The organism is Microbulbifer regidiadema (SeqCode) (assembly GCF_052466995.1).
This window is the reverse complement of the sequence record NZ_CP174297.1, coordinates 3,774,745-3,890,087: the sequence shown is the minus strand read 5'-3', so window position 1 is coordinate 3,890,087 and position 115,343 is coordinate 3,774,745. Positions and strand designations below refer to the sequence as shown.

Sequence of the window (115,343 nt, the reverse complement as noted above, 5' to 3'; positions counted from 1 at the left end):
GAGCGCCGGCTCGGTTATCGCCTTTAACTTACACAGCGATGACTTGCAGGTGGGCGACCGGGGCATTATCTGCTCCTTTGGCGCCGGCTACTCTATCGGCAGCCTGGTGGTGGAAAAAGTCGCGACCTGAGCGGTTGCACCCCCTTAAAAAAAAACCGGGCCATGCCCGGTTTTTTTTTAAGGGGTATCGAGCTCTTTGAGCAGATTCTCGGCCCAGTTGATCCAGGTCTTTTCCGCCTCAATCCCCAGCAGCAGGGTCTGGTGTGCCAGCCAGTAGCGCTCCTGCAACGCCACCTCACTTTTTAGCACCCGCTCATTTTGCTCCTGGTAGTTTTCCAGGGAGCTGCGATGCTCGCGCAACTGTGCCTCCAGGGCAGCGCGCATTTCACACCGGCTCAGGTTGTGACCGGCAAACATCCGCACCAGAAAGGGCTCGCGGATTTTCTGCGGTGCGCTGGGCTGTATAACCCAGTCTCGCAGCTCGGCGCGCCCCAGGTCGGTGAGGCTGTAGACTTTTTTGTCCGGCTTACCCGCCTGCGGCTGCTCCTCGCAGTCCAGCAGCCCCTCCTCGTGCAGCTTGTGCAGCTCGCGATACATCTGCTGGTGACTGGCACTCCAGAAATGCGACACACTGCGCTCAAAGCGCCGCTTAAGGTCGTAACCGCTGCCGGGCTCAATATCCAGCAAAGTGAGAACGGCAAAGCGCAGGGACATGAAAACTCCAACTCATCTTATGCAAAGAGTTGCATACTAACCGCAGCCAAGTGCTGGTGGCCAGCGCCCCCATCTTTGTATCGAGATAATTAAATTAACAAATAATCAAATAGTAGGACAAACGTATCGACGGAAACTGCCAGTCGAGATATGAGGCTAGCTTTTATGCAAATTGGAGATATAATCGCCGGCCTGTCGCCAAAGTCGTTATGGCGGCCACTGTCTACGAGGTTGTTTGCTCCATGTCTGCGCCCGCACTATCTCCATCCAGTCCAGATGCCCCCGAGGAAAAGGCTTCTGGTGCGCGCCGCTGGGACTTTGTACTGGACGTCTTCGCCATGAACAGCTTCTCTTGGGCTGTGGCGATCCCCATCGAACTGGTCCTGGCCGGTATGAGCTGGAATGAACACCTGAAAGTTCGCCTGATGGCCCTGGTATTCAATACCTTTATCGCCCGCCCGTTCAGCCTGTATCGCAACTGGGTAGTCAATCGCTTCGGCGGCGGCGGCTTTATCAATAACTACCTGGTAGACACCTTCGTATTCCTCAGCTTCCAGTTCCCTCTATACATGCTCAACATGCGCCTCAGCGGTGCCAGCTGGGACGAAATTGCCACCGCCAGCATCACTTTTATACTGATCGCCGGCTCACTGGGGCGGCCCTATGGAATTTATCTCGACTGGGTGCGCCGAGTGTGGATTAATACGCTGGTCCCCCTGTGGAGCAAACGGGCTGCCTGAGGGGCTACCGATACTCGATTGAGCAATACGAGAAAGGAACATGACTGTGTTGACCGATAACGCCATTGAAAACAGTTCCATGACCGTTGGCGTGGTCGCTGGCACCCCGACAGATACCCGCTTCGGCCTGGACTTCCTCGCCGCGCGCCAGCTTCGCGGAGTGGGCCTGTCCCTATCCTCCTCCCCCCAGGCCCAGACCCAATTACAGGCACTGGAGCGCGACGCCCTCACCCAGCAACTGATCGCAGCCATTGAGCAGCTCTACCAGGCCGGTGCCGAAGCCGCCATGATCTATTGCAACTCACTTTCCGGTGCTGTGGATATGGCTGCGGTAAAGGCGGCCTCCCCTATCGAGGTCGTATCCCCGCTCGAGGTGTACGCAGAACTGACCCAGCGCTATCGCAACTTTGGCCTGCTCGCCGCCAACTGCCAGAGCTGCGCCAATATCGAGCGGGAGATACTCGAGCGCAATACGACAGCCAAGGTTATCGGTATTGGCAATCTGCAAATTGTGGAAGATATCGAAGACGGCCTTGGCGCAGAAATGATCGTTCGCCAACACGCCCTCGACGACTTGGTCGCAGCCCTGGTAAAAAGTGGCGTGCAAATCCTGATTTTGGGTTGCACCCATTTCGATTATTTTTATCGGGAATTACTCGCGCACTGCGACGGTATCCGTCTGTTCCTACCCTCTGAACGCATGCTGCAACTGCTACAGGAACGCATTCCGCAGGCCGCCTAAAATTATTTTTTAGCGACAGCCCGGCACAATTTATTTCGAGCTGTCGCCAAATTACACATCTAGTCCAATAAATTGCCACTAGATCCATTACTGTAATCCGCTGCAATCACTAAATCCCGCCCCAATCCATTAACCCCAAAATAAAGCCGAGCGCAGGACAAATGGGGCCGGCAGGCAAATTTCACACTGGCACAATCATTTAGACGCCACGCTAACCCCCCAGGCAGGAAAAAAATTTCTCTTGTACCAAAAGCAGCCTTATTGCAGTATCAAAATCTGTGATGTGTTTAGGTATTTATTAAAACAAATCGTATAAAGCCCTTGTGGATTTCAGGATTTAGTCCACTTTAAACAACATTGGTTATAAGGATGATAAAAACCACTGTGTCTGCGGGAATCCCCTCCCGTCACGTATTATTACGTGCCATATGCCTCGGCTTTTTGATATTGGCTTCAGTATTTTTATCGAGTACTGTACAAGCCGATGTTATCGGCTCACTAAAAAGTCAGGTTTCACTATTTTGGCTGTTAATACTCAGCGTACTTCTATTACTTATTTGTGCGTTTGCAATAAATAGCCATGTTAAGTTGCGACAATTAGATCGCGAAAGCAGCAATCGGCTCAGAAACTTAAGCAAGGAAAACAGCAAACTTTTCCAGCAATTTCACAGCCGCAACAGCGAATTTACCGCTCTGGAGAAACAGCTGTTCGAGACGCGCTCTGAGCTGGAGAAATTGCACCAGGAGAAATCCGATCTCCTCACCATTACCCGCCATCATTTACAGTCTCCCCTGGATACACTCCTCGGCACTTTAAATTTATTGACCCGCAGTAAAGACAAAAATACCCGCGCCCTGGTTGAGATGGGAAAAAGACAACTCAACAGTGCGCTTAAATCCCTCAATGATTTACACCGGGGCGGCAATACCGAAAGCGTAGAAAGCCCCCCCCTCAAGGACAACTCCAGCCCCAGCAAGCAACTGTCCGTATTGCTGATTGAAAACAACAAACACGACTCCCTTCAGTCCACCCTGGAAACCATGGGCCATAAAGTACAGAGAGAGTGCAACGGAATCGACGGCAGCAGTGCTGCGCTGCAACGGCAATTCGACCTCATTTTGACCGATACCTATCTTCCATTAATGGACGGTGTCGAAGCCGTGCGGGAAATCCGCCGGGAGCGCGGTACCGAATTACCCATTTTTGCCCTGCTGCAAAACGCCAGAGCCGGGGATAAAGAGCGCTACCAGGCCCGGGGATTTACCGGTGTACTCACCCACCCGGTCGGCGACCGCCCGCTGATGCAACTACTCAGCTGGGCGATGCGCCGCAACCAGGGAGGCGGTGCGCCCCGGGGGGCGAAACCCACTCGCCTGCTGAATACCGGCACCCTATTTCGCCTGCGCGATACGCTAGATCACCAGACATTTGCCGAGTTACTCAACGAGCGTACTACCAACCTGCCCAAACATATCACCTCTCTCACCAGCGCGATTACCGGGCGCCACTGGCTGGATGCGGAGCAGCAGGCGCAACAGCTGGCCCGCTCGGCCCTGGAGGTCGGCCTCGAAACCATAGCGGGCCGCCTGCGCACCCTCGCCGCCAACCTCCCTATCGATAGTGAGAGAGAGCACTGTCGCCAGCAGCGCACCGAGCTGCTGCAACTTATGCGCGAATCCGTGCGCCAGCTGAAGGCCTGGCGCGAGCGCAATGTTCACACGGAGTGGGCGCTGAAATAGTTTCCCACGCTGTGCCGCCATATCGAGACAGCACCCTGCGGGGTGCTTATTCAATGTCAATCGCCCAACAACCCACCGCACAAATAAGCCATCCCGGCGCAGCCAAGTTGAAAAGCACTATTTGCACCACACTATATTGGGGTGAATAGCAGAGAGAAAAACGTTATGTCAGAGTATTATCCCAAACGCAGCCGGGAAACGCGTGAACAAAGTGGGCGCGATTTGGCCATCATGGTTTATTTGATTCAGGCGATCAGCTTATTTACCGCCGTACCATTTTTTGTTGGGGTATTAATCAATTACTTTAAGCTCAGCGATGTGCGCGGCACCCTGGCCGAGTCACATTTCCGCTGGCAAATTCGCACCTTTTGGTTCTGGCTGCTGTGGACTGTTATTGGCTCTCTGACTTGGTGGATCTTTGGTTTGGGCTACCTCATTCTCGCCGTTAACTGGGTGTGGGTGATTTATCGGGTAATTCGCGGCTGGTTAACCCTGGCAGACCGGCGCCCCGCCTACGACTACTACTGATAAAAAATAAGTTATTCGGGCCCGGTTTTTTACGGGCCCTGAACAACCCCTGTGCGGTTCGATTTATCCTTTATTCCCCGCGAATTTTTAACCCACCCCAGATACTCCCGCCAAAAATTAACACAGCGATATTAGCCGTTCGGTTTTAGCAACCGTTGCAACTGCAACATTGTATGCTTCGCAACAAAGTGTGCGACTATGTCCCTCCGATTGACTTTCACCGCGTTGCAAACAGGGAGAAATAATTCGTGAGCCAGGACCAGAACGCCCCGCTGCGGGAAGACGTACGCCTGCTGGGAGAAGAACTCGGCACAGTACTGCGCAACCAAGTTGGCGAGCCACTATTTAATACCGTTGAAAATATTCGCCAGGCTGCGGTGGAAAGCCGCAGCAAAGGGGCGATGCAGGCGGACCACTTGCGGGAGCTTCTCGATCCCCTGGACGATGCGACCCTATTGGAAGTCGCCCGAGCTTTCAGCCAGTTTCTCAACCTGGCCAATATTGCCGAGCAGCGCCACCGCGAGCGGCTACACCGCCAGCACCAGCGCTTTCCCGGGGACCCCGATACCGATCGCGGCCTGCGCCAGGTACTGACCGAGCTGAGCAATGCGGGCAAGTCCGCCGAGGAAATCCACAGCACCCTGCAAGCGCTCTCTGTCGAGCTGGTCCTCACCGCCCACCCCACCGAAGTGACGCGCCGCACCCTCATCCGCAAATACGACCGGGTCGCAGATCTACTCAACACACTGGACAGCCCCGATCTGACCAGCGAGGAGTCCCAGGACTTGCGCCGCCACCTACAGGAGCAGATTCTATCCGCCTGGAGCACCGATGAGATCCGCCGCTCCAGGCCCACCCCGGTTGACGAGGCCAAGTGGGGCTTTGCCACCATCGAGCAATCCCTGTGGCAGGCCGTCCCCAAAAGTATGCGGGCGATTGATAGCGAGCTCGCCCTGGCCAAGCTGCCGCCCCTGCCGGTGGACTGGGTTCCCATCCACTTCGCCTCCTGGATGGGGGGAGACCGGGACGGCAACCCCAATGTCACCGCCAGTGTCACCGGGGAGGTCCTGCACCTGGCCCGCTGGATGGCCGCCGACCTCTACCTGCGCGATGTGGAAAGTCTGCTCGCGGATCTGTCCATGCACCGCGCCAGTGAAGAGTTGTTGCAGCGCACCGGCCCCAGCCACGAACCCTACCGCTTGGTGCTGCGCCAGGTTCGCGACCGCCTCAAAGTCACCCGGGAAAAAATGGAGGCCCGTATCGACGGGCGCACAGAGCCTTGTGGACGCGATTTTACCCGCACTGAGCAGCTCGCCGACGAGCTGCACCTGATCGACCGCTCCCTGCGCGCTGTGGGCCTCTCTGCTATCGCCGAGGGCCAGCTCAAAGACACCTTGAGGCGGCTCAACTGCTTTGGCATCACCCTGCTGCGTTTAGATATACGCCAGGAATCCACCCGCCACGCCGACGCCCTGGATGCCATTAGCCGCTATCTGGGCATGGGCAATTACAGCAGCTGGAGCGAAGAAGAGAAGCTGGAGTTCCTGGTATCCGAACTGGACAGCCGCCGCCCACTGGTAGGCGAGAATTTCTACCGAAGTGACTTTTGTGACGCAGAAGTGAGTGAGGTGCTACAGACCTGCCAGGTGATTGCCGAACAGGGCCCCGAGGGGTTGGGGGCCTACGTGATCTCTATGGCGACCACCCCCTCCGATGTTCTCGCCGTAATGCTGCTGCAAAAAATTGCCGGGGTACAGGAGCCGATGCGGGTGGTCCCGCTGTTTGAGACCCTCGACGATCTGGACGGCGCCGCCGCCACTATGAGCACTCTGCTGAATATTCCCCAGTACAAGCAGCGGGTGCTCGATGGCCAGGAGGTGATGATCGGCTACTCCGACTCCGCCAAGGACGCCGGCTTTCTGGGGGCCGCCTGGGCCCAGTACCGCACCCAGGAGGCCCTCACCGGGATATTCCGCAACCACGGCATCCCCCTGACCCTTTTTCACGGCCGGGGCGGCTCCATATCCCGGGGCGGCTCACCGACCCGTATGGCCCTGCTGTCACAGCCGCCGGGATCGGTAGCTGGGCGCATTCGCGTCACCGAGCAGGGCGAGATGATTCGCTTCAAGTACGGCCGACCCTCCGTGGCCGCCTACAACCTGGAGCAATATGTCGCCGCAACTCTGGAGGCGACCCTAATGCCTCCGGCGGAGCCGCGCCCCGAGTGGCGCGCGGAAATGGAGCGGCTCACCGAGGTCTCGGTCAGGCACTACCGCGAAGTCGTGCAGGATGACCCCGCCCTGGTGGCTTACCTGCGCACAGTCACCCCAGAAACCGAGTTGAGCCGCCTGGCCCTGGGCAGCCGCCCGGCGAGGCGCAAACCCGGCGGCGGGGTCGAATCGCTGCGGGCTATTCCCTGGGTTTTTGCCTGGACCCAGATACGACTGATGCTGCCGGCCTGGCTGGGTACCGGTGCCGCGCTGGAAAATGCCCTTAAACAGGCGGATGAAACCGATATCCTGCGGGATATGAGCCATCAGTGGCCCTTTTTCCAGGGGGTTGTGGATATGCTCGAAATGGTATTGGCCAAAGCCGATCCCCGCGTCGCCTCCTGGTATGAAGAGCGGCTCACCAAGGATGCAGAGCTTATCCACCTGGGTGCCAATTTGCGCGAGCGACTCGCCCATACGGTCGAGGCTTTACAGCAGCTGAGCGGGCGGGAGAGCCTATTGGATAACAACCCCGTGATGCACTGGTCCATCCGCGTACGCGACCCCTACACCGACCCACTGCACCTGTTGCAGGCCGAGCTGATGGCGCGCTTGCGAGAGCGGGAGAGTGATGCGCTGTTGGAGAGTGCGCTGATGGTCACTATTGCGGGAATTGCGGCGGGTATGCGCAATACCGGCTAGCAGGTCGAGCGGCTGCAATGCAGCCGCTCGCCACTCATCGATTAGAACCTACCGGTCAGGGCCATCACAAACAGGTCCGCCGGCAGCTGCTCGCCATTCACCTCCAGTTGGCCGCGATTGACCTTGAGATACATCTGCAACTCACCGCTGTCTTCAATCAGCAGACCATAATCCCGCAAAAGCATTGCCTGGCCCATCAGCGGCGACTGCAAAAGCGCTTGCTCAGCCGCGCTTAGTGTCATGCTGCCCACCAACGGTTTGAGCCACTGGTCGATCTCACTGCGGCCTCGGCGCGAGGGCTTGCGCATGCCGCGCCAGTCGATATCCGCATCCACCAGCACCGGGCCATTGCGGGATTGAATCGCCAGCTGTTGCTCCAGGCGCAGCGGTCGACTCATTTCACGAACCCAATCCCGCTCGGGCGCCGGCAGCAGTAGGCGCAGGTAGTGCCCCAGGTCTGCGGTGTTAATTCTCGGCAGGGTCATCTGCTGGCGCACAGAGGTAATCGGTGTCGCCGACTCGACCGTGGGCAGGTTCAGGTCACTGATTACTTTTAAGGTCTGAGCGGCCAACTCTTCCAGGGTCAGGTCCAGACTGATATCGCGCAATTGAACCGGTCCGGAATCCGACTCCGCCCGCAGCAGCGATAAACGCAGCTCCGCACTACCGCCCTCGCCGGGCGTATATTCAAATTCGCCCTCTAAGGGCTCGGTAAACAGTACCTCGATACCCTCACGGATTTGGCGCAGGCTTCCCAATTCCACCATACCGTTCAGCACCGCACCGCTGTAATCGGTAGATACGGCGATCTCCCCGCCGTCAAAGGTCAGCTCGCCAAAGGGGCCGATATTCTGAAAAGGGTCCAGGCGCAGGGTATTCAGCACGCGGTTATCGGCGGTCACCAGGGTTTCCAGGACCACCGGGCTCGCCTGCAAGGCGCCGTAAATGGATTCCAGTTGAGTGCGCAGCTCGGGCTGTAGCTGATCCAGCGCCAGGCGGGTCTCGGTGTAAACCACACCCAGGCGCGGCCCCTTGGAGGTCAGCAGCAGCGGCCCGTGGTGAATCTCTGTGCTGAGCTGGGTAGTGCCATCCGGCAGGGCGACCTCGGTATTGGTCTCAGCGCCAAACCAACCGCGCTCATAGGCGGTGGAGCTGCCCCCCTGCAAGCGGCCCAACTGCTGCTTCCAGATCTCCTCTACCTTGGGACCGATAAAACCCGGCGCGGCCAGCGCAGATATCACCATTAGGGCAAGCACAACAAAGAGAAGTGAACGCAGCAGTTTCATAAAAAATCATCTAGCGAAGGGATTTGCAGCGATATTATCAGATTATCAAGCGAGTGGCTGCGATAGACGGCAGGTTACTTGGCGGAGCCTACAGGTCCCTATTGAACACAAGTTTTGGCCCGGTTTCTCCCACCCGACCCAGGGCAAACTCCGCCGCCAGGGCCAGCAAAACCACTTGCTGTACGGCGGCCCCAATCAGGAAAAATAGCTATTTAAGCAGCCATATATCCACGCTGACTAGCCAGTGAAATGGCTACAGACAGTAAACCCACTATAGGTAGTTCCTAGATTGCCAACATAAGTGACCGCCGCCTGAAACTTATCGATAACCTGGGGGCCGACCTCTTGAGCCGAAGGCGCGATAAACAGATAGTGCAGAATAAAAATTTAGTCGGGCCGAATTTTTATTCGAGTAAATTTCCGAAAATAAAAACTGAATAGGCCGAAAACCAATAAGCCTATTCCCTATCCCGACAAACAGCACCGGGTGCCACAAAAAAAACACTGAATAGAATATTTATTGCCATTCAGACCATCCATTAAAATAACCCTATCGAATAAGCAGGCATTATCTCGATCGAGTCTTAAAATATCCCTTTATCACAACCGAAACTTCCATTAGCGCACATTGGGACCCCTCCCCGGATTGAGTAGACTTATGGCCAAACTAGGAGAAGGAGTAGGCATTATGCGTTATCTTGTTTCAATGGTGCTCTTGTGCTCGCTTGCAGGTTTTAGTTTTGCAGACGACCGCATGACGAGCCTCCCAGCCAATGCTGAGCCCGTACAGATTCTCGGCAAGACTTATTATCAAAGCGGCAATAATTTCTATGCTTTCAATGAGCAGGGCCGTTTTTTCTACCAGGTTCAACCCCCCACCTCAATCCGCAACTACGAGCGTCCCAAGGATATGTCTGTCCGGGGCTCACAGTCCCACTCTAAAACCTGGGGACTGACTAGAGACCAGGTAGAGGGGTGCATGAACTCCGCCGCAGATATGGCCAATGCTAACCCCGCAGTCGGTGGTAAAGTTTATATCCGCGAATACAACCTGTGTATTAATAACTTGCGCTAGCCATTGTGGCTATATTTACTGCTACAAGGGGCCTTCGGGCCCCTTTTTTCAATCGTTATTTTTTTACAGTTACTAAACTAGCAAGTCTTTCAACACGCTAAAGCTATCAATCCTCTAATTTTAGAGCTATGAAATATGCAAGCCGCTATTATCAGGTCTTATGGCAGCCCCATCGAAATTGCAGAGATGCCTAAACCTTCACCGGATAAAAATAGTATTTTAGTAAAGGTTCAATCGGCCAGTATCAACCCCCTCGATAACTGGGCAATATCGGGGGCTTTACAAAATGTAATGCCTGTAAAAATGCCGCATATTGTCGGGTACGATGTTACTGGGACAGTAGTAGAAATTGGCAGCGCTGTCAGAAATTTTAAAATTGGCGATCTGATATTTGCACGCCCCGATACAAATCAAGCGGGTACGATTGCCGAATACACTTCAATCAAAGCAATGGACGCAGCTATCCGCCCCAGCAATCTTTCTAACAATGAGTGTGCCGCTTTCCCTCTCGTGGGTTTAACAGCCTGGCAATCTCTCGTTGAAGTGGGAAAGTTACAGAAAGGACAAAAAGTCCTTATTCATGCCGGCTCTGGCGGAGTCGGTACTATCGCTATTCAAATTGCCAAATATATAGGCGCCTTCGTAGCCACAACCACCAGTGATGCCAACTTTACATTAGTCAAACGGCTCGGTGCCGATACTGTTATCAATTATAAAACCGAAAAATTTGAGGAATTACTCGAGGAGTATGACCTTGTACTCGACTCTTTAGGCGGAGAAATATTAGAAAGTTCTGCCAAAGTTCTTAACAAACATGGTCTATTAGTATCAATCTCCGTCAAAGCTAAAGATTCAGATACTCTAATTGAAAGAATGAGGCAGCGCCTTCAACTCGTCTATTCATGGCCAAGTGGCACTACTCTCGCAGAACTTGCTTCATTACTTGAGAAAGGAGTTATAAAACCGGTTATTGATCGGGTCTACCCCATACATGAAACTCAAGCCGCACTCGACTACCTAAATAAGGGAAGAGCCAAAGGTAAAATAGTCATTGATGTGTTGCAGGGTAAATAAACGATAGTATAGGATTTCAACCTAGAGTCAAAAAAACTGGAGCCCTAGTGAAACGGACATTTCTATTTTTGGGTACCCTGATTTCTGCCGCCAGTTACGCACAAAATCTCAGCTTGGCCGAAGCGGCCCTGGAACGAACGTACCACAAAGTGCGCTACGATCCAGCTTATGTCTCTATTCCCTATCCAAATGGGGATGTACCGGCAGATACCGGTGTTTGCACCGATGTAGTAATCCGCTCATTCAGAAAGCTGGGTATCGATCTACAGAGAGAGGTTCACGAAGATATATCGAGTCATTTCCAAGCCTATCCATCAAAGCGGATATGGGGGCTTTCCCAGCCGGATAAAAATATTGATCACCGCCGCGTACCCAACCTACAAACCTTTTTTACCCGCAAAGGGCTATCGCTCCCCATCACTGCCAAAGCAGAGGATTACCTGCCTGGAGATATTGTTACCTGGATACTGCCCGGCAATCTGCCGCATATCGGTATTGTGACTGCAAAACCCTCATCACACCCCAATCGTTACTTAATTGCTCACAATATTGGCGCTGGGCCAGTGCTGGAAGATATGCTGTTTTCCTTTCAAATTACCGGGCATTATCGCTACAGCGCTGATCAAGTACTCAAGAGGGCTGAACAGTGAGAAAATTGCGTTTTTACTCAGCGATCAGCGCCTCTCTTTGACCGGAATATGCAGATACATTTCCGCTGTCGGGCTGCTAACCTGGTATTTAGGTGGATAAAGCTCGAAGTCCGGTCTCTCGATATAGTCATAATTAGACTTTGGCAACCAGCTTCCCCAGATATACTTTAAGGTCTGTTCCAGGGTGTCGATTGACCCGCGATGGATAAACCTCGCATAGAGTTGCTCCGGTAGTTCCCGGGCCACCATTCCCTCGGGCACTTGAGTCAGGTCGGCAACTGGCGCACAGCAGATATAATTAAACCGAATTTCATCGCCGGCTTCCTCGTAACACTCATAGATACCAAAAGATTCATCGCCAATGCGGTTGGGGATCTGATCTCTGTAGGGGCGAAAAGCAGACCAGAGCTTTGGCAAGCTGAGGTTTTCGTGATCGTACTCCTGCGCTACCCCCACCAGTTGCATCGCCGGGCGCGCAATAATTTGTGGCTCCATAGAGAGTTCGTTTTGCAAAAAGTGCAGCATATGCGGGCTAAATTGATCTTTATACAACAAGCGGAAAGGGTCTTGCTGCTTACGATACTGCGCCGGAGTTACATTAAATAAAGCTTTAAATGCACGCGTAAAGGCTTCCTGGGAATCAAATTGACACTCCATCGCAAGTTCAAGAATGCCTATATCCTCACTCAGCAACCTCTTTGCCGCGACCGTCAAGCGGCGCTTGCGCAAATACTCTTTCGGCGAATCCCCCACTAATGCTTTAAAAATTCGGCTGAAATGGTAGGTTGAATAATGAGAGGCAGCGGCAATTTCATGAACGGTAATTTTGTCATATAGATGCTGCTCTACGAAATTGATACTTTTAAAAAACCGTTGCATAAGAGGCTCCTTTTTTGCCAGTTTACGCCGGGGAAGCGAGATTTTCGAGTCCCGCCCTGCCTATTCGACCTGTGCTTGAAGTTCAATCCGCTCACTGGTGATATAGAAACGTAAATGAGCAAACGCCCTGTCTCTCAGCGGAATCAGTGCCCGATAGGCGGTATCATTGAAGAGCGCATGGATCGCCGCTCGATCGGGAAAAGACAACACGGCAAACCCCTGTGCCGACTCGCCCCCATCCAGCGCCTCCTCAACCTCATAAGAGGCAATAGGAACCCCACCATAGCGCTGAATTAGCGCCGGGATCTTGCTTAGATAAGCCTGTAAAGCCTGCGTTTCCTGCGGGTTTGGCGAGGATTCTATATGTAGAAATACTGGTAACATAATCACAATCTCCAGTGTATCGCTAGTTTTGCAAGGCAACTCGTCTGTACCAGACAACCAGCAGAGGAACAATTGCAAGCTCGATAATCGTCGGCGGCAGTACCTGTTCGTCTACCAGTCCAAACTCCAGGATATTGGTTAATCGGCCCAGACCGCCAATAAACAGGGACAAAGCCGCGAAATAAAATAGCGCCTTATTTTTTTCAATATTTCGAAGAAAATAGAGTAAAACCAGACCCTGCGTAAAGAAAACCCCAAAGGCAAACCGGTATTGATTATCCCCAAGTCCCCGCAAGGGGCTATCCGCTGAAAAAATCATCGCGCCACCACTTAGAGCAGCACTGCCATTGAGACCGCCAAAAGCACTGATACCCCCCGGGACAAAACAGATTAGCGCCAGTGCCACCACTAGCAACTGGAAAATTTTTCTTTCTGTAGCACTCACCTGATTCATGATGTCAGCCCTGTTTAGCGTGTTTGAAGAGATGGTTTAAGCATATTGCCCGGTGAGAGCTTATTTTTGATATTTCTTGCGCTCTTGCGATATCACAAAGACAGCAAGAAATGTCAAAACCCAAGACGCTTAACCCCTTATCTTTCTCCCCAACAGCCGGGCACATCCATATCTGGACACCGGTCCCCAACATCTACAGAGACAGAAAGATGATTCAGAGCGTATTGATTACCGGAGCAAATGCGGGCTTAGGCAAGGAGTGCGCCAGGCAACTGGCAGAGTACCCGCAGATTAACAAGATCTACCTCGGCTGCCGCAATCTACAGAAAGCCAAAGAAGCCCAAGCAGATCTGGTAGCGGAGACCGGCAGAAATATCTTCGAAGTATTACTTATTGATGTCGCGGATCAACAATCCGTGAAAGAAGCGGTGAAAACCCTCAACTCACCGATTGATGCCCTGGCTATGAATGCTGGCGGTACCGGAGGTAAAGCGTTTTATCAGAAAACCCGCGAGGGAGTCACACAAATTTTTGCCGTCAACCTACTCGGGCACGTGCTCCTGACTAACGAATTGCTAAGAGCCAACAAGTTAACCCAGGCCGCCATCTACGCCGGCTCCGAAGCCGCTCGCGGTGTAAAGGAGATGGGTATGAAGAGACCGGATCTGAAAAGCGCCTCTGTGCAGGAGTTTATGCAGATCTGTGAAGGGCAGCTCTATGCCAGTAGCAAAGATGCCACAGTACCCTACGGCCCGATAAAGTATATGGGCGCCCTGTGGATGTCTTCCATGGCGCGGGAATTCCCCCATATCCGCTTCGTAACCATGAGTCCCGGGGCGACTGTAGGCACCGAGGGCTTTAATACCCTGTCATTATTCAAACAATATATGATGAAGGGCATGATGCGGATTATGCTGCTACTGGGCAAGGTCCACAAAGTAGAAGTGGGCGCCAAACGCTATATCGACGCTCTGCTGGATACATCTTTCCGCACGGGTATCTTTTACGGCAGTGAACGCGGATTAACTGGCCCTATTGGTGAACAGCGGAAGCTTTTCCCAGACCTGGACAATCCAACCTATCAGGACAATGCCAAAACGGCGATCAATCACTTTATTTAATCCCCTGTGCCATCAGGTAGGGAACCCCTGCGCCTTACCTGAACTCAACCTGAGAGTGCCCGCCTAACCCTAAATAATCCCCCCCTTCCTTACCTCCATCCAAACCCGATAACTGTGGATAAGTTCGTTAGGTTTTTGCAAGCCTACTCAAACCAGGGAACCCCTGAAAGGTTTTACCGCATCCACTACGTATTTCGATCTGAATACAGCATAAGATAGTAGAAACTGGCTCGCAAATGAGGAGGACATAAGTAACTTCAGAAGACTATCATATAAAGATATTTCATTTATACACTGAGCTCTGGAAGGGTATATTGACCTTATTAAGTTTGATATCGACTCAGACGAGCTTGAAGTTGATAAATACCTGGACCTTCAAGAGGATTTAATCTGCTACGAAAAACCACTTTATGGCTTTCAAAAACCTGAAAAAATCTATTGAATTAAAGCTAATTTCATCAACTCAACTTCCAGCAAAAAACGACAGGGGAAAATTATGAAGAATATTCACCAACCGATTAAAGATATCATGTCGTACTATGCCAGCAAACTATCGAATCAAGAGGTTTTAGACATACTACAAAAAAACTCCATTGAATCTAAACGTGAGGCAAAGGATATTCTTTTATTTCTTGACTCTATGTGCATTGAAATTAGCAAAGACGCACAAAATAACACCCTAGTACTTCGGCAGCCGATTAAGACCGTTGATGCAGAAAAGGTCTGCGATATTATTGAAGATTATATAGAGGCAATCGGCTATGGAAACGACGCAAATTAACCCTGGGAAACTTACAAAGTTATCCTCCGCCCACATAACCATCTTTCAGCTTGAGGGCCTTAGAACCATCGGCAGCTTGTTAACAGCTTCACACTGACAACCGCTAAATTACTCTTTACATCAGGCATAACGATTGATTATTATCACTCCAAGGTAGCTTCAGCCCTTTCTTCCCACAAGAGCAGATCAATCGATCGTGAAGAGTGAACTCCCAGTCAAAGTTAGTTCATCAATAGCTTATTCTCAAGTAATCAACCGCGATATGCCATAGAGTGGGACAAGGGCTCATCGCAAGATTGAGAAATAAGATGTTGTACTCTATATCAAGCCAGGCCCTTAAACAGCAAGTCAAGGTTGCCACCAAGTTTTGGCCCTTCGCAGGCGCCAAAGCCTCTCACACAAGAGAAATTTTGTGTCGCCTATACGGTTATAAAAGCTACCATCACTTCCAAAAAATAGCATCACACAGTCACTGTGATAAGAAGCCTCTAGATGCTAAAGCTGTCACAATGAAGCTACCCGAGTGGTCAGCCAAGCTTGCTGCTCTCGGGAGAATGAACCAAGCCCAGTCAAAGCAATTGATTATCAGGCTTTGGTATGGATATTTAAAAGAGTACAAGGATACCCTTCTATATCAAAGTGAAGTTCGTTTCTACGGTGAGTGCCAGGACTTTACCAGCAACAACAATTCACTAACTTATCACTTCGACGCTAGTCCCAGCGTCAAAGACTGCATTGAGTCCCTAGGTGTTCCCCATACCGAGATAGGCAGTATTCGTATCAATGGAGACCTCTCTGAGTTTACCACCCCTGTCAGAGACCAGGACTACATCGAAGTTTTCCCCAGCAAGCCAGGTAGCTATTTTGCTTGTAAACCAGCAAAGCTTACTTTTTTATTAGACGTCCACCTGGGGGCACTTGCCCGCTACCTTCGAATGGCTGGATTTGACACCCTTTATCACCCACAAGATCAGGGAGATAAGCTGTTAGCAGAAGTAGCAGCGCTGCAAGATTACGTACTACTGACCAGGGATATAGGCCTACTTAAACACGCGAAAGTCAGCTATGGACGCTGGCTGCGCAATCAAGATCCTGAGGCTCAGTTTTTGGAAGTAGTAAAACACTATCAACTTTCACAAGCTTTTAAGCCATTTAGCCGTTGCATAAAATGTAATGGTAAAATTGGAAAGGTCGTGACCGAAAGCATTATTGACAAAGTCCCTACAAGCGTTCTTGAGGTGCAGAAAGAGTTCAGCCAGTGCCAAGTATGCAAACAAGTTTACTGGACAGGCTCTCATTTTAAGAGGATGGAGGCATTGCTCTCTAAGGCAATGGAGGTATAAGCATGTTATCAAGGAAGCTAAAACAAAAAGCCCATGACTCACTTCTTCTGGCCAGCACACAAATAGTTCAGCGAAGTCAGATCTTTCTCTCTACAGGACAAAACCTGGAAAAGCTCCCGCTAAAAATAAAAAATACTAGTACTCTTTTCAAGCCAAAGAAGTGTTATATATGTAAAGAGCCATATCAAAAGATTGGAAAAATCTATCACTCTCTTTGCCCTTCTTGTGCTGATTTCAATAGCAGTAAAAGAGGTTATAGTGCCCCTATGCAAGGCTATCGCGCTCTAATAACCGGAGGCCGTATAAAAATTGGCTTTGCGACTGCACTTAAGTTGCTTAGAGCTGGCGCCGAAGTATTGATCACAACAAGGTTTACTAGTGATGCCGCCAGGCGATTCCAGCAGGCTACATGGAAAATAACTGAGCATACTTAATCCACAAGGTGTATTTTGAAAGTTAAATTGAAAAAACTGATAGCTCGAGGAGCTATTACCCTGTCAATTTTATTATTTGGCTCTATTACAGCATACTTTATAGCTTTTGATCCTCCAAAAATGGCTATGGATAGGGCTAAAGATTTGGTATTTTCATTCCAAAAATTGGATCGAAAAAGCTTCGAGACCCACTGGTCTAAGTCTCACGGTCCTGTGCCTACAAATCAGGAAATAAGAGAAGAAATTATATCTTGGGGAGAGAAACAAGGTGAATTTATAAACATTGAGGAGATCAAGGAGCTAGATATAAGAAAGCATATTTCATTTACTGGCAAGGGCATCACTCATATATATAAATATCAAATCCTCTGTAAATTTACTAAGGGGGATGTAATATTTATTGTATCAGTGAAAGGCAACAGAGGTGGATTTGAGGTACTAAATCTTACTATGGGCAACCCTATTTAAATTTAGCACCGACAAGAATTTTTCTGAAACGCTCTAAATGGTTCTCTCCAGGAAAAATCCATACCCTGGAGAGAGCCCACTACTCACTCAACAAGGCACCAAAGCCTTAGCCACACGGGAGTTGGTCTCCCGCCCCAGCTGTTCAGAAATAAAGTTCCCTGCCTCTGCCAGCAACTGTAAATCCACGCCGGTTTCAATACCCATGCCATTGAGCATATAGAGTACATCCTCACTGGCAACATTACCGGAAGCGCCACGGGCATAGGGACAGCCGCCCAGGCCGGCTACGGCGGAATCTACTACTGCGACCCCCATTTGTAAGGCCGCGTAGATATTGGCCAACGCCTGGCCGTAGGTATCGTGGAAATGCACCGCAAGTTTTTCCACGGGTACGCGGGCCATCACCAGCTCCAGCATACGCTTGGCGGATTCCGGGGTGCCGACACCGATGGTGTCGCCGAGGGAGATTTCGTAGCAACCCATTTCCAGTAGAGCGGCACTAACTTCTGCCACTTTGGCCGGATCAATATCACCCTCATAGGGGCAACCAAGTACGCAGGATACGTAACCGCGCACGGGTATGCCGTCTTGCTTCGCTTTTTCCACCAGTGGGCGGAAGCGCTCCAGACTCTCAGCGATACTGCAATTAATATTTTTCTGGGTGAAGGCTTCTGAAGCCGCGCCGAATACGGCGACCTCATCGGCATTGGCTTCCACTGCGCGCTCATAACCTTTTAAGTTTGGCGTGAGCGCGCTGTAGATAACACCGTCTTTGCGCTGGATACCCGCCAGCACTTCCTCGCTGGCGGCCATTTGCGGTACCCACTTGGGGCTGACAAAACTGCCGGCTTCAATAACCGACAGCCCACTGGCACTGAGCTTGTCCACCAGAGCGATACGGGTCTCCACAGAGATAGGCTGCTTTTCATTTTGCAGCCCATCGCGGGGCCCCACTTCGACGATTTTGACCTGCTTGGGCAAAGTCATTATTGCTCCTCCCCAGCAAAATCCACCAGCAGACTGCCACCATCCACCAGCTCGCCTTCGGCGCAGAAGAACTGCTGCACGGTGCCGGCGGCTGGAGCCCGCAGGGTGTGTTCCATTTTCATGGCTTCCATTACCAGTAGCGGCTGGTCTTTTTCCACCGTAGAGCCGGGCTCAACCAGCAGCGAAATTATGGTGCCGTTCATGGGGGCGTCGAGGCCGTGGGCGTGGTCATTGCTCTCACCAATATCCGGTGGCAGCAGCTTAAATTCCACTTGGGTACCATCGATAAATACAGCACCACCATCGCGGGTGTCCACGGCAGAGAAACTCATGCGACGACCATCCACCAGCATCAAGTCGCGTCCCAGAAGCCGAATCTCACCGCTGTTTTGTTCCTCAGGCAAAGCATCGCAAGTCCAGCGCAGGTTATCGCCCTCCGCAACAAAGCGAATTTGAGCGTGCTGGCCACGGTAGTCCACGGTCTGGGTGCGACTGGCAGCCAGAGCATTACGCCAGTTATCGCCATTGTGCCAAGGGGAGAAAGGGTCCCGCTGCGGTGCGCAGTTGCGCAGATCGCGCTCTTCACGCTGCTGCAAATAACCGGCAATAGCAGCGCATTTCAGCGGCGTTAGTGTCTGCTCCTGGTGCAGCACTTCCGCTTCGTAATCCTCGATAAAGTGGGTCGAAATACAACCGCTGGCAAAGGCTTGGTGATTGATCACTCGGCGCAGGAATTCGATATTGTGGCGCACACCAGCAATCTGGTAATCGCGCAGTGCGCGATCCAGTTTGGCCAGGGCTTCTTTGCGGGTGCGGCCGTGGCAGATCAATTTGGCGATCATCGGGTCGTAATGCACGCTGATTTCATCGCCGGTTTGCACACCAGTATCCACCCGCACGCCCTCGCCTTCCGCCGGGGGTTGGTGACGTACCAACACACCTGTTGCCGGCAGGAAATCATTGTCTGGGTCTTCGGCGTAAATACGCACTTCCATGGCGTGACCGTTGATCTGCAGCTCATCCTGGCTCATGGGCAAGGTATCACCAGCGGCAACTGACAGCTGCCAGGCCACCAGATCCTGGTCGGTGATCATTTCCGTCACCGGGTGCTCCACCTGCAGGCGGGTATTCATTTCCATAAAGTAGAAGGCACCGCTGGCATCCAGCAGGAATTCCACCGTGCCGGCACCCACGTAACCAATCGCGTGGGCCGCGCGCAGGGCCGCTTCCCCCATGCGGGCGCGCAGCTCCGGAGTCATGCCCGGTGCGGGAGCTTCTTCCACTACTTTTTGGTGGCGGCGCTGCACCGAGCAGTCCCGCTCAAACAGGTAGACACCGTTGCCCTGTTGATCGCAGAACACCTGGATTTCCACATGGCGGGGACTCACCACATAGCGCTCCAGCAACATGATATCGTCGCCAAAGGCATTCATGGCTTCACGCTTGGCGGCAGCCAGTGCTTCGTGAAACTCATCAGCTCTATCAACACGGCGCATGCCCTTACCGCCGCCACCGGCAGCGGCTTTCAACAACACCGGATAACCGATGCGATTGGCGTGGCCTTCTAACAGATCTTCATTTTGGTTGGTGCCGTGGTAACCGGGCACCAGGGGCACATTAGCCTCTTCCATAATGCGTTTAGCGGCGGACTTGGAGCCCATCGCCTCGATCGCGCCAGTGGGCGGACCGACAAAAATAATACCGGCGCTATCGCAGGCGCGGCAAAACTCGGCGTTTTCCGACAGGAAACCGTAACCCGGATGGATGGCATCAGAGCCAGTCTGTTTGGCAGCACCCAATACCTTGTCGATATCCAGATACGAATCCCTGGCCGGGGCCGGACCCAGGTGCACCGCTTCATCCGCCATCTGCACATGCAGGGCGTCAGCATCCGCATCGGAATAAACGGCGACAGTGGCCACCCCCAGGCGGCGTGCGGTCTTGATAATACGGCAGGCAATTTCGCCGCGATTAGCTATCAACAGTTTGCGAATCATAAAAATTACCCTTCGCTACCATTCATCCAACTGGGCGCGCGCTTTTCCAAAAACGCACTCAACCCTTCCTGCCCTTCCGGCGATACACGCACGGCAGCGATCAGTGCGCTGGTCTGCCCTTGCAATTCATTATTAATAACCCGGTTGGACATGGACATAGCCAGTTGCTTAGCCATGGCGACTGCCTTGGGGCCATTGTCGGCAATGGCATTCACTAATTTCTGCACATGCAGGTCCAGATCAGCCTCGGCACAGACTTCGGATACCAAACCGATCTGTTCCGCGCGCTCGGCGGGGAAACGTTCCGCTGTGACAAAGTAACGACGCGCATGGCGAGTGCCGATAGCATTGATGACATAGGGACTGATGGTGGCGGGCAGCAACCCGATTTTGACTTCGGACAAACAGAAGCTGGCGCGCTCAGAGGCCACGGCCATATCGCAGCAGCTCACCAGGCCCACGGCCCCGCCAAAAGCGGCGCCCTGTACTCGCGCAATGGTGGGCGCAGGAAAAGTGTCGAGCTTGTACAGCATGGCGGCGAGCGCAGCTGCGTCGCGGCGGTTTTCCTCTTCTGAATAAGTCGCCATGCGCTTCATCCAGTTGAGGTCGGCTCCGGCAGAAAAGCTCTTGCCATTGGAGGCCAGTACCAACACACGTACAGCGGGGTTTTGCGCCAGGGTGTCAAAGGTGGTGGCCAGCTCGTGGATCAGTTCATCATCAAAAGCGTTATGGATTTCCGGCCGGTTCAGGGTGACCGTGGCCACGCCCTCGCTATCCACTTCGCACAGCAATTTATCGCTCATTGTAATTCCTCGATTGGGGCGTCTATCAAAAGCGGCACCGGAACATTTCGCTGGCGCCGCAACCACGGTTCCTTACATGCGGAACACGCCGAACTTGGTCTCTTCCGGTTCCTTGTGGCTGGCCGCCGCCAGGCACAGACCGAGCACGCGGCGGGTATCCGCCGGATCGATAACGCCGTCATCCCACAAGCGCGCGGAGGCGTAGTATGGGTGCCCCTGGTGTTCGTAGTTATCCACAATCGGCTGCTTAAACTGGCGCTCTTCCTCTTCGCTCCAGGATTCACCCCGGGCGGCCATCTGATCGCGCTTCACCTGGGCCAATACGCCAGCAGCCTGTTCCCCTCCCATAACCGAAATGCGCGCATTGGGCCACATAAACAGGAAGTTGGGATCGTAGGCGCGGCCACACATACCGTAGTTACCGGCGCCGAAAGAGCCGCCGATAAGGATGGTAATTTTGGGCACCTTGGCGGTAGCGACAGCGGTCACCATCTTGGCGCCGTGTTTAGCGATACCGCCCGCCTCGTACTGCTTGCCCACCATAAAGCCGGTGATATTTTGCAGGAAAACCAATGGAATCTTGCGCTGCGCACACAACTCAATAAAGTGCGCGCCCTTCTGCGCACTCTCCGCAAACAGGATGCCGTTATTGGCAACAATTCCCACCGGATAGCCCTGGATACGGGCAAAACCGGTTACCAGGGTGGTGCCGTACAACGCTTTAAATTCATCGAACTCAGACCCGTCCACAACCCGCGCGATAATCTCGCGCACGTCAAACGGCTGGCGCGAATCTTTGGGCACCACGCCGTAAATGTCTTCCGGTGGATAAATCGGCTCCACAGGCTTTTGGATATCCAGACCAGGATTTTTGATACGGTTCAGGCGAGCTACAGAGCGGCGCGCCAACTGCAACGCATGTACGTCGTTATTGGCGTAGTGATCGGAAACCCCGGAAGTGCGACAGTGCACCTCGGCACCGCCAAGTTCCTCAGCGGAAACTTCTTCACCGGTGGCCGCTTTCACCAGGGGCGGGCCCGCCAGGAAGATGGTGGCCTGCTCTTTCACCATAATGGATTCGTCTGCCATGGCCGGCACATAGGCTCCACCGGCGGTGCAGCTACCCATAACCACCGCGATCTGCGGAATATTCTGTGCAGAGAGATTGGCTTGGTTAAAGAAGATGCGACCGAAGTGCTCACGGTCTGGGAAAACGTCGTCCTGGCGCGGCAAATTAGCACCACCGGAATCCACCAAGTAAATGCACGGCAGATTGTTCTGCTCGGCGATGGTCTGCGCGCGCAGGTGTTTTTTTACTGTGAGGGGATAATAGGTTCCACCTTTTACAGTGGCATCGTTGGCCACTATCACACAGGGCTGACCGGAAACGGTGCCGATGCCGGTAATAATACCCGCGGCCGGAACATCCTCACCGTAAACCTCGTGAGCGGCCAGCTGGGAAAATTCCATAAAAGGGCTACCCGGATCGAGCAGCGCATCGATACGGTCCCGGGGCAATAATTTTCCTCGCGCCAGGTGTTTTTCCCGTGCGCGCTCGCCGCCGCCCTGGGCGATGGCTTCCACTTTTTCACGCAGGTCTGCCACCAGCGCCTGCATCTGCTCGCGATTTTCGCCAAAGGCGGCGTCGCGCGTATTTATTTTGCTCTGCAACTGATTCATAAAGTCTGATTCACTTTCCCGGAGAAAAGACCTCCACAGGGTGCAGCTTATCGCCGCAGTGCCCGGCTGGAGACAGCTGCCACCGACAGGTGCCGGCGGCGAGAAGAAATACCCTGCCTTAGCGGGTCTCTTTAAACAGCTCGCGACCGATCAGCATACGGCGCACTTCGGAAGTGCCCGCGCCGATTTCGTAGAGCTTGGCATCGCGCAACAGGCGACCGGTGGCGTACTCGTTGATATAGCCATTGCCGCCCAGTGTCTGGATCGCCTGCAAGGCCATCTGGGTTGCGCGCTCCGCAGTAAACAGGATTACGGCGGCGGCGTCCTTGCGCGAGTCCTCACCGCGATCACAAGCTCGCGCCACGGCGTAGAGATAGGCGCGGCTGGCATTCAGGTCGGCGTACATATCGGCGATCTTGCCCTGCATCAGCTGGAATTCACCGATGGCCTTGCCGAACTGCTTGCGCTCGTGAATATAGGGCACCACCACGTCCAGGCAGGCCTGCATAATACCGACGGGGCCGCCGGACAGAATGGTGCGCTCGTAGTCGAGCCCGCTCATCAAAACACGCACGCCGCCGTTCAGTTCACCGAGGATATTTTCTTCCGGTACTTCGCAGTCTTCGAACACCAGCTCACAGGTGTTGGAACCGCGCATACCCAGCTTGTCGAGTTTCTGCGCCTGGGAGAAGCCGGCAAAACCGCGCTCAACGATAAATGCGGTAATACCGCCGGAGCTGATGCCCGGCTCGGTGCGCGCGTAGATCACATAGGTATCGGCGTCGGGGCCGTTGGTGATCCACATTTTATTGCCGTTCAGAATAAAGCGGTCGCCGCGCTTTTCCGCACGCAGTTGCAGGCTCACCACATCGGAACCGGAGTTGGGTTCGCTCATCGCCAGTGCGCCCACGTGTTCACCGGAACACAGCTTGGGCAGGTACTTGAGCTTCTGCTCGCGGGTACCGTTTTTGCGAAGCTGGTTGACGCACAGGTTGGAGTGGGCCCCGTAGGACAGGCCCACAGAGGCGGAGGCGCGGGAGATTTCTTCCATGGCTACAGCGTGCGCCAGGTAACCCATATTGGAGCCGCCGAACTCCTCTTCCACGGTCATGCCCAGCAGGCCCAGTTCGCCGAACTTTTTCCACATATCGGCGGGGAACAGGTTGTCTTCGTCGATCTGCGCCGCGCGCGGCGCCAGCTCCGCCTGACAGAACTTGTAGACCATGTCACGGAGCATATCGATGTCTTCACCGAGGCCGAAATTCAGGGTGGGGTAGGAAGTGTTCATAACGGCTCCACTGATATTTAAAGTGTCTTTAATTCAAATAACCGCCTTGGCGGCTGTTCAATACCACAAGGGACCACTGCGCACTCGGTGCACAGTGTCGAATCTGTTCAGGCGCTGCTGTCGTCACCACTTTGCGCCAGGGACTCGCGGGCCCTGGACTCGGCTTCGTCCAGCTCTTCCATCAGGCTCTCGATATCCCGCAGCTGCTGCTGCAACTGCAAGCGCTTTTGCGCGATGCGCTCCAGCAGGCGGTGCAACTGCTCCACATTGCCGTGGGCCGGATCGTACATATCGATAATTTCGCGGCTCTCATCCAGGGAGAATCCCAGCCGCTTACCGCGCAGGATCAGCTTCAGGCGCACTCGCTCTTCGGGGCTGTAGACCCGAGTCTGGCCGCGCCGCTCCGGCTTGAGCAGGCCCTTGTCCTCATAGAAACGGATGGCGCGGGTGGTGATATCAAACTCCCGCGCCAGCTGGGAAATGCTGTAACTATGGGGCTCCGGTTGACTGGCTTCTGCTTTCATAACGACGTCCTCAAGATGGCCTCAAGCCTAGCAAGAGTTTACGTTAACGTAAACGTAAAGCAGACGCCAAATAGGGACCCTGGATCATTTTCAGTCACTTAAATTGAGAACTGCTCTGCAAGCCTGAGGCATCCCGGAGTTGTTCAGGTTCTCCTTAACCCACCGGGGTTCTGTGGGGAGTGGCCTCAGCGCCGAGCAGCTGTTGCAACTGATTGTTGAGAAGTTTTTGGTAGGAAGGGCTCAGGCCGGTCACTTCCAGTGCCCAGCCGGCACCATGGTGTTCGATACGCCCCATCAGGGAACTGTCTTCCAGCAGCTCCGGGTGTAAAAACAGGCCGCGAGATTGATTGAGCAGCTGATCGGCGCAGAAATCCGGGTTCTGCGGCTGGGATGGAACCACCGCCAGAGCCAGCTTCAAACCAGTAGTACGGCTGACGCTCTGCATCTCCCGCAGCAGTAAACCGCAGCACACTGCGCGAAAAGCCGCATCGGTACCGGAAAAATCCAGGCCAACTTGCGGCCCCGGGCAATTCAGCGGGCTGGCACCGTAGATACGCTGCAACCGGCGCATGCGCCCATCCAGCTGCCGCTGCAACCCCTCCAGGGCACTGCGGCTCAGTTGATTGCCCAGTTGCGTCCAATTGAGGGGGCGCAAATAGAGCCCGACACTGGACTCGACAATCTCGGTATCGGTGTCCGCTTCATCCGATTCCGGTGCCTGTGCCGGCAGTTTCTGTCCCCTGGACAAACTGCCGCTGAGCAGGGCCGCAGCCGCACTAAACGGCAGGGCAAAAACCAGGGTCAGCAACAGGCTGGCCCAGGGAAAGGTAATGGCGTTTCCGGGCACAAATGCCACGGTGATATTGCCGGCGATACTATCGTGTAGAACCACGGGCTCGGTAATCGTCTCGCCCCCTTTCAGGTCCCCCACTTCGGCCAGGGAATTCGATTCCACATCCTCAATTAAAATGCCGGCAACCATGGGTAACTCCAGCAGCTGGCGGGCGATCAACTGCAAACTGATGCGGTCCCCGCTCACAATACTCTCCAGGCTCTGCCCGGCGAGGATAGTCGCCGCAGCCTTTGCCGCAACTCTGTCCCGCTCTATGGCAGCGCTGTGCTGCTGACCATAAAAATGCCCCAGCGCCGCCGCACAGAATATTGCCAGTGTGCCCCAGATAGTTACAGCCAATAAACGCTGGCGGGCGCGCTTGGACAGCTGGGTAAGCTGAGCCGGTATATTGCGAAAAGTAGATACAATGGAAGCTGACATAAACTGAGGCAGATATTTTGTGTATTGTTTTTTTACGCTTGCCCCAGCTATTTCGGAGCAGCGAGTATTTTAGCGGCAGGCACCAAAGTTGTGCACCGCCAATTAACTCCTGAGCGATTGGTAAAGCAGTCAGCGAAATAGTTCAACCGAACCCAACCAATTCGAAAAAAAATCTTATCCCCCGGCCCTATTAAAAAAACGATAAGCGGCCGACATTGAAATTAAGCCTCGGCAATTTTAGCGAAGAATCTCACAAGAGCTATAATGCGCCGAACATTTTATACAAACGGGACAGCGCTTATGGGTGATCGAATAAATTCACAAGAATTCCACCTCTCCCTGGAACAGATTGCCCAGGCTTCGGGCAGCGGCACGGTGCGCTATCTGAACTACCGCGATGGGATCGCCCGAATCGGGCTGGAATATTCTGGCACAGCCCCCTTCCCCGCTGAAAGTACCGACTTTACCCCAGCCCCCGAAGCACCGGATACACTTGAAGCCATCTGGTGTGTCACCCTACTGAGCCGCTCGGTCTCCCTATCCCAACTGCAATACCTCCTGCAATTTTTTCACGAACAGCAGTGGAGCCTCTTCGCCGCCGATACTTTAGCCCAGAGACACGATCGCACCGTTATTCGCTGCCAAATTGATGGGGATCTCGATTTCGACAGCGCGCGCCTGGCCTGCCTGGGGGTGGCCGATGAACTGGGGGTAGACCTGACCATCCAGGCCTCTGTTACCCAGAGGGTGCCGAAGCTGGCCGGCTTCGATATGGACTCAACCCTGATCGATGCAGAGGTGATTGACGAGCTGGCCAAAATTACCGGTATCGGGGAGCAAGTCGCCGCGATTACCGGCGCCGCCATGGCCGGCAATATCGACTTTTGCGAGAGTTTCAAACGGCGCATGGCCCTGCTGAAAGGTTTTTCCGAGCAGCGCCTGGCGGAAATTGCCGGAGAATTGCCGTTAAAAGAGGGCGCCTATGAGTTATTGAGCGCGCTGCGCGCCCTGGGCTGCAAAACGGCACTGCTGTCCGGCGGCTTTACCTACTTCGCCGAATTTCTACAGCGCGAGCGCCTGCCCCTGGATTACACCCACGCCAACGAGCTGACATTTGCCGAGGGTGCCCTCACCGGTGAAGTGGTGGAGCCCATTGTCGATGGCGAGCGCAAACGCAAGTTACTACAGGAAATCGCCGGGGAGTTAGGACTGGGGTTGGAGCGCGTGGTGGCCATGGGAGACGGCGCCAACGATATTCCCATGTTGAATTTGGGCGAGCTGGGTATCGCGATTCACCCCAAGCCCAAGGTGAGACTACAGGCGCCCCAGGCCATCAATCTATTTGGACTGGATGCCGCCCTCTACCTGTTTGGACTCAACGATCGGCAAATCGCTAAGCTCGGGGTATAACCCGACTTAGCATTTACAGCATCGCGTGAGGAAAAGGAAAGCTCGGCCGCTTGTTGTTATCCGAGCAGGCGTTGGGGCCGGATTTCTGCCCACAGCTGGCAATAAAAAGTCCCAGGACAACCAATAGTAAAGCCCGTTTATACATAGGTGCCTCCTTTCCTGAGTAAAATCTCTGGGGCAGGAGAGTACGCAAAGGCAATCCGTTTGAACAGTCGTTTAATGATTTTAATGCCAAAAAACTGCGCTATTAACAACGCTACCGTACCAGTTCGCTGAGCGATAAAAACAAGCGAAAAAAATGCGCGACGAGGCAAACTTTAGTATTCGCCAGAGTACAGGGGAGAGAAAAACGAAAAGGGACACTGCCGCAATCCATGCATAGCGCAGGGGAATTGCGGCAGCGGGATAAAATAGCGATTAGCCCGCTTTTTTACCGTAGATCACCAGGCTGTTCACTTTCACGCTCAGCGGGTGATAGCCCACCTTGGCGCGCTCAAAAATACGTGCCGCCACGTCTTTTTTACCGGTCTCAACCATATTGCGGTACAGCGGGCGCAGGAACTTGTTGCGGCCGATGCTGGTGAGGAAGTGCTCCAGGCGCTCGAAGGCCGGCTCGTAGTCGTTGCGCACAGCGATCATCAGCCAGCTGAAAGCCACTTCGTTGTTGCGGGATTGGGTCAGGCCAAAGGCGCTGTCCAGTTCCTGCAACTGCGCTTCGCTCAGTTTCTCCGGCATACCGTCGAGGAAGTATTTCCACTGGTGGAAGGTCCAGCCCCGGGTATCGATATCCTTCGCCGCCAGCTCGCCGCCCAGCCACTGCTGGCGCACCGGGTCCAGCTTGCTGAAGGCATCGGACTGCGGATGCGGCGCACCCTCGGGGATACCCGGCTCGAAAATCCACTGCTGAATGCGCTCGCGATCCAGTTTATCGGCGTGCTCCAGCAGCAGGGTCTTGTCCAGGTACTTGACGAAGTCCTCGGTGGTGATGCTCTGGAAGGAGAAGTGGTTGAAGTACTCCATCAGGAAGCGGTCGAACGCCTCGCGGCCCACTTTTTGCTCCAGCTCGTACAGGAACAGGGAGCCCTTCTCGTAGGGGATATTGGAGAAGACTTCATCGGGATCGCGACCGCGCAGGTCGATGGCCATAATCTCATCGCGGGGCTCTTTATCGGCCAGGTCCGCTTGCAGATCGTCATAGCCCAGGGCCATTTCCATCTGGTAGCGCTCGTCACCGTAGACAAACTGCATAATGCGGTTGGTCAGGTAGGTGGTGAAACCTTCGTTCAGCCACAGGTCGCGCCAGCTGGCGTTGGTCACCAGGTTGCCGGACCAGGAGTGCGCCAGTTCGTGGGCGATCAGGGCCACCAGGCTCTTGTCGCCGGCAATCACCGTCGGGGTGATAAAGCTCAGGCGCGGGTTTTCCATACCGCCGAAGGGGAAGCTGGGCGGCAGGATCAGCAGGTCGTAGCGGTCCCAGTGGTAGGGACCGTAGGCCTTCTCGGTCACTTCCAGCATGGATTCGGTATCGGCAAACTCCGCCGCCGCAGATTCCAGCATTGAGGGCTCGGCGTAGACACCGGTGCGCTCGCCCATGGGCTTAAATTGCAGGTCGCCAACCGCCAGGGCGATCAGGTAGGAGGGAATGCGCTGGGGCATTTCAAACTCGTAGACGCCATCTTTGGCCGCCTGCGGGTCGTTGTTGGCACTCATCACCGCGCGCAGTTCTTTCGGGGTGCGCACGGTGGCGTTGTAAGTGATACGAACTTTGGGGGAGTCCTGTAGCGGAATAAAGCTGCGCGCGTGGATCGCCTGGGCCTGGGTAAACAGGAACGGGTGCTTCTTGCCCGCAGTCTGCTGCGGCTCCAGCCACTGCACACCCGAGGCGCCCGGCGCTGTGCGGTAGCGGATAGTGATGCTGTCGGCATCTTCCGGCAGCTCAATATTCAGCGGGGTGCCCAGGTGGCCGTCCTGCTCTCCCATGGAGAATTTTACCGGCGCGCCATTGGCGGAGACAGAGACCACTTCCAGCTCGCGGGTATCGAGCACCATCGGCAGGTTCTTGTCGTTGAGGCGCTTGAAGTCCAGCTGGGCTTCACCTTCCAGAACCTTGCGGGAGAAGTCGACAGTCAGGTCCAGGTCCAGGTGTTGTACCTGGTAGTCATTGCTGTTGGCGAAAGAGTGGTAGTCCACACCGGACTGCGGCGCCTTATCGACACCGGGCTTCTTTTCCATCACAGCGGACGCCTTCAGCGGCGCGCTGGCACTGTCTAATTCGGCCTTGGAAGGCTCCGACTTGGAACAGCCTCCGGCAACGGCAAGGCCGCCGACGATCAGACTGGTACACAGTAAACGGGGCAACATGGGTCTACTCCCTGAGTTCAGCTTGTCAATTTGCGCCACAGGATACCCGACCACGCGCCGATGAGAAACGACAGAGGCCTGCGCGCCCGTCGCCCACCGGCGCGCCAATCCCCCACAGCACCCCGAGCTACCGACGGTCATGCCGCGTTTTGTCAATAAACCAGATTAATGTCTCAGTTTCGGCGCCTTGGGGCGAATTTCATGACTAATAGCGGTACAGGCAGAAAAATTATGACCGAGAATTAACACGTCGTTCACCTTCCAGATTCAGACTGCGGGTCCTTTATAACAAGCACATAAGGAGAACCCCATGTCTCTGTCCCGGAGGCGGTTTCTACAATTTTCCGGCGCCAGCCTGGCCGCCCTACCCCTTTTGAAGGCCTACGGCTCCGGCCAGGAGCCCTTCCAGCACGGCGTGGCCAGCGGTGACCCCCTGGCCGACCGCGTGATTCTCTGGACCCGCATCACCCCGTCCGCCGACCCGGAATTCCAGTCTATGCTGCACTACACTTGGCAGATCGCCCTGGACCCGGAAATGGCCATGGTGGTCAACAGCGGCAGTGGCATCACCGGGCCGGAGGTGGACTACACCATCAAAGTGGATGCCGGCGGCCTGCAAGCGGGCACCAGCTACTACTACCGCTTCTACTCCAACGGCATCGACTCGCCGGTAGGCCGCACCCGCACCCTGCCCAGCGGCCATGTGGACAGGCTGCGCTTTGCCGTGACCAGCTGCTCCAACTACCCCATGGGTTACTTCAACGTCTACCGGGAGATCGCCCTGCGCGCAGACCTGGATGTGGTGCTGCACCTGGGCGACTATATCTACGAATACGGCCCCGGTGGCTACGGCACCGACACCGGCCTCGGCCGCGAGCCAATCCCCGCCAAGGAAATGGTGGATATCCAGGATTACCGCCAGCGCTACGCCCAGTACCGCTCCGATCCGGATTTGCAGGAGGTACACCGCCAGCACCCGTTTATCTGTGTCTGGGACGACCATGAAACCACGAATAATGCCTGGGCCGGCGGCGCCGAGAACCACAATATCGAAGAGGGTGAGGGCGACTGGTTTGTGCGCCGCTCGGTGGCCAACCAGGCCTACTTCGAGTGGATGCCGATCCGCGATAACGGCCTCTTCGACCTGTTTGGCGACAGGGCCATCTACCGCAGCTTCCGCTTCGGCAACCTGATGGACCTGATGATGCTGGATACCCGCATCGCCGCGCGCTCCGAGCAGGCCAACTGGTTCGATCAGCAGAGCGCCGATGACCCGGAGCGCAGTATTCTCGGTGCCGAGCAGGAGCAGTGGCTGCACAGCAGCCTGACCCAGTCCCAAGCGGACGGCGTGCGCTGGCGGGTGCTGGGGCAACAGGTGATGATGGCGCAGCTCAGCCTGGCGCGGGATTTATCCGTGAATATGGATCAGTGGGATGGCTACACCGCCTCCCGCGAGCGCCTGTTCGACCATATTGCCGACAATAATATCGACAACTTCGTGGTACTCACCGGAGATATCCACAGCTCCTGGGCCTGGGACCTGGCCAGCAATCCGTTCAGTATTTTGAAATACGGCCGCCTCACCGGTCGCGGCGCCCTCGGTGGCGAATTTATTACCCCCGGGGTCACCTCCAGCTTCCTGGACAAATCCCATCTGAGTGATATCGCCTCCATCGCCATGGATGGATTGATACCGCACCTCAAGTGGGTGGAGATCACCCAGCGCGGCTACCTGCTAATGGATGTTTCCCACTCTCGCGCCAAGGCCCACTGGTATCACGTGGATACAGTCACCAGCCAGAATTACAACGCCAGTCTGGCGCGGATCTACCAGCAGGAAGCGGGGCAGAATCATATCCAGCGCGCCTGGACCGAGAGCACGGCCGGGGAGATTGTCCCAGCCCCGGCACCGCAGTACGGCGCCCTGGCGCGCAATACCATTGCCGCCCTGCGCAGCCGCTACCACGTCTGATTTATCGGCATTAAAAAACCGCGCGATCGGCAGAGATGGCGCGGTTTTTTAAACACTGGCGCAGAGGAGTTATTCGAGACTGAAGTCGAAGTTCATCTCTTCCGCCGGAGCCTGCACATAGTAGCCCTGAATATAGTCGGTGCCGGTCTGCCACAGGGTCGGCAGCATGCTGGCCTGCTCGATATGGGGCACTATCACCTTGGTATTCGCCTCGCCCAGGCGCTGTACCAGCCCCGCCAGGGAGTCACTGCTCTCACCCTCGTCCTGGACCTCGCGCACAAAGGAGGGGTCAATCTTGGCGATATCCACCTTCACATGCTCCAGCGCCTTGAACGGATTGAGGCCGGTGCCGAAGTGACACACGGAGACCCGGCAGCCCAGTTGCTGCACCTGGGTGGTGAAGTCCCGGGCCGCGTGCAGGTTGCTGTTGATATCCTCCTGGCGCAGCTGGAAGATCACCGTCCCCGGCGCCACCTTGGCCGCCTTAAACGCCACCCCCAGCCAACCGGGCAAGCTGCTGTCCACCAGGGAGGCGGAGGTAATATGCAGCATCAGGGTAATATTCTTGCCCTCAGCCCGAGCCGCCGCTGCGGCCTTGATCGCGGTAATAATTACCCAGCGGTCCATTTTCGCCGACAGGCCCGCATCGCCGAGTTCTTGCAGGAAGGCCAGCGGCGCCAGTTCTTCCCTGTCGTCGAGCATGCGCACCAGCACTTCGTACAACTGCTCGCCGGTCCCCTGCAAGCTGAGGATCGGCTGGTACAGCAGTTTCAGGCTGCCGGCTTCCAGGGCCTGAACCACGCGGGCGCGGTGGTAGGTATCGGCATCGGCACCGCCGTCGGTGTCCGGTTCGTAAAGGGCAAAATTGCCGCCTTTCTTATCCGCTCCCAGGGCCTGCTTGTGCGCCGATAGCGCCTGATCCAACACCTGCTGCGCACCGCTGGAGGCCTCACTCATCAGAGACATACCGATAGAGGCGGTAATTTGCAGAGTTTTGCCATCCGCATCGAAGATGGTATCGGAAACCTTTTTCAGAATATCGCGGGCGCGCTGCTCAATGCTGTCCGGGGTGGTATTGGGGCTGAGCAGGCAGAAGGCGTCCTCGCTGTATCGCGCCAGGGTATCGCCACTGCGCTGGCAGGACTTGAGCAGTTCCGCCAATGCTTTTTGCAGGGCGTCGGCGCCGGCCACCCCCACAGCTTTCAACACCTCATCTTCAAAGCGGTCCACCTCGATCAGCATCAGACCACCGGTATTGTGGGAATCTGCGGCGGATTTGATACAGGAATCCAAAACCTGAAGGAAGTGCTGGCGATTGAACAGCCCGGTCAGCGGGTCGCGGTTTTTAATATCGCTGAGCTGTGCCTCCAACTGCTCCGTATCGCCTCTGCGGGAGGCGATACGCACCTGTAGACAGCGCTCATCGTCGTAAGTGGTGCTAAGCACTTCTGCTCGGGTGGGCAGGGACTCGCCGGAGGCGGTCTTGGCGGTAAACTGCCACTCCTTCGCCTCCAGCTCGTTATTGTCGATCGCGCAGCTTTTCAGAAACTCGCGCCCCGCCTCCTGTTCACTTTCCGCCAGCATATCGATCAGCGGCTGATATTCGATATCCTCGCCGGAGTCGTAGCCAAAGCGCTCGGCCAGAGAATCATTGGCGTAGACGATCAGGCCATCAGAGATATAAGCGATAGCATCTTTGGAACTATCGAGCAGCTCTTTGGCGCGCTGCAAAGTGGCGTGATAGCGGCGATCGTGCAGGCGCGCCTGGCGGCGGTTGGCCAGCGCCGCCAGCTCCCGCTGTATCACAAAGAGCAGGTGTTGGTCCTCATCCACCACCACCACATCGCGGGCCCCGAGCTTCAGCCCCTCCACCACCGGTTGGGCACCGCTGCGCTCGGTCAACATAATGACCGGGACATCCTTTTGCAGTTTGCTAATGGTGCGCAGTGCCACTGCGGGGGACACCTGGGTGCTGCTCTCGGCAGCAATCGCCAAATCCCAGGTTTTATCCTGTAGCAGGCGGTTAAATGCTGCCTCGCTGGCGACATGCTGTGCTCGGTTGGGACGGCCTGCGTTGTGCAGCATACTCACAAGGCGCTGGGCTTCCGATGGGGTATCGTGAATCAGGAGAAGTCGTATTGTGTCGTTGCTACTCATTATTTGCTCTATTTTTAAATGGCGGCACACAGCTACCGCTGGCGGTAATTTTAGGGGGCCTAGAGGCTGGCATACAAGAGTAGATCAAACTGGCACCTGTGACCTAAATCACACAAAACGCCCAGTTAAAAGAGTCCACTTTTCTGCGCCCCCGCTCCGCTGACCGCTATTCAAATTTTTACGGCGTAATTACCTGCCCTTGGGATGGCCTGCCTGGGAAACCGATCGAGCGGGTAAATATATCGAGCATAGAGATAGAGCCGTTAGCATAGATCAATTTGCTGGGAGTTTACTTCTCCAACCCTGCGCTTTCCCCCGCCAGCCGGCTCGCTGCGCTGGGGAAATAAACATGCTCCGCCTCATTTCCCCGCGACTTCCGCTAATAGCCATTCCAGAGCTGCGAAAACCATCGTCATACATACAGCTCCATTTAAATTCTGAGACGGTTAATTAAATACGCCTTGTAGTGATAAAAAACTCAATTAGCACGCCAGTAAAAAGTGTTAACAGAGGCGCCAAGCAACCGCACCTAACAGTTTTGCTAGGTGACGCTCCCCACCCTCGAACTTAGTCTAACCGCCGGTATTTATGGCCGCTGGCCAGATGCAGGGAAGCCATTACTGGGGAATCCCCAGTGATCCGACTCACTTATCGAGCCGCCCCCGATTCCCTCAGCCAGCTCCACAGATTTTCAAACGTCACCAGGAAACCGACATGGAACAAGTTGAGAGCAAACGCCCTGCTACCCCGAAAAAAAACCGCAAAGCGACACAGGAAAAAGCTTCCCCATCCAGGCGCGAGCCCACCACACCGCTGGAGCCAGTACCGCCCGCCAACACCGCTCTTTTTCCCGCAACCACCGAAGTGCGCGACAGTCGCGAGCATGTACTCTGGTATGACTCCAATGTTCTCAAAACACTGGATGAGGAAACCCGCAAGGCGATTACCCAGCGTCTCGGCCAGGGGCGTTACAACGGTATTGTCCTCTACGCCGATAATTTTGATCTTTTAAACGAAGCCGCCTCCCCCAGATTACAGCGGGTCGTGCATTTGGAGGATATGGGCGAGTGGGAAAAATTTGCCCAGCGGTTGCAAGACAGCGCCGAGCAGGGAAAACCCGCAATCGTATCCAGCTACGAAGCCCAGGTACTGAGTGCCGCGAGCGAAACCGGCCTGCGCACCAGCCTGCGTATTCACGTAGACAATGCCGAGAGCCTGCACACCTCTTTCCACCAGGGCATGCACTACGACCATCTGATGGTGTCCTTCAAAGACCCCACCAATATCCCGCTGGAACTGGTCATTGCCGAACTGCACAAGACCAACACAGTACTGCTCAAAGAGGTGCACCAGGATGTAGACGATGCCGTCATCGCACTCGGCGTCCTCGAGCTTGGCAGTGACGGGGTCCTCGCCTCTTTCACCTCCATGGAACAGTTCGACCGTTTCGCCAACAAAATGGATGCGCAGACCTCGCCGAAAATAGATATCGAAGTGGGCGTTATTGACCGCATCACTCACCTGGGCCTGGGCTATCGAGCCTGTATCGACACCACCCATATGTTCAACCCGGATGAGGGCATCCTGGTGGGATCGACCTCAACTGGCGGCATTCTCTGCTGCCCGGAGGTGTTCCACCTGCCGTATATGGAACTGCGTCCATTCCGTATCAACGCCGCCTCGGTACACAGCTATGTATTCCAAAGCAATGATCGCACCAGTTATATCAGCGAACTGCGCGCCGGCAGCCAACTGACCACAGTCAACGCCAAAGGGGAAACCCGCCAGGTTTACGTGGGGCGCACCAAAACAGAAATTCGCCCGCTGCTCCTGATTGAGGCCACCTTCCCGCAAAACCGCAAGGTGAACATCATCATGCAGGACGACTGGCATGTGCGCGTGTTCTCCGACAAGGCAACCCCGCTGAATGTCACCGAACTCAAGCCCGGCGATCGCGTACTGGGCTTCGGCACCGAACCCGGCCGCCACGTCGGTGTGAAAGTCGACGAACACATTATCGAACTCTGATTCCCCGCCCGGAGGCGCGCTGCGCCTCCGCCAAATCACCGACCGGATATACAAGGAGAGTGAAAGTGCACCAGGTACTCATCACCGGCGCAACCGGCTTTGTCGGCAGCGCACTGGCGGCAAACCTTTTAGCTCGCGGGGTTAAAGTCATCGCCCTATCCCGCAATGATCCAGACAGCATTCGCACAATCAATGCCGTACTCACCGCTGCACACGGCTGCCAGTTGGATGTGAGCGGCGCAGTTGAGAACCACCTGACAGTGATCGATACGGATTTCAGTGCGCTGGAAAATATTCTCACCGCAACCGATCTCAGTGGTGTGACCGAGGTGTGGCATGTAGCGGCGGAGATGAGCTACTCCCCCCATAAGCTGGAAAGCGCTATTAACACCAATGTGGGCAATACCGCGCGGCTCTACCAGACCGTTCAGCAACAGGCGCCCAAGTGCCGGCGCTTCTATTACGTCTCCACCGCCTATGTCGCGGGTATGGCCGGCGGTGAAGTGAAGGAAGAGCTGCACCCCTTCAGCCAGATGGTAAATACCTACCAGACCACCAAGTGGAGCGCGGAGCACTCCCTACACCTGCTGTCGCGGCGCAACCGCCTGCCGATCACGATCTTCCGCCCCAGCGTAGTCGTGGGGCACCGCCATACCCACTGGGTACACCGTAACGGCTTTGGTTTTTACATGTTCCAGGACGCCATGTTGGCCGTGGCCGGCGCGGGCAATTGCGATCTCGCCGTCGACCTGCTGCCAGAGCCGCGTCTGGACCTGGTTTCCGTGGACCAGCTGTGCGCCGACGCCTGTTCACTAACCCTGCGCAGCGCAGATTCCGGAGAGTTCGAGGTATTCCACTGCTCCGGTGGCGTTGCAGTGCCGGCAGAACAAATGGTGCAGATTTGGGCGGATGTCGCCGGAGTGAAGGCCCACCTGGGCAACCCCAGCACCTCGATCGAACAAAAATTTGATCGGGCCGTAAGGCTCAACCAGCGCTTTATGCGCATCGAGTGGCACTTCGACCGCTCCCGTCTGGATGCCGTTACCGGGCGCACTGAACCCGTTAAACCCCTATCTGCGCAAGAGGTCTGGGCGCTGTGCGCCTGGTATGCCGAAAAACCCACAGCCACCCAAACCAGTGCGGCCGAGAAGGCTGAAACTGCCGAAGTGATCTGAGGAGCTGGCCATGGACAGTTTCACCGCCTCGACAACCGCCGCCGAAGTCACCGCCACGGCCCCCCAGCCCATCGATGCCATGGCCGAGTTCTTTGTTCACTTGGGTGAGCTGGCCAACGTCAACACCAACCAGATCCTGATCGTCAGCGGGCAAATCCAGCCACAATTACTGGAGCAGAGTGTGCAGCGTGCGGCGGGGCAGATACCGCTGCTGCGCACCCGCCCCAAAGGCCAGCAGCTGCACGAAGTAGATACCGGCGCCCATCAATGGGTGCACTACCTGGAGTATGTGGGTGCCTGCGACTTCAACGATCCCGATTTCCGCCAGCTGCTGATGGATTTCAGCTCGGCGCACCGCCTGCAGTGGCGCGATCGCCCGCCCCTCCAGGTCTTACTGGTCAATGGCGGCAAGGGGCACAACTCCTGCGTCTACCTGAGCAGCCATCACGGCGTCGCCGACGCCCGCAGTGACTGTCTGCTGCTGCGCGCGATCATCGACCACTACGCCCATATCAGCGGTGTGCCCGGTGCGCTTGCCCCCAGTCAGGCGCTGCCCTTCACACCGCTGCCGGAAATTCGCCCGGACTGGTTCCGCCCCCTAAAGCGCGGCTATCGCTGGCTGCAAGCATTTGCCAGTGTGGGGCTCGACCTGATGCGCAACGACAGCGGCATGCCGGTAAAACTGCGCGGACAGCGCTGGGAGACTGCGGACACTCACCGGGAAATCGGCCAACTGGATTTTTTCCAGAGCCTGATGCCCAGAGCCCTGGAAGAGCGCCTGGCCAACACAGCCAAGTCCAATGGAGTCACCATAAACACCCTGCTGTGCAGCGCCCTGGCGCGACTGATGGAAACTTCAGGTCGGCACAGGTCCGGCTATTTGCGCATGACCTGTGCGGTGAGCCTGCGCCGGCTGATAGACCCCCGCTACGACCACAGCTTTCGCAACTATCTAATCCCCACCGGGATTCGCCTGCGCACCGGCCTGAGCACCCCGCTCCTACTGGAAAACATGCACAGCGCCATGGCTAAGGCGCGGGGCAGTGGCCGGGTCAGCACTGAAATCGCGAGGCTGGAAACCCTGCTGCCGATACTGCGACTGCGCCCCCTGCACGGCTTGGCGCGGCGCCTGCTGAATCGGGCCCTCGGCACCAATGCCTGTTACTCCAACCCGGGGCGGATCGAAGAGGACTTTTCTCACTTTGGTTCCGAGCAACACAAAACCCAGAGCTATGTGGGCTTCGGCTGCCTAGTGCCGCCCTACGACTTCATTCTCTATACCCCCACCGTCAACGGCCGGATGCAATTGGATCTGGTTTATCGCCGCTCGGCATTTGCCGATATCCACGCAGAATTCGCAGCCCCCTTCCTCGGTGAGTTGCGCAAGCTGCTGGACGAGCTGTCCCCCACTCACCGGAGTTGATGCACTATGAGCTACGCCATTGCTATCCCCTTAACCCTGGTACTGGGCTACCTGGCTTTTGTCCTGCTACAGCTCGGCTACTGGGGGCGACTCTCCCTGCTGGCCAGCTGGGACAACCGCGTCGATCGCGCCCTGGAACTTGCCGCGCGCCGTCACGGCGAGCGCGAACTGATCGAACTCACGCGGCCACTTAGCTGGAGTCGCGAACAGCACTGGAGTGCCCCGCTAATCCTGCGCACCGTCCGACAACTATCGGCCTGTTGGAGCCACCTGGGGGTCAGTGCAGGAGACCGGGTCGCCATCTACAAAGCCAACCAGTTCGACTACTTCCTGTTCTCAGTCGCCGCATTGCGCATCGGAGCTATCGCAGTCCCCATCAACGGCCGTATCGCCCCCGATACAGCGGCAAGCTATATGGAGCGCATGGGGGTGAAGCTGCTGCTCACCGATACCCATGGCTGGCAAAAGCTCAGCAATACCGATAGTGCCACCCGTTTTATTACAGGGCTTACAGCGGTCGTGCTGACCGATAGCGACAAGCACCTGACCCCGAGCGTACACAGCCTGGCAGCACTGCTACTCGAATCCCTGCCCCCGGTACCTGAGAGCCCCCGAGGCGCCGCCGATCCCCTCTATATTGTTCACACCTCGGGTACCACCGGCACCCCCAAAGGGGTAATCCTGAAACAGGAGGGCATCGCACAGTCCCTGCGCTCCATAGTGCTGTTCAACCCCATTTCCACCCGCGACCTGGCCTGCTTTGCCCTGCCACTGAACCACCAGGTCTCCCATCTCTACCTGCACGGTATGCTGATGATGGGAATACACGTCATTCTGGATGACAAGCTGGAGGCAAAAGAGCTGGTGTCGCAGCTGCACAAGCGCGAGCCCAGTGTTTTCTTTGGGTTTCCTGTCACTTACACACGCCTAATGGAATCCGGCGCCCTGGATCAACCCCTGGACAGCGTGCGTATTTGGGGCACTACCGCCGATGCCAGTCACGAGGTACAGCAGCGCGCATTTATCGTTCACGGCTCCTTCTTCACCCGCCTGGGCCTGCCCTGGCGCGGCTCACTATTTGTCGACGGCCTCGGCTCCAGCGAAGTGGGTATTGCCGCCCTCCTGCGTATCACCACTCCCTGGACCCGACACTTCGAGCGCCGCGTGGGTCGCAAAACGCCCCTGGGTCCAATGATCAAAATTGCCGACGCCGACGGGGTTCCCGTAGCCAAAGGCCAAGTGGGGCGTCTGATGATCAAGGGCAAGAGCATGTTCGACGGTTACTGGAATGCCCACGACGTCTACTACGCCTCAACCCTGGACGGCTGGTGGTTTACCGGGGATATGGTACGCCAGGGCAGCGATGGGGAAATTGTCCACCTGGATCGGGAGGTGGACGTGATCCACAGCGCCACCGGGCCGGTGTACACCCTGCCCCTGGAAGAAATCGTGCTGAAGCAAAGTGGCGTGCTCGACACCTGTGTGTTCGGTTTGCGCCCCTACCCAAACGGCCCCGAGATGCCGGCAGCCGTTGTCGCCCCGCAGGTGGGTGCCGACCTGGCAGAGGCGGAATCCCTGCGCAAAAGTCTCAACGCCCAGCTCCCGCCGGAGCAGCGGCTGGATTACCTGTGGGTGATCGACTGGGCAGAATTCCCTATGGGCGCCACCGGTAAAACCCTCAAACGTCGCCTGCGCGAGCGCTACACCCCGATAGTGCAACAGCCGCACACGGCAATTACGGAGGCGGCCCCGTGCGAAGACACAGCCTTGCAAAGCGCCTGATTGCCACCTCCATATCCGCTGCGACAATCCCCGCCCTGGGCCAGACCCAGTGGGCCTTCGATACCAGCGGCAACAGTAAAACCTGGATCAGCGACTACGAATTGAGTCTACAGATGATCCACGAGCGCGAGCAATTAGGCGAAGCTCTGGGGGATGATGACACCCGACGCAGCGCCGCCGAGCTGCGTCTGGACTTACAAATACGCTGCACCCAAGGCTATTGCAACGGCACCCGAATCGTTCTCAAACCCCGCCTCGCTGCGGACAAAGATGAGCGCCCGGCCACAGTACCAGATCCCTACCCAGATTGGTTTGCCGAGGGCTACCTGCTCTACGAAACCGGCGGGGGCACCCGTTTCGGCGCCGGCAAGCGCCTACAGGGTTGGGGCCCATCACTGCTCTACAGCCCCACCAACCGACTGTTTCCCGACAACGGCGCCGTGACACCACGGCGGGATATTCCCGGCAAACCCATGGTTTTCGCCAGTACCGATATCTCCGCCCGGGGCCGCGCAAGCCTGTTGGTGGCGGATCCGCGTCTGGACACCGTGGAGACTATCGACAGCGGTGGCAGCTTCCAGCTAACCCGGGCCGAGTGGAATTGGGTCGAGGCCCAGGTGACCAGCGTCGGTGCTGTCGCCGCTGCTGGCGGCGGTTTTCAACCCTATGCCGGCGGCTACTTCCAGCACGGCCTCGGCGATGCCTGGACCCTCGGCGCGGAGTTTGCCGCTTCGCGGGGCTACGCACAATCCAGTAACACTGGTATCGAACTGGCGCAAAACCGCAGTCACTGGCGCTGGGACGGGGTGATCAATCTGCGCTACGGCGCCGCTTCCGGCGCCGAAACCGGCCTCGAACTTATCTATAACGGCTATGCCCTGAACGGGGCTGAACTGCGCAATCCACAGCTCGCCGCCCTGCCATCAGCGGGCAGCGGGCCATCCCGCAACCGCCCACTGCACCCGTTTGTACAGCGCCACTACGCCCTGCTGCAAACCACCTGGCCAAAGCTGTTTGGCGACCGCCGCTGGAGCCTTACTGCCAGGGTATTGCAGGGCCTGGACCAATCCAGCAGCAGCGGCTTTGCCGAACTTTCCTACAGCCCCAGCGACAGCGTCACCCTCTATTTGGGGCTCTCCGGCAGCCGCGCCAACGAGGATCTGGCGCTGAGCCAACCGGTGACCAGCAGCAGTTACCTGGCTGTGGACCTCTTTTTCTGAATGGAACACATGGATAGAGCGAAAAAATGGAGAACAAGATGAACCTGGTCGAATTCGAATCTGTGACCAAGCGCTACCAGCTCGGCGAAGTCCAAGTCACCGCCCTCAACAGCGTCGACTTCACGGTGCAAAAAGGCGATTTCGTCGCGATCACCGGCCCCAGTGGTAGCGGTAAAACCACCATGCTGAATCTGATCGGCTGCCTCGACAGTGCCACCTCTGGCGAGATTCGCGTAGCCGGTCAAGCGGTCAGCCAGCTCAGCGATCGCCAACTGGACACCCTGCGCTCCCGCACCTACGGCATTATTTTTCAGAACTTTAATCTGGTGCCGGTATTGAGCGCATTGGAAAACGTTATGTTGCCCCTGTATCTGCACCGGCTGAGCAAGGCGGAAATGCGCCGGCGCGCCCAGGCATCCCTGGCCGCTGTGAACCTGAGTCGCTTCGCCGGCTTCCGCCCGGATCAATTATCCGGTGGCCAGCGGCAGCGGGTCGCGGTGGCCAGAGCACTGGTGACAGAACCGAAGCTGATCCTCGCCGATGAGCCCACTGCTAGCCTGGACACCGCCAGCGCCCTCTCCCTGGTGGAGTTAATGAAACAGTTGAACCGGGAACAGGGTGTCACCTTTGTCTTTTCCACCCACGACCAGCGCCTGCTGCAACACGTCAAGCGGGTCGTAGAGCTGCGCGATGGCCACCTGAGCGACAGCGCCGCTGAAGCGCCGCTCACTGCAGCGGCCGAATTAACAACAGATACAAGCGAGGTGGCGTAATGTGGTCGATGGCTTTTCGCAACCTGTACCGCGACCGCAGGCGCACCCTCGCCACCGTAATCGCGGTGGCCGTGGGTTTGTTCGCGGTGCTGATGTTTCTCAGCTATATCCGCTTCGTTGAAGGGTCTCTGGCCTCAGTCGTGATCTATCGCGACGCCAACGCCCACGTACAGGTATATCGCACCGACGGCCCGGAGCAGCTGGCCGCCTCCCCAGCCCAGTACTCGCTGGATAAGAGCGAGCAGGCCCTGATCCACCGGGTGAGTGCCGAGTTACCCCATTTTCTGCGCGCCTCCAACCAGCTGGCCGGCGTGGGGGTGGTGCAGGCGGGCAGTGAAAACGCCGTATTCCTGGCCCGGGGCATAGACCCGGCTTTTGAGCGGGCACTGCAAGCGGCTAGCCCCCTGGCTGCCACTCCGCCACCGGAGGATGGGTTGCTCCTTACCCCCCAGTTGCAGGACCTGCTCGGATACCCCGCCAAAAGCACCGAACTCCAGCTGTTCAGCGCCTCCTACGCCAACCGGATCAACGCTATTGAGGCGCCCTTACTGGGTGACTTCTCCACCGGTATTGAGGCGATTGAAGACAAGGGGCTCAAGGCACCGCTGGCGCTGCTGCAATCCCTCTACGATACCGATGCCGTTTCCAGGGTGGTGATTCAGCTCGACAACCGCCAGCACAGCGGCCCATTCCGCGAACAGCTGGCGGCAAGCCTCGCGAGTGAGGCGCCGGGCCGTTTTGAAGTGACCACCTGGGACCACCCCCAGATCGGCCAGCTCTACACCAGTTTTATGGGGTTTTTTAATATGGTCTTCGCCTTCACCGGCCTGGTGGTGTTCACTATTGCCCTCACCACCATCCAACACACCCTGGCGATGAATGTGGCCGATCGCACCCGCGAAATCGGTATGCTGCGCTCGCTCGGTTTTAGCCGCAAACGCATCGCCGGTCTGTTTGTCAGGGAGAGCCTGCTAACCACCGTCGCTGCGGCCGTAGTCGCCACCATTGCCGCTTATATTGCAATGCTCGCCCTCGGCGCCGCCGGTGCAGAAACCCAGTTGCCGCGCATCTCTGAGCCGGCCCGTCTGGACCTGGATCTGCCCCTGTCCACAGCCCTCGGCGCCATTGCCTGTGTCGGGGCCGGTATCACTCTCGGCGCGCTGCTGACCGCGCGCAAAAAAGTCGGCGGAGAAGTTCGCCCCGGGCGCCGCAGCGTACCGCTTACCCAGTTGCTATCCGCCACAGCCAGTGTGGTCTTAGCACTGACCCTATTCCCCGTGCAACCCCAGGCAGCTGAACCGCTGGAAGTAGCGGCAACGGCCACCCCCGACAAGGAAATTATGCGCCACTGGCTACACGAGGCAGACCTGGCTCGTGGGGGTTGGGGCAGCTACCAGTGGAAGTTGCGCATTCACACTGAAGACCCCGCCGGCACCACCGAGACCGATTACGATATCGCTGTGCGGGACGGGCGGGCCCTGGCCATGACCACAGCACCCAGGCGCTACCGGGGCGAGAAAATCCTTATCGCCTCCCGCGCCATGTGGTACGCCAAACCGGGGCTGCGCAAGCCTATCAGTATCAGCCCGCAGCAACGGCTCGTAGGCGAGGCCGCCAATGGCGATATCGCCTCCACTCAGTACGCCCGCGACTACACACCGGAATACCTGGGAAGCGCTGAAGTTGACGGAACGCCCTGCCACAAACTGAAACTCACCGCCGCCACTGACAGCGCCACCTATGAGTCCATCGTTTATTACCTCGACAAAAACACCCTGCTGGGAGTGAAAGCGGAATTTCTCACCGCCAGTGGCATGCCCCTCAAGATCGCCCTGTTCGAGTACGGCAACCAGGTGCAGGTGGGGGACAGAAAGCAGCCTTTTGTGTCGCAGATGAAGATCGTCAACGCGAACTTTCCCGACCGCTACAGCGTGCTTGAGTACGCCCAGGTATCACTGGCCAAGCCGCCGGAAAGCCTGTTTACCGTCGACACACTGATGACTCTGTAGGAGCCCACATGACCGCTAAATTATTGCTGACAATGTCCCTGCGCAATTTGTGGCGCCAGGGGCGCAAAACTCTGGGCACTTTTGTGGTGATGAGTATTTCGGTGCTCGCCCTGTGTCTGCTGGCCGGCTACACCCAGTCCAGTGTGGCACTGATCCGCGATGCCTTTATGCACTGGGGGGCACGGGGTCACCTGGTGATTGAAAGACCCGCTTCCGACCTGGCGCGACAGGTCGAAGGCGCGGGGCAATTGCCGCTGACCGCCGAGCTACAAGGGGATATCAACTCAGTGCTGGCATCGGACCCAGACATTGTCGCCAGCGCTCGCATCCTGCGTATTTCCGGCATGGTCTCCAATGCCCAGGTGAGCAGTATCTTCGCCGGTATCGGCCAGGATGTACGGGAAATCCGCGCCATCAAGGGCCCCGCCTACGAGTACGATGTGGTGGCGGGCACTCCCCTGTGGATGGAAACCCGTGCTGAACCTTTGATTCTCGGCCAGGGGCTGGCGGCGATACTCGGCTGCGAAATCCCCTCGGTGGGCTTCGCGCCGCTGCAACCCGGGGACACGCCCGAGTCGCGCCCCATCAACTGCCCACCCGGCCCCCTGGAGCTAACCGCCACCACCCGTGGGACCGCCAGGGTCAACGCGATACGCGCGCTACCCACCGGCATCATGGACTGGGGCATTAAAGAGATAAATGATCGACTCGTCGTTCTGCCCATGGCCGATGCCCAGGCCCTGCTGAACACCTCCGATGTGAGCGAGTATCACGTGTTGCTGAGTGACAGCGCCGATGTCGGTGCAGCCCAGGCCCGAATCAAGGGGCAGCTGCAACAGGCGGGGCTCAGCGATATCGAGGTGTTCCTGTGGTCCGATCGCGCCGCGTTTTACCACCAGTTTAAAGCGGTGCTGAGTGGCTTCCTCAACTTTATCGCAATCATCGCCTGCGCCATTGGTTTTACCAGCCTGCTGAATGCCAGCTATATGAACTTTTCCCAGCGCGCGCGGGAATTCGCCACCCTGCGCAGCCTCGGCTTTACCCGCCGCTTTGTGCTGACACTGACGGCACTGGAAAACAGCTGGCTGGCCCTGGCCGCTGCGGCACTGGGTATCGGCATTACCGCCGCAATTGTCTGGGCCGTCCGCGCCGCGCAAATTATGTGGACGCCACCGGGCTCAACCAATGCTATCCCCGTCGACCTCGCCTGGGTTATTCCCATTTATCTGGCAACAGCTTGCGCCCTGGTCCTGATCGCAGCTGTCGCCAGCGCCATTCCCACTCGCAAAATACTGAGAAGGCCAATTCGCGCGGTGCTCTCCGACGCATAGCCGCCACCTCACAAGCAAAGGAGAAATTTCAATGACTGAAATGGCACGCAATAGGCGCTGGAAGCGCTTTGTAGATCCCCAGTCCGGTAAAGCACTGGTAGTCCCTTTAGATCACGGCCTGACTGTGGGCCCGATTGCCGGTATCCAGCGGCCGGAGGAGATGCTCAGCTGGCTCGATACAGACGCGGTAACTGGCGTTGTCCTGCACAAGGGCCTGGCGGAGCGCCTCGGTGGCAAGCTCGACTGTGGGCTGATTATTCACCTCAATGGTTCCGTATGCACCGATGAGCAGCCGGATATCAAGCAGCTGGTCACCACCGTTGAGGCCGCCGTGCGCCTGGGGGCCGATGCCGTTTCAATCCAAACCAATTTCTCCGCAGCAACCGCATCCCACAATTTGCGCTTGATCGGTCACGTTGTGGACGAGGCCCACTCCTGGGGAATGCCGGTGCTGAATATGGTTTATGACAAAAGCAGCGATGCCCAGGGCCTCGAGCGCCTGCGTCACTTTATGCGCACCGCTGTAGAGCTGGGCGTGGATGCACTCAAGGTAGCGGCACCGCAAAATCTGCAACGTATACCCGAGCTTATCGATGGTATTCAGGGCCATACCCCCGTGCTATTTGCCGGTGGCACCCTGGCCGATGAACGCGCATTGATTGAGTTAGCTGCGGCGACAGTGGAGTTCGGGGCCGGGGGTATCTGTGTGGGGCGCAATGTATTTCAGCGCTCCAATCCGGCCACAACCCTGATGCAACTGCAAAGCGTATTCCGCGATGACGTGCTGTCGGAGAGCGGCTTTGCCCGCTCATTGACACTGAATCAACAGGAGCCGGAGCTGGCCCTGTAACAAAACTCGGGTAATGCAGCGCACCGCTGCACCACCAAAATAGTGTGCCGGCCCAATTGCCGGTGCAGCAGGCAACTGAGGAGAAGCCTTGCCGTGAACCCTTTAGATTCCAATCAGGGATGTGTCGATCTACTGGTCGATCGCCATGTTCGCGATGGCCGGGGCGACCACCCTGCACTCATTGAAATCGCCCCCTCCGGCCGCCGCAGTATCAGTTACCGCAAGTTGCAGCAGCTGAGCTTTGCCGCAGCCATTGATCTGAACTTACACCTGGCCGGCAGCCGCAGCCAACAGCGCATCGCCCTGGTCGGCGGGGCCACACTGGAAAATACCGTTTACTGGCTGGCGGCTATGCGCAGTGGCCACCTGCCATTTATGGTCCACCCGTCCCTCCCTCAGGGACACTACCGCAATCTGTGGGAGGATTTTGATCCCAAGGTGATCCTGGCAGACCCCAGCGTGGAGGGAGCTGACCTGTGCGCACCTTTCGAGCCTATGTCATCAATCGAGGAGTTGAGCGGCCTCGCAGCGGGGCCGGTGGCAACCGGTGAAATCAGCCGGCTGGCGGCAGACCTGGACCTGAGACCCGCCCTGGTGCTGGCCACCTCCGGCTCCACCGGAAGACCAAAACTCTGTGTGCACAGCCACCGCTCTTTTTGGGAGTTCGAGCGCACGGTCAGTGGTCCGCTGTGGAATATCCGCGCAGAGGATCGGGTGCTTGCCACTACCGGTCCCTTCTTTTCCTTTGGCTTACAGGGACTGCACGTTCCCCTGAGCCGGGGAGCCACTGCCATTATGTTGCCCCAATGGAAACAGCACTGCGATTTTCTCGATGTTATCGAAGCGGAAAAAGTCAGTGTCTTTCTCGCAGTGCCAACCCTCTACCATTTATTAATGTCCCGTGCCGAGCGCGAATATCAGCTGGGGCATTTGCGCCTGTCCCTCTCAGCCGGGGAGCGCTTACCCGCCGTAGTGCGCAGGCGTTGGCAGGCCTGGAGCGGTGCGCAAATTCTAGACTCAATCGGCACCACCGAAACCTTCGCACCCTATTTATCTGAATTGGCAGGTGGCGAAGAAGCTCTGCAAAAAGTCGAGGGTTTTCGCTACAGCGAAATCCCTCACGGTGACGGCGACGATATCAGCCTGTCTCTATCTCGTGGCTGCCTGATGCTCGGCTACCTGGCACCCGCTACGGGTGAACTGCAAGCGGTAAAACAGCCCTTCGCAACCAGCGATCTTTTCTCACGGGATAAAAAGGGGTTTCATTTTATTTCCCGCGACAGCGAGCGAATTAAAGTGGCTGGGCACTGGGTTAGCCCGCAGGAACTCGAAGCATTTCTACTCGCGGATAAACGGGTAGCCAAAGCCGCAGCTCTGCCTATTGAGACGGCCGAAGGGTTGATTCGATTGCGCGCTTATGTGGTTGCCAATAATAGCGGCTACTCGGCAACCGCACTGGTGGACGACCTGATGAAGAGAATCCGGGAGCAACTGCACCCCCGCGCCCTGTGCCCCGACCGCATTGAGCTAGTGGAGGATATTGCCAGTACCCCCAGTGGCAAACTCAAGCGGCAGGAATTGCGCAGCTTTATCGGCCAGCAGGCCGCCCGTGCCGGCGCAGTATTGGCTTAAGGTCTGATCAAACCGATAGAGAGTGCCCTGGCCACAGCTTGGCGGCGGTTGGCGACGCCGAGTTTCTGTATCACATTGCGAATATGGAAATTCACTGTGGCCTCAGAGCAGCCGAGAATCCTGGAAATTTCCCAGGACGTCTTGCCCACTGCCGCCCAGTGCAGGCACTCCCCTTCGCGACGGGTGAGCCCGATTTCAACAGCGGCGGCCCCCTGATCAATGCGGCTAATCGCCTCGTAGGCGTATGAAGCGAGCAATTGAATCATGGGCATGGTTTCCTGCAACCAGCTGCCGAGCCTTGGGGTGTAAGTCGCTCCATTGGCAACAGAAATCATCATTAAGCGGCTCTGTCTGGCACCGCGCAGTGCTGTGGAAACACCGGAGGCAATACCGTGGGATTCGGACTCCTCATATATCCGCCCAGCATCACCGGAAAAATGTGCCCGGTGCCAGATCATCGGGATTGGCGACTGGCGGCAGTGGCGCACGACCGGATCGCGGGTTACCCATTTTCCCCGGCTATAGTTCTCAATGCAGTCACTGGGATAGTTGGTTTCTACCGAATACTGGTCGAGGGTACCGGCAGGATCTTCCAACCCAATAAGATAATAATCAAACCCTATCGCACTAATAGAGCGTTGCACACGGTCCTTAACCTGTTGAATTGTCTGTGCATTCAACAATTCCGGCAGGGCCTGAATAACTTCCTTTTTCGGATACAAAATTCCCTCTCCGACTTCTTACAAAAACGTCTTCACACTTATCCGCAAAAAACCTCTGGATAATAACTCTGGCGCATGACAAAAATAGAAAACAGTTTACCCGCCAAGCAACTTATTAACGCTTCACCTATTAAAAAGCAACCCGACATATCACACAGAAGCGAAATATATACAAACTATTAACAAAAGGATAAGGCAACAAAAATATGCCCCACCACAGACACACACCTATCAGCCAGCCAACAGCTGCTCTTCACAGTAGGCAAAGAAAATCCGCAAACCATCCCAGCAAGCCTAAAAACATAACGATTAACCCCGCAAAAAATCTATCAATTCTGGCCTATTTTTTTTAAAAAAATAAACATCACTGCAACAAAGGCTAAATATCGCGCAAAACCCGCAAGTGAGAATTTGGCAAAAGACAATAGAATTTAAAACAGCTTCAACGAAAACTGCTGAAGCGATATGATTGATAGTGTGGTTTTTTCGTTTAGTCACACAGTGAAAAAACACTTTAAAGTTAGCGATAGAGAGCCAACGGCAGAAAGGAGTTCCGCCCATGCTTCACACACTACACCGACTTTCCGCCCTCACCATTAGTATGTACATCCTCTGCCATATCACCAATCACCTGGTAGCCCTAGCGGGCATTGAGACCCATATCAATTTTATGCAGAGTTTCCGACAAATTTATCGGAGACAAATTATCGAAGTCCTACTGCTCGGTTGCGCCCTTTTCCAGGTGCTATCAGGGCTTACCTTTATTGTTAAAAGGTGGGGGCAACGGCAGGGCTTTTTCGATCGTGCCCAAGCAGTATCTGGCGGCTATCTGGCCTTCTTTTTAATGTTTCATATATCAGCAGTGATGTACGGCAGGTGGGTACAGGGCCTGGATACTAATTTCTTTTTTGCCGCAGCCGGCCTGCAAGCAAAGGCCTACCCGATCTTCTTTGCCCCCTACTACACCCTGGCAGTGGTATCTTTCTTTACCCATCTCGCCTGTGGTTTACGTTGGATATTTCGGGAAAAATTTTCAAGCGCAGCCCTGGATCGCAGTGCTGGGGCTGTCATAGCGGTTGGGCTGGTAGTTGGGCTCACCATAGTAAGCACTTTTAGTGGCACCTATTACCCGGTGCCACTGCCGCAGGAATACTGCCTGACCAGCTGCTAAGTAACGCGCTTGGCCAAGGCGTTACAACACCGGAGATTTAGACGGTACACCGGGGATTTCACGCACTAATTTTGGCACTAGGTAGCCGGGTACACGGTGGCGTAGCTGTTCGATAATTTCCACGGCCTGCTGGTCGGACACCTCAAAATGGGCGGCGCCGTTAACCCGGTCCAATTGGTGTAAATAGTAAGGCAGCACGCCGGCATCAAATAGGGTTTCACTCAGTGCCTCCAACGCCGCCGCGCTGTCGTTCACCCCTTTAAGCAATACCGCCTGATTGAGCAGGGTCACGCCAGCCTCGCGCAGGCGCAGCAGGGCCGATCTGACTTCGCTATCAATTTCACGGGCATGATTGCAGTGCAATACCAATACCGGCTTTAAACGGGAGCCCGCAAACCACTCCAGCATCTCGCGGTTTACCCGGCTCGGTGCGACGATCGGCAAACGGCTGTGAATTCTTAATTTATCCAGGTGGGCGATCTGCGCCAGTTCTCCCGACAACCAGGCGAGCTGTCGATCACTCAGCACCAAGGGGTCACCACCGCTCAAGATAACTTCGCGCAACTCCGTGCGCGCGCGGATATACTCCAGCGCGGCCAAGCCCTGCTTGCGGGTCAGGTGATTGTCGCCATAGGGGAATTCCCGGCGAAAACAGTAGCGGCAATTCACCGCGCACTGCCCTGCGGCAATCAGTAGCAAGCGCCCGTGATATTTATGCACGACACCGGGCAGCGGATTGGCCTCGGCCTCCTGCAAGGGATCGGCGCTAAATCCCGGTACCCGCTCCAATTCCGATGCGCCCGGCAAAACCTGTAAGAGCAAGGGATCGCTGGGATCACCGGGGCGCATTCTGCGCACAAAGGGCCGCGGAACACGCAGGGAGAAGCCCGACGCAGCTCTTAAAGCATCGGGCACTTGGCTGGGGTCCAGCTGCAATAAGTCAATTAACTCTGCCGGCTCTGTGACCAAATCAGACAATTCGTCCTGCCAGCGGCGGGTTTCCTGCGTGTCGATAAGTGCTATGTCGGGGGCCGATAACGCCATTGTGGGTACACTACAAAATAACGAATTGTAACAGATCCCAGGCAACTAGCCCTGCCCCGCTACACCATCCTTGAGCTGAGGGGCCTCTGAATAATTTCGCGATGCCTCTGGCTCTCTATCAAGGCGCGGCTTCGCGGGAATGCCAGACTGTTTACGAAGCACTGTGAAAGACCCGCAGACATATTACGCAATCATTTAAGGGCTCCCTGATAGGCATAGCCCCTAATCAAAGTCACGATTCACCCTACAGATAATTCAATAAAAATCGATTTGCTCTGGCCGTGATACAACTGAAATAAACAGTTATTGCAGCGGGCCGCAGAAGCATCGCGCAGTACCAGCCCCCTTAAACCATGCAGAAACTCGCAAACACTCACAAAAAATTTACCGCGCAAATTCCCCATAAAATCCTTTACCTTTCTTTACCGGAGATGCGCCCCACTTTATGGCAGAAGACAGCGAGCATTAACTCTTACCACTGGAGTGATTACTCACTGATAAAAACCCACCCAACCAATGTTTTTAGGCAACCACCACAGTCAAAAAAACCACCACCTTCAAGAGAATAAAAAAGGATAAAGCAAAAAGAAAACCGCTCACTAGCAAAATAAAAACCACTAACAGGCGGCAACACAAAAAAATGCCAACAAAATAACAAAAAAATCACAATTCCCTTATTCCCAATAGGGTTAATTCGATGTTAATTTAAACGCCGGCAAAGAAAATTATTTTGCCGCCCCACCCGAAGGTGGACACTATCGAGAAATAAATAAAAACACCTAAAAGGTGTTCACACAGAAAGTTTAGAATTACAAAAAGGAATTACCCGATGGAAATGCAGCTTGAATTGCTTGAAGCCAATAAAGACCTACTCATTGAGCAAACTCGCGCACATCCTTTCTTAAAACGCTGTCGCGAAGGCTCCATCACTCTGGATGAACTGAAAATATTTTTGGTTCAGCAAGGTATTTACAGTGGTTTTTTCGTTAGATACCTGTGCGCAATGATGGCCAACCTGCCCAGCAACCATGAAGTTCTGGAGCTGGCAGAAAACCTGATGGAAGAGTTAGGCCTGGAGCCCGACAGCCCCAAACCACACGCGATTATTTATCGTGAAACCCTTGAACATTTTGGTTTAACCCTGGAAAACGCCGAAGTTTTACCCGGCACCCAGCACTTGATCGACGCCATGTTCAAGAACTGTCGCGATCTCAGAGCCAGCGCCGGACTCGGCGCTCTGTGCCTGGGCGCTGAAGCGCTGGTCCCCGATTTATACAGCGATATTGTGGCCGGATTTCGCTCCTGTGGCGTAACCGATAAAGAGATGGAATTTTTCCTCCTGCACATTGAGTGTGATGACGGCCACGCAGAAACCATTCGCGATATTATGGTGGATATCGCCTCCAAAGATCCCAGCCAACTGGACATCATGCTCGAAGCCGGGCGCCACCTTGTAGAGGCCCGCCTACAATTCTTCGATTCTATTGAAAGCGCCTACCACGCCTCCAAACATAAACAGGCTGAAGCTGTCACCGCTTAAACAGCAAGTACCAATCAACCCGCTCACAGGTGTTGTTGGAGAAAGCTCCGGCATAGGGAAATGCCACCAACATAAATTCGACAAAGATCGAATAATTTTGAGTTAGGTTTTTATAAATTATTTTGCCAAGCATTAATAAATAAGGAAATTTTATTAAATAGTGCAAAAATAATTTAACTTGCTGTGAGAATTGGAGATACACATGGCTAACACACTATCAATGGCAAAAAACGAACTGGTTGAACGGGCCAGTGAAGCGATGAAACAGCACCTCAGCACACCCGAGTGGTCGCTGCGAGAAAAGCTGGCGCTGACTTGTCGAATCTTATTTAACGACGGCCACGACTCTGGCCTGGCAGGACAAATTACTGCCCGCAGCGAAAAGCCCGGGACCTATTACACCCAGCGCCTGGGCCTCGGCTTCGATGAAATTACCTCATCCAATTTACTCGAGGTCAACGAAGACCTAGAGGTACTGTCCGGCGAGGGGATGGCCAACCCCGCCAACCGCTTCCACTCCTGGATCTACCGCGCGCGCCCCGATGTGAACTGTATTGTGCACACCCACCCCATGCACGTGTGCGCGCTGTCCATGCTGGAGCGCCCGCTGAAAATTTCCCATATGGACGCCTGTATGCTGTATGAGGATATTGCTTTCCTCAAAGACTGGCCGGGAGTACCTGTGGGCAACAGTGAGGGGGAATTGATTTCTGCGGCGATCGCAGACAAGCGCGCAATCCTGCTCGGCCACCACGGCCTGATTATGGCCTGCCGCTCTGTGGAGGAGGCCTGCGTTATGGCGGTTCAGTGCGAGCGCGCGGCCAAGCTGCAAATCCTGGCCGAGTCCGCCGGTACCATTCAGGATATTGACCCGGAACTGGGCCGCGAAGCCCACGACTGGATTCTTCAGGAAAAACGCACACAGGCAACGTTTGCTTACTTTGTGCGCCGCATGCAGAGGAGAGGTTACGGCGGCGGGGAAGACCCTCTAAGCTAAGCCCGTCAGGGGCAGTGGAGCCGGCATCCACTGCCCAGTGGCGCGCCCGGCGCCGCAATATCTGTGGCGCCCGCCCCCATTATCTCCCAGGTTATTCGTTCCAGCTCCCAGCCTCCTGTATAATCCCGCTCCATCGTACAGGGCTGGCGGTAAAGTCTCTTTTCCCCAGCCAGACGAGTTACCTGTGGCTAGCATTTGTGGCGGGCACCCAGCCTTGGCCGGAACCGGCTAGAAACCAAAAACTCGTTAAAAATCATATAGATAAATGACTTAAAGGGCTCTATTTGCTATGGCTAGTTACTCCACTAACGAATTCAAGGGCGGCCTCAAGGTGATGCTGGACGGCGACCCCTGCTCAATCGTGGAAAACGAATTCGTCAAACCTGGTAAGGGCCAGGCGTTCAACCGCGTCAAGCTGCGCAACCTGAAAACCGGTCGCGTATGGGAGCGCACCTTCCGCTCCGGTGAGAGCCTGGAAGCGGCGGACGTAATGGACCGCGAAATGGAATACTTGTACAACGACGGCGAGTTTTACCATTTCATGGAGCCCGAGACTTTTGAGCAGCACCAAGCCAGCAGCGATGCGGTGGGCGATGCGGCCAAGTGGCTCAAAGAGCAGGATATTTGCACTGTAACCCTGTACAACGGCTCGCCGCTGGCAGTGACTCCGCCCAACCACGTGATTCTGGAAATCACCGATACCGACCCGGGCCTGCGCGGCGACACCGCCCAGGGCGGCACCAAGCCGGCCACTCTGGTTACCGGCGCAGTAGTGAAGGTTCCCCTGTTCCTGGAGATCGGTGAAACCATCAAGGTCGACACCCGCACCGCCGAATACCTGGGCCGTGCCAAGGAAGACTGAGCACGCCCTACCCTCCGAGCGGCCTCCGGCCGCTCGTCTCCAGAGCTACCCCCATGAACACAGATACCTGGCGCCCCACCGCCACCATTGCCGCCCTGCGCCAGCGCGCAGCGCTACTCGCTGAAATTCGCACTTTTTTTGCCGCCCGCGACGTGCTGGAAGCCGAGGTGCCGGTACTGTCCCAGCGCGCCACCAGCGACCCCCATATCGAGTCCATCACCACCGAGTGCCGGGGCGAAAACGCCTACCTGGCCACCAGCCCCGAGTTTGGTTTAAAGCGTCTGTTGGCAGCGGGATTGGGGGATTGCTACTACCTGGGCAAAGCCTTCCGCCAAGGCGAATCCGGCGGCCGCCACAACCCCGAGTTCACCATGCTGGAGTGGTACCGCTGCGGCTGGGATGACCACCAGCTGATGGGGGAAGTCTCCGAGCTGCTCAGGGGTATTTTGGCCACCGAGCAGGTTCAGTCCCTCAGTTACCGGGAGCTGTTTTTGCGAGAGCTGCAACTGGACCCCCACAGCGCCAGCGAAGCCGAGCTGATCGCCTGCGTTGAACGGGAGATGGAGTTGTCCTTTGTCCCCCGCGAGCGCGGCGAGTGCCTGGACCTGCTGATGAGCCACCGCCTGGAGCCCAGCATGAACGAGGGCATCACCCTGCTCTACGATTTTCCCGCAGAGCAGGCGGCACTGGCAAAAGTGGTGACAGATAAAGAGGGGGTTCCCGTGGCTAGGCGCTTCGAGGCCTATGTGGGGGGATTGGAACTGGCCAACGGCTACTGGGAGCTGACCGACAGCGACGAGCAGCGGCGCCGTTTTGTCCAAGACCTGGAATACCGCCGCAGTCACCAGCGCCCGCTACACCCGTTTGAAGAGCGCCTGGTGGCGGCCCTGGATCAGGGCATGCCGGAGTGTGCCGGTGTCGCCCTGGGAGTCGACCGGCTGTTGATGCTAAAAGCCGGCTACCAGTCCATCGAAGAAGTGATCGCCTTCCCTTTCAGCCGCGCCTAGCGGCCGCTTACGGCGAGCTGTACTGGTAGCGGGCGAGTTCGCCGACCGCAAAAAAACCACTGTCGAGCAACAGCTGCTGGCGATCGGCGGGCACCAAGGTCACCAGGCTGCGGTGTTGGCCACCCCGCGCCGCAGCGGCTAAATGGCTAAACAGGGCCCGGCCAATTCCCCGCTGCCGGTAATCCGGCAGCGTCACCGAGTCGTAGAGGCCCAGGGCATCGGCGGCCGCAAACAGACACGCGGCAGCTACCGGCACGCCATCCAAACGGGCGAGAAACAGTTTCAGGCGCCCGCGCCGCTGTTCGGGAATCTCTTGCAGGCCCCGATAGAAGCGCGCCAGTTGCGCCCCCTCGGGCTCCCCTGCCACCGCAGCCTGCACCGCACCATAGTCGGACAAATTCTCCGCCTGCACCGCAGCAATGGCCAGTTGTTCCACCGCCGGGGGCTCGGCAGTGCTGAGCTTCTCGATCTCCACCGCCATAGCCACCAGGGACTGGCGCCGCTTTAACCCCAGTGCGTCCAGGGTGTCGTTGTCCAGGGGTTTTGAGGCGCTGTGCCAGAGGGTGAAAGGGCTGTGCCGCTCGGCAAAATAATCCAGCACAAAGCGCTGAATAATACGCGGCGGCATCACCATATTGGAAAACACCTGATTGAGCCCCGCAGAGGGCAGGCCGCTATCACTGCGGACAATGCCGGTAATTTCCTTGGTGCCATCGGGGTTTAGCAGGCCTGCGCGGTAGTCCGCGTAAGCCTCCAAATTGCGGCAGACGAGATTTTTCGCGCTGAGACTGTATTTCATGGGTCAAAGGATAGTGCTGTTGCGTCATTTCCCCAGTGAACCCAACCCCGCAGACAGCGTTGCTGCGGGGCCACAAGCCCTACTTCTGCACTTGCGACAGGGCACACTGATCCATGGATAGCGCCGGTTCAGCACAGGTGGCCGCCCCGACAACTTTTGCCGGCACACCGGCCACCAGGGCCTTTGCCGGTACCGATTTCAGAACCACACTACCGGAGGCGACCTGGGCGCACTCGCCAATTTCAATATTGCCCAGCACCTTGCTGCCCGCGCCAATTAAAACCCCGTGGCGGATTTTCGGATGGCGATCGCCGCTCTCTTTGCCGGTGCCGCCCAAGGTAACGGACTGCATAATGGAAACGTTGTTTTCCACCACGGCAGTCTCACCGATCACAATGCCGGTGGCGTGATCCAGCAGTATACCCTCGCCCAGGCGCGCGGCCGGGTGAATATCCACGCTGAATACCACTGAGACCCGGTGTTGCAGGAACATGGCCAGAGAGCGGCGCTGCTGCTGCCACAGCCAGTGAGCCACACGGTGGACTTGCAGGGCGTGGAAGCCCTTAAAGTATAGAAAGGGTTCGTGCAGGGAGTGGCAGGCGGAGTCGCGCAGGTAGATTGCGTTCAAATCCGCGCGGGCCGCGTGCCCGATCGAGGGGTCGGCCTGTAGCGCCTCATCGATCACCTCGCGAATTAACAGCGCCGGAGCCACCGCATTGTCGAGCTTGTTGGCCAGGTGAAAACTGAGCGCCGCCTCCAGGGAGCTGTGGTTCAGGATGGTCGCGTGCAGAAAGCTGGCCAGGATCGGCTCCCGCTCCACCTGCTGCGCCACCTCCATACGAATCTTCTCCCAGATCAGATCCGCCTCGGCCTCGGTGCATGTCGCATCCATGATTGCTCTCTCCATGTTACACGGTCCCCAGAGTCAGTGGGGGCTCCAGCAATGCCGACTGCTGCTCGCGCAATGCCAGTATATGCTCAGCCCAGTAGCGGGCGGTATTAAACCAGGGGAATGCCAGGGGAAAAGCCGGGTCCTGCCAGCGCCGCGCCAACCAGGCGGCGTGGTGCATCTGGCGCAGGCAGCGCAGCGGCTCCACCAGCTGCAACTGCTGGGGGTCAAAGCGATAGAAGGTCTCATAGCCCTCCAACACCGCATCCAGGTACGCGGTTTGCTCGGCGCGATTGCCGGAAATCAGCATCCAGATATCCTGGATCGCCGGCCCCATCAGGCAGTCGTCCAAATCTACAAACCAGGGCGTCTCATCCCGCCACAGGAAGTTGCCACTGTGGCAATCGCCGTGCAGGCGCAGCGTATCCCAGTCCCGCTCAAATAGCGGCGCTATCTGTTCAATAATGTGGCCGGTAACCGAAGCGTAGGCCTCGCGGTTCTCGCGTGGCAGGAAATCTCCATTCAGGATAAATTCCCGGCTATCGATGGCGAAGCGCTGCAAAGTGAGGGATGGGCGCTGGCTAAAAGGTTTGGCACTGCCGGCCGCATGGATGCGACCCAGCATGGTGCCCACCTGCTCCAGGTGATCAAAGTTATCCAGTTCCAACTGGCGACCGCCGCGCCGGGGAAAAAGGGCAAAACGGAATCCAGCGGACTCCATCAGGGTGCGCCCGTCAAACTGGATCGGCGCCACCACCGGAATTTCCGCCTCAGCCAACTCCAGGGTGAACTGGTGCTCCTCCAGTATCTGCTCGTCACTCCAGCGCCCGGGGCGATAGAACTTGGCAATCAGCGGCTCGGCGTCCTCGATACCCACCTGGTAAACGCGGTTTTCATAGCTGTTTAAAGGAAAAATACGCGCATCGGAAAGCAGCCCGGTACTCTCGACACAGTCGATCACCACGTCCGGCGTCAGGGCTTCATAGGGATGATGATTCGGGGTCATAGTGGGTACCAACTGGATTGCAGCTGGCTATGCTAACGCGGTCGCGGGGGCGGGGACAAACTCGGAGTCGCACCGCCAGCGAAAGCGGCCACCTCAAAGGGCGTTCAGCGCGGGAAACTACCCACAGTCAAGGGCACAAAAAACGGGATTAGTCGCCATTTGCCCGCTGTTGCTGCAACAACTGAACCACCTGGTCACGACCAAAGACCTCGGCAAAGTCCTCTGCCGAGTGGCCGGCCTTATTGACCTGTTGCGCATCGCAGTCCTGATTTAGCAAGGTGCGCGCAAGGGCAAACTCACCGCGAAAAATTGCCGCCATCAGTGCCGTGTTGCCACGGCGATCCTGAGCGCAGGGATCTGCCCCTTTTTGCAACAGGTAGTCCACCGCCTGGCCATTGCCGTTATAGGTGGCAATCATCAGCGCCGTATAACCTTTTGGGTTGCGAATATTGAGGGGGAAACCGGCTTCGGAAAACTCACGCAGCACCTCGACATCCCCCACCCTGGCTGCGGCAAAATAATACTGGGACAGCTCGGTAAAATCAGATTGTGTTTTTTCCACTTCCCCGGCCTGAACCCCCAGGGCGAGAAAGACCAGTGCGAATAAAAATGCTCTCATAATTTCACCTGTACAAATTGAGCGGGCGACGGCTGTCGCCCGCTCTTTGGTAAAAATTACCGGGCCAGTTTTTTCACTTGCCCCAGATCTCCGCCAACCGCTTTGGTCAGGCGCTGGCCGTAGTCCTTGTCGGCCTGGTAGAAGTAGCTCAGCATAATGTGCTTGGTGTTGTCATCGCGTACTTTACCCAGGTCGCCAGCGAGATTTTCAATCAAATTCTGGCGCTCCTCCGGGCTCAGACTGCGATAGAAAGCACCCGCCTGGGCAAACGGCAATTGCTTGTCAATCGCCTTTTGCTGAGTGCTGCCACTGAGCGGCTTGTTGCTGTACAGACCTTTGGCGTCCTCACTGCGCACATCGATACGGCTCGGCTGGTAGTTCACATCTGAAGCCTGCTGGCCGTAGTTGCCCGCGCCGTCCTGGTTCCAGTTGTTTACTGCCACCACAGGGCGGTTGATGGGCAATTGCTGGTGGTTGGCGCCCAGGCGATACATTTGCGTATCGGAGTAGGAGAACACACGACCCTGTAGCAGGCGGTCTTCCGATGGCTCAATACCCGGGACAATATTGGCCGGCGCAAACGCAGACTGTTCAGTTTCCTGGAAGAAATTAGTGGGCACACGGTTGAGGGTCATAGTGCCGACTTTGGTTTCCTCCACGTCCAGCCACATTTTAGTGGCGTCCAGCGGATTGTAATTAAAGCTGTTTAACTGCGAGGGTTTCAGCACTTTAATATACAGGTCCCACTGGGGGTATTCGCCTTTTTCAATCGCGGCATACATATCGCGGGTTGCGTGGCTGAAATCCTTGCTCTGGATTTCCGCTGCCTCTTCCACAGTCAGGTTTTTAATGCCCTGGCGAGTTTTCCAGTGGAACTTCACGTAGTTCACTTCACCCTGGTCATTGATAAATTTATAGGCGTGAACCCCCCAGCCATCCATCTGGCGCAAGTTAGCCGGTGTGCCGTAATCGGAGTACACCCAACTCAGCATATGGGTGGATTCCGGTACATGACTGAAGAAGTCAAAGAAGCGATTGGGGTCCTGCTGATTGGTCACCGGCGAGGGCTTCAGGGAGTGGACCATATCCGGGAACTTAATCGCGTCGCGGATAAAAAATACCGGCAGGTTGTTACCCACCAGATCCCAGTTGCCCTCTTCGGTATAAAACTTGGTGGCAAATCCACGGGGATCACGCAGGGTTTCCGGAGAGCCCTTGGAGTGAATAACCGTTGAAAAACGCACAAATACCGGCGTTTTGCTGCCGCGCTCGAACACCGCTGCACGAGTTAAATCACTCAGATCCGCTGTCGCCACAAATTCACCGTGAACACCGGTGCCGCGCGCATGAACGACACGCTCGGGGATACGTTCACGGGCAAAACGCTGTAATTTTTGAATCAATTGAACATCTTGCAGCAAATTACCGCCATTTTCTCCGGCTGTTTGCGCGTTCTGATTATCCCCGACAGGAGCGCCGTTATCGCGGGTCAGGGTCTCTGCATTGGCACCGCCTATCAGACCGATAGTTAATGCAAATAAGGGTAAGTATTTCATAGGACTATTTAACTCTACCGCCATTTCTATTACAGGGATAGAGCTTATAGGGGCAGGCAATCAGAGAGAAATTAGGCCTCCTTATCGCTCTTATAGTGGGGATCAATAGTAAGGGCGCAAGCTGATATATATTAGCAATAAATAAAAATGAGAATTATTTTCTTTTGGGGTAAATTACTCTCAAGGTGCATTTATTTGCGACTCAATAATTCCCCACTAAACACAAACAGCCAAATTCCCATACAGAAGATATTTTCTAATTATGTCTTTTGAAATAATTAACAGTTAGGGAGTACAGCTACGGCGGCTTTTTAACCCACAGGGCGAAGGGAAGGTTGCGGCGGGTGTGACTGCAACCATACCCACCGCTGCAAGGCTGGGATTAGGGGGATGCACTTTAGAGTTGAATGCAGGCGTGATAGATACCGTAAGAGGCCACACCCAGGCCAAAAAACAGCTGGCCCACCAATAACACCCGGAAGGCGAACGTATAACGGGCCACTTCCCCCCGACGAATGGCATCGTTGGAAAAGATTCTCGCCTCCTCCGGGAAACCCATTTCCAGAGTTTTCAGAGCGGGCACCGCGAGTTTGAGCAGCTGGCGGCTGCGAATATCCATCAACCAAAATACCGTAACCAATATGACTACAAACCCACCCAGCAAGGCCAAAATCAGCGGGTGGAAGTCTTTCTCCACGGCGGTAAAAATTCCGCCCTCGACAAACATGGTCAATACAACAAAAAAATTAAAAACCCTAAGGCGCTGATCGGCGGCAAAGCGATAGTGTTCGCAGAGGTACTGTCCCTGTTCCAAACGGAATCTCCTTAGCTGTTAATACCTATAAAAGTGCTCCGCGCTGCGGGAATGATTGACCGCAAGGCCGGCAGGTATTTATTGATCTATTTATCTGCAAAGTGCTGTACGGGCCCGCTGAAACACTGGATCTGTGTCCCACTAAAAAGGCCGGGCTATGCCCGGCCTATAACGCCTTGATTCAGCACACTTATCGTCAGCGATTTTCGCGGTGATCGATCAGTGCGTCAACCACAGAAGGGTCGGCCAGAGTGGAAACATCTCCCAGATTATCCAGCTCATTACAGGCAATCTTCCTGAGGATACGCCGCATAATTTTGCCGGAGCGGGTTTTTGGTAGCGCCGGCGCCCACTGAATAAAGTCCGGCTTGGCAATCGGGCCTATCTCCTTGCGGCAGAGTTCAATTAACTCTGTCTTCAGCGCATCACTGGGCGCGTGGCCGGATTTCAGCATCACAAAGGCGTAGATCCCCTGCCCCTTGATATCGTGGGGATAGCCCACCACTGCCGCTTCCGCCGTATCATTGTGCAATACCAGAGCACTCTCTATCTCTGCGGTACCCAGTCGGTGCCCAGACACATTCAGCACATCGTCAATGCGCCCGGTGATCCAGTAATAACCATCACTATCGCGGCGGGCACCATCGCCGGTAAAGTAATAGCCGGGGAATGCGGAAAAATAGGTCTCCAGCATTCGCTGGCGGTTGCCGTACACATCGCGAATCATCGAGGGCCAGCTCTTTTTAATCACCAGAGAACCCTCCCCTTCGCCATCGATCTCCCGACCCTCGCTATCCAGCAGAGCCGGCTGTACACCAAAGAAGGGCCGGGTCGCCGATCCGGGCTTGAGGGGCATGGCGCCGGGCAGTGGCGTGATCATATGGGCACCGGTTTCAGTCTGCCACCAGGTGTCCACAATCGGGCAGCGCTTATCCCCCACCACACTGTAATACCACTCCCAGGCCTCCGGGTTTATCGGCTCCCCCACCGTACCCAATAATCGCAGGGAACTGCGCGCGGCGGCTGTGACAAACTCATCACCGGCCCCCATCAACGCGCGAATCGCCGTCGGTGCGGTGTAGAAAATATTGACCCGGTGCTTATCCACAACCTGCCAAAAGCGCGAGGCATTCGGGTAAGTGGGCACCCCCTCAAACATCAGACTGGTGGCACCGGCGCACAGGGGCCCGTAGACAATATAGCTGTGCCCGGTAATCCAGCCCACATCGGCGGTACACCAGAATATCTCTCCCTCGCGATAATCAAATGTATATTTGAAGGTCATGGTGGCCATCAGCAGATAGCCCGCAGTGGTATGCAAAACCCCCTTGGGTTTTCCGGTGGAGCCCGAGGTGTAAAGAATAAACAGCGGGTCCTCTGCCCCCATTACTTCAGGCGCGCAGTCTGACGCCATCTCGCCGATGGAATCGCCGTACCAGATATCCCGTTTGCGGTCCCAGTCCACCGCTGTGCCCGTATGTTTAACCACGATCGCCGTATGCACATTGGGGCAGTCCGCCAGCGCTTTATCCACATTGGCTTTCAGGGGCACGCGCTTGCCGCCGCGCACCGCTTCATCCGCCGTTATCACCAGGCGGCAGTCGGAATCGAGAATGCGGTCTTTCAGGGATACCGGGGAGAAGCCGCCAAATACCACCGAATGCACAGCACCGATACGGGCACAGGCGAGCATGGCGTAGGCCGCCTCCGGGATCATCGGCATATAGATACAAACCCGATCCCCCTTTTTAACCCCACGGGACTTCAGCAGGTTGGCCAAGCGGCACACATTCTCGTACAGACTCCGATAGCTGATCGCCTTACTATCTGCGGGGTTGTCCCCCTCCCACAGAATCGCGGTCTGCTCACCCCGGCTGGCCAGGTGCCGGTCGATACAGTTTACCGTGACATTCAACTGCCCATCGGAGAACCAGGCCGCATGGCCCCTGTGCAGATCCTCCTCTAGAACTTGGGTAAACGGTTTGTCCCAGTGTAAAAAATCCTTGGCCTGTTGCGCCCAAAACGCCTCGGGGCTTTCCACCGACTGGCGGTACATTTTCTCGTAATCTTCGGCGCTAATCAGCGCGTTGGCAGCAAAACTGGGGGGGATTGGGCGGGTATGCACTTCAGACATCATCTTCTCCTTTATTATTAGCGCGGCATGGCTAGCCTAGAGAAATCGGAGTTTATTAGAGCTTTATTGTGACCTCTTTATAACATAGCCACAGCGAAAGCGTCCGCCTACCTCAGTACAAGGTAAATGGGGGAGAGTACCTCCGCGCAAATCTTATAAAGTGCAAATGTGAGAAGAGGAACGGGCAACGGAAGAAAGTCGATTAATAGCCCTATCGCTTTTTGCAAACTATACAAATGTCTTTTAAATCCAGATATCGTTTTCCGCAGTTAAGCCTCCGCCGGTATCGCCGGTATCGCCGGTATCGCCGGTATCGCCGGTATCGCCGGTATTGACAACCCCTCTGGGCTCTACCAATAGAACTTCACATTCCTGTTCTGCCCTCGGTTTATGCTCCACACCTTTAGGTACTACCGTCATCTCGCCGGGCCCAAGGGAGATAACACTATCGCGAAACTCGATCTGTAGATATCCTGAAATCACAATAAACACCTCGTCGGTATCGGGGTGACTATGCCAGGTAAACTCCCCCTGAATCTTGACCAACTTGAACTGGTAATCGTTCATCTCGGCAACCACTTTAGGGGACCAATGCTCTGAGAACAGATTCAATTTTCCTTTAAAATTGATAACTTTATAATTCAATTTTCTATACCGATTTTAATTAACCTCACAACCTTCAATAAAGCAACTGGCAGTTTTTGAGGATTTTTTTTGCGAAGGAAACGTATACAAACCTTCTAATATCTTCAGTGCGAACCTACACCTTCCACACCTCAGTGAACCCCGCCGACATCTCTGCTGAATCAACAACCCTACCTTAAGGCTAAACCGACGGCTAGCGTTTGTGTCAGGCAGCTTTGGCGCCTAAGTCTTCCTCCATATCAGAATTCAGAAGTAGACAATCCACACCTGTATCTATGCATTTGTACCATATGGAGATACCCCATTAATATTTATCACCTTCTGAGCGATTGGGGCGAACGGGCTTTGTAATTGTAGAGAAGCGTGATATATAGATGATGGTTTTTAATTGACTATTATGAGCACTAGTGTACCGTATTAAATAGATTGCTGATTTGAGAGTGCTTGGCGTGCACGCTCCACTTTCAATAAAATTTCCTCAGCAGATTTCGTCCACACAAAAGCTTTCTTGGCTTCATTATGTGTTTCAATAAATTTCACGATAGCCGTTTCCAACTCCTTGACTGAGGTGAATACCCCTCGGCGCAACTGCTTCTCTGTAAGTAATCCAAAAAATCTTTCCACCAGATTTAGCCAGGATGAACTGGTCGGAATAAAATGAAGATGAACTCGTTTGTTTCTCTTGAGCCAGCGCTTTACATTTTCATGCTTGTGAGTCGCGTAATTATCGACGATAAGATGAAGATCCTGTTCTTTGGGTGTTTGCTTTTCTACGGTCTTTAAAAAGCCTAAGAACTCCTGATGACGATGGCGCTTTCTACACTCACCTATGACCTCACCAGTCAGCGTATTAAGGGCGGCAAAAAGAGTGCTTGTCCCGTGACGTTTATAATCATGGGTCATGGTGCCACACCGCCCCGGTTTCATGGGTAGTCCAGGCTGTGTCCGATCCAGGGCCTGAATCGAGCTTTTTTCATCCACACAAAAGACAACAGCATTTTCTGGCGGTGACATATACAAGCCAACAACATCGCGTAATTTTTCTTCAAAAGCAGGATCGTTACTCACCTTGAACTTTTCGGTTAGATGAGGCTTAAGGCCCACTTCCTGCCATACCCTGCTGACAAAAGAGTGGTTAATTCCTAAGACTTTCGCCATGCCTCGCGTTGTCCAGTGTGTCCCATCCTTTGGCTTACTTCCTGTCGTCATTTTGATAATTTTCGAGCGGAGTTTTGCCTGCTCTTCTGAATTCTTACCGCCATGATTAGCCCCCCTGGGCAAATCCTTCTCTATCCCTGCCAGACGCTTTTCTGCAAAACGATTGCGCCATCGGCCCACCGTATTGACATCAACGCTTAACTTTTTCGCAATTTGGTAGTTGGGAACCTGCTTGGCAGCGAGCAAAATAATCTTTGACCGCTCAGCTAATCTCACCGATATTTTTCGACTTTTTATATTCTTTTCTAACTGCTTTTTTTCTTCCGGTGATAAATTGATTTCAACTTGAGCTGGCATTGGTCTTCACTTAATCGCTAAATTAAGCTCACATTATATATCAGCAATCTATTTAATACACTACACTAGTAACACTTATGGACTGGCCAAATAACGTGGACTGCTATCATGCAATCGCGAAATTCACTGCCTATTACATGCAAGGTGAACAGCAGGAAAAGTGGTTAAGAATCATTGCTGACGGCCTTGAAACTGGAGCCTCCCCACCGGGCAAAGCTTTCTTATATGAGATCGATAAAGTGATTAACTCTTCTCCAAAACCAAGCATGCCAAATCGATCAGATTTATATCAACTAATTTGTACAGTATGCATTTAAAAACTCACAAGATACAACTTTAATCCTCCACAAATAAAAAAAAGAATCAAGACATTTTGCGATAAAAACATAAAGTTACAAAATTCAATAACAAAGCCCCACTCAGGAAATTTACACACACGGCAGTGACCAAGGAAACAAAAAGGATGGGGATACTTGAACACCGATAACGACCTCAATATTGAAACCGCAATCAAAGGTTAACCATATTACATTTCCATCAATCCAAAAAGAAGATAATTTTCATTTAAATATTTTTCAAATATTTTAATACAACCTAATACAAGTAATTACCCCCACCTCACAGAAGCATCACTAGCTTCAAAACCAAAGATCACCGAGATAACTTAGATTTGAGCATAGCAAAAACATTTCACTAGGCTAGGTACAACTATCCACTTCGCACTCTAACCCCTAATACCCTACACTTCAACCCATACTGACCGAGCTACTTTTCTCTCGCTCCAGCTTTACAAAAACTCAATTAGAAGCATCAGATCTTTTTAATATTTTACATAAGAAATTAGTACTGGCGGGAGAATCCATCGCCAAAAATCTAATCTTCTTGTAGCCTACAAACCTAGCACTGGAAATTTCTTTCTTCGAACCACGATAAATAGCAGAAAGACAAATATTTATAGTAGATTTGCACACAGCGCCACACACAATAAATCGATAACACAAAGAGGAATTTATGTTAAAATTATTTTTTACAACCATTTTAGCTCTTTCTTTATCCAGCAATGTATTGGGTGCAGATGTTTTAACACATACAGGAAAAGTAACTAGGGTGGTTGCATTCCCTCATTCTTACGGGAGCTATGACGAGACTCAAAAAGGACGTTTAGCAATTTATGTTGAGGGTTTACCCCAAGGGTGTGGCAGTGAGCTATCGCGCGTAGTAGTAGGCGTTGATCACCCGATACATGATTCAGTTTTATCATTAGCATTAATGGCAATAGCCTCTCAAGCGGAGGTTAAGGTTGCATACTTTGATCAATGTACTGTTAGATCTGATTCCTGGGATTTAGCCTACTTCAATATTAATTAACACGTTATAAATTGGGCTGCCGGTGGTTTTCAGCTAGCAGTCCCAACAGATTTAAGACGCATATGGAAACAGAAAAGCTGATCCGAAAAACAAAAACCTCTCACATGAGCAATGCCAAATGGATAAAATTATTTAATGCATGCCAGGAATATCCATTTACCATCGGCGGCGTCGAGTGGCAGTTTTTAGGCTGGGATACATTCATTAAAAACAGCATTTGCGTGAGTGACTGCCTACATAATAACGAACGCTTCAATGATTGTTTGCCAGCACCGTACGCCAAACTCAATGAAATTGAATGGATCTTGATTCCTTCACAGTTTGAAGCCCCCTATTCAGACAAAAAAAGACCACTACCCAACATCTTCAATGATATAGAGGCAATAAGAGTACATCTTGAAAAATATGCCAACTTCCCTATCATTGAGGTTGAAAATGGTATCAAGATTATTGGCTACGAGTATTAACCCGTCGGAAAAGTTAGTTTCAATCTTGTAAGCATCCATAAATTTTCCATAGTAAGCTTCTCGAACTTTACACGACGCTACATTTTTAAGAGACCTCCCCATTAAACCTAAAAATATGGAAATCCATAGAGCAGAACCAGCAGTCATTGAGCTAAATGGCTTCCTTAATGCACTAAGATGTGTGATCGACTGTCCAAAAAGGATGTTTAGTGCAACACTTATAGAAAAGAATGTTGATTTAAATTCGACCATTAAAAATATAAAAAATAGTATTGATGAGCATGGAGGAATCATAGAGCAGAAAAAAATTGATTACCAAACCACACATCAACTTTTCATCGATCATATCTATAAGAAGATATCGGGAACTAATACAAGAGGGCTGGATAATTTAGATTGGAACCTCATTGAGTATTATGGCCTTATCTCAACGCAAGACCTAGAGGATGGCCCCTGGAATAGACTTGTCAGCCAAGAGCATACGACATTAAGATTTCTTGATAATGAAGGAGATGAATATATTTTACTAATCGTGGAGTTTAGCGATTTTGTAGTACTAACCCAACTAGGACTAGCATGGAGTGAGAAATAAAAACAACTGGGATCAACAACAGACCTTCAGCAAGTATCACCTTTCTTTCACATTCGTAACAACGATGCTATTTACCACAGACCGATGTGGCCAATATTGCAGCCCATTGAAGCAAAGAAGCAAAGAAGCAAAGATGAAGATAGATATACCGGATGAAACTTCTAAAAGTGCAGGGTTAGACGAAAGAGAAATGAAAGAGTTTCTTGCCGTCTCCCTGTACAAAAAGAAGCGGATTAATGGCGTCCAAGGACGTAAAATTGTAGGCGGTTCCGAAATGGAGTTTCACGGCCTTTTAGAAAAATATAACGAATTCGTGAACTACGACACTGACGAATATATGGAAGATTCAGACAACTTAAAGGATTTCTAATATATCAGCCACAGGCTATACAACGGCACCAAGTCACTGACACTGCTTCTCCAACTCAACACGAGACAACATCTGTATTAAATCCGGCTGAGCCGGGCACTAAGGATCACAGTGAATTTACGGATAGAAATAAAAGAATCTGACAGCACGAAAAGTAAAAGGGGTGCGCTCTTATACCTTGCCTATAACTTATTTAATGTCTTCATGTTAATCCTGATTTACAGGGATTCAGCGATAATTCGTAGTGACGGCCCTTCTGGCTTTTCAGAGCTGATTATTAAGGGCTTGATTACCTATATCTGTCTTGCGCTCTTCATTGCTGGTTTAACAAAATCGATAACAATGTATCGGGCTTGTAAGGACACCTTTCGGTTGAACCTCCTATGTATCGCGGCATCCTCGTTACTTATATTTTTTTCTAGTGTAGCAGTTATTGAAGCATGCTCAGATGATACTGGCCATTGCCGGGAATGGTATATTCTCTAAGCTTGTGTATTACTCGTATAGATCGGGCAGTACGGGGATCTGTTTGCATATGTGTGACTGCCCCAGCACTATAAGCAATAGTAGCGAATGAAACACTATAAAGAATTACTTAAATTCGATCCCATTGAGCACTAGACTACAGGGCAATATTGGCCACCTGACAAATAAATCAAGATAGAACGTCATATTAGATCAATATGTGGCCAGATAAACCCTCCAAACACAAAAGCACTAGAGACAGAAATCATGCAGCGTTCAATCTTTATTTTGATAATCTACCTGTTAATAATTCCTGCGGTTAATGCCAAACAACTGGCAATTACTTTCGATGATGCCCCCCGCAAAGCCGACGGCTACTTTGACAGCCCCACTCGGGCCAAAGTGCTTATTGAAAGCCTGGAACAGCATAAAATCGGCAAAGTGGCCTTCTTTTCCACCACCCAGTCTTTAGATAAAGAGGGGCTGGAGCGGATGCGCCGCTACGATAAGGCCGGACATATTATTGGCAATCACACTCACAGCCACCCCAATTTTCTGAAGACAGAGCTATCCGCCTATCAAGCAGATTTTTTACGGGCCCACCAGCTACTGCAACAGTTTGATAATTTTAAACCCTATTTTCGCTTTCCCTATCTGCGCGAGGGAGAAACTGTCGAGAAACGCGGTGGTATGCGCAGCCTATTACAGGAAAACAATTATCAAAACGCCTATATCACCTTAAATAACTACGATTGGTATATCGAAGAGCTTTTTCAAAGCGCAGTGAAAGACGGGAGGCCGGTTGATATGGAGAGGCTTTCCAGCTTTTATGTCGACGTGCTGATGGCGAGTATTAACTACTACGACGCTATGGCGAGTAAATACCTCGGGCACTCCCCCAAGCACGTGATACTGCTACATGAAATGGATATTACGGCGCTGTTTATTGGCGATCTGGCCCAGCGGCTGCGGCAGGAGGGCTGGAAAATAATTCCCCTGGAAGAGGCCTATAAAGACCCCATCGCCACATACCAGCTCTCCCAACCGATTAAATACAACCCCGGCAGAATCGGCGAGATCGCTCTCGCTAAAGGGCAAAAGAAAAGTCTCTGGCACGACACCCTGGATGAGTCCTACCTACAAAAGAGGTTTAATCAGGAAGTGTTATTGATGTCTGCTCACTGAGCGGCGGACAGGGGGAGAGCTACAGGGCGCAGGCCCTGTAGCGGGGAGAATCAGGCTTCGGCAAGCTGAACCGGAATGGTATTTGTGCTGCGCTCTACCTTGTTGTTCTCATCCAGGTAGACCAGCTTGGGCTTGTGGCTATCGGCCTCTGCCTCGGTCATCTGGGCATAGGAAGCGATAATAATGCGGTCACCTACCTGCACTCTGCGCGCGGCAGCGCCATTCATAGAGATAATGCCGGAGCCGCGCTCGGCGAGAATCACATAGGTGTGAAAGCGCTCGCCATTACTCACATTGTAAATATCAATTTTTTCAAATTCGCGCAGACCCGCCAGTTCTACCAGGTCCTCATCAATTGCACAGGAACCGTCATACCAGAGTTCGGCCTGAGTCACTGCGGCCATGTGCAACTTGCACTTCAACATTTCAATTTGCATAGTTGGATGCCCCTCACAGTTCCAGGGAAACATTGTCGATCAGGCGCGCCGCACTGGTGTACATAGCGCCCAAAATCGTGATTTGTTTATCGTCATCTGCCGCCGGTTGTAAATCCTTACTGCAACAGATAGAGAAGTAGTCGACCCGAAAGCCACTCTCTTCAATTCGCTTGTGCGCCTCTTTTTCGAGGTCGGCAAAATCCCGGCGTCCCGCCACGATCTCATCCTTGGCCCAGTTCAGCAACTGATTGAGCACAGCGACCTTGGGCCGCTCATCGGCGGTGATATAACCATTGCGAGAGCTCATCGCCAAGCCGTCTTCCTCGCGATGCACCGGTGCCGCCACAATTTCCACCGGCATACACAGGTCTTCCACCATGCGGCGAATCACTGCCAGCTGCTGGAAATCCTTAATCCCGAAAATGGCCTTGTCCGGCTGCACAATATTGAACAGCTTCGCCACTACGGTGGTGACCCCCTCAAAGTGACCGGGGCGACTGGCGCCACACAGAACATCGGTCATCGCCGGGCAAACCACACGGGTCTGCTGGTCCATGCCGTTGGGGTAAATTTCACTCTCATCCGGGTGGAACAGGAAGTCACAGTCCGCTTCGCGCAGTCTGGCCATATCCCGCTCCATAGTGCGCGGATACTTATCCCAGTCCTCGTTCAAACCAAACTGCAAACGGTTGACGAAGATGGATACCACCACCAGATCGCAGTGTTGTTGGGCGATTTTGACCAGCTCTATATGGGCATCGTGCAGATTGCCCATAGTGGGCACAAAGCCGACGGTCTTGCCGTCTTTGCGGGCCTGGGCCAGCGCCTCGCGCAGGCTTGCTACGTGGTGGAAGATTTGCATCTCGCTACCGCTCACTATGAATCAGCGCGGCATCATACTCGCTGAGACCGGGTGTCTCAACATAGCAAAATGACCGCTCTCTATAAGGTTTCCCCGCAGAATCCCGCCTGTGCTCCACTAAACAACCGCCAGCAATGCCTGAACCACTAGTCAGCATCGCCTTTGTGGATTGCGCCGAATTTTAACCCATTCAGTTCAGGAAGTGTTCAGACCTGCCGGGGCAAACTTCACGTCAAGATACACAAACGACCTGACTTGAAAGAAAAGAGCCCCAGACTCGGGAGAGATGCTATGAGACACCTCACAACTGCCATCGCCACCCTAAGCCTATTAATGATTGCGGCACCCGCCCTGTCCGAAGCGTACCGTGGGCACCAGCGCGCACTGGACAGCAGCCACCAATACGGCAGAGCCGAGCGCGAGCAGCGCCATATAGAGCGCGGCCACAACAAACAGCACGATAAACACCACGACCGCCAGCAGGAAAAAAGACAGCGCAAGCAGGAACGTAAACAGGAGCGCAGAGAGGAGCGCCAGCACCGCCGCGAGGTGCGCCAAGCCTACAAAGCGGGGTACAACAAAGGCTATAACAAGGGTCACCGGGCAGTACACAGACCTGTTTACCGCCGCAGCTATCACGGTCACCGCCCCCACCACCGCCCCTCGCACTACGGTTACGGCTACCGCTGGCGTCACCTGCCGCGCAATTTTGTCAGCATCAGTATTGGTGCTGCGGGCTTCTACTACAGTGATGGAATTTTTTACCGCCCGGCCTCCTCTGGCTATGTGGTAGCCCAGGCTCCGAAAGGCGCTATCGTTCACAGCCTGCCGGCGTCAGCACTGACCGTTGCAGTGGGCGGACACAATTACTATGTGGCCTACGACACCTACTACCTGTGGGATCAGCGCCATCGCGGCTACCGGGTAGTGCCCAGACCCGGCGTGATCTAAGGCGCCTTTAAATAATTCCACAATAATTCTGCGGGCTTGCAGAATTATTTGGCGACACTCTAACCAATACCCTCCCTTCCCTGCGGCCTTCGGGCCGCCTTTTTTCTCACCACCCCCCAAATACTCCTTGCCACACCCGCGCACAAGAAATAAAAGCGCCGCTGCGAGCGGTTTCGCCATTTACTTTTTTATACACAAAAATTAGCGTTTTTTTATCTATAGTTATTGCTTTCCGGTCCTGCTGGGCCCAAGATTCGCGCCCGCCAAATACCAACAGAAAGGCGCCATGAAGAAGCAACAAGTAAAAGACTGGACTTGCGAAGATTCGGCCGAACTCTACGGCATCCGCAATTGGGGCGCCGGATATTTCGACCTGAACGAAAACGGTGAAATTTCACTGCAAGTCGACGGCCCCGACGGGGCATCACACAGCGTATCCCTGATGGAAATTGCCCGCGGCGCCACCGAGCGCGGCCTGGGCATGCCCCTGCTCTTGCGTATCGAGAATCTGCTCGAAGCGCAAATCGCCCGGATTAACGAATCCTTTGCCCGCGCTATCGATGGCTGCGGCTACGGCAACGTTTTTCGCGGTGTATTCCCCATTAAGGTGAACCAGCAGTGCCAGGTTATTGAAGAAATTGCCAATGCCGGACGCCGCTTTAACCACGGCCTGGAAGCGGGCAGCAAAGCGGAGCTGATTGCCGCACTGTCCATTCTGGATAACACCGAATCCCTGATCGTCTGTAACGGCTACAAGGACGAAGAATTTATCAACCTCGGCCTGCAGGCCCAGCGCCTGGGTGTGCAGGTTTTCTTTGTCGTGGAAACCCCCTCGGAAGTGGAAACCATTATCCGCTGCGCCGAGCGCGAGCAAGTGCGCCCGAATATCGGCGCGCGGGTAAAGCTCGCCTCCAAGGTAGGCGGCTACTGGAATGCCACCAGTGGCGACCGCAGTATTTTCGGGCTGGGCAGTAACGACCTGATCGCCATGGTCGATCAGCTGCGCAACCACGATATGCTCGACTGCCTCAAGCTGCTGCACTACCACCTGGGCTCGCAGGTGCCAAATATCCGCGATATCCGCACCGGGGTGCTGGAAGCCTGCCGCTACTACGCCGACCTGGTGGAAGAGGGCGCGCCGATGGGCTACCTGGACCTGGGCGGTGGCCTGGCGGTGGATTACGACGGCAGTAAAACCAATTACACCCACTCCAAAAATTACTCCCTGGACGAGTACTGTGTGGATGTGGTGGAAGCCATTATGGGCACCCTCGATAGCGAGGGCGTCGCGCACCCGGTGATTATTACCGAGTCCGGCCGCGCCACTGTGGCTTACTCCTCGGTGCTGCTGTTCGATATTCTCGACACCACCCGTTTCGAACCGGTGGAACTCGAACACACCAAGATCAGCGAGGGCGACCACCAGATGCTGCTCAACCTGCAAGACGCAGTGCGCAGTATCACCCCCAAAAACCTGCAAGAGAGCTACAACGACGCGCTCTACTATCGCGACGAGGTGCGCTCCCTGTACCTGCACGGCCAGGTGAGCCTGCGCGAGCGCGCCAATGCGGAAAACCTGTTCCTGCAGGGCGCCCAGGATATTCGCAAACTGCTCGATGAAGCCGAGGAAATTCCCGCAGACCTGCAAGCGCTGCCGGAAGTGCTGTCGGATATCTACTACGCCAATGTGAGCGTATTCCAATCGGTGCCGGATATCTGGGCTATCGATCAGGTATTCCCGCTATTGCCGATCCACCGCCTGGACGAGGCGCCGACCCGCTCCGCCATCATCGCCGACATCACCTGCGACTGTGACGGCAAGATCGACCGCTTTATCGGCCGGGAAAAAGAGCAGAAAACCCTGCCCTTGCACGAACTCAAAGACGGCGAGGATTATATTCTCGGCACCTTCCTGATCGGCGCCTACCAGGAGACCCTCGGCGACCTGCACAACCTGTTCGGGGACACCAATGTGGTGAGCGTGCGCATCCAGGAAGACGGCAGTATCGACTTCAGCCACGAAATTCACGGCGACAGTATTTCCGATGTACTGAGTTACGTAGAATATCAGCCCAAAGCGCTGTTCGAGCGCTTCCGTCGCCTGGCGGAGCGCGCCGTCAAACAGGGGCTGATTACTGCCGCCCAGCGCAAGCAGATTCTGCAAACCTATACCGCCAGCATGAGCGGTTACACCTATTTCGAAAAGTGAATAATAAGGCGCCAGCGCCTTTGCAAAGATAGCGGCCGCAAAAGCCGCAGATTAAGGAGATCTTTATGGCCAACGTACTGATCATCGGCGCCGGCGGTGTCGGCCAGGTGGTTGCACACAAGTGCGCACAGGTTGCTGAAGTATTTGAAAATATTACCCTGGCAAGCCGCACCAAAAGCAAGTGCGACAAGATTGCCGCTATGCTGCCGCGCAAAATCGACACCGCTGAAGTCGACGCGGACAATGTGCCGGAGCTGGTAAAGCTGATCGAGAAAGTGAAGCCGGACTTGGTCATCAACGTGGCCCTGCCCTACCAGGACCTGCACATTATGGATGCCTGTTTGGAAACCGGCGTGCACTACCTGGACACCGCCAACTACGAGCCGCCGGAAGAGGCCAAGTTCGAATACAAGTGGCAGTGGGCCTACCAGGAGAAATTCGAGAAAGCCGGCCTGATGGCACTGCTGGGCAGCGGCTTCGATCCCGGCGTCACCAGCGTATTCACCGCCTACGCCAAGAAGCACCACTTCGACCGTATCCACACCCTGGATATCCTCGACTGCAATGCCGGTGACCACGGCCTGCCGTTCGCCACCAACTTCAACCCGGAAATTAATATCCGCGAGATCACCGCCAACGGCCGCTACTGGGAAAACGGCCAGTGGGTAACCACCAAGCCGATGGAAGAAAAGCGCGTCTTCAACTTCCCCGAAGGCATTGGCGACAAGGATATCTACCTGCTGTACCACGAAGAGCTGGAGTCCCTGTCCAAGCACTTCCCGGAAATCGAGCGCGCGCGCTTCTGGATGACCTTTGGCGAGAGCTACCTGAAGCACCTGGAAGTCCTGCAAAACGTCGGCATGACCGGTATTGAGCCAGTGGAATTCCAGGGCCAGCAAATTGTACCTATCCAGTTCCTTAAGGAGCTGCTGCCAGATCCCGCCAGCCTCGGCCCGCTGACCAAGGGCAAGACCTGCATCGGCAACATTATTCGCGGCAGCAAAGACGGCGAAGAGAAGATCTACTACGTCTACAACACCTGTGACCACCAGGACTGCTACCAGGAGGTTCAATCCCAGGCGATCTCCTACACCACCGGTGTCCCGGCGATGATCGGCGCCAAGATGATGCTGGAAGGCAAGTGGATGAAGCCCGGCGTGTGGAATATGGAGCAGATGGACCCCGATCCCTTTATGGACGATCTGAACAAGTACGGCCTGCCCTGGCAGGAAACCTGGTTGGACAAGCCCTTCCAGTAAAGCGCACTTTTCTCCGTTCCCCGGGGTGGGCCCCAGCGCCCGCCCCACCGCACCAGGATATAACGCCCCCATGGACCTCACTCCCCGCGTTGACTACTTCGGACACTTTGATCCCTACCGCGTCCCCTCCCCCTGCTTTGTCGTCGATGAGATCGCCCTGCGCGACAATTTGGCCCTGCTCGCCGACGTACAGGAGCGCAGCGGCGCCAAGGTACTGGCGGCGCTCAAAGCCTTTTCTATGTTCAGCACCGGCCCCATTGTGGCCGAATACCTGTCCGGCACCTGTGCCAGCGGCCTGCACGAGGCCAAGCTGGGTTACGAAGAGTACGGCGGCCGCGACCAGGGCAAGGAAGTCCACGTATTTAGTGCCGGCTACAAGGAGGAGGAGCTGCGCGAAATACTGCAATTCGCCCACCATGTGATCTTCAACTCCTTCTCCCAGTGGAAGCGCTACCGGCAGCTGTGCCTGGATATGCAAAAGCAGCGTGCGGAACTGCGCTTCGGCCTGCGCATTAACCCCGAGCACTCCGAGGGCCACACCGACCTCTACGATCCCTGCGCCCCCTGTTCGCGCCTGGGCATCGTGCGCTCGCTGTTTGAAGGCGAGTCCCTGGAGGGAATCAGCGGCCTGCACTTCCACACTTTGTGCGAACAGGATTTCAAACCCCTGCAGCGCACTATCGCTGCGGTAGAGGAGAAGTTTGGCGACCTGATCCCGCAGATGGAGTGGATCAACTTCGGCGGCGGCCACCACATTACCCGCCGCGACTACCAGGTGGACGAGCTGGTCGACGCAGTGCGCGATTTCTCCGCTAAGTACGCGGTGCAGGTCTACCTGGAACCCGGTGAAGCCATCTCCCTATTCGCCGGCATCCTGGTAGCCGAGGTAGTGGATATTGCCTGGAATGGTGAACACCAGGCCATCCTGGACGCCTCCGCCACCTGCCATATGCCCGATGTGCTGGAGATGCCCTACCGCCCGGAAATTACCGGGGCCGCCCGCCCCGGCGACCTGCCTCACACCTATCGCCTGGGCGGACAGAGCTGCCTGGCAGGGGACAGCATCGGCGAATACAGTTTCAGTGAGCCGCTGCGCCTCGGTGAGCGCCTGGTGTTCGAGGAAATGGCCTATTACACCATGGTCAAAACCAACACCTTTAACGGCATTCCCCTACCCGCTATCGCCCTTTGGAACTCGGATACCGACGACCTGAAGATGATCAAGACCTTCGGCTACGAGGATTTCAAGGAGCGCCTCTCCTAATAGGGAGCCTTTAAATAACTCCGTGATAGATGCGCTGGCGCACAGTTGTCGCCACCGCCAGAGGACTTATAAATGCAGTCAGAAAACGAATACCCCATTTTTCTCGGCTCCGAAATCGAGCAGCCGAAGCCCGAAGACGCCCTCTTTCATATTATCCCCATCCCCTATGAAGAGACCGTCTCCTACGGCGGCGGCACCGGCAAGGGCCCGTCTTCCATCCTGGAGGCCTCCTGGCAGCTGGAGACTTTCGACAATTTCTCCAACCCCTGCGACCTGGGCATTTACACCCGCCCGCCGGTCTCGGTAGCCGGCCCCGCAGAGCAGGTGATGGACAATATCGCCGCAGCCACCCAAGAGGTATTGAAACTGGGCAAGATGCCGGTGGGTATCGGCGGTGAGCACTCGGTGACCTGGGGTATTATCAAAGGCCTCCTGGACGCCGGTGAAACAGACTTTGGCGTAGTGCAAATCGATGCCCACGCCGACCTGCGCGATCGCTATGAAGGTCACAAGCACAGCCACGCCAGCGTAATGCGCCTGGTGGTAGAAGCCGGCGTGCCTCTGTTCCAGCTGGGCATCCGCGCCTACTGCGAAGAGGAAGTACAGGCGCGCAAGGACCACAATGTGGGCTACCTGGATGCCCACCAGCTGGTGCCCAACAACGTGCAGGAATTCCAATTGCCGGAGAATTTCCCCAGGAAAGTCTTCTTTACCCTGGATGTGGACGGCATGGACCCATCGGTCTTCCCCTCCACCGGCACCCCGGTACCCGGCGGTCTCGGCTGGTACCAGACCCTCAACCTGTTCGAATGCGTAGCGCAGCAGAGAGAGATTATCGGCTTCGACCTGCTGGAATTTGCACCGATCGAGGGCTTCCACGCCTATGATTTTGCCGCTGCACAGCTGATGTACAAGCTGATGGGGATTATCCAGCGCAACCGCTGACTGGTGCTCCAGTATCCAGTACTTTGACAATTCTTAACTTATTAACTTGCCTTTCATACCGGGATAGGAGTTAGTATGACTATGTGAGTAGTCACTTGCTGGAGAAACCGTGAATAAACTGAATGTCGTTATTGGCGCCAGTGCATTCCTGGCGCTGGCCGCCTTTGCCTTTAGCCCACCGGCCGATGCGCGCGGCTATGAGCGCGGGGGAGAGCACCGCCACCATCATCGCAAAGATGGTAATCGCGGACCGCGTATTTCGATCGGATTTATCGCCTCAGTCCTGCCGGCAGGCCATGTGCGCGTCGCCGTGGGCGGGCGCCCCTATTTCTACCAAGGCGGGCACTTCTATCGCCAAGGTCCCCGTGGCTATGTCGTCGTCGCCGCCCCTCTGGGCGCCGCTGTCGCCAGCCTGCCGGGCAGTGCTGTGCGCGTTAAAGTGGGCAGAGTCACTTACTTCCAATACGCCGACACCTACTATAAGTGGCGCCCCGCCACCCGCACCTACGTGGTCGTAGCACCGCCCGCAGGAGCACCCGTCCCCGTTGCGGTTGTTCCCACGCCGGCGCCGGCGGTAGCGGTCCCCGTCGCTGAGGCCCCTGTGGTTGAAGTCCCTGTCGTTGAGGCCCCGGCACCCGCCACTCCGGCCCCGGGTCCCGAGGGCTTCCAGCCCGGACAAGTGCTGGAGACCCTGCCCAAGGGCTACGTTGCTGAAATTATCAATGGCATCCAGTACTACCGCTATGGCGGCAATTACTTTATGCCCACTCAGCGCGATGGCCAGGAGGTCTACGTAGTCGTCAAGCTGTAAGCGCGGCTTCGCTGTTCAGCCCGTGAAAGCGGGCAAAGTGCCCCAGAGCCCGGTGGTAGCTCGCCTCCAGCGAGACACCGGGCTTCTTATTCCAGTACAGGGCCTCGACCCGCAGCACGCCCGCATTCCGATCCGCCCTCAAGTCCACCTGCCCCACAAATTGATCGCCGTATAAAATCGGCAGGCAAAAGTAGCCATAGCGGCGCTTGGCCGCCGGCACATAGCACTCCAATTGGTATTCAAAATCAAACAGCCGGCGCAGGCGTTTGCGCTGCAATATCAGCGGATCGAAAGGGGATAACAGACGTACTTTGCGCGCTGCTCGCACGGGCTCCCGCTCCAACTGCTCGGTGAGCAACAGTTCTTTCCCCCACTGGGTGAGTTCCCCGCTTGCCAGCATACGTTCGATGGCTTGCCGGATAAGGGGTTTATCCTCCCGGCGCAGGTAGGCAATTTCCTCCGCTCGGCCAATGCCCTGGCACCCCAGAAAAGTGCGCACCAGATGGCTGCCGTACTCGACTTCTGAAGCCGCACTGGTAGAGATATTGGCCGGCAGTACCCGCTCCGGGAGATCGAAGACTTTTTGAAAGCCCTCGCGATGGCTGACCATCAGCTCCCCCTCGTGAAACAGCTGCTCCAGCGCCTTCTTTTCATCGGACCACTGCCACCACCCGCCCTTGGCGCGCACAAAGTCACTGGCGCGCAGGGCGCCCTCCTCGCGCACGCAATCCAGCACATAGCGACACAGCTTGGCGTTTTTCTCAAACCAGTGGCGCTGACCGGCGCGGATGCGATCCATACGCACCCGCGCATAGGGGTAGTGGGTCATTGGCAAATAGGCGGCGGCGTGGGACCAGTACTCGAAGATTTCCCGACGCTGCTCCGCCTCCGCCAGGTGTGATTCGCGGTAGCCGGGCAGGCGGTTGTAGAGCTGGTGGTGGTGGGCCCGGGTAATTCGCTGGATGGCGTCCAGCTGTAGGGCGCCCAGATGTTGCAACAACCCCGACAGCCCCCCGGTCCAGGGGCTGTGGATAAATTGGCGTTGCAGCACCAGTGCGCGGATCTTTTGTTCGGATAGCAAAATGGGGCTCCCTTAGGCTCGGATATTCGACAGCCGTGAACCCAACAGAAAGGCTTATTCGCCCTGGTAGTATTCCGGCGCCAGATTATCGAAGCGAGTGTATTTGCCCACAAAGGCTGCGCGGCAGGTGCCGATCTCACCGTTACGCTGCTTGCCGATAATCAACTCGGCCATCCCTTTATCCGGGCTGTCCTCGTTGTAGTATTCATCGCGGTAGATAAACAGGATCACGTCGGCGTCCTGCTCGATCGCCCCGGATTCCCGCAGGTCCGAGTTCATCGGCCGTTTGTTGGGGCGCTGCTCTACTCCCCGGTTGAGCTGCGACAGGGCAATCACCGGGCATTCGTATTCTTTCGCCAGCGCCTTGAGAGAGCGGGAGATCTCGGAGATCTCCTGGGTGCGGCCCTCGGTGGAACCCTTCACCTGCATCAGCTGCAAGTAGTCCACCATAATCATCGCCGGCATACTCTTGGCCTCGGCGTCTTCGCGGCTTAACTTGGGGTTCTCGCGCATCAATTTGTTGATGTGATCGCGCACCGTGCGCTTGGTACGGGCGCGCACCTCGCTGGGACTCAGTGCCGGCGTATCGTCGATATACAGGGACTTGCCTTTCATCTTCTGCACGGCGCTGGATAGCTTGGGCCAATCCTCTTCCTGCAGCTTGCCGTTCCTGATGCGCCCCTGGTCGATACGACCAATAGAGGACAACATCCGCATCACCAGGCTGTCCGAGGGCATCTCCATACTGAAGACCAGTGTCGGGCTCTCCTGGCAGAGCATGGCGCTCTCAATAAAATTCAATGCCAGTGCGGTCTTACCCATGGAGGGACGCGCGGCGAGAATAACCAGTTCGCCCGGCTGCCAGCCGGAGGTGCGCTGGTCCAATTCGGTAAGACCGGTACTGATACCGGTGATATCACCCTCGGTCTTGAACAGCTCATCGATGCGCTCGACCGTCTTTTTCAGCAGGGTATCCACGCCGACAAAGCCGCCCTCTTTGGCGCGCCCCTCGGCGATTTCCGCCACGCGGCGCTCGGCCATCTGCAGCAGGTCGGCGGAAGCGAGGCCACCGGGATTAAAACTGGTGCGGCTGATCTCACCGGCGGCGGCGATCAACTGGCGCAGCATGGAGCGCTCACGCACGATCTTGGCGTAGGCGACGATATTCGCTGCGGAGGGGGTATTTTCAGCCAACTCCGCCAGGTAGGCAGGGCCACCCACTTCACCGAGCAGGTCGCGGCTGGCGAGGCCTTCGGCGAGGGTAACGATATCCAGGGGCTGTTCACCATTACTCAGCTCGCCCATCACCGCAAAAATCTTGCGGTGGCTGGCACTGAAGAAGTCCTCTTCACTCAGCTGTTCGGCAACGGCATCAATACGGCCCGGGTCCAACATCAAGCCACCCAGCACGGACTGCTCCGCCTCTACCGAGTGCGGTAGCGGTGAACTCTCTTCGCTGTGATTTTCGTCTTCAGGGGCGGCGTATTCGTCGATCATGGGAATATTACGGGGTAGTAAAAACAAAACGGGCGCTGGACCCGATAGGGTACAGCGCCCGATTGTAGCGCGGCTGGCGCTCGAAGCACCAACCACTCGTCAGCAAAACCTTACTCGGCTTCGATAACGACTTTAACAGCAGCGATTACGTCGGAGTGGAGCTGTACGTCTACGTCGTACTCGCCCACTTCGCGCAGTGCGCCTTCCGGCAGCTTCACTTCAGCTTTAGCTACTTCAACGCCACCAGCGGAGATCGCTTCAGCGATGTCGCGAGTGCCGATAGAACCGAACAGCTTGCCTTCGTCGCCAGCGTTAGCAGCGATGGTAACAACCAGATCGGCCAGCTTGGTAGCGCGGCTCTCAGCTTCAGCCAGCTTAGCGGCAGCAGCGGCTTCCAGTTCAGCGCGCTTAGCTTCGAACTCAGCAATGTTAGTTGCGGTAGCAGCAATTGCTTTACCAGTCGGCAGCAGGAAATTGCGGCCAAAACCGGCTTTAACATCAACGCGGTCACCCACGTTGCCCAGTTTGCCTACTTTATCGAGCAGAATAACTTCCATCTCGGTTTCCTCAATTTCTGTATTGTGCGAGCGCGCCTATTTGGAGGAGCGCCCGCGAATATCTATCCAGCTATCTACCAGGGCCAAGCCGCAAAGAAAGCCTACCAGGGGCATTGCGGCAACCACTAGCATTACATACATCGCCACCAGGGGACCTATCCCCCAATTGCGGTCAGCAACTTGCCAATGAACCAGAGCTATACCGGCCACTTGTAAGGGAAGAGCAGCAACTAATCCCCAGTGAGCGTAGCCAGGCGTAGCCAGGCAGAGTAGCCAAAGCAGCATCCCTACCAGCGCCAACCACCTAGGCAAACGCAGCTGATGGAACTCCTGGCGAAAACCGCCGGGGTTATACAGCAGGGCTTGCCAATAACGCCCCAATACCAGAGCTAAGACGGCAAACATAGCCAGCAGCCAACTCAGGTTTCCAGTGAATTGGACTTCAGCTAATGGGTTCTGCTCCAACGCCTCCCGAGCACCAGGACTCCATGAGACCCCTGTCGCCTCTAAAGACTGCTCAAGTCCCTGCACGAGACCGCCGCTTAAGTTAGAGGTCAGCAATACTCCCACTACTGAAGCAGCTGTTGCAGTCATCAGCGCGGCAGCCCAGGACTGAGTGCTACGCAGCGCTATAGCAGCGCAAAAGACGACCACAAAACCGCTAATAGTAAGACCTGCTACCTGCAAAGGTACATGGCCTGTCATGTATGTAACTACGGCAGGCAACAGCGCCCAGGCCAAAACCATCAGGCCGTTACTGCTGCCTCGGCGCAAACTCACCAGCGCGAGAATTGCCGGGCTTATCAGCGGTAATCCCAACATGGTGAGGATTACCGTCCTGACGCGTCCGCGCATAATAAATTCAGCTACGGCGCGCATAGTTAGATAGCTTCTTTATTAATGAGTCTAAGCAAACTGCGGCTTAGGCTTCGTGGCTGTCCGTGTACGGCAGCAGGGCCAGGTAGCGCGCGCGCTTGACCGCAGAGGCCAGCTGACGCTGATACTTGGCTTTGGTACCGGTAATACGGCTAGGAACAATTTTGCCAGTCTCGGAGATGTAGGCTTTCAGGGTATCGAGATCTTTGTAGTCGATACGCTTAACACCTTCAGCGGTGAAACGGCAGAACTTGCGACGACGGAAAAAACGTGCCATCTGATAATCCCCTTACTCTTCGCTTTCAGCGTTATCGGAAGAAGCTTCTGCGTCGGAAGAAGCTTTCTCTTCTCCGGCGCGCTCGCGACGCTCGGTGCGCTCTGCACGGGCAGCTTTGCGCTCACGGCTTTCTTTTTCCGCTTTCATGATCGGGCTCTCTTCAGTGATCGCCTCGTCTTCACGAATTACCAGATTACGGATAACCGCATCGTTGTAACGGAAGTTGGTAGTCAGTTCCTCAAGGGCTTCTTCAGTACATTCTACATTCATCAGAATGTAGTGAGCCTTGTGGATCTTGTTGATCGGGTAAGCCAGACGGCGACGGCCCCAGTCTTCCAGACGGTGAACCTGTCCACCGCTCTCCTTGATGGACGCAGTGTAGCGCTCCACCATGCCAGGTACCTGCTCGCTCTGGTCCGGGTGAACCAGGAATACAATTTCGTAATGACGCATTTTAGCTCCTTACGGGTTAATCAGCCTCTCGGACAGTCCGATGAGGCAAGGAGTACAACGGGCACGGATAAACCGAGCCTATTGCGGGCGGCGTATTCTAGGCAGTTGTGGGATTGGTTGCAAGTTGATCAATTACTTCAAGCCCAGTGCCTTCGCCTACCCGGTTGCAGGTTGATCAATTACTTCGAGCTAAGCGCCTCTATTAACCCCGTTAGCGGTTACACAAGATTGACCGACCTGTCACTTTATTTGGCGGCGGATTTGGCAGATTGAGACATGGTACTGCTCGGTCTGGTCATGGGTCTGGCAAGCTCGCTTCGCCTATGATGCCCGGCATTAACGGGAGAAGTACCATGCCCCAACAAACCCATATTCTAAATTTTGGCCCTTTCCAGGTGCCGGTCACCACCGCCCGCAATGGCGACAGCCCACTGGTATTAGTACTCCCCGCTATGGGAGTCCCCGCCAACCGCTATCGCCTTCTGCTGGAGGAGCTGCAAAAACTCGGTTACAGCACCGCCATCAGCGAACTGCCCGGCACCGGGGAGAGCCTGCCCAGACCCCACCGCAAAGCCGACTACGGCTACAACGACCTGGTGTTCTCATTTATCCCGCAGTTGATCGAACTGCTGGAACAGCAGTTCCCCCAGGGCCCAGCACTTATTCTCGGTCACAGTATTGGCGGCCAGACCAGTACTCTGGCGGCGCGCGCCGGTCTCACCGGCAACGCCAAGGTTGTCAGTATCGCCGCCGGCCATGTCGACCACCGCAGCTGGCGCGGCCTGCACAAGTGCGCCATCTTAGTCTTCGCCTCGATTGCCAGTATTACCTCAAGCCTGCTGGGTTATTTCCCCGGTGCGCGTATGGGGTTCGGCTGGCACGAGGCGCGCAGACTGATGAAGGACTGGGCCCGATCCATTTTTAGCGGCCGCTTCGCGCCGGAGGATCGCTTTGGGCAAATGGAGAAAACAAACCAGCCCACCTTGCATATCGCACTGGACGGCGACCCCTTCGCGCCGATCCAAGCCGCGCGTAAATTAGCCGCGATCGTCGATGGTGAAACCCGCGAGATGCAACCCACCTACCCCAAAGGCAATCCACATCTCAGCTGGATCAAGAATCCCGCCCCGGTAATTGAGGCGGTACAGCAGTGGTTGAATAATAAAGAGCCCACTCCGAGCTGATTTCTCGCTTCCCTAACAGAGAGAGCTTTTATGGCTTTCTCTGTTAGGGACTAATAACATTTGCCCCCCTCCCCCTACCGCCATACCTCGATCAATATCGGCATATGTCTTTCCGCTTTACTGTCCAGTTCCGATTGTGGCCAGTGAGCAGTGCTCTTGAGCGGTAAATTCACCGCTGAAACAGTATCGCCCAAGAGATTACCCCGATGAATAGCAGTCCCTTCAACACATTTACCCAGCTGCACCAAGCCGCTGCCCCCCTGATCCTGCCCAACGCCTGGGATGCCGCCAGCGCTCTACTCTGTAAAAATGCAGGCGCCAAAGCCGTGGGCACCAGCAGTGCCGCCCTAGCCTGGTCACTGGGGTATGCCGACGGCGGTGCGCTGCCAGTCGAGGAACACTTAAACGCTATCGCACGTATTGCCCGTGTAACCTCATTACCGCTAACCGTGGATATTGAGGATGGATACTCCCAAAACCCCGCAGAGGTAGCGGAGCTGGCCTGTAAAATGGTGGCGCTCGGCGTTGCAGGTATCAATATTGAAGATGGCAAAGACACGCCGGAATCTCTCGGCGAAAAGATTAGCGCTATTCGCCAAGCACTTAACGGCCGCCCGCTTTTTATTAATGCGCGTACCGATGTTTATCTCAATGCTCTCGCCAGCGGTGATCAAGCGATAAAAATGTGTATAGAGAGATTGGAACTCTATAAAAGCTCAGGTGCTGACAGCGGCTTTATACCGGGACTTAGCGCAGTTGACGAAGCGAGGCGCCTGGCAGCAGGTATCGACCTGCCACTGAATATTATGTTGCTACCAGGTATGGCCCCGATATCGGAATTTTTTGCCGCAGGCATAAAGCGCTTTAGCACCGGGCCGGTATTGTTCCAGTCTGTTTACGGCCATTTGAGCGATTCATTAAAACAGCTGATATCGATGGAAATTGGTAATAATTTCTTTGACCAAACACTCGACTACAACACCCTTAACTCTGCCTTTATTTAAATAATCCCGCATAAACAACAGGGCGAAAATATTTATTTCCAAGTCTTGGTTAGCCGCCCTTTTTGGCGAATGCCCCACCAGTTAGCAGTCGGCTAGATAGAGGATAATGGATGGTTTCTATATAAGGCTCAAGCGTGCCGACAACCAGTATTACTCTAGTTGTCGGCACAAGGCTAATTGCCTGCAATATCTACTTGATCAACAAGCAGGGTTGATATCAGCAAGCTAATTCCTGCTTAATAAAAATCGATGGCGCTGCTATCAGCGCCAAAATCTTCGAAAAAATCACTATATCCCCAAGTCACCACGGACTTATCGTCTTTAAATGCTGCGAAGGCTGCAGCATTCGTAAAGATAGTCAATACACCAGACGCCAATTGATCGCTAACACTACTGATACCGGAACTAGTAAAGCCCCAGCTTACTACCGATCCATCCGTCTTTAATGCGGCAAAGCCACCAAAATTGGGATAGATTGTTTCTACATCACCAGTCAACTCAGAACTGACTTCGCTACTATCGCCGCCACAATCATTGTCCCCCCAAGTGACAACAGAACCATCAGATTTAACCGCAGCAAAAGCAAGTTTGGATGCAAAGATTTTATTTACATCGCTCGCAAGCTGGCCACTTACATCGCTACTGTCGCCACCGTAGTCAGCTTCACCCCAGGTGACCACCGATCCATCTGATTTGAGTGCCGCAAAAGCGCTCTCAGCTGCAAAGACCTGTACAACATCACTGGAGAGTTCTGCGCTCACCGCACTGCTATCACCACCGCGATCTTCATCTCCCCAAGTCACCACAGAGCCATCGGACTTCAGTGCGGCAAAAGCAAAGTACGATGAAAAAACCGTCACCACACCACTGGAAATTTCTGTGTTCACCGCACTGCTATCCCCTCCATCATCCGAGTCCCCCCAGGTCACTACAGAACCATCGGATTTCAGTGCAGCAAAAGCATAACCTGTAGAAAAAACCGTCACCACATCACTGGAGAGCTCCGCGCTCACCGCACTGCTATCCCCTCCTGAGTTACTACTTCCCCAGGTTACAAAGGAGCCATCCGATTTTCGCGCAGCAAAAGCTCTACTAGTTGCATAAACTTCTTCAACGTCACTGGCTAACTGGGTACTAACGGCACTGCTATCCCCACCGGAGTCACTATCCCCCCAAGTAACAATAGAGCCATCAGACTTCAGTGCTGCAAATGCATCTTCTGTTGAATAAATATTAACAACATTATCCGCCAGATTGGCACTTACAGAGCTGCTGTCTCCACCAGAATTCTCAGTCCCCCAGGTAACAACAGAGCCATCAGACTTTAATGCTGCAAAGGCCCATCCCGTAGAAAAAATTTCTACAACACCACTGGTTAAGCTGGCACTAACCTCACTAAAATTAGTAGCTGAACCAGAGTAATCATCGGGCCATGACACCACCGAACCATTATTTTTTAGTGCCGCAAAGCTAATCCAAGAGGAAACAATTTCACGCACATAGACAAGGTGTTCAATTTCTACATCCGCCGTTTCACCTTCATAGGTGGCGCTCAGGGTGGCTGAGCCACTCGCCATTGCGGTGATCAGGCCGGCCTCTACCGTGGCCGAGCCGGTAACATTACTGAGTGACCAGTCGGCCTCTTCGGTAACGTCCACTGAACTATCATCGTCATAGTAGGCGGTGAGATAGTATTGATCAAAATTAGAGGTGTCTCTATCCAGCTGCAAACTCTGAAGAATAGGGTCTACCTCGATATCAACCGTTTCACTTATCCCTTCATAGGTGGCAGCCAGGGTAAATGAGCCACTGTGCAGTGGCGTGACCAGTCCGGCCGCAACCGTTGCCAGGTCAGTATCACTTACAGACCAGTCCGCATCGGCGGTGACATCAGTAGAGGAGTCATCGCTGTAATAGGCGGTTAAAGAATACTGGTACTCATTCGCGCTATCCTGCTCCAAACCAACACTTTCCAGCGTAACGGTATCTGTTCCACCACCGCTACTACTGCCCCCACCGCCACAGGCACTGAGCAAGCCAGCAGCAAGCGTTAATATTCCAAAACGTAAAATATGTAAAATGTGTAAATGCCAAGACTGATATTGGCCTGTGATTCCATTCATAGAAAGCTCCTCCTGTGAAGGCGGGCATAATAAAAACTCACATTCTATATAGCAATATAAACGGCACTTAAAAAAATAACGCCCCCTTACAAAATAACCGACAAATATTTAGGTACGGCTGCACCAGCTATTGCAAAACGATCAAGAAGAGATACTAAAATTTTTATGCTATTTAATTTAGGGAGAGGCGCTATACTTGGCCATATAGACTTTTTAAAAATTGGGCTCGACAAATCCGCAACGGCAGGTTGGCTTTAAACCAATTTTCGCTCGATTTTGGCGAATGATCCGATAATTAGCTGTCGGCTGGATAGAAGATAATGGATGGTTTCTATATAAGGCTCAAACGTGCCGACAACCAGTATTACTCTAGTGCAGTATATTAAATAGATTACTGATATATAATGTGAGTTTCATTTAGCGATTAAGTGAAGACCAATGCCAGCTCAAGTTGAAATCAATTTATCACCGGAAGAAAAAAAGCAGTTAGAAAAGAATATAAAAAGTCGAAAAATATCGGTGAGATTGGCTGAGCGGTCAAAGATTATTTTGCTCGCTGCCAAGCAGGTTCCCAACTACCAAATTGCGAAAAAGTTAAGCGTTGATGTCAATACGGTGGGCCGATGGCGCAATCGTTTTGCAGAAAAGCGTCTGGCAGGTATAGAGAAGGATTTGCCCAGGGGGGCTAATCATGGCGGTAAGAATTCAGAAGAGCAGGCAAAACTCCGCTCGAAAATTATCAAGATGACGACAGGAAGTAAGCCAAAGGATGGGGCACACTGGACAACGCGAGGCATGGCGAAAGTCTTAGGAATTAACCACTCTTTTGTCAGCAGGGTATGGCAGGAAGTGGGCCTTAAGCCTCATCTAACCGAAAAGTTCAAGGTGAGTAACGATCCTGCTTTTGAAGAAAAATTACGCGATGTTGTTGGCTTGTATATGTCACCGCCAGAAAATGCGGTTGTCTTTTGTGTGGATGAAAAAAGCTCGATTCAGGCCCTGGATCGGACACAGCCTGGACTACCCATGAAACCGGGGCAGTGTGGCACCATGCCCCATGATTATAAACGTCACGGGACAAGCACTCTTTTTGCCGCCCTTAATACGCTGACTGGTGAGGTCATAGGTGAGTGTAGAAAGCGCCATCGTCATCAGGAGTTCTTAGGCTTTTTAAAGACCGTAGAAAAGCAAACACCCAAAGAACAGGATCTTCATCTTATCGTCGATAATTACGCGACTCACAAGCATGAAAATGTAAAGCGCTGGCTCAAGAGAAACAAACGAGTTCATCTTCATTTTATTCCGACCAGTTCATCCTGGCTAAATCTGGTGGAAAGATTTTTTGGATTACTCACAGAGAAGCAGTTGCGCCGAGGGGTATTCACCTCAGTCAAGGAGTTGGAAACGGCTATCCTGAAATTTATTGAAACACATAATGAAGCCAAGAAAGCTTTTGTGTGGACGAAATCTGCTGAGGAAATTTTATTGAAAGTGGAGCGTGCACACCAAGCACTCTCAAATCAGAAATCTATTTAATACAGCACACTAGATAGGAGATAGGCTCTGTTAAGAAACTTAAGCGCGCCGACAATCATCATTGCTGTGATTGTCGGCGCCAAGCCTAACTGCTCGCACTATCTACTTGATCAATAAGTAAAATTAATATCAGCAAGCAGTCAATAGCTTTCGCTAAATAAGAGAATCGTCATTTAGTAGAAATTGATTTCACTGCTGTCACCGCCTTGTGAATCATCGCCCCAAGTCACTACAGATTTATCGTCTTTCAACGCTGTATAGGCATCCCTAGTGGTAAAAACAGCTAACACACCACTTTCCAGATTCTCACTAACACTACTAGTATCAGCGCTACCGCCCCAGGATATCACCGATCCATTAGGCTTTAATGCAGCAAAGCCTAATGCACCGGTATAGATCGTTTCTATATCCGTTAACTCAGAACTGACTTCACTACTATCACCACCCCAGTCAGTATCACCCCAAGTAACGACTGAACTATCGGATTTAAGCGCTGCAAAAGCGCGTTCAGCGGTATAAATTATATCTACATCACCCGTCAGCTGATCACTCACATCGCTACTATCACCACCCCAGTCAGCATCACCCCAGGTAACGACTGAACCATCAGATTTTAGTGCCGCAAAAACTTTGCTATTTGCAAAGACCTGCACAACATCGCTAGAAATTTCTTCGTTCACCGCACTACTATCGCCACCCATATCACTATCTCCCCAAGTCACCACAGAACCATCAGGCTTGAGTGCGGCAAAGGCAAAGTCTGTTGAAAAAATAGTCACTACATCACTGGAGAGTTCTGCGCTCACCGCACTGCTATCGCCGCCCGCAGTAACTCCCCCCCAGGTCACCACAGAGCCATCGGACTTCAATGCAGCAAAGGCAAAGTCTGTTGAAAAAACAGTCACTACATCACTGGAGAGTTCCGCACTTACCGCACTGCTATCGCCCCCCTCAATTCCCCAGGTTACGACAGAGCCATCTGATTTTCGTGCAGCAAAAGCCGACCTAGTTGAATAAACCTCCTCAACATCACTGGCTAACTGGGTACTTACCGCACGACTATCAGCACCAGCATTGCCCCAAGTAACAATTGAACCATCGGACTTCAATGCCGCAAACGCGGTATCCGTTGAATAAATATGAACAACACCATCCGCTAGGCTGGCACTTACAGAGCTGCTGTCTCCGCCATCAATAATCGCTGTTCCCCAAGTGATAACAGAACCATCGGACTTTAATGCTGCAAAGGCATTCTTCGTAGAAAAAATTGCTGCGACATCGCTGGTTAAGCTATCACTAACATCACTAAAAAAAATACCGCTAAAAGAATAATTATCGGGCCATGACACTACCGAACCATTATTTTTTAATGCAGCAAACTCATACTCAGAGGGAAAGACTTCACGCACATAGACAAGGTGTTCAATTTCTATATCCGCCGTTTCACCTTCATAGGTGGCGCTCAGGGTGGCTGAGCCACTCCCCACTGCGGTGATTAGGCCGGCCTCTACCGTGGCCGAGCCGGTAACATTACTGAGTGACCAGTCGGCCTCTTCGGTAACGTCCACTGAACTATCATCGTCATAGTAGGCAGTGAGATAGTATTGATCAAAATTCGAGGCATCCCTATCCAGCTGCACACTCTGGAAAATAGGGTCTATCTCGATATCAACCGTTTTACTCATCCCTTCATAGGTGGCAGTCAGGGTAAATGAGCCACTGTGCAGTGGCGTGACCAGTCCGGCCGCAACCGTTGCCAGGTCCGTATCACTTACAGACCAGTCCGCATCGGCGGTGACATCGCTAGAGGAGTCATCACTGTAATAGGCGGTTAAAGAATACTGGTATTCATTCGCGCTATCCTGTTCCAAGCCAACACTTTCCAGCGTAATAGTATCCGGAACGGGATATGTCGTGCCTCCACCGTTGTTACCACTGCTCCCCCCGCCGCCACAGGCACTGAGCAAGCCAGCTGCAAGCGTTAATAGCCCAAAACGTAAAATATGCAAAATGTGCAAATACCAAGATTGATATTGGCCTGTAACTCCATTCATATAATCCCCTCCACTAAAGACGGATATAATATGAAGCCAAACCGAATATAGCAATGCAAACGGCTCTCAGTATCCAAGTTATTCCGCTAAATATAAGCAGAATAGGCAGCATAAAAAATCAACGGCTGGAAGGATAACCCCCCACCCATCTATTAAAAAAAAAACGAACAAGTAAGCCGCTGAATATAGCTATATCAATAAGTAATCTTGTACCGGCTAAAAACTGAAAAACACCCTATTTGTACCAGAACCTGAGATCTAATTTATGCTAAATATATAGGTTTTTATTCTAGCCAGGTTCGCCTTCGCTCAATTGCAGTCCGGATGACTTTCAATCTATCTATTAAAAATACCCTCTGAAAAATAAACAAGTATTCACCAGGCCAATAGCGCAGAGGGTGTTTATCAATATATTTAAAATACCCGCAGCTATAACAAGATTTCAGGCAGTTTTAAGCCGGGGATGCAAGGCAGGCACTGAGCATAATGCTCCCCATAACAAACAGCGAGCTGGTACAAAAATACCAATAATAAGCCTAGCGAGACTTTATCAGCAATATCACCGAAACCCGGAGCTATTAAGAAAATAGCTTACCGGTACAGAGCCAATATCGATATCAATCTGCACCCCCAGGGATAAACTTCCTGTGGCGGTGCAGATCAACCAGGTCGCTCAGCCGTTGCGTTGGCGCACCGCTTCAAACAGGCAGACCCCGGTGGCAACCGAAACGTTTAAGCTGCTGACCTCGCCCGCCATAGGAATTTTGATCAGGTGATCGCAATGCTCCCGGGTCAGGCGCCGCAGGCCACTGCCCTCTGCGCCCATAACCAGTGCCAGGGGGCCGGTTAACTGGCTTTGGTACACATCCTGGGTCGCCTCACCGGCCGCGCCATAGATCCATACCCCCGCCTGTTGCAACTGCTGTAACGCGCGGGCCAGGTTGGTCACGGTGACAAAGGGCAAGACTTCGGCGGCACCACAGGCCACCTTGCGGGCGGTTGGGGTCAGCCCCGCCGATTTATCTTTTGGGGCAATTACCGCATGCACTCCAGCGGCCTCAGCCGAGCGCAGGCAGGCGCCCAAATTGTGTGGATCGGTCACGCCATCCAACACCAGGAGAAAAGGCGCTTCGCCGCGCTGATCCAACTGTTGCAGCAGCTCGAACAGAAACTTTTCATCGTGAACCTTTGCCTTACTGGAACAGAGGGCAATCACCCCCTGGTGATTGGCGTCATCTTCAACCTTTTCATCCAGCGCGCGCCGGTCAATAAAGCGCACGGCGATATCATTCTTTTCCGCCTGCTGAATTATTTTCTGCAAGCGCTGATCTTTGCGACCGCGCAGCAGCAGAAGCTCCGATACATTCTGCGGGGAACCCTTTAGCAGGGCCTGCACCGCGTGCAGGCCGTAGATCACTTCTTGACTCAATTTATGCCTCGATCACTTTTTCTTTTTACTGCCAGAAGAACTCTTTTTCTTCTTTTTCAATTTGCCCGAGCGGGTCTTGGCCTTCTCGGCCTTTTGCGCGGCCTTGCGGGCGGCCACTGCCGGACGTTTTCCGCCCTTGCGCGTCGGGGTGCGCTTTTTGAGCTTGCGCTTGGGCTCGGCCTCTTCTCCCCTCCCGTCTTCACTGCCCGTTTTTACCGGCGGCATCGGTTCCGCTTCTTCTACGGGGATTTCAGCACTGGCCTCCACCGGGACAACTTCAGCAGAACCCACTTTGCGCTTGCGGAAAGGCGAGGCTTTCGCGGTGGTTTCGCTGTGTTTGGCCCAGGGGTTGGCGCTGGTATTGCGGGGATTCTCTTTGCTGTCGCGGCCCCGGCGCTCGCGTTCTAATTGGTGTTCTACTGCCATTTCCATTGCGCGGGCACTCACCCGCGTACTCTCTCTCTTTTTCTTTAGCTCGCGCTTGGCGCGCGGCACCAGTTCATTCAGGATAAAATCCACCTTGCGCTCTTCGAGATCCACTCGCGCCACCTGCACGGTAACAGAGTCACCCAGGTGGTAGCGTTTGCCGCTGCGCTCTCCGATAAGGCGCTGATGCGCCTGCTCAAAGCGGTAGTAGTCTTTGGGCAGGGCTGTCACATGGATCAGGCCCTCCACATAGAGATTGTCCAACTCCACAAATAATCCAAACCCGGTGACCGCACTGATCACACCGGAATAGGTCTCGCCCACGTGATCCTGTAGGTATTCACACTTGAGCCAGCTGAGCACATCCCGGGTCGCATCATCGGCGCGCCGCTCAGTCAGGGAGCACTGCTCGCCCAACTGCAACATGGCTGCCATGTCGTAGGGCAGAATCTGCTCGCGAGCAATCGGCTTGGCCCCGGGCACTGAGTACACTTTTTTGGCCACCGCAGCTGGGTTGGCGCTGCCATTGCGCACCAGCCAGCGTAGTGCCCGGTGCAGAAGCAGATCCGGGTAGCGGCGAATCGGGGAGGTGAAATGGGCGTAAGCCGGGTAGTCCAAGCCAAAATGTCCGCGATTTTCCGGCTGGTAAACCGCCTGATTCATAGAGCGCAGCAGCATAACCTGAATAATATGGGCATCCGCACGACCCTCGATCTGCTCCATAAGGTCCTGGAAATCTTTGGGTTGGGGCTCACTGCCACCGGGAAGGCGCAGACCCAACTCACCCAAATATTCGCGCAAATTGCTCAGCTTCTCCTCTTTGGGCGCATCGTGCACCCGGTAGAGTGCGGGCAGCTCGGATAGCTCCATCAGGCTCGCCGCGCAGACATTGGCCGCGAGCATACACTCTTCAATTAATTTGTGCGCGTCGTTACGCACCAGTGGGATAATCCGCTCAATTTTTCGCTGTGCGTCAAATAGTATCCGCGTCTCTGTGGTCTCAAAATCAATGGCACCACGGCGCTCCCGCGCTCCGCGCAGCGCCAGGTAAAGATCGTGCAGGTTATCCAGGTGCGGGGTCAAACTCGCAAATTGCTTGCGGGCGCCGCTGTCGCGGTTATCCCGTTCGTCGAGTATTTGCCCTACCTGGGTATAAGTCAGGCGTGCGTGGCTGCGCATCACCGCTTCAAAGAAACGGTAATCGCGAATCGCACCGCTGCGATCGATGTGCATTTCACACACCATACACAGCCGGTCGACGTCGGGGTTTAGGGAGCAGAGGCCGTTGGATAATTTCTCCGGCAGCATAGGCACAACAAAATCCGGGAAATACACCGAGTTTCCGCGGCTGTGCGCTTCCTCATCCAGCGCGCTACCCGGGCGCACGTAGTAGGAGACATCGGCAATGGCCACCAACAATTTCCAGCTATCGTCGGGGAGTAGTTCGCAATAGACCGCGTCATCAAAATCCCGCGCGTCTTCGCCATCGATAGTGACCAGGGGCAACTGGCGCAAATCCACCCGCGACTTTTTATGTTCTTCGAGTACCTCATCGGCGATCTCATTGACCTCCGCCGTCAGTGCACTGGGCCAAGTGTGGGGAATCCCGTAATTGCGAATTGCGACATCGATCTCCATACCCGGGGCGAGGTGATCCCCGAGCACTTCGCTGATCTCCCCCTGGGGCACTCTATCCCGGCCCGGCTGGGTAACAATATTTACCACCACATACTGGCCGTGAGCGGCGCCGGCAGTATCCGCAGAGGCCACCATAATATCGAGATTAATGCGGGGGTTATCCGGGCGCACAAAACAAATACCCTTCTCCCGGTACAAGCGCCCGGCCAGCTGCTGGGTATTGTGCTTGATCACCCGAACGACCGCGCCCTCGCGCTTGCCGCGAAAACCACCGGGGGCTTCCCGCACCAGTACTTCATCACCATCGAAGACTTTGCGCATCTGCCGGTGGGATAAAAAGAGATCGGTGCCGCCGTCGCTGGGGATCACAAAACCAAAACCATCCCGGTGGCCCATAACCCGGCCGCGTATCAGGCTCATTTTATCCAAAACGCCAAAGTCCCCGGCGCGGTTGCTGGCGATCTGTCCGTCCCGGGACATGGCGATCAGGCGCCGCCGCACGCCTTCGCGGCGGTCCTCGTCGGTCAACTCCAATAAGTCGGCCACTGTTTCCCAGGGCACCGGCTCCGCCTGTTTCTCCAGGATTTGTAACAAGTACTCCCGGCTGGGCACCGGTTTTTCGTATTTCTCCGCCTCGCGCTGGGCATGGGGGTCAACATTGAGGGGGTCTGAGGTATTTTTTTGAGTCAAAACAGCATCCGTTGTTGGGCAGTTGCCCAGGTTTGGCAACCTCCGGAGATTATCCGGCATAAAGAAAGGCGGCGCTGATGGTGGTTTCCTGGTCAATAATTCGCCGCTATTGCACGCATTATAAGCGATTTCGCCGATTTTCCCGACCCATGAAAAAAATGTTGAAAAAAGCGCAACACAACCGTTGACACAGGGGGGGCATATCTCTATAGTTCGCGTCCTCAACGGAGCACACGTTGATTTGCCCAGGTGGCGGAATTGGTAGACGCGCTAGCTTCAGGTGCTAGTGACCTAACGGTCGTGGAGGTTCAAGTCCTCTCCTGGGCACCAATTCCAAAAAGGCCGACTCGCAAGAGTCGGCCTTTTTTCGTTTGGGTAACTGACTTTGCTATCCCCAACTGCAATACGCAGATTGTTAAAGCTCTATTCGCGAGCAACTACAAAACTCTACAAATCCCGCAGGCGCGCAGAGACATTATCGCGCTACGCAAAAGCCCCCCTGTAATATACACAGCATAAAAAAAGCCGGTTTGTCAGACCGGCTTTTTATCTGTGGCAGGGTTATTTAACGCCCTGCACTACCGCCACTCAGGTCTCCCAGAACATCCCCGACCACATCGACTCCAACCTCCAGCTGAGCATCAAATTGCCGACGATCTTCATCTTCGCTATCCGCAGAAGCGACGGAAGGCGCCAGCTCTCCAGACTTGAGGCGCATCTCTGGAGAGTTCACCGCATCAATACCGCTGCTATAGGGTTTCACTGCACTAAAGATTGCCGGGTCCACCTGGCTGAAATCTTCCACCGCATTTTGCACCGCTGACTTGAGGCCCTGAGAGGCCTGAGCGCCGGCAATAGACTGCAACTCATCACCGGTACTGGTCACCGTTGGGATCTGGCCAATAAAATCGGGCTCATAGTAGCTGATGGAATAGATATCCAGTGTATCGGTGACATCCATACGCAGTGGGTTGGTTGTCTCACCAATCAGGGTCCAGAGTTGAGTTTCCGTTCCCAGAGTTACCGCAGAGGCAGTAATGTGGGTGTCACCATAGCTTTCAGCAGTTAGGTCGCCGAAACTGGAGCTGGCCAGGGATACGCTGCCGCGCCCCGCATTGATCTCGTCAATAACCAGGTCTCCCGCAGCCAACACGCTGATATTGATGTCCGCTCCGGAAGTAGCAACGCCCAAGACGCCAACGTCCGCCTCTATATCTACATCACCGGCAACAACCAGCTCTGCACGATCGGCTACCAAACTACCGCCGATGGTACCTGTCGCGCTACTCGTGACATAGATATCGCCTTCGCCATCATAGCCGAGTCGCATACCGCTAAACTGCAGTCCGGCCCCATTTTTATTGAAGCTTTCGGAAGTATTACCACCATTTTCAAAATCAAAAACCTGATCGGTCAGAACGGTAATAGAGTTAGAAGTATTATCCAGGTATTCAAAGCCGGTGAAGTCGAAGTTACCTACCTGATTACCGCTGCTATAAATCTCCCAGGTCGCGCCCGACGGGTTGTACTGGAAGTCATCAGACCCGCTGCCGCCATCCAGCTCTACGCCCTGGCCAATATCAGTATTTACCGTCAAAAGGTCATCGCCAGCACCGAGGGAGATACTGTCAATTACCGTGCCCGAGAAGGTAACTGTGTCGTTACCCGCACCGGTATTAATTTCTGTGAGTTCACCGCCATTTAAATTGAACTGGTCATTGCCAGAGCCGGCAGTAATAGACTCGATACCGGTAATAGTGAGGGATGTTTCACCATCAGATACGGTGTGCCCAGAATCATTGATATTCCAGGTAGTATTAAGATTAGATCCATAAACCGCATCAGAGCCTGAACCAGCCGCTACAGTATCCAAGTCGGCAAAGGTCACCTCGCCAATTGTCATGGTATCCAGAGCACTAAACTCATACTCACCATCGATATCCTGGCCAACGTAGCTTCCAGCGCCCGCTACCGATTCGAGGTTCTCGAAATAGACGGTCAGGCTATTAACTTCAGCTTCTACACTGCCATCAACCAGAGCGCCAGCGGAGCTGGTCGAGGTCCAGGTAGCCGCCCCATCGGCCTGTACCGTGTTACTCCCCCCCGCACCATCGACGCTTTCCAGGCCAGTGAAGTCGATACCTGCAACGCTGATATCGCCATCGGAGTTGAGGGTAAAGTTATCGTCATCATCGGTAGCCACTAAAGAGTCATTGCTACCCGAGGTATTCACCGCTTCAAGGCCACTAAAGCTGATGCCGGCAGTTGCCAGTGCTCCATCACCCTCCAATTGGAATTCAGCAGAATTGTGAGTGTTTGTCAGGATAGAAGTCGTCGCACTGGAAATACTATCGAAAGATAGTGAGCCTGCAGCCACTTGGTTGTCAGTACCGGTCAATGACAAACCATCGGTATAGGCACTGGCGTCCAGAGTATCATCGCCGCCATTGCCATCAACCGCAGACATACCGGATACGGTTATGCTGCTAATTTCTACATCACCATCAGCCTGGAGTACAAAGGCATCATCATTGGCTGTAGCAACCAAGTCTGCGTTTACGGCAGTGATATTCTCTACATTGCTAACAGTGATGCTGCTGTTAACAGCCTCCTTGTTAGCTCCCGTTAGGGCCCAATCGGCATCATCGGCACCGATAACCGTATCGTTACCCCCTCGAGCATTAATGGTGCTCAAGCCGGTAAAATCGATACCGTAGCTGGTCGCTGCGTTATCGCCACTTATAGTAAAAGTATCCGCACCAGTAGAACCTCTTAACGTAGAAGTTACGGCGCTAACAATACCGTCAAAAGTCAGGCTATCTGCCATAACTTGATTAGCCGTGCCACTGAGCTCCAGGGCACCGGTATAGTCGCTGGCATCCAGGCTATCGTTGCCACCCTGACCATCGACTGCCGATACGCCCGAGAAGGTCATATTGTCGACTTCGATGATGTCGCCAGTCGCTTGCAGCACAAAGGCATCGGCACCACTGCTTCCCAGCAAGCTGGCGCTATCTGCCGTTACGAGCTCCACATCGATAAAGGTAATACCACTGTTAATGGCTTTATTATTCTCCCCCTCCAGGGTCCAGTCGGCAGCATAGGCACCGGTAACTGAATCACTACCGTCCCCAGTTTCAACCTCCTCAACCCCGGTAAAGGCAATTTCATTCACCGCAACTGCATTATTACCAGCCACCGTGAATTCTTCATTTGAGCCGGTAGCAGTCAGTTTTGCAGTGATTGCACTAGAGATATCACTAAAGGTCAGCGTGTCTGTATCTCCGCCTGCCTCTGGAGTGAGCTTAACCTGCTCCGCTGTACCTGTGAGTGTCAGGCCCTCGTCATAGGCACTGGCATCCAGGCTGTCGCCTTCACTACTGCTGCTGTTGCCATTACCAAACACCGCCAATAACGTGCCGGAAACGCTCATTTCATTGACACTGACCGCACCCTCATCGCTCACAACAAACGTTTCTGCGTCGGCACTGCTGCCCTGAAGGTTGGCCTCGTCCACAACCAGGGCTTCTACATTACTAAAAGTGATGCCACTATTGGTTGCTACCTTAGTACCGCTGCCCAGTGTCCAGTCTTCTTCATTGGCACCTGTAACAGTATCTGTGCCACCCTTTGCATCAACACTGTCAATTTCACTGAAGCTAATCTGATTCGCCTTCAGCTCTTCAAAACCCGTTACTTCAAAAACATCATTGCCGGATGAGGCCTCAAGATTGCCCCCGCTGGCAGCTTCAATACTGCTGAAGGTGATTGAGTTTGAGATCGCTTCTTTACTAACACCTGTCAGAGTCACCGTACTGATTGCGCTGATACTGTCATCACCAGTACCCCCGTCGACCGAGGTCACCTTACTAAAGCTTATGCCCTCAACCTTCAGAGCATTATTACCAGTGATTTCAAATTCATCTGAATCATCGGTACCTGTCAGATTTAAAGTTTCTGCACTGTCGATATCGCTAAAGGTTAGGGCATCTGCATTTGCTGAAACCTTAACCTCATTAGCCTCGCCGGTGAGTGTCAGGCCCCCACTATAGGCGGTGGCATCCAGGCTGTCGCCACCACCATTGCCAGCCACTCCTAGCATGTCCGAAACGGTCATACCGTTAACCGTGACAGCATCTTCCACGGTCAGAGCAAAGGCTTCTGCCTTGGTACTGCTGCCCTGAAGGCTAGCCTGGTCAGCAACCAGAAAATCCACACCGCTAAAGGCTATATCACTGTTTTCAGCTTTATTATTAACATCCGTATCATCACTCAGTATCCAGTCTGCATTCTCGGCACCGGTAACTCTATCGCTGCCCTCACCAGCGTTAACTTCTTCGACCTCGGTAAAGTTAATCTCATTCACCGCAACCGCATTAGCACCAGCCACCGTGAACTCTTCATCCAAATCGGTGCCAGTTAGTTTTTCCGTAATTGCTGTGGTGATGTCGCTAAAGGTTAGCGTATCTGTGTCTGAGGTAAGCTTGACCTGCTTTGTTGTGTTTGTGAGTGTCAGGCCCTCACCATAGGCACTGGCATCCAGGCTGTCACCTTCGCTACTGCTGCTGCCATTGCCCATTACCGCCAATAACGTGCCGGAAATGGTCATATCATTGACACTGACAGCGCCCTCCTCAGTCACAACAAAGGTTTCTGCGTTGGCGCTACTGCCCTGAAGGTTGGCGTTGTCGGCAACCAGGCTCTCTACATTACTGAAGGTTATGTCGCTGTTTTCAGCTTTATTATCAACATCCGTATCACTGCTCAGTATCCAGTCTGCGCCGTTGGCGCCAATAACCTTGTTGCTGCCCGCACCAGCGTCAACCTCTTCGACGCCAGTAAAATCAATTTCATTCACCGCAACCGTATTATTACCAGCCACCGTAAACTCTTCATCCAAATCGGTGCCGGTTAGTTTTTCCGTAATTGCCGTGGTGATGTCACTAAAGGTTAGTGTGTCTGCATCCGCATCTGGCTCTGGAGTGAGCTTAACCTGCTCCGCTGTGCCGGTGAGTGTCAGGCCTTCGCCATAAACACTGGCATCCAGGCTGTCGCCTTCACTACTGCTGCTGTTGCCATTACCAAACACCGCCAATAACGTGCCGGAAACGCTCATTTCATTGACGCTGACAGCACCCTCATTGCTCACAACAAACGTTTCTGCGTCGGCGCTGCTGCCCTGAAGGTTGGCCTCATCCACAACCAGGGCTTCTACATTACTAAATGTGATGCCGCTATTGGTTGCTACCTTGGCGTCGCTGCCCAGTGTCCAGTCTTCTTCATTGGCACCTGTAACAGTGTCCGTACCACCCTTTGCATCAACACTATTAATACCACTGAAGCTAATCAGGTTCGCATTCAGCTCTTCAAAACCCATTACTTCAAAAACATCATTGCCCGATGAGGCCTCAAGGTTACCCCCGCTGGCAGCTTCAATACTGCTGAAGGTGATTGAGTTTGAGATCGCTTCTTTACTAACACCTGTCAGAGTCACCGTACTGATTGCACTGATACTGTCATCGCCAGCCCCCCCATCGACCGCTGTCACTCCAGCAAAGCTGATGTATGCAGCATCCAGGGTATAATCACCGGTGATTTCAAACTCATCCGAATCATCGCTACCGGTCAGCTTGGCCGTAGTTGCACTCGTGATATCGCTAAAGGTCAGCGTATCTGTGTCTGCCTCTGGAGTGAGCTTGACCTGCCCCGCTGTACCTGTGAGTGTCAGGCCTTCGCTATAAGCACTGGCATTCAGACTGTCGCCTTCACTACTGCTGCTGTTGCCATTACCCAGCACCGCCAATAACGTGCCGGAAACACTCATGTCATTGACGCTGACAGCACCCTCATTGCTCACAACAAAGGTTTCTGCCTTGGCGCTGCTGCCCTGAAGGTTGGCGTTGTCCGCATCCAGAGTCTCTACATTGCTAAAGGCTATGCCGCTGTTTTCAGCTTTATTATCAGCATCTGTATCACTGCTCAGTATCCAGTCTGCGCCGTTGGCGCCAATAACCTTATCGCTGCCCGTACCAGCATCAACCTCCCCGACCCCGGTAAAGTCAACACTATTAACCGCAACCGTAACCGTGTCTGTATCATCCGTCGTTACGACGAACTCTTCAGCCGAATCGGTGCCGGTTAATTTTTCCGTAATTGCCGTGGTGATGTCACTAAAGGTTAGCGTGTCAGTATCGGCACCAGCCTCTGGAGTGAGCTTGACCTGCTCCTCTGTGCCAGTGAGTGTCAGGCCTTCGCTGTAAACTCTGGCATCCAGGGTATCATTGCCGTCATTGCCTTTAACAGAAGACATCCCATAGACAGCCATGCTGGAAACTGCGACATTCAGGTTATTGTCATCGTCATACTGAAGTACAAACTCATCGGCACCGCTTGTGCCGGCTAGATCTGCATTGACCGCCGTTAGGATTTCTACATCGCTAAAGGTGATGCCATTGTTAGTGGCTTCGTAATCATTACCAGTTAGAGTCCAGTCTACACCATCGGCACCTGTAACACTGTCCGTGCCACCCTTTGCATCAACACTGTCAATTTCACTGAAGCTAATCTGATTTGCCTTCAGTTCCTCGAAACCCGTTACTTCAAAAGTATCATTGTTCGATGAGGCCTCAAGCTCACCCCCTCTGGCAGCTTCAATATCGCTGAAGGTGATTGAATTTGAGATCGCTTCTTTACTAACACCTGTCAGAGTCACCGTATTGATTGCGATGATACTGTCATCGCCATCACCCCCATCGACCTCTGTCACATCCTCAAAGCTGATGCCTGCAGCCTTCAGGGTAGAATCACCAGTGATTTCAAACTCATCCGAATCGTCACTGCCGGTCAGCTTGGCCGTGCTTGCACTCGCGATATTGCTAAAGGTTAGGGCATCTAAGCCTGTGTCTACAGCTACCGAGACCTTAACCTCATTAGTCCCGCCGGTAAGTGCCAGGCCCTCGCTATAGCTATAGGTAGTGGCATCGACGCTGTCGGTACCGCCATTGCCTACTACCTCGCTCACACTGCTAAAACTGATCCCCGATTCAGTGTGATCGAAAGCATTTGCGCCCGTAACTACGAAGGTGTCGGTACTCTCGGTACCTGTCAGCGTGCCTACAGTCGCACTCACAATATCGCTAAAGATCAGTGTGTCTGTGTCTGTGTCTGAGGTGAGCTTGACCTGCTCCGCTGTGCCAGTGAGTGTTAGGCCTTCGCGATAAGCACTGGCATTCAGGCTGTCATCGCCGCCGTTGCCGAGCACCTGAGATATGTCAGAAAGGGTCATGCCATTGACGGTGACATCACCGTCAATGGTCAGCTCAAAAGCTTCTTGTGCACCCGTTCCCTGAAGGTTTGCACTTTTGGCAATCAGCTTCTCTACACCGCTAAAGGTAATACCGCTGTTTTGAGCCTGGTTATCCACAGCTGTTTCAGTGCCGGTATCACCATTACTAACCAGTGTCCAATCCGCTGTATCGGCGCCGGTAACCTCATCTGTACCGTCACCAGCGACAACCTCACTGACACCGGTAAAGCCAACACTATTAACCGTAACCGTAACCGTGTCTGTATCATCCGTCGTTACGACGAACTCTTCAGCCGAATCCGTGCCGGTTAATTTTTCCGTAATTGCCGTGGTGATGTTGCTAAAGGTTAGCGTGTCAGTATCGGCACCAGCCTCTGGAGTGAGCTTGACCTGCTCCTCTGTGCCAGTGAGTGTCAGGCCTTCGCTGTAAACTCTGGCATCCAGGGTATCATTGCCGTCATTGCCTTTAACAGAAGACATCCCATAGACAGCCATGCTGGAAACTGCGACATTCAGGTTATTGTCATCGTCATACTGAAGTACAAAGGCATCGGCACCGCTTGTGCCGGCTAGATCTGCATTGACCGCCGTTAGGATTTCTACATCGCTAAAGGTGATGCCATTGTTAGTGGCTTCGTAATCATTACCAGTTAGAGTCCAGTCTACACCATCGGCACCTGTAACACTGTCCGTGCCACCCTTTGCATCAACACTGTCAATTTCACTGAAGCTAATCTGATTTGCCTTCAGTTCCTCGAAACCCGTTACTTCAAAAGTATCATCGAGCGATGAGGCCTCAAGACTGCCCCCTCTGGCAGCTTCAATATCGCTGAAGGTGATTGAATTTGAGATCGCTTCTTTACTAACACCTGTCAGAGTCACCGTATTGATTGCGATGATACTGTCATCGCCATCACCCCCATCGACCGCTGTCACTCCAGCAAAGCTGATGCCTGCAGCCTTCAGGGTAGAATCACCAGTGATTTCAAACTCATCCGAATCGTCACTGCCGGTCAGCTTGGCCGTGCTTGCACTCGCGATATTGCTAAAGGTTAGGGCATCTAAGCCTGTGTCTACAGCTACCGAGACCTTAACCTCATTAGTCCCGCCGGTAAGTGCCAAGCCCTCGCTATAGGTAGTGGCATCGACGCTGTCGGTACCGCCGTTGCCTACTACCTCGCTCACACTGCTAAAACTGATCCCCGATTCAGTGTGATCGAAAGCATTTGCGCCCGTAACTATGAAGGTGTCGGTACTCTCGGTACCTGTCAGCGTGCCTACAGTCGCACTCACAATATCGCTAAAAATCAGTGTGTCTGTATCTGAAGTGAGCTTGACCTGCTCCGTTGAGCCTGTCAGCGTTAGGCCATCGCTGTAAACACTGGCATCCAGGGTATCATTGCCGTCATTGCCTTTAACAGAAGACATCCCATAGACAGCCATGCTGGAAACTGCGACATTCAGGTTATCGTCATCGTCATACTGAAGTACAAAGGCATCGGCACCGCTTGTGCCGGCTAGATCTGCATTGACTGCGGTCAGGGTTTCTACATTACTGAAGGTGATGCCATGGTTAGTGGCTTCGTAATCATAACCAGTTAGAGTCCACTCTTCACCATCGGCACCTGTAACACTGTCCGTGCCATCCTTTGCATCAACACTGTCAATTTCACTGAAGCTAATCTGATTTGCCTTCAGTTCCTCGAAACCCGTTACTTCAAAAGTATCATTGTTCGATGAGGCCTCAAGCTCACCCCCTCTGGCAGCTTCAATATCGCTGAAGGTGATTGAGTTTGAGATCGCTTCTTTACTAACACCTGTCAGAGTCACCGTATTGATTGCGATGATACTGTCATCGCCATCACCCCCATCGACCTCTGTCACATCCTCAAAGCTGATGCCTGCAGCCTTCAGGGTAGAATCACCAGTGATTTCAAACTCATCCGAATCGTCACTGCCGGTCAGCTTGGCCGTGCTTGCACTCGCGATATTGCTAAAGGTTAGGGCATCTAAGCCTGTGTCTACAGCTACCGAGACCTTAACCTCATTAGTCCCGCCGGTAAGTGCCAAGCCCTCGCTATAGCTATAGGTAGTGGCATCGACGCTGTCGGTACCGCCGTTGCCTACTACCTCGCTCACACTGCTAAAACTGATCCCCGATTCAGTGTGATCGAAAGCATTTGCGCCCGTAACTACGAAGGTGTCGGTACTCTCGGTACCTGTCAGCGTGCCTACAGTCGCACTCACAATATCGCTAAAGATCAGTGTGTCTGTGTCTGTGTCTGAGGTGAGCTTGACCTGCTCCGCTGTGCCAGTGAGTGTTAGGCCTTCGCGATAAGCACTGGCATTCAGGCTGTCATCGCCGCCGTTGCCGAGCACCTGAGATATGTCAGAAAGGGTCATGCCATTGACGGTGACATCACCGTCAATGGTCAGCTCAAAAGCTTCTTGTGCACCCGTTCCCTGAAGGTTTGCACTTTTGGCAATCAGCTTCTCTACACCGCTAAAGGTAATACCGCTGTTTTGAGCCTGGTTATCCACAGCTGTTTCAGTGCCGGTATCACCATTACTAACCAGTGTCCAATCCGCTGTATCGGCGCCGGTAACCTCATCTGTACCGTCACCAGCGACAACCTCACTGACACCGGTAAAGCCAACACTATTAACCGTAACCGTAACCGTGTCTGTATCATCCGTCGTTACGACGAACTCTTCAGCCGAATCCGTGCCGGTTAATTTTTCCGTAATTGCCGTGGTGATGTTGCTAAAGGTTAGCGTGTCAGTATCGGCACCAGCCTCTGGAGTGAGCTTGACCTGCTCCTCTGTGCCAGTGAGTGTCAGGCCTTCGCTGTAAACTCTGGCATCCAGGGTATCATTGCCGTCATTGCCTTTAACAGAAGACATCCCATAGACAGCCATGCTGGAAACTGCGACATTCAGGTTATTGTCATCGTCATACTGAAGTACAAAGGCATCGGCACCGCTTGTGCCGGCTAGATCTGCATTGACCGCCGTTAGGATTTCTACATCGCTAAAGGTGATGCCATTGTTAGTGGCTTCGTAATCATTACCAGTTAGAGTCCAGTCTACACCATCGGCACCTGTAACACTGTCCGTGCCACCCTTTGCATCAACACTGTCAATTTCACTGAAGCTAATCTGATTTGCCTTCAGTTCCTCGAAACCCGTTACTTCAAAAGTATCATCGAGCGATGAGGCCTCAAGACTGCCCCCTCTGGCAGCTTCAATATCGCTGAAGGTGATTGAATTTGAGATCGCTTCTTTACTAACACCTGTCAGAGTCACCGTATTGATTGCGATGATACTGTCATCGCCATCACCCCCATCGACCGCTGTCACTCCAGCAAAGCTGATGCCTGCAGCCTTCAGGGTAGAATCACCAGTGATTTCAAACTCATCCGAATCGTCACTGCCGGTCAGCTTGGCCGTGCTTGCACTCGCGATATTGCTAAAGGTTAGGGCATCTAAGCCTGTGTCTACAGCTACCGAGACCTTAACCTCATTAGTCCCGCCGGTAAGTGCCAAGCCCTCGCTATAGGTAGTGGCATCGACGCTGTCGGTACCGCCGTTGCCTACTACCTCGCTCACACTGCTAAAACTGATCCCCGATTCAGTGTGATCGAAAGCATTTGCGCCCGTAACTATGAAGGTGTCGGTACTCTCGGTACCTGTCAGCGTGCCTACAGTCGCACTCACAATATCGCTAAAAATCAGTGTGTCTGTATCTGAAGTGAGCTTGACCTGCTCCGTTGAGCCTGTCAGCGTTAGGCCATCGCTGTAAACACTGGCATCCAGGGTATCATTGCCGTCATTGCCTTTAACAGAAGACATCCCATAGACAGCCATGCTGGAAACTGCGACATTCAGGTTATCGTCATCGTCATACTGAAGTACAAAGGCATCGGCACCGCTTGTGCCGGCTAGATCTGCATTGACTGCGGTCAGGGTTTCTACATTACTGAAGGTGATGCCATGGTTAGTGGCTTCGTAATCATAACCAGTTAGAGTCCACTCTTCACCATCGGCACCTGTAACACTGTCCGTGCCATCCTTTGCATCAACACTGTCAATTTCACTGAAGCTAATCTGATTTGCCTTCAGTTCCTCGAAACCCGTTACTTCAAAAGTATCATCGAGCGATGAGGCCTCAAGACTGCCCCCACTGGCAGCTTCAATACTGCTGAAGGTGATTGAGTTTGAGACCGCCTCTTTACTTGCGCCTGTCAGGGCCACCGTACTGATTGCAGTGATACTGTCATCGCCATCCCCCCCATCGACCGCTGTCACACCATCAAAGCTGATGCCTGCAGCCTTCAGGGTATAATCACCGATGATTTCAAACTCATCCGAACCATCACTGCCAGTCAGCTTGGCCGTGGTTGCACTAGTGATTTCGCTAAAGGTTAGGGCATCTAAGCCAGTGTCTACAGCTACCGAGACCTTAACCTCATTAGTCCCGCCGGTAAGTGCCAGGCCCTCGCTATAGCTATAGGTAGTGGCATCGACGCTGTCGGTACCGCCATTGCCTACTACCTCGCTCACACTGCTAAAACTGATCCCCGATTCAGTGTGATCGAAAGCATTTGCGCCCGTAACTACGAAGGTGTCGGTACTCTCGGTACCTGTCAGCGTGCCTACAGTCGCACTCACAATATCGCTAAAGATCAGTGTGTCTGTGTCTGAGGTGAGCTTGACCTGCTCCGCTGTGCCAGTGAGTGTTAGGCCTTCGCGATAAGCACTGGCATTCAGGCTGTCATCGCCGCCGTTGCCGAGCACCTGAGATATGTCAGAAAGGGTCATGCCATTGACGGTGACATCACCGTCAATGGTCAGCTCAAAAGCTTCTTGTGCACCCGTTCCCTGAAGGTTTGCACTTTTGGCAATCAGCTTCTCTACACCGCTAAAGATAATACCGCTGTTTTGAGCCTGGTTATCCACAGCTGCTTCAGTGCCGGTATCACCATTACTAACCAGTGTCCAATCCGCTGTATCGGCGCCGGTAACCTCATCTGTACCGTCACCAGCGACAACCTCACTGACACCGGTAAAGCCAACACTATTAACCGTAACCGTAACCGTGTCTGTATCATCCGTCGTTACGACGAACTCTTCAGCCGAATCGGTGCCGGTTAATTTTTCCGTAATTGCCGTGGTGATGTTGCTAAAGGTTAGCGTGTCAGTATCGGCACCAGCCTCTGGAGTGAGCTTGACCTGCTCCTCTGTGCCAGTGAGTGTCAGGCCTTCGCTGTAAACTCTGGCATCCAGGGTATCATTGCCGTCATTGCCTTTAACAGAAGACATCCCATAGACAGCCATGCTGGAAACTGCGACATTCAGGTTATTGTCATCGTCATACTGAAGTACAAAGGCATCGGCACCGCTTGTGCCGGCTAGATCTGCATTGACCGCCGTTAGGATTTCTACATCGCTAAAGGTGATGCCATTGTTAGTGGCTTCGTAATCATTACCAGTTAGAGTCCAGTCTACACCATCGGCACCTGTAACACTGTCCGTGCCACCCTTTGCATCAACACTGTCAATTTCACTGAAGCTAATCTGATTTGCCTTCAGTTCCTCGAAACCCGTTACTTCAAAAGTATCATTGTTCGATGAGGCCTCAAGCTCACCCCCTCTGGCAGCTTCAATATCGCTGAAGGTGATTGAGTTTGAGATCGCTTCTTTACTAACACCTGTCAGAGTCATCGTATTGATTGCGATGATACTGTCATCGCCATCACCCCCATCGACCTCTGTCACATCCTCAAAGCTGATGCCTGCAGCCTTCAGGGTAAAATCACCAGTGATTTCAAACTCATCCGAATCGTCACTGCCGGTCAGCTTGGCCGTGCTTGCACTCGCGATACCGCTAAAGGTTAGGGCATCTAAGCCTGTGTCTACAGCTACCGAGACCTTAACCTCATTAGTCCCACCGGTAAGTGCCAGGCCCTCGCTATAGCTATAGGTAGTGGCATCGACGCTGTCAGTACCGCCGTTGCCTACTACCTCGCTCACACTGCTAAAACTGATCCCCGATTCAGTGTGATCGAAAGCATTTGCGCCCGTAACTATGAAAGTGTCGGTACTCTCGGTACCTGTCAGCTTACCTACAACTGCACTAGCAATATCAGTAAAAATTAACGTGTCTGCGTCTGCGCTTGCTGTGAGTTTGACCTGGTGAGTATCACTCGTGAGTGTCAGACCCTCGTTGTAATCACTGGCATCCAGGCTATCATCGCCGCCGTTACCAACCACCTGAGACAGGCCGGAAACGGTCATGCCGTTGACACTGACGTTGACGTTGGCATCATCGTCAATGGTCAGCTCAAAAGCTTCTTCAGCATCCGTTCCCTGAAGATTTGCACTTTTGGCAACCAGATCTTCTGCATTGCTAAAGGTAATACCGCTGTTTTTAGCCTGAGCAGCTACCGCTGTTTCAGTGCCCGTACCTGCATCAATGGTACTAACCAGTGTCCAATCCGCTGTCTCAGCGCCGGTAACCTCATCTGTACCGTTTCCAGCGTCAACCTCACTGACACCGGTAAACTCTATCGTGTTAACCGCAACCGTAACCGTGTCCGTATCATCCGTCGTTACGATGAAGCTTTCATCCGCACTACTACCGGTCAGTTTTGCAGTGGTTGCACTGGCAATACCGCTAAAGATTAACTTGTCTGTGTCTGTACCTGAGGTGACCTTGACCTGATTAGCCACACCCGTGAGTGCTAGGCCCGCGCTATAAGCACTGGCATCGACGCTGTCAGTGCCGCCGTTGCCTAATACCTCGCTCACACTGTTAAAACTGATCCCCGATTCATCGTGATCTAAAGCATTTGCGCCCGTAACTTCGAAGGTATCGGCACTATCGGTACCTGTCAGTTTGCCTACAGTCGCACTCACAATATCACTAAAGATTAGTGTGTCTGTGTCTGAGGTGAGCTTGACCTGCTCCTCTGTACCAGTGAGTGTCAGACCTTCGCTATAAGCACTGGCATTCAAGCTGTCGCTGCTATCGCTGTCGCTATCACTGGCCTTGCCAAACACCTGAGACAGGCCGGAAAAGGTCATGCCGTTGACACTGACATCACCGTCAATGGTCAGCTCAAAAGCTTCTTCAGCATCCGTTCCCTGAAGGTTTGCACTGTCGGCAACCAGATCTTCTGCATTGCTAAAGGTAATATTGCTGTTTTTAGCCTGAGCAGCTACCGCTGTTTCAGTGCCCGTAGCATCATCAATAGCGCTAATCAGAGTCCAATCCGCTGTATCGGCGCCGGTAACCGTATCAGTACCGTCTCCGGTATCAATAGTAGAGTTAAACCCTGTCACACTAATTCCATTAGCCGTGACTTCTGTTTCGCTCACTACCGTGAAGGTATCCGCCTCTGTAGAACCGTTCAGGTTAAAGGTGCTGCCGCCGTTATTGTTGATCCCTTCAATGCCAGTGAAGGTAATACCGCTTGTCTTTGCGCTATTGGCCGTTTCGGTTAGAGTCACGGTATCGATCACGACTACAGTGTCAGTCGCACTATACCCTTCCGGGTCCGCTGCTACAGTACTTACCCCGCTAAAACGGATACTCGATTGAGTGTGATCTAAAGTATTTTCTTCAATAATTGTGAAGGTGTCTTCGTTATTACGCCCCGTCAATTTAGCGGCGGTTACGGTAGCGATACCCTCGAACAGCAGTGAATCGCTGGCCTTAATTTTTCCAGGCTTATTCCTGAGTATTAAACCGTTCGTATAAGTGCTGGCATCCAAGTTGTCGTTAAAAGCAGTACCAGTGACACTGCCATACACCTGAGTCATACCGGAAACGGTCATACCATTGACGGTGACAATATCACCGTCGTTCAGCGTAAAGTTTTCTTGAGCATCTGTACCCCGAAGCTTAGCCTCCGTCCCTCCATCCTCCGATGTCCTCGCAACCAGAGTTTCTACATCGCTAAAAGTAATATTGCTGTTTTGAGCCTGATTATCGACGGCAACTTCAGTGCCAGTATCGGCATCAATAGTGCTAATCAGTGTCCAATCTACACCAGCAGCACCAGTAACTTTGTCACTCCCCCCGCCCAGATTAACTACTTCGATTTCGTCAAACGTAATAGTTGCATCTGGATTATCAGAGTCAGAAAGCGTAAATGTATTATCTTCGGTGACAGTTATTTCATCATCATTATCTGAAAATATAAAAGTATCAGTGCCGGCTCCAGCTGTCACAGTAGCTGTACTGGTTACAGTAAAATCACCCAGGGTATTAGTGGTATCAACACCTCCTAAACCCACCTTTAAGGTAAGGTTATCAACTGAAATAGCACCTGAATTGGTAAATGACCCATTGGCGCTTACATCAAGTGTGCCCCCAAGTGTTATACTTCCGGCATTAGTGAAATCCTCACCCGCCAAAATCGAGAGCTCGCCACTGCTATCATTAGTAATGCTATATCCACTTTCAATTAATACATTACTAAAAGAATCCAGAGTAAGGGTATTCGCTGAATCCAAATCGATATCGGCTAAAACACGAATACCATCGGAAAAATCGGAACTCTCGGAGTCCTCCGGCTCCACACTGCCATCTGGGCCACTCCCTGCAGTCGCACTAGAAAGTCGGATAGTTATGTCGTTACTATCAAGGCCCTGAACAATGGAAGTAACGGAAACGCAGTTTGCACTTTCACAAGTGTCGTCAATAATATCCATCCAACCTGGATCCAACAGCCACAGACCTGTCTGCCCTTCCCCATGACTCTGGGTGGAGACAAACATATTGTCCTCATCCAGATTCAGATAGATCTTGCCGGAGGTTTCCACCAGGCCGCCATCACCGCCATCTGCCCCGGATTCGGCGAGAATCGTACCGCCAAACTCGGTAGTATCATCGGCCCAAACAATAACCGTACCGCCATCGGCATCACCGACACCACTGGCATCGATATTGGCTTCTGCGGTGACACTGGTGGTTTCGGCATTGCGAATATCTGCGTTATCGCCCTGGTAATCGCCGCCAATAAGGACTTCACCACCGGAGGAAGTGCCACGGGCATCAATATCCCCACTGACCACGACTTCATCGCCTAAAACGGCAACATAGCCCCCGCTGCCCGAATCAGCCGCTACCGAGATGGCGCCGCTGTGCTCGGCGAAATCGCCCTCCAGGACAACTTCGCCCCCCGCACTGCCGGATGCCTCCAGGGTTCCGCTATTGACGACTCCGGAGCCCGAGCCAAACAGGCGTATCTTGCCGCCGCTGGTATCAATGCCACTCGCGGTTACTGTGCCTTCGTTATTGACCGCCGCAGTAAACAGGTCACCGGAGACGCTGGCTTCCATTAAAACCTGAGCGCCTTCGATGGCCCCTTCGTTTAATACCGCGCTGTCGAGTCCGAGGTCATTTTCCATAACCTCTTTCGTGACTTTGATACCGATCATGCCGTCGGCATCAAACGTTAATAGGGCTTCATCCGCTGCTGCCAGGCTGACCAGTTCAGCGCTGATCAAACCACTCGAGGCGTTTGTCACCTGCTTGCCGACCAGCACCGCACTGGATGCATTAATTACGCCCCGGTTAATCACAACCCCGGAGGAACCCGACTCGCCCTGAAAAGCAAAGTCGCCGTTCATAAAATCTTCCGGACTCATATCGAGCCCGGAAGCGGTGATCGCGCCGACATTAACCGTGGCCGTTTCGGTAAAAAGGACCCCGCGCGGGTTTACGAGAATAACGTGGCCATTGGCCTCTATTGAGCCCTGAATCGTGGTGACATCCTGATCCAGAATTCGGTTAAGTACGATAGACGAGGAGTCCGGCTGCAGGAATTGGATTAATTCCTCTTCGGTTAAATTAAAGGAGTCCCAGTCAATTGATAACAGGTCCGTTGTTTGATCAACGGTTGTTGTACTTCCATCAACGTCAATGGTACCGCTACCACCGGTTACCACTCCGCCTTCTGGTCCCGCATGGGCCATCGGGCTCATCAGCCCAGCAAGCAGGCCTGCATAGGCAAAACTTGATACCTTAATGGCACTTGCTAGTTTTCTTAACTCAAGCTTTTTATTTTTGGCTTTCATACCAGTACCTTGCGAAGCGGAACCTTGTTAATTTTAAGTATTCGGGAAAAAATATTTATTCAGTTATAAAAAATAGAGAAGTCAGCGTAGACCGTGGGCTCATCTTCACCAACTGCTGTATTTGCTATCGAGGAGCTCGACATAATGGGCCAGGCAACCGAGACTTTACTCGAGAAGCTGTCACTCCAGTTCATCTTAAACAGCATGCCGCCGCCGGAGAATCGCGCCCAATCGTCCTCTAAATCTTCTTCATAGTTATTCACATAGCCGTAGCCGACATCCGCAATCAGAGCCACCTGGAACAGGTCATTTAAGCGCTGATTAAACACAATGGGATTCATAAACTCGGGGAAATTGACATACCACTCTGCGGAGAGAACTGCACCCATATCCGCAGAAAAGTCCCTGGCAGAGAAGGCGCGCACACCATTGGCACCACCGAGCGACAGTTGCTCGAATCCCGGTAGATTACTCTCACTATATTGTGCTCGGCCCTTCAGGATCAGCCTGGAGTGATCGTCGGTAAAGGGCATCGGCAGGAATATCAATGAGCTGGAATTAATTGCCAATTTATTGAAATCTTCCCCTCTGCCCTCTTCGTCTACGCTCAGATTCTGGTGTTTCCCGTACTGTGCGGTAGCACTCAATGTATTGAGCATGGAAAGGAAACCGTTGGACAGGCTGTCCATATACACACCGACCTCTCCGCCATAGACGTGGTCATTGTCGAATTCAACAATACCTTCGAGATCTGATTCCTTTTCCGTTAACCCAAAGGAGCCGGTAAAATTAAAGTCCCGCGAGCGCCGAAACTTATGATCCAGTGAAATAGCATAATTTTTATTGACACCAGAAATTCCCAGCGCATTAATTGCAACGTTTTCACCGGTCTCGTCGTACAGATTAAACGTATTATGATCGGCTGATATTTCCAAGCGTGTGCGAGGGCCGAACAGGGGGAAACTATATCTTAACTGAGCGAGATCCGAGCCGTAATCATCATCCGACTCAGGGTTGGATTTCAAATAACCCAGGGTTAAAGCATCACCGAAACCCAGCGGATTTAACCAATCGACGGTTGTATAAATCCTTTCACTACCGGTATAAAGCGAGCCGTGGTTATCCGCCCTAAAAGTAGCGCGCCAGGAGCCCGACTCCCGTGTTTTTAGGTTAAGCTTGGTTTCTCCGGGATTATCACCGGCACTAAAGTACCCGGTAACATTTAAGCCCGGCAGGTCATTGAGTAGATACAGCCCCTCTTCGATATTTTCATGATTTACCAGCTGGCCGCGCTGGCTATCAAAGGGTTCAGCAAGTTTTTCCTCGGTATACTTTTCGTTATCCTCTGCAACAACCTGACCCAACAATCCCTCTTGTACCGTTAAGGTAACCACTCCGTCTTCTACGTCTTGGGCAGGGATTTGTACCTGGGCCAGGAAAAGCCCCTGGCGACGATAAAAGCTGGTCAGCTCGGCGGCGATCTCCTCGAGATCACCATAGCTTAACCCGCGCTCTTCATTTTGCTTTTCAATAACGCCGACAAGTTTTCTCAGTTCCGCCGGGCCCAAGCCGCCCGGATTAAACTGGGCATTCATGGCACCTAGCAGTACCGCTAACTCTTCCAGATTGTCTACGGTATAGCCACTAGCGAGGATTTGATCCTCTTTCATAAATTTCACCCGAAGCTCTTCTGCCATACTCTCGACAGTTTCTCGGGAAATACCAAACTCGGGGTATTCCTCCAAACGGTGAAACCTAAATTCTTTTACCGTGATTCGCGGCCCCTGATTGCGCTCAGCAATCTCGGGGATTTCAGTATTTAAGTTAGGGTCTTCAGCTTCGTAAGTGCGCTGCAGGAAATCTTCAGTTACATCAACTTCATTAATAGTCGCAGTATCCTGATTAAAGGCCTCCCTAACACGGCTGCGAAAACTGGACCCATCCTCCTGGGCAAACGCCGGCACTTGCGATACAAGCAAGCCAGCACCTATAAACAATGCTAGCTTACTCTTTTCTAGCCTAAGCATATCTCCCCCAGTTTTACTCTCTAAATCTCAATCTAAATCGAACCAGCTTGATTATCGTAACGATATTCACTGGCAATTATTTAACCTAGTTAACATCTCTAACAATGCGGAAACCTGTCAGCTCATCGGGCTGGCCGCTATGGAGCTTCTTGGTTGTTGTCAGGCAGCGGCTCATCGGGTCAATCCGACTGCCCCCAAGAGCGAGCAACTCTCCATCTGTACCAAAACCCCACTCCTGGACATTGCCGACGGCATTGAGCAGTCCAAAGCCATTGGAAGATCCGGCCTTGGCGGGAACCAGCTCAGCTCCCTTCTCGATACCGCCATAACTCAAGTGGCAATTTCGATCCGCTACTTCGTCCTCACCCCTGGCATTGGCGGCGGCAAACCACTCCTGCTCAGAGGGCAGGCGGTAGCGATAACCAGTCTCTTCACTGAGCCAGCCTAGATAGGCCTCTGCGGTCGCCAGGGACAGATTGTTGGCCGGCAGATCCGAAGCCGCCGGGGTCTCCTCACCGCACTGGCCCGCTATCTGGCAGAATTGTGCCAATTCGGTACTGCTAACCTCATACTTGCCCACAGCCAAAGGCCTGC

The 115,343-nt window shown here is 53.9% G+C and carries 86 protein-coding genes and 1 tRNA gene (2 of these 87 only partly in view); 46 read left to right on the top strand and 41 right to left on the bottom strand.

The window, feature by feature from the left end:
- Window positions 1-130 carry the end of a beta-ketoacyl-ACP synthase III gene (locus ACJJIK_RS16930; protein ID WP_444943407.1) on the top strand. It extends 1,016 nt beyond the left edge of the window, so only the last 130 of its 1,146 coding nucleotides appear in the window; the start codon falls outside the window, past its left edge; the stop codon is at window positions 128-130.
- Window positions 131-177: 47 nt separating this feature from the next.
- Here ACJJIK_RS16930 and ACJJIK_RS16925 read toward each other — a convergent pair whose 3' ends face one another.
- Window positions 178-714, bottom strand: coding sequence for a PadR family transcriptional regulator (locus ACJJIK_RS16925; protein ID WP_444929457.1), 537 nt, complete (start codon window positions 712-714; stop codon window positions 178-180).
- Between the two features lie 209 nt (window positions 715-923).
- Here ACJJIK_RS16925 and alaE point away from each other — a divergent pair, with 209 nt between their 5' ends.
- The 5 genes from alaE to ppc all read left to right on the top strand — a co-directional run bounded on the left by alaE (window position 924) and on the right by ppc (window position 7,376).
- Window positions 924-1,454, top strand: a complete 531-nt coding sequence (alaE, locus tag ACJJIK_RS16920) for an L-alanine exporter AlaE (protein WP_444929456.1) — start codon at window positions 924-926, stop codon at window positions 1,452-1,454.
- Window positions 1,455-1,494: 40 nt separating this feature from the next.
- Window positions 1,495-2,196, top strand: coding sequence for an aspartate/glutamate racemase family protein (locus tag ACJJIK_RS16915; protein ID WP_444929455.1), 702 nt, complete (start codon window positions 1,495-1,497; stop codon window positions 2,194-2,196).
- Between the two features lie 369 nt (window positions 2,197-2,565).
- Window positions 2,566-3,936, top strand: a complete 1,371-nt coding sequence (locus ACJJIK_RS16910) for a response regulator (protein ID WP_444943406.1) — start codon at window positions 2,566-2,568, stop codon at window positions 3,934-3,936.
- A 165-nt stretch (window positions 3,937-4,101) separates the two neighbouring features.
- Window positions 4,102-4,464 (top strand): DUF4870 family protein, encoded by a 363-nt coding sequence (locus tag ACJJIK_RS16905; RefSeq protein ID WP_444929453.1) that lies wholly within the window; start codon window positions 4,102-4,104, stop codon window positions 4,462-4,464.
- A gap of 248 nt (window positions 4,465-4,712) precedes the next feature.
- Complete coding sequence (gene ppc / locus ACJJIK_RS16900; protein ID WP_444943405.1) at window positions 4,713-7,376, top strand: phosphoenolpyruvate carboxylase; 2,664 nt, start codon at window positions 4,713-4,715, stop codon at window positions 7,374-7,376.
- Between the two features lie 41 nt (window positions 7,377-7,417).
- On the opposite strand, the gene ACJJIK_RS16895 is transcribed toward ppc, so the two are convergent.
- Window positions 7,418-8,662 carry a DUF945 family protein gene (locus tag ACJJIK_RS16895; RefSeq protein ID WP_444929451.1) on the bottom strand — a complete coding sequence of 415 codons (1,245 nt, stop codon included), beginning with the start codon at window positions 8,660-8,662 and terminating at the stop codon, window positions 7,418-7,420.
- 688 nt (window positions 8,663-9,350) lie between these two features.
- On the opposite strand from ACJJIK_RS16895, the gene ACJJIK_RS16890 reads away from it, so the two are divergent.
- From ACJJIK_RS16890 to ACJJIK_RS16880, 3 genes are all read left to right on the top strand, one after another.
- Window positions 9,351-9,737: a hypothetical protein gene (locus ACJJIK_RS16890; RefSeq protein ID WP_444929450.1), complete on the top strand. Its 387-nt coding sequence runs from the start codon at window positions 9,351-9,353 to the stop codon at window positions 9,735-9,737.
- Between the two features lie 135 nt (window positions 9,738-9,872).
- Complete coding sequence (locus ACJJIK_RS16885) at window positions 9,873-10,811, top strand: NADP-dependent oxidoreductase (protein WP_444943404.1); 939 nt, start codon at window positions 9,873-9,875, stop codon at window positions 10,809-10,811.
- 47 nt (window positions 10,812-10,858) lie between these two features.
- On the top strand, window positions 10,859-11,461 hold the full coding sequence (locus ACJJIK_RS16880; RefSeq protein ID WP_444929448.1) for a DUF1287 domain-containing protein: 603 nt from the start codon (window positions 10,859-10,861) through the stop codon (window positions 11,459-11,461).
- A gap of 24 nt (window positions 11,462-11,485) precedes the next feature.
- On the opposite strand, the gene ACJJIK_RS16875 is transcribed toward ACJJIK_RS16880, so the two are convergent.
- The 3 genes from ACJJIK_RS16875 to ACJJIK_RS16865 are packed head-to-tail and all read right to left on the bottom strand — an operon-like array spanning window position 11,486 to window position 13,178.
- Window positions 11,486-12,340, bottom strand: a complete 855-nt coding sequence (locus tag ACJJIK_RS16875; protein WP_444943403.1) for an AraC family transcriptional regulator — start codon at window positions 12,338-12,340, stop codon at window positions 11,486-11,488.
- A gap of 60 nt (window positions 12,341-12,400) precedes the next feature.
- Window positions 12,401-12,724 (bottom strand): DUF1330 domain-containing protein, encoded by a 324-nt coding sequence (locus ACJJIK_RS16870; RefSeq protein ID WP_444943402.1) that lies wholly within the window; start codon window positions 12,722-12,724, stop codon window positions 12,401-12,403.
- A 22-nt stretch (window positions 12,725-12,746) separates the two neighbouring features.
- The gene (locus ACJJIK_RS16865) at window positions 12,747-13,178 is read right to left on the bottom strand and encodes a DUF4345 domain-containing protein (protein WP_444943401.1); all 432 of its coding nucleotides are present in this window, start codon (window positions 13,176-13,178) and stop codon (window positions 12,747-12,749) included.
- Between the two features lie 209 nt (window positions 13,179-13,387).
- Here ACJJIK_RS16865 and ACJJIK_RS16860 point away from each other — a divergent pair, with 209 nt between their 5' ends.
- The 5 genes from ACJJIK_RS16860 (at window position 13,388) to ACJJIK_RS16840 (ending at window position 17,325) form a co-directional block, all read left to right on the top strand.
- Window positions 13,388-14,299 (top strand): SDR family NAD(P)-dependent oxidoreductase, encoded by a 912-nt coding sequence (locus ACJJIK_RS16860; protein ID WP_444943400.1) that lies wholly within the window; start codon window positions 13,388-13,390, stop codon window positions 14,297-14,299.
- Between the two features lie 496 nt (window positions 14,300-14,795).
- Window positions 14,796-15,080, top strand: a complete 285-nt coding sequence (locus ACJJIK_RS16855; protein ID WP_444943399.1) for a hypothetical protein — start codon at window positions 14,796-14,798, stop codon at window positions 15,078-15,080.
- Window positions 15,081-15,388: 308 nt separating this feature from the next.
- On the top strand, window positions 15,389-16,423 hold the full coding sequence (locus ACJJIK_RS16850; protein WP_444943398.1) for a Mut7-C RNAse domain-containing protein: 1,035 nt from the start codon (window positions 15,389-15,391) through the stop codon (window positions 16,421-16,423).
- 2 nt (window positions 16,424-16,425) lie between these two features.
- Window positions 16,426-16,857 (top strand): hypothetical protein, encoded by a 432-nt coding sequence (locus tag ACJJIK_RS16845; RefSeq protein WP_444943397.1) that lies wholly within the window; start codon window positions 16,426-16,428, stop codon window positions 16,855-16,857.
- A 15-nt stretch (window positions 16,858-16,872) separates the two neighbouring features.
- Window positions 16,873-17,325 (top strand): hypothetical protein, encoded by a 453-nt coding sequence (locus tag ACJJIK_RS16840; RefSeq protein WP_444929440.1) that lies wholly within the window; start codon window positions 16,873-16,875, stop codon window positions 17,323-17,325.
- An 87-nt stretch (window positions 17,326-17,412) separates the two neighbouring features.
- Here ACJJIK_RS16840 and ACJJIK_RS16835 read toward each other — a convergent pair whose 3' ends face one another.
- The 7 genes from ACJJIK_RS16835 to ACJJIK_RS16805 form a co-directional block, all read right to left on the bottom strand.
- Window positions 17,413-18,312, bottom strand: coding sequence for a hydroxymethylglutaryl-CoA lyase (locus tag ACJJIK_RS16835; protein WP_444943396.1), 900 nt, complete (start codon window positions 18,310-18,312; stop codon window positions 17,413-17,415).
- On the bottom strand, window positions 18,312-20,309 hold the full coding sequence (locus tag ACJJIK_RS16830; protein ID WP_444943395.1) for an acetyl/propionyl/methylcrotonyl-CoA carboxylase subunit alpha: 1,998 nt from the start codon (window positions 20,307-20,309) through the stop codon (window positions 18,312-18,314). The genes ACJJIK_RS16835 and ACJJIK_RS16830 overlap by 1 nt, the downstream gene beginning before the upstream one ends.
- Before the next feature lie 5 nt (window positions 20,310-20,314).
- Window positions 20,315-21,112 (bottom strand): enoyl-CoA hydratase/isomerase family protein, encoded by a 798-nt coding sequence (locus tag ACJJIK_RS16825; protein WP_444943394.1) that lies wholly within the window; start codon window positions 21,110-21,112, stop codon window positions 20,315-20,317.
- Between the two features lie 72 nt (window positions 21,113-21,184).
- Complete coding sequence (locus tag ACJJIK_RS16820; protein WP_371838961.1) at window positions 21,185-22,792, bottom strand: carboxyl transferase domain-containing protein; 1,608 nt, start codon at window positions 22,790-22,792, stop codon at window positions 21,185-21,187.
- Between the two features lie 118 nt (window positions 22,793-22,910).
- Window positions 22,911-24,080 (bottom strand): isovaleryl-CoA dehydrogenase, encoded by a 1,170-nt coding sequence (locus tag ACJJIK_RS16815; RefSeq protein WP_444929435.1) that lies wholly within the window; start codon window positions 24,078-24,080, stop codon window positions 22,911-22,913.
- A gap of 107 nt (window positions 24,081-24,187) precedes the next feature.
- Window positions 24,188-24,604, bottom strand: coding sequence for a MerR family transcriptional regulator (locus ACJJIK_RS16810; RefSeq protein WP_444929434.1), 417 nt, complete (start codon window positions 24,602-24,604; stop codon window positions 24,188-24,190).
- Between the two features lie 154 nt (window positions 24,605-24,758).
- On the bottom strand, window positions 24,759-25,877 hold the full coding sequence (locus ACJJIK_RS16805; protein WP_444943393.1) for a hypothetical protein: 1,119 nt from the start codon (window positions 25,875-25,877) through the stop codon (window positions 24,759-24,761).
- Between the two features lie 300 nt (window positions 25,878-26,177).
- Between ACJJIK_RS16805 and serB the strand changes: the two genes are divergently transcribed.
- Window positions 26,178-27,287, top strand: a complete 1,110-nt coding sequence (serB, locus tag ACJJIK_RS16800; RefSeq protein WP_444943392.1) for a phosphoserine phosphatase SerB — start codon at window positions 26,178-26,180, stop codon at window positions 27,285-27,287.
- 13 nt (window positions 27,288-27,300) lie between these two features.
- On the opposite strand, the gene ACJJIK_RS16795 is transcribed toward serB, so the two are convergent.
- A complete protein-coding gene (locus ACJJIK_RS16795; RefSeq protein ID WP_444929431.1) occupies window positions 27,301-27,432 on the bottom strand; it encodes a hypothetical protein in 132 nt (43 codons plus the stop codon).
- 272 nt (window positions 27,433-27,704) lie between these two features.
- A complete protein-coding gene (locus tag ACJJIK_RS16790) occupies window positions 27,705-29,648 on the bottom strand; it encodes a M1 family metallopeptidase (RefSeq protein WP_444929430.1) in 1,944 nt (647 codons plus the stop codon).
- A gap of 310 nt (window positions 29,649-29,958) precedes the next feature.
- Here ACJJIK_RS16790 and ACJJIK_RS16785 point away from each other — a divergent pair, with 310 nt between their 5' ends.
- A complete protein-coding gene (locus ACJJIK_RS16785) occupies window positions 29,959-31,620 on the top strand; it encodes an alkaline phosphatase D family protein (protein WP_444943391.1) in 1,662 nt (553 codons plus the stop codon).
- Between the two features lie 69 nt (window positions 31,621-31,689).
- Here ACJJIK_RS16785 and ACJJIK_RS16780 read toward each other — a convergent pair whose 3' ends face one another.
- Window positions 31,690-33,777, bottom strand: coding sequence for an EAL domain-containing protein (locus ACJJIK_RS16780; protein ID WP_444929428.1), 2,088 nt, complete (start codon window positions 33,775-33,777; stop codon window positions 31,690-31,692).
- 714 nt (window positions 33,778-34,491) lie between these two features.
- Here ACJJIK_RS16780 and ACJJIK_RS16775 point away from each other — a divergent pair.
- The 10 genes from ACJJIK_RS16775 to ACJJIK_RS16730 all read left to right on the top strand — a co-directional run bounded on the left by ACJJIK_RS16775 (window position 34,492) and on the right by ACJJIK_RS16730 (window position 48,000).
- Complete coding sequence (locus tag ACJJIK_RS16775) at window positions 34,492-35,805, top strand: 3-dehydroquinate synthase II (protein WP_444929427.1); 1,314 nt, start codon at window positions 34,492-34,494, stop codon at window positions 35,803-35,805.
- A gap of 65 nt (window positions 35,806-35,870) precedes the next feature.
- Complete coding sequence (locus tag ACJJIK_RS16770) at window positions 35,871-36,980, top strand: SDR family oxidoreductase (RefSeq protein WP_444943390.1); 1,110 nt, start codon at window positions 35,871-35,873, stop codon at window positions 36,978-36,980.
- A 10-nt stretch (window positions 36,981-36,990) separates the two neighbouring features.
- Window positions 36,991-38,403 carry a hypothetical protein gene (locus ACJJIK_RS16765; RefSeq protein WP_444943389.1) on the top strand — a complete coding sequence of 471 codons (1,413 nt, stop codon included), beginning with the start codon at window positions 36,991-36,993 and terminating at the stop codon, window positions 38,401-38,403.
- 6 nt (window positions 38,404-38,409) lie between these two features.
- Window positions 38,410-40,185, top strand: a complete 1,776-nt coding sequence (locus tag ACJJIK_RS16760) for a class I adenylate-forming enzyme family protein (protein ID WP_444943388.1) — start codon at window positions 38,410-38,412, stop codon at window positions 40,183-40,185.
- Window positions 40,155-41,405, top strand: coding sequence for a hypothetical protein (locus tag ACJJIK_RS16755; RefSeq protein ID WP_444943387.1), 1,251 nt, complete (start codon window positions 40,155-40,157; stop codon window positions 41,403-41,405). The genes ACJJIK_RS16760 and ACJJIK_RS16755 overlap by 31 nt, the downstream gene beginning before the upstream one ends.
- 38 nt (window positions 41,406-41,443) lie before the next feature.
- Entirely contained in the window at window positions 41,444-42,178 is a 735-nt protein-coding gene (locus ACJJIK_RS16750) for an ABC transporter ATP-binding protein (RefSeq protein ID WP_444943386.1), read from the top strand.
- Window positions 42,178-44,187, top strand: a complete 2,010-nt coding sequence (locus ACJJIK_RS16745; protein WP_444943385.1) for an outer membrane lipoprotein-sorting protein — start codon at window positions 42,178-42,180, stop codon at window positions 44,185-44,187. Before ACJJIK_RS16750 ends, ACJJIK_RS16745 begins: the two co-directional genes overlap by 1 nt.
- Before the next feature lie 8 nt (window positions 44,188-44,195).
- A complete protein-coding gene (locus tag ACJJIK_RS16740; RefSeq protein ID WP_444943384.1) occupies window positions 44,196-45,518 on the top strand; it encodes an ABC transporter permease in 1,323 nt (440 codons plus the stop codon).
- Window positions 45,519-45,549: 31 nt separating this feature from the next.
- Complete coding sequence (locus ACJJIK_RS16735) at window positions 45,550-46,368, top strand: class I fructose-bisphosphate aldolase (RefSeq protein ID WP_444943383.1); 819 nt, start codon at window positions 45,550-45,552, stop codon at window positions 46,366-46,368.
- 93 nt (window positions 46,369-46,461) lie between these two features.
- Window positions 46,462-48,000, top strand: a complete 1,539-nt coding sequence (locus ACJJIK_RS16730; protein ID WP_444943382.1) for an AMP-binding protein — start codon at window positions 46,462-46,464, stop codon at window positions 47,998-48,000.
- Here the strand turns inward: ACJJIK_RS16730 and ACJJIK_RS16725 are convergent.
- The gene (locus ACJJIK_RS16725; protein WP_444943381.1) at window positions 47,997-48,722 is read right to left on the bottom strand and encodes an autoinducer binding domain-containing protein; all 726 of its coding nucleotides are present in this window, start codon (window positions 48,720-48,722) and stop codon (window positions 47,997-47,999) included. The two genes, ACJJIK_RS16730 and ACJJIK_RS16725, sit on opposite strands and share 4 nt — an antisense overlap.
- 559 nt (window positions 48,723-49,281) lie before the next feature.
- Between ACJJIK_RS16725 and ACJJIK_RS16720 the strand changes: the two genes are divergently transcribed.
- Complete coding sequence (locus ACJJIK_RS16720) at window positions 49,282-49,893, top strand: hypothetical protein (RefSeq protein ID WP_444929416.1); 612 nt, start codon at window positions 49,282-49,284, stop codon at window positions 49,891-49,893.
- A 21-nt stretch (window positions 49,894-49,914) separates the two neighbouring features.
- Here ACJJIK_RS16720 and epmB read toward each other — a convergent pair whose 3' ends face one another.
- Window positions 49,915-50,937, bottom strand: coding sequence for an EF-P beta-lysylation protein EpmB (gene epmB / locus ACJJIK_RS16715; protein ID WP_444929415.1), 1,023 nt, complete (start codon window positions 50,935-50,937; stop codon window positions 49,915-49,917).
- Between the two features lie 829 nt (window positions 50,938-51,766).
- On the opposite strand from epmB, the gene ACJJIK_RS16710 reads away from it, so the two are divergent.
- The 4 genes from ACJJIK_RS16710 (at window position 51,767) to epmA (ending at window position 55,343) form a co-directional block, all read left to right on the top strand.
- A complete protein-coding gene (locus tag ACJJIK_RS16710) occupies window positions 51,767-52,477 on the top strand; it encodes a TenA family transcriptional regulator (RefSeq protein WP_444929414.1) in 711 nt (236 codons plus the stop codon).
- Between the two features lie 202 nt (window positions 52,478-52,679).
- Complete coding sequence (locus ACJJIK_RS16705; protein ID WP_444929413.1) at window positions 52,680-53,474, top strand: aldolase; 795 nt, start codon at window positions 52,680-52,682, stop codon at window positions 53,472-53,474.
- 289 nt (window positions 53,475-53,763) lie between these two features.
- Window positions 53,764-54,336: an elongation factor P gene (gene efp / locus ACJJIK_RS16700; protein WP_444929412.1), complete on the top strand. Its 573-nt coding sequence runs from the start codon at window positions 53,764-53,766 to the stop codon at window positions 54,334-54,336.
- Between the two features lie 53 nt (window positions 54,337-54,389).
- A complete protein-coding gene (gene epmA, locus ACJJIK_RS16695; RefSeq protein WP_444929411.1) occupies window positions 54,390-55,343 on the top strand; it encodes an EF-P lysine aminoacylase EpmA in 954 nt (317 codons plus the stop codon).
- 7 nt (window positions 55,344-55,350) lie between these two features.
- Here epmA and ACJJIK_RS16690 read toward each other — a convergent pair whose 3' ends face one another.
- The 9 genes from ACJJIK_RS16690 to ACJJIK_RS16650 form a co-directional block, all read right to left on the bottom strand.
- Window positions 55,351-56,142, bottom strand: coding sequence for a GNAT family N-acetyltransferase (locus tag ACJJIK_RS16690; RefSeq protein ID WP_444929410.1), 792 nt, complete (start codon window positions 56,140-56,142; stop codon window positions 55,351-55,353).
- 79 nt (window positions 56,143-56,221) lie between these two features.
- Entirely contained in the window at window positions 56,222-57,034 is an 813-nt protein-coding gene (gene cysE / locus ACJJIK_RS16685) for a serine O-acetyltransferase (protein ID WP_444929409.1), read from the bottom strand.
- 16 nt (window positions 57,035-57,050) lie between these two features.
- Window positions 57,051-58,037, bottom strand: coding sequence for a serine/threonine protein kinase (locus ACJJIK_RS16680; protein ID WP_444943380.1), 987 nt, complete (start codon window positions 58,035-58,037; stop codon window positions 57,051-57,053).
- A 148-nt stretch (window positions 58,038-58,185) separates the two neighbouring features.
- The gene (locus ACJJIK_RS16675) at window positions 58,186-58,656 is read right to left on the bottom strand and encodes an ankyrin repeat domain-containing protein (protein ID WP_444929407.1); all 471 of its coding nucleotides are present in this window, start codon (window positions 58,654-58,656) and stop codon (window positions 58,186-58,188) included.
- A 56-nt stretch (window positions 58,657-58,712) separates the two neighbouring features.
- Complete coding sequence (locus ACJJIK_RS16670) at window positions 58,713-60,212, bottom strand: catalase (protein ID WP_444929406.1); 1,500 nt, start codon at window positions 60,210-60,212, stop codon at window positions 58,713-58,715.
- 397 nt (window positions 60,213-60,609) lie between these two features.
- The gene (locus tag ACJJIK_RS16665) at window positions 60,610-61,026 is read right to left on the bottom strand and encodes a hypothetical protein (RefSeq protein ID WP_444929405.1); all 417 of its coding nucleotides are present in this window, start codon (window positions 61,024-61,026) and stop codon (window positions 60,610-60,612) included.
- Window positions 61,027-61,222: 196 nt separating this feature from the next.
- Entirely contained in the window at window positions 61,223-63,160 is a 1,938-nt protein-coding gene (gene acs, locus ACJJIK_RS16660; RefSeq protein WP_444943379.1) for an acetate--CoA ligase, read from the bottom strand.
- A 243-nt stretch (window positions 63,161-63,403) separates the two neighbouring features.
- Window positions 63,404-63,805 (bottom strand): cupin domain-containing protein, encoded by a 402-nt coding sequence (locus tag ACJJIK_RS16655; protein WP_444943378.1) that lies wholly within the window; start codon window positions 63,803-63,805, stop codon window positions 63,404-63,406.
- 417 nt (window positions 63,806-64,222) lie between these two features.
- The gene (locus ACJJIK_RS16650) at window positions 64,223-65,320 is read right to left on the bottom strand and encodes an IS630 family transposase (protein WP_444943377.1); all 1,098 of its coding nucleotides are present in this window, start codon (window positions 65,318-65,320) and stop codon (window positions 64,223-64,225) included.
- Between the two features lie 1,011 nt (window positions 65,321-66,331).
- Here ACJJIK_RS16650 and ACJJIK_RS16645 point away from each other — a divergent pair.
- The 5 genes from ACJJIK_RS16645 (at window position 66,332) to ACJJIK_RS16625 (ending at window position 69,767) form a co-directional block, all read left to right on the top strand.
- Window positions 66,332-66,688 (top strand): hypothetical protein, encoded by a 357-nt coding sequence (locus ACJJIK_RS16645; protein WP_444943376.1) that lies wholly within the window; start codon window positions 66,332-66,334, stop codon window positions 66,686-66,688.
- A gap of 62 nt (window positions 66,689-66,750) precedes the next feature.
- Window positions 66,751-67,155: a hypothetical protein gene (locus ACJJIK_RS16640; protein ID WP_444943375.1), complete on the top strand. Its 405-nt coding sequence runs from the start codon at window positions 66,751-66,753 to the stop codon at window positions 67,153-67,155.
- A gap of 115 nt (window positions 67,156-67,270) precedes the next feature.
- Entirely contained in the window at window positions 67,271-67,747 is a 477-nt protein-coding gene (locus tag ACJJIK_RS16635; protein ID WP_444943374.1) for a hypothetical protein, read from the top strand.
- Window positions 67,737-68,117, top strand: a complete 381-nt coding sequence (locus tag ACJJIK_RS16630) for a UPF0175 family protein (RefSeq protein WP_444943373.1) — start codon at window positions 67,737-67,739, stop codon at window positions 68,115-68,117. The genes ACJJIK_RS16635 and ACJJIK_RS16630 overlap by 11 nt, the downstream gene beginning before the upstream one ends.
- Before the next feature lie 732 nt (window positions 68,118-68,849).
- Complete coding sequence (locus tag ACJJIK_RS16625) at window positions 68,850-69,767, top strand: polysaccharide deacetylase family protein (RefSeq protein ID WP_444943372.1); 918 nt, start codon at window positions 68,850-68,852, stop codon at window positions 69,765-69,767.
- Between the two features lie 50 nt (window positions 69,768-69,817).
- Here ACJJIK_RS16625 and panD read toward each other — a convergent pair whose 3' ends face one another.
- Window positions 69,818-70,204, bottom strand: coding sequence for an aspartate 1-decarboxylase (gene panD / locus ACJJIK_RS16620; protein WP_444943371.1), 387 nt, complete (start codon window positions 70,202-70,204; stop codon window positions 69,818-69,820).
- A gap of 13 nt (window positions 70,205-70,217) precedes the next feature.
- Window positions 70,218-71,066, bottom strand: coding sequence for a pantoate--beta-alanine ligase (gene panC, locus ACJJIK_RS16615; RefSeq protein WP_444943370.1), 849 nt, complete (start codon window positions 71,064-71,066; stop codon window positions 70,218-70,220).
- A gap of 291 nt (window positions 71,067-71,357) precedes the next feature.
- Between panC and ACJJIK_RS16610 the strand changes: the two genes are divergently transcribed.
- The 6 genes from ACJJIK_RS16610 (at window position 71,358) to ACJJIK_RS16585 (ending at window position 78,505) form a co-directional block, all read left to right on the top strand.
- Complete coding sequence (locus ACJJIK_RS16610; RefSeq protein ID WP_444943369.1) at window positions 71,358-72,017, top strand: DUF6515 family protein; 660 nt, start codon at window positions 71,358-71,360, stop codon at window positions 72,015-72,017.
- A gap of 286 nt (window positions 72,018-72,303) precedes the next feature.
- Window positions 72,304-74,226, top strand: coding sequence for a biosynthetic arginine decarboxylase (speA, locus tag ACJJIK_RS16605; RefSeq protein WP_444929395.1), 1,923 nt, complete (start codon window positions 72,304-72,306; stop codon window positions 74,224-74,226).
- Window positions 74,227-74,291: 65 nt separating this feature from the next.
- A complete protein-coding gene (locus ACJJIK_RS16600; protein WP_444943368.1) occupies window positions 74,292-75,485 on the top strand; it encodes a saccharopine dehydrogenase family protein in 1,194 nt (397 codons plus the stop codon).
- 70 nt (window positions 75,486-75,555) lie between these two features.
- A complete protein-coding gene (gene nspC / locus ACJJIK_RS16595) occupies window positions 75,556-76,749 on the top strand; it encodes a carboxynorspermidine decarboxylase (protein WP_444929393.1) in 1,194 nt (397 codons plus the stop codon).
- 72 nt (window positions 76,750-76,821) lie between these two features.
- Complete coding sequence (gene speB, locus ACJJIK_RS16590) at window positions 76,822-77,694, top strand: agmatinase (protein ID WP_444929392.1); 873 nt, start codon at window positions 76,822-76,824, stop codon at window positions 77,692-77,694.
- A 109-nt stretch (window positions 77,695-77,803) separates the two neighbouring features.
- Window positions 77,804-78,505: a DUF6515 family protein gene (locus ACJJIK_RS16585; protein ID WP_444943367.1), complete on the top strand. Its 702-nt coding sequence runs from the start codon at window positions 77,804-77,806 to the stop codon at window positions 78,503-78,505.
- Here ACJJIK_RS16585 and ACJJIK_RS16580 read toward each other — a convergent pair.
- The 6 genes from ACJJIK_RS16580 to rpsF form a co-directional block, all read right to left on the bottom strand.
- On the bottom strand, window positions 78,495-79,586 hold the full coding sequence (locus tag ACJJIK_RS16580) for a winged helix-turn-helix domain-containing protein (protein WP_444943366.1): 1,092 nt from the start codon (window positions 79,584-79,586) through the stop codon (window positions 78,495-78,497). The two genes, ACJJIK_RS16585 and ACJJIK_RS16580, sit on opposite strands and share 11 nt — an antisense overlap.
- A 54-nt stretch (window positions 79,587-79,640) precedes the next feature.
- A complete protein-coding gene (gene dnaB, locus ACJJIK_RS16575) occupies window positions 79,641-81,083 on the bottom strand; it encodes a replicative DNA helicase (protein ID WP_444932371.1) in 1,443 nt (480 codons plus the stop codon).
- Between the two features lie 110 nt (window positions 81,084-81,193).
- Entirely contained in the window at window positions 81,194-81,640 is a 447-nt protein-coding gene (rplI, locus tag ACJJIK_RS16570) for a 50S ribosomal protein L9 (protein WP_444929386.1), read from the bottom strand.
- A gap of 36 nt (window positions 81,641-81,676) precedes the next feature.
- Window positions 81,677-82,519: a hypothetical protein gene (locus ACJJIK_RS16565; RefSeq protein ID WP_444929385.1), complete on the bottom strand. Its 843-nt coding sequence runs from the start codon at window positions 82,517-82,519 to the stop codon at window positions 81,677-81,679.
- Between the two features lie 43 nt (window positions 82,520-82,562).
- Window positions 82,563-82,793, bottom strand: a complete 231-nt coding sequence (gene rpsR / locus ACJJIK_RS16560; protein WP_108731487.1) for a 30S ribosomal protein S18 — start codon at window positions 82,791-82,793, stop codon at window positions 82,563-82,565.
- Between the two features lie 12 nt (window positions 82,794-82,805).
- Window positions 82,806-83,246, bottom strand: coding sequence for a 30S ribosomal protein S6 (gene rpsF / locus ACJJIK_RS16555; protein WP_444929384.1), 441 nt, complete (start codon window positions 83,244-83,246; stop codon window positions 82,806-82,808).
- A gap of 353 nt (window positions 83,247-83,599) precedes the next feature.
- Between rpsF and ACJJIK_RS16550 the strand changes: the two genes are divergently transcribed.
- Complete coding sequence (locus ACJJIK_RS16550; RefSeq protein WP_444943365.1) at window positions 83,600-84,430, top strand: alpha/beta fold hydrolase; 831 nt, start codon at window positions 83,600-83,602, stop codon at window positions 84,428-84,430.
- A gap of 206 nt (window positions 84,431-84,636) precedes the next feature.
- On the top strand, window positions 84,637-85,434 hold the full coding sequence (locus tag ACJJIK_RS16545) for an isocitrate lyase/PEP mutase family protein (protein WP_444943364.1): 798 nt from the start codon (window positions 84,637-84,639) through the stop codon (window positions 85,432-85,434).
- Window positions 85,435-85,670: 236 nt separating this feature from the next.
- On the opposite strand, the gene ACJJIK_RS16540 is transcribed toward ACJJIK_RS16545, so the two are convergent.
- Window positions 85,671-87,557: a hypothetical protein gene (locus tag ACJJIK_RS16540; RefSeq protein ID WP_444943363.1), complete on the bottom strand. Its 1,887-nt coding sequence runs from the start codon at window positions 87,555-87,557 to the stop codon at window positions 85,671-85,673.
- Window positions 87,558-87,995: 438 nt separating this feature from the next.
- On the opposite strand from ACJJIK_RS16540, the gene ACJJIK_RS16535 reads away from it, so the two are divergent.
- Window positions 87,996-89,093, top strand: coding sequence for an IS630 family transposase (locus ACJJIK_RS16535; RefSeq protein ID WP_444929380.1), 1,098 nt, complete (start codon window positions 87,996-87,998; stop codon window positions 89,091-89,093).
- 173 nt (window positions 89,094-89,266) lie between these two features.
- Here the strand turns inward: ACJJIK_RS16535 and ACJJIK_RS16530 are convergent, their stop codons facing one another.
- From ACJJIK_RS16530 to rnr, 3 genes are all read right to left on the bottom strand, one after another.
- Window positions 89,267-91,147 (bottom strand): RCC1 domain-containing protein, encoded by a 1,881-nt coding sequence (locus tag ACJJIK_RS16530; protein ID WP_444929379.1) that lies wholly within the window; start codon window positions 91,145-91,147, stop codon window positions 89,267-89,269.
- A gap of 673 nt (window positions 91,148-91,820) precedes the next feature.
- Window positions 91,821-92,576: a 23S rRNA (guanosine(2251)-2'-O)-methyltransferase RlmB gene (rlmB, locus tag ACJJIK_RS16525; RefSeq protein ID WP_444929378.1), complete on the bottom strand. Its 756-nt coding sequence runs from the start codon at window positions 92,574-92,576 to the stop codon at window positions 91,821-91,823.
- 12 nt (window positions 92,577-92,588) lie between these two features.
- Entirely contained in the window at window positions 92,589-95,330 is a 2,742-nt protein-coding gene (rnr, locus tag ACJJIK_RS16520; protein WP_444929377.1) for a ribonuclease R, read from the bottom strand.
- Window positions 95,331-95,573: 243 nt separating this feature from the next.
- Here rnr and ACJJIK_RS16515 point away from each other — a divergent pair.
- Window positions 95,574-95,660, top strand: a tRNA-Leu gene (locus ACJJIK_RS16515).
- A 235-nt stretch (window positions 95,661-95,895) separates the two neighbouring features.
- Here the strand turns inward: ACJJIK_RS16515 and ACJJIK_RS16510 are convergent.
- The 3 genes from ACJJIK_RS16510 to ACJJIK_RS16500 form a co-directional block, all read right to left on the bottom strand.
- Complete coding sequence (locus ACJJIK_RS16510; protein WP_444943362.1) at window positions 95,896-112,722, bottom strand: filamentous hemagglutinin N-terminal domain-containing protein; 16,827 nt, start codon at window positions 112,720-112,722, stop codon at window positions 95,896-95,898.
- Window positions 112,723-112,781: 59 nt separating this feature from the next.
- Complete coding sequence (locus ACJJIK_RS16505) at window positions 112,782-114,701, bottom strand: ShlB/FhaC/HecB family hemolysin secretion/activation protein (RefSeq protein WP_444929375.1); 1,920 nt, start codon at window positions 114,699-114,701, stop codon at window positions 112,782-112,784.
- Between the two features lie 133 nt (window positions 114,702-114,834).
- Window positions 114,835-115,343: the 3' end of a bifunctional serine/threonine-protein kinase/formylglycine-generating enzyme family protein gene (locus ACJJIK_RS16500; RefSeq protein WP_444943361.1), read on the bottom strand. The gene runs 2,107 nt beyond the window's last position; 509 of the gene's 2,616 nt are visible here — the last part of the coding sequence; its start codon lies off the right edge, out of view — the gene reads right to left on this strand; its stop codon occupies window positions 114,835-114,837.

Bases quoted from the DNA above. Each gene is read 5' to 3' on its own strand.
- ACJJIK_RS16925 (WP_444929457.1), bottom strand. From the start codon at position 714: ATGTCCCTGCGCTTTGCCGTTCTCACTTTGCTGGATATTGAGCCCGGC.
- ACJJIK_RS16625 (WP_444943372.1), top strand. From the start codon at position 68,850: ATGCAGCGTTCAATCTTTATTTTGATAATCTACCTGTTAATAATTCCT.
- ACJJIK_RS16795 (WP_444929431.1), bottom strand. From the start codon at position 27,432: ATGTATAAACGGGCTTTACTATTGGTTGTCCTGGGACTTTTTATTGCC.
- ACJJIK_RS16635 (WP_444943374.1), top strand. From the start codon at position 67,271: ATGGAAATCCATAGAGCAGAACCAGCAGTCATTGAGCTAAATGGCTTC.
- nspC (WP_444929393.1), top strand. From the start codon at position 75,556: ATGGACCTCACTCCCCGCGTTGACTACTTCGGACACTTTGATCCCTAC.
- epmA (WP_444929411.1), top strand. From the start codon at position 54,390: ATGAACACAGATACCTGGCGCCCCACCGCCACCATTGCCGCCCTGCGC.
- ACJJIK_RS16895 (WP_444929451.1), bottom strand. From the start codon at position 8,662: ATGAAACTGCTGCGTTCACTTCTCTTTGTTGTGCTTGCCCTAATGGTG.
- ACJJIK_RS16805 (WP_444943393.1), bottom strand. From the start codon at position 25,877: ATGTCAGCTTCCATTGTATCTACTTTTCGCAATATACCGGCTCAGCTT.
- serB (WP_444943392.1), top strand. From the start codon at position 26,178: ATGGGTGATCGAATAAATTCACAAGAATTCCACCTCTCCCTGGAACAG.
- rpsF (WP_444929384.1), bottom strand. From the start codon at position 83,246: ATGCGTCATTACGAAATTGTATTCCTGGTTCACCCGGACCAGAGCGAG.
- ACJJIK_RS16740 (WP_444943384.1), top strand. From the start codon at position 44,196: ATGACCGCTAAATTATTGCTGACAATGTCCCTGCGCAATTTGTGGCGC.
- speA (WP_444929395.1), top strand. From the start codon at position 72,304: ATGAAGAAGCAACAAGTAAAAGACTGGACTTGCGAAGATTCGGCCGAA.
- ACJJIK_RS16650 (WP_444943377.1), bottom strand. From the start codon at position 65,320: ATGCCAGCTCAAGTTGAAATCAATTTATCACCGGAAGAAAAAAAGCAG.
- ACJJIK_RS16915 (WP_444929455.1), top strand. From the start codon at position 1,495: ATGACTGTGTTGACCGATAACGCCATTGAAAACAGTTCCATGACCGTT.
- panD (WP_444943371.1), bottom strand. From the start codon at position 70,204: ATGCAAATTGAAATGTTGAAGTGCAAGTTGCACATGGCCGCAGTGACT.
- ACJJIK_RS16830 (WP_444943395.1), bottom strand. From the start codon at position 20,309: ATGATTCGCAAACTGTTGATAGCTAATCGCGGCGAAATTGCCTGCCGT.
- ACJJIK_RS16905 (WP_444929453.1), top strand. From the start codon at position 4,102: ATGTCAGAGTATTATCCCAAACGCAGCCGGGAAACGCGTGAACAAAGT.
- ACJJIK_RS16870 (WP_444943402.1), bottom strand. From the start codon at position 12,724: ATGTTACCAGTATTTCTACATATAGAATCCTCGCCAAACCCGCAGGAA.
- ACJJIK_RS16815 (WP_444929435.1), bottom strand. From the start codon at position 24,080: ATGAACACTTCCTACCCCACCCTGAATTTCGGCCTCGGTGAAGACATC.
- ACJJIK_RS16645 (WP_444943376.1), top strand. From the start codon at position 66,332: ATGTTAAAATTATTTTTTACAACCATTTTAGCTCTTTCTTTATCCAGC.
- ACJJIK_RS16885 (WP_444943404.1), top strand. From the start codon at position 9,873: ATGCAAGCCGCTATTATCAGGTCTTATGGCAGCCCCATCGAAATTGCA.
- ACJJIK_RS16750 (WP_444943386.1), top strand. From the start codon at position 41,444: ATGAACCTGGTCGAATTCGAATCTGTGACCAAGCGCTACCAGCTCGGC.
- dnaB (WP_444932371.1), bottom strand. From the start codon at position 81,083: ATGATCGACGAATACGCCGCCCCTGAAGACGAAAATCACAGCGAAGAG.
- acs (WP_444943379.1), bottom strand. From the start codon at position 63,160: ATGTCTGAAGTGCATACCCGCCCAATCCCCCCCAGTTTTGCTGCCAAC.
- speB (WP_444929392.1), top strand. From the start codon at position 76,822: ATGCAGTCAGAAAACGAATACCCCATTTTTCTCGGCTCCGAAATCGAG.
- ACJJIK_RS16910 (WP_444943406.1), top strand. From the start codon at position 2,566: ATGATAAAAACCACTGTGTCTGCGGGAATCCCCTCCCGTCACGTATTA.
- ACJJIK_RS16690 (WP_444929410.1), bottom strand. From the start codon at position 56,142: ATGAAATACAGTCTCAGCGCGAAAAATCTCGTCTGCCGCAATTTGGAG.
- ACJJIK_RS16720 (WP_444929416.1), top strand. From the start codon at position 49,282: ATGCTTCACACACTACACCGACTTTCCGCCCTCACCATTAGTATGTAC.
- ACJJIK_RS16640 (WP_444943375.1), top strand. From the start codon at position 66,751: ATGGAAACAGAAAAGCTGATCCGAAAAACAAAAACCTCTCACATGAGC.
- epmB (WP_444929415.1), bottom strand. From the start codon at position 50,937: ATGGCGTTATCGGCCCCCGACATAGCACTTATCGACACGCAGGAAACC.
- ACJJIK_RS16600 (WP_444943368.1), top strand. From the start codon at position 74,292: ATGGCCAACGTACTGATCATCGGCGCCGGCGGTGTCGGCCAGGTGGTT.
- rpsR (WP_108731487.1), bottom strand. From the start codon at position 82,793: ATGGCACGTTTTTTCCGTCGTCGCAAGTTCTGCCGTTTCACCGCTGAA.
- ACJJIK_RS16845 (WP_444943397.1), top strand. From the start codon at position 16,426: ATGTTATCAAGGAAGCTAAAACAAAAAGCCCATGACTCACTTCTTCTG.
- ACJJIK_RS16765 (WP_444943389.1), top strand. From the start codon at position 36,991: ATGGACAGTTTCACCGCCTCGACAACCGCCGCCGAAGTCACCGCCACG.
- ACJJIK_RS16565 (WP_444929385.1), bottom strand. From the start codon at position 82,519: ATGCGCGCCGTAGCTGAATTTATTATGCGCGGACGCGTCAGGACGGTA.
- ACJJIK_RS16760 (WP_444943388.1), top strand. From the start codon at position 38,410: ATGAGCTACGCCATTGCTATCCCCTTAACCCTGGTACTGGGCTACCTG.
- ACJJIK_RS16875 (WP_444943403.1), bottom strand. From the start codon at position 12,340: ATGCAACGGTTTTTTAAAAGTATCAATTTCGTAGAGCAGCATCTATAT.
- ACJJIK_RS16790 (WP_444929430.1), bottom strand. From the start codon at position 29,648: ATGTTGCCCCGTTTACTGTGTACCAGTCTGATCGTCGGCGGCCTTGCC.
- ACJJIK_RS16860 (WP_444943400.1), top strand. From the start codon at position 13,388: ATGATTCAGAGCGTATTGATTACCGGAGCAAATGCGGGCTTAGGCAAG.
- ACJJIK_RS16530 (WP_444929379.1), bottom strand. From the start codon at position 91,147: ATGAATGGAGTTACAGGCCAATATCAATCTTGGTATTTGCACATTTTG.
- ACJJIK_RS16675 (WP_444929407.1), bottom strand. From the start codon at position 58,656: ATGAGAGCATTTTTATTCGCACTGGTCTTTCTCGCCCTGGGGGTTCAG.
- ACJJIK_RS16810 (WP_444929434.1), bottom strand. From the start codon at position 24,604: ATGAAAGCAGAAGCCAGTCAACCGGAGCCCCATAGTTACAGCATTTCC.
- ACJJIK_RS16535 (WP_444929380.1), top strand. From the start codon at position 87,996: ATGCCAGCTCAAGTTGAAATCAATTTATCACCGGAAGAAAAAAAGCAG.
- panC (WP_444943370.1), bottom strand. From the start codon at position 71,066: ATGCAAATCTTCCACCACGTAGCAAGCCTGCGCGAGGCGCTGGCCCAG.
- ACJJIK_RS16710 (WP_444929414.1), top strand. From the start codon at position 51,767: ATGGAAATGCAGCTTGAATTGCTTGAAGCCAATAAAGACCTACTCATT.
- ACJJIK_RS16735 (WP_444943383.1), top strand. From the start codon at position 45,550: ATGACTGAAATGGCACGCAATAGGCGCTGGAAGCGCTTTGTAGATCCC.
- ACJJIK_RS16835 (WP_444943396.1), bottom strand. From the start codon at position 18,312: ATGACTTTGCCCAAGCAGGTCAAAATCGTCGAAGTGGGGCCCCGCGAT.
- ACJJIK_RS16850 (WP_444943398.1), top strand. From the start codon at position 15,389: ATGTTGTACTCTATATCAAGCCAGGCCCTTAAACAGCAAGTCAAGGTT.
- cysE (WP_444929409.1), bottom strand. From the start codon at position 57,034: ATGGATGCGACATGCACCGAGGCCGAGGCGGATCTGATCTGGGAGAAG.
- ACJJIK_RS16745 (WP_444943385.1), top strand. From the start codon at position 42,178: ATGTGGTCGATGGCTTTTCGCAACCTGTACCGCGACCGCAGGCGCACC.
- ACJJIK_RS16705 (WP_444929413.1), top strand. From the start codon at position 52,680: ATGGCTAACACACTATCAATGGCAAAAAACGAACTGGTTGAACGGGCC.
- alaE (WP_444929456.1), top strand. From the start codon at position 924: ATGGCGGCCACTGTCTACGAGGTTGTTTGCTCCATGTCTGCGCCCGCA.
- ACJJIK_RS16610 (WP_444943369.1), top strand. From the start codon at position 71,358: ATGAGACACCTCACAACTGCCATCGCCACCCTAAGCCTATTAATGATT.
- efp (WP_444929412.1), top strand. From the start codon at position 53,764: ATGGCTAGTTACTCCACTAACGAATTCAAGGGCGGCCTCAAGGTGATG.
- ACJJIK_RS16550 (WP_444943365.1), top strand. From the start codon at position 83,600: ATGCCCCAACAAACCCATATTCTAAATTTTGGCCCTTTCCAGGTGCCG.
- ACJJIK_RS16545 (WP_444943364.1), top strand. From the start codon at position 84,637: ATGAATAGCAGTCCCTTCAACACATTTACCCAGCTGCACCAAGCCGCT.
- ACJJIK_RS16890 (WP_444929450.1), top strand. From the start codon at position 9,351: ATGCGTTATCTTGTTTCAATGGTGCTCTTGTGCTCGCTTGCAGGTTTT.
- ACJJIK_RS16865 (WP_444943401.1), bottom strand. From the start codon at position 13,178: ATGAATCAGGTGAGTGCTACAGAAAGAAAAATTTTCCAGTTGCTAGTG.
- ACJJIK_RS16855 (WP_444943399.1), top strand. From the start codon at position 14,796: ATGAAGAATATTCACCAACCGATTAAAGATATCATGTCGTACTATGCC.
- ACJJIK_RS16785 (WP_444943391.1), top strand. From the start codon at position 29,959: ATGTCTCTGTCCCGGAGGCGGTTTCTACAATTTTCCGGCGCCAGCCTG.
- ACJJIK_RS16825 (WP_444943394.1), bottom strand. From the start codon at position 21,112: ATGAGCGATAAATTGCTGTGCGAAGTGGATAGCGAGGGCGTGGCCACG.
- ACJJIK_RS16775 (WP_444929427.1), top strand. From the start codon at position 34,492: ATGGAACAAGTTGAGAGCAAACGCCCTGCTACCCCGAAAAAAAACCGC.
- ACJJIK_RS16670 (WP_444929406.1), bottom strand. From the start codon at position 60,212: ATGAAATACTTACCCTTATTTGCATTAACTATCGGTCTGATAGGCGGT.
- ACJJIK_RS16510 (WP_444943362.1), bottom strand. From the start codon at position 112,722: ATGAAAGCCAAAAATAAAAAGCTTGAGTTAAGAAAACTAGCAAGTGCC.
- ACJJIK_RS16820 (WP_371838961.1), bottom strand. From the start codon at position 22,792: ATGAATCAGTTGCAGAGCAAAATAAATACGCGCGACGCCGCCTTTGGC.
- ACJJIK_RS16540 (WP_444943363.1), bottom strand. From the start codon at position 87,557: ATGAATGGAATCACAGGCCAATATCAGTCTTGGCATTTACACATTTTA.
- ACJJIK_RS16780 (WP_444929428.1), bottom strand. From the start codon at position 33,777: ATGAGTAGCAACGACACAATACGACTTCTCCTGATTCACGATACCCCA.
- rplI (WP_444929386.1), bottom strand. From the start codon at position 81,640: ATGGAAGTTATTCTGCTCGATAAAGTAGGCAAACTGGGCAACGTGGGT.
- ACJJIK_RS16680 (WP_444943380.1), bottom strand. From the start codon at position 58,037: ATGACCCCGAATCATCATCCCTATGAAGCCCTGACGCCGGACGTGGTG.